The organism is Pseudomonas sp. Hz4 (assembly GCF_054898165.1).
Genome location: NZ_CM142719.1, coordinates 5,614,966 through 5,730,308 on the forward strand (window position 1 = coordinate 5,614,966; position 115,343 = coordinate 5,730,308).

The following is a 115,343-nucleotide window of genomic DNA, read 5'->3' on the forward strand; positions in this document are numbered from 1 at the left end:
TGGCGATCGAAGCCCAGGGACGCAACGACTGCATTCGACTTGAACTGGCTGAAGGCTTGACCATCAATGCGCAGATCACCCACGACAGCACTCTGCGGCTGGAACTGGAAACCGGCACCGAAGTGGTCGCCCTGATCAAGGCGGGTTGGCTCGACTTGCTGGGTATCGAGGACGACGCAACGCCGGGACACAATTGCCTGACGGGGATCATCGAAGAAATTCTCGACGCCGAGGACGGCCCCAGTGAAGTTCGAATCGGCCTGCCCAATGGCCAGACGCTGTGCGCACTGGCTGAACCACAGCACTTGAAAACCCTCGGCCTCGCCGCCGATAAACCGGTGCGGGTGCAATTTGCGCCGTCCAACATCTTGCTCGGTACACCGCTTTGAAACACAAGCGTCATTAACGCTCATTAAGGTGACTGCAAAAACCCGCAGGGAGCTTGATGTGAGCCTATTAGAAGACAACCAATCCACCGACCTCGAGAAAATGGTCGGCCTCAGCCGTCGAGGCTTCATCAGCGCCGGCGCCCTTTGTGGTGCAGCGATGTTCCTGGGTGGCAACCTGCTGAGCCGCAGCGTGCTGGCCGCCAGCGTCAGCGCCGGCTCCAGCAAACTGTTGGGTTTTGACAGTATTCCCGCCGCCACCAGCGACGCCATCAGTCTGCCGCCAGGCTACAAATCCTCGGTGTTGATCAGCTGGGGGCAGCCCCTGCAGAAGAACGGCGCGGCGTTCGACCCAAGTGGCAACGGCACGGCCGAGCATCAGGAAATCCAGTTCGGCGACAACAACGACGGCATGAGCCTGTTCGAATTCCCCGGTGACAACAACCGGGCGCTGATGGCGATCAACAACGAATACACCAACTATCGCTACCTCTACGCCCACGGCGGCATGCCGCAGTCGGCTGCAGACGTGCGCAAGGCGTTGGCCTGTGAAGGCGTGTCAGTGATCGAAGTGCAGCGCAAGAACGGCCAGTGGCATTTCGTCGAGGACTCGCGTTACAACCGGCGCATTCACGGCAACGCGCCGATCAGTCTGAGCGGCCCGGCCGCCGGCCACGAGCTGCTGAAAACCAGTGCCGACCCACATGGCAAGAACGTCCTTGGCACCTTCCAGAACTGCGCCAACGGCAAGACGCCGTGGGGCACGTATCTGACCTGCGAAGAAAACTTCACCGACTGCTTTGGCAGCAGCAATGCCGAGCAAAAGTTCGACGCCGCGCAGAAACGCTACGGCGCGGTGGCGGCCAGCAAAGAGATCAACTGGCACCCGCACGACGAGCGCTTCGATCTGGCGAAAAACCCCAACGAACTCAACCGTCACGGCTGGGTGGTGGAAATCGACCCGTTCGACCCGCAATCGACGCCAGTTAAACGCACCGCGCTGGGTCGTTTCAAACATGAAAACGCCGCCCTTGCCCAAACCAATGACGGTCACGCCGTGGTGTACATGGGCGACGATGAACGCGGCGAATTCATCTACAAATTCGTCAGCCGCGACAAAATCAACCACAAAAACCCCAAGGCCAACCGCGACCTGCTGGACCACGGCACCTTGTACGTGGCGCGCTTCGACGCGGGCGACGGTAATGCCGATCACCCAAAAGGCCAGGGTGAATGGATCGAACTGACCCACGGCAAAAACGGAATCGACGCCAGCAGCGGCTTTGCCGATCAGGCCGAAGTGCTGATTCACGCGCGCCTCGCGGCCACGGTGGTGAAAGCCACGCGCATGGATCGTCCGGAGTGGATCGTCGTCAGCCCCAAGGATGGCCAGGTCTATTGCACGCTGACCAACAACGCCAAGCGTGGCGAGGATGGCCAGCCGGTGGGCGGACCCAACCCGCGCGAGAAAAACGTCTATGGGCAGATTCTGCGCTGGCGCACCGACCGTGACGATCACGGCGCCAAAAGCTTTTCCTGGGACCTGTTTGTGGTCGCCGGCAACCCGGGCGTCCACGCCGGCACGCCAAAGGGCGGTTCGTCGAACATCACGCCACAGAACATGTTTAACAGCCCGGATGGGTTGGCTTTCGATGATGCCGGACGGTTGTGGATTCAAACCGATGGCGACTCGAGCAATGCCGGTGATTTCGCGGGCATGGGCAACAATCAGATGCTCTGCGCTGACCCAGTAACCGGGGAGATTCGGCGCTTCATGGTCGGGCCGGTGGGCTGTGAGGTGACGGGGATCAGCTTCTCGCCGGACCAGAAGACCTTGTTTGTCGGGATTCAGCATCCGGGGGAGAACGGTGGGTCGACGTTCCCTGAGCATCTGCCGAATGGCAAGCCGCGGTCTTCGGTGATGGCGATTTCCCGGGAAGATGGCGGGATCGTCGGCGCCTGATCAGCGTTCCCCTAATGATCGTTCCCACGCGCCGCAAAGGAATGCCTCACCGGACACTCCGCGTCCGCGTAGGGAACGATCCCCTAAAGACAGCCCGTCTGCGCTACCATGCTTGGCCGGACGCGGCAGCCTGCTGCGCGCAGGAGTCAGCATGGCCCACCCGTTTGCAACCCTCACCCCCGACCTCGTGCTCGATGCCGTCGAAAGCATCGGCTTTCTCAGCGACGCGCGCATTCTGGCGCTCAACAGCTATGAGAACCGTGTCTATCAGGTCGGCATCGAAGACTCCGAGCCGCTGATCGCCAAGTTCTACCGTCCGCAGCGCTGGACCAACGAAGCGATTCTCGAAGAGCACCAATTCACCTTCGAACTCGCCGAGTGCGACGTGCCGGTGGTCGCGCCGATGATTCACAACGGTGTCAGCCTGCATGAACACGCCGGTTTCCGATTCACCCTGTTCCCCCGCCGTGGTGGCCGTGCGCCAGAGCCTGGCAATCTCGATCAGCTGTATCGCCTGGGGCAACTGCTCGGTCGCCTGCACGCCGTCGGCGCTACAAAGCCGTTCGAACACCGCGAAGCGCTGGGCGTGAAGAACTTCGGCCATGACTCGCTGACGACATTGCTCGAAGGCAATTTCATACCGCGCAGTTTGCTGCCAGCCTACGAGTCGGTGGCCCGCGACCTGCTCAAGCGTGTGGAAGAGGTCTACAACGTTACGCCGCACAAGAACATCCGCATGCACGGCGACTGCCACCCCGGCAACATGATGTGCCGCGACGAGATGTTCCATATCGTCGACCTGGATGACTGTCGCATGGGACCGGCGGTGCAGGACATCTGGATGATGCTCGCCGGTGATCGTCAGGAATGTCTCGGTCAGTTGTCGGAATTGATGGACGGCTACAGTGAGTTCCACGACTTCGATCCGCGGGAACTGGCGTTGATCGAACCGCTGCGCGCCTTGCGCCTGATGCACTACAGCGCCTGGCTCGCCCGCCGCTGGGACGACCCGGCGTTCCCGCACAGTTTTCCGTGGTTCGGTACGGAACGGTATTGGGGTGATCAGGTGTTGGCGTTGCGCGAACAACTGGCTGCACTCAACGAAGAACCATTAAAACTTTTCTGACAACCGCATCTCCTACAAGGGATCAGCACATCGCGGCAAATCTCCTTACAATCCCCTCTTTGTTAGCTGCCTAAGCAAGGATTCTGCATGCAAGCCGCCAACCCGCGTCGCGGGTACATCCTGGGCCTGAGTGCCTACATCATCTGGGGACTTTTCCCGCTCTACTTCAAAGCCATCGCCAACGTGCCTGCCGTGGAGATCATCATCCACCGAGTGCTCTGGTCCGCGCTGTTCGGCGCCTTGCTGCTGATGGTGTGGAAACATCCGGGCTGGTGGCGCGAGTTGCGTGACAACCCGAAACGCCTGGCGATCCTGGCCCTGAGCGGCACGCTGATCGCGGCCAACTGGCTGACCTACGTCTGGTCGGTGAACAACGGGCGCATGCTCGAGGCCAGCCTCGGTTACTACATCAACCCGCTGGTGAACGTGCTGTTGGGCATGCTGATCCTTGGCGAACGGCTGCGGCGCATGCAATGGCTGGCGGTTGGCCTCGCGGCGGTTGGCGTTGCGCAACAGGTCTGGCAAGTCGGCAGTCTGCCGTGGGTGTCCTTGGTGTTGGCGCTGACCTTCGGTTTTTACGGACTGATCCGCAAGCAGGCACCGGTCAAAGCGTTACCTGGACTGGTGGTGGAAACCTGGATGCTGGTGCCGATTGCCGTCGCATGGTTGCTGTTCAACCCCACCGCCAGCAGCGCTCAAGCCGAATTCTGGACCACGTCCGAAGCCTGGTGGCTGGTGGCCGCCGGTCCGGTGACGTTGGTGCCGCTGGTGTGTTTTAACGCCGCTGCACGGCATTTGCCTTACACGACGCTGGGATTTCTCCAGTACTTGGCGCCGACGCTGGTATTGCTGCAAGCCGTTCTGCTGTTTGATGAACACTTGTCATCCAGCACCCTAGTGGCGTTCATCTTTATCTGGGCAGGCCTGGCGGTTTACAGCGTCGATGCGGTGATAAGTTTGCGTCGGCGCCGCTGATCAAAAAACGTACAAATCCCCACAGGCCACGTTCTATGTGGCCTGCATCAATCCTTCCCAAGGTTATCCACAGCCTGATCCCCGGCGTTTGTGCGCAACTTGTTGAAACTGCTGGTTTTTTGATCAGAATCTAAAGAGCCCCGGCCGACGTGGCCTGGCGGGCTGTCTCTACAGGTTATCCACAGGCAGGTGCACGTATAACTTGGATAACCTCTTCAGGGTTCGCTGCGCAGTACCAATTCGACCATCAAATCGTCCGCCAGGGTTTCCAGTCGCGATTGCAGCACGTCCAGAGACAGCGTCAGCGGCACGGCGAGAATGGCTTCAGCGTGAAACAAAGGCTCGCTGCTCATCGGCGCCGGACGTACTTCGGTCACCAGACGCTCCAGGTTCACCCCCTGCTCACTCAGCAGACGCGTGATGTCGCGTACGATCCCAGGGCGGTCATTGCCCACCAATTCCATGGCAATCGGTTTCCAGGTGCACGATTGCTCGATGCCGCTTTCGGCAATCAGCACGCGAATGCCATGAGCGGACAACGCCTGTAGGGCATCCACCAGTTCATCGTAGGCCTCGGCCGGCACGCCCACACGAAGAATCCCGGCGAACTGCCCGGCCATGCGTGACATGCGACTTTCCAGCCAGTTACCGCCGTGCTCGGCAATGCACTGGGCGATGCGCTCGACCTGCCCTGGCTTGTCTGGAGCGAATACAGTGAGTACGAGGTGGTCCATGGCGCAGCCCTCTTGTCATGACTTTTGTTATCGAAGACCAAGTATAGGCAAGGGTCGGGAATCGGCTCAGGGCCTCGGAAAACCAAAGCTCCATAGCAGTGAAACGAAGATTATGTGTACAAGTTTTTATATTTAACTGGAACAATCCAATAGTTTTTTGAGAACATCCCGATCCCCGACATGACTGCAATGCGTCATGGGGTCGCAGAACGACGTAATTAGTCTAATTTTCACAACCGCAATTCATCATGTAGTATGCCGCAGCGCGCACTACATAACGTTGGATCGATGTCTGCCACAGGCACAGTCGCAACCCTGAAAGCCCCGTCAGCAAGGCCTCCAAGCCGTTGATTGGACCGAACCCAGCCGCCCGAACGGGCATGTACTGGCAGACGGGTTTGTGGTTTAAATGGCCAGAGGCTTCATTGTCAAAATTGAAGAGCTGAAAAGCGAAATAGCTGAGCAGAGTGAGGCAAGCAATGACTGAACACGTTCAAGTCGGGGGCCTGCAGGTCGCCAAAGTCCTGTTCGACTTCGTGAACAACGAAGCCATTCCCGGTACCGGCCTCACCGCCGATAAGTTCTGGGCCGGTGCCGACAAGGTCATTCATGACCTGGCGCCGAAGAACAAAGCCCTACTCGCCAAACGCGATGATATCCAGGCCCGTATCGATGGCTGGCACCAATCCCGCAAAGCTCTTGGGGTAGCTCAGCCACACGACGCCGTGGCCTATAAAGCCTTCCTGCAAGACATCGGTTATCTGCTGCCAGAAGCGGCTGATTTCCAGGCAACGACGAAAAACGTCGATGACGAAATCGCCCGCATGGCCGGTCCACAGCTCGTGGTTCCGGTGATGAACGCCCGCTTCGCGCTCAATGCCTCAAACGCCCGCTGGGGTTCGCTGTATGACGCGCTCTACGGCACCGACGCCATCAGCGAGGCTGACGGCGCGGAAAAAGGCAAAGGCTACAACAAGGTTCGCGGTGATAAGGTCATCGCCTTCGCCCGCGCCTTTCTCGATGAAGCGGCGCCATTGGCTGCCGGCACTCACGTCGATTCCACCGGCTACAAGATCGTTGACGGCAAACTGGTGGTCGCCCTTAAAGGCGGCAGCAACACCGGCCTGCGCGACGATGCGCAGCTGATCGGTTTCCACGGCGATGCAGCCGCACCGACCGCGATCCTGCTGAAGAACAATGGCTTGCACTTCGAAATCCAGTTCGACGCCAGCACCCCGGTCGGACAGACCGACGCTGCCGGTGTCAAAGACATCCTGATGGAAGCCGCGCTGACCACCATCATGGACTGCGAAGACTCCGTCGCCGCCGTCGATGCCGATGACAAAGTGGTGATCTACCGCAACTGGCTCGGCCTGATGAAGGGCGATCTGTCGGAAGAAGTCTCCAAGGGCGGTCAGACCTTTACCCGCACCATGAACACCGACCGCACCTATACCGGCGTCGATGGCCAGGAACTGAGCCTGCACGGTCGTTCGCTGTTGTTCGTGCGTAACGTGGGTCACCTGATGACCATCGACGCGATCCTCGACAAAGAGGGTAACGAAGTGCCGGAAGGCATTCTCGACGGCCTGGTCACCAGCCTGGCAGCGATCCACAGCCTCAACGGCAATAACTCGCGCAAGAACAGCCGTACTGGCTCGGTCTATATCGTGAAGCCAAAGATGCACGGCCCGGAAGAAGCGGCCTTCACCAACGAGCTGTTTGGTCGCATCGAAGATGTCCTCGACCTGCCGCGCAACACCCTCAAAGTCGGGATCATGGACGAGGAGCGCCGTACCACGGTTAACCTCAAGGCCTGCATCAAGGCCGCCAGCGAGCGTGTAGTGTTCATCAACACCGGTTTCCTCGACCGTACCGGCGATGAAATCCACACCTCCATGGAAGCCGGCCCGATGGTGCGCAAGGCGGACATGAAGGCTGAGAAGTGGATCGGCGCCTACGAGAACTGGAACGTCGATATCGGTTTGAGTACCGGCCTGCAAGGTCGCGCCCAAATCGGTAAAGGCATGTGGGCCATGCCGGACCTGATGGCAGCGATGCTGGAACAGAAAATCGCTCACCCGATGGCCGGCGCCAACACCGCTTGGGTTCCATCGCCGACCGCTGCTGCGCTGCACGCGCTGCATTACCACAAGGTCGACGTGTTCGCCCGTCAGGCCGAACTGGCCAAACGTGCGCGCGCTTCGGTGGATGACATCCTGACCATCCCGTTGGCCGTCAATCCAGACTGGACTGCAGAGCAGATCAAGAACGAACTGGACAACAACGCCCAGGGCATTCTCGGTTACGTGGTGCGCTGGATCGACCAGGGTGTCGGCTGCTCGAAAGTGCCGGACATCAATGACATCGGTCTGATGGAAGACCGTGCGACGCTGCGGATTTCCAGCCAGCACATCGCCAACTGGCTGCGTCACGGCATCGTCACCGAAGATCAGGTCATGGAAAGCCTCAAGCGCATGGCGCCAGTGGTTGACCGTCAGAACGCCAATGACCCGCTGTATCGTCCGCTGGCACCGAACTTCGACAGCAACATCGCCTTTCAGGCGGCGGTCGAACTGGTGGTCGAAGGCACGAAGCAGCCGAACGGCTACACCGAGCCGGTCCTGCACCGTCGTCGTCGCGAGTTCAAGGCTGCCAATGGCCTGTAACTGAGCGCCGACACCGGACAAAAAAAGCCCTGATCGAGAGATCAGGGCTTTTTTGTTTGTGGATTAGATCGTTCCCACGCTCTGCGTGGGAACGATCATCAGAACCTACACATCCATTCCCAACTCATGCTTGACCAGCGCCAACAGCTTGCCGGTATCGATAGGCTTGAGCAGGAAGTCCACCACGCTCAAATGCATCGCAGCGATCGCATCTTTCACGTCGGCGTCACCGGAAACAATGATGATCGGCATTGCCGCCCGAACCGACTCACGCACCTGGCGGATCAGGTCCAGGCCGTCGACATTCCTCATCCGCAGATCCGTAATGACCAGGCCGATCGATGGCGTCGTCTCTAACATCTTGAGTGCAGTTTCACCACTGGCGGCGGTCATGCAGCGCACTCCATCCAGCGCAAGCATCTCCGACAGCAGCTCACGCGCATCTTTATCGTCGTCGACGATCAGCACCCGCTGCGGCGGCAGGTCAGGTTCCTGCATGACGGCACTCAGCGCCTCGCGCTCGGCGTCGCTCAAAATATCGTGGTCGGACATGGCCTACTCTGCGTTTTCAATTTAATTCCCTATTACTGTCGTCTGACATCACCCTGCAGACCTTCAGGGTGCACTTCGTCGGAAAGTTTTCCTATAGCCAATGCAGGAGGTTTTTCCCACAGTTGCGTCAGACATTTCCCAAATACCGACAGCTCCATTGCCTACCTAGACTTACGTCCAATGGGCACCCTGCACGCAGGGGCCGACCATGGCAGAGTCATCCGACAACAACAATTCAAAAAAGACTGCGGTAATAGTTATGAGTAAAGCGGACGCCTTCACACAGGCAGGGAAAACCGCGGTGTTGCAGAACATCCAGGGGACTTTGCAATTTCTTCAGCGCTTCCCGCCCTTCAATCAAATGGAACACGTCCACCTGGCGTACCTGGTCGAGCAATGTCAGCTGCGTTTTTATGCCCCCGGCGAGAGCATCATCAAGCCCGCCGACGGCCCGGTTGAACATTTCTACATCGTCAAACAAGGCCGGGTCGTGGGTGAACGTCCCCACACGGCCAAGGGCGGGACCGAAACCACTTTCGAAATTACCACCGGCGAGTGTTTCCCCCTGGCCGCGCTGCTGGGGGAGCGTGCAACCCGCACCGAACACCTCGCGGCCGAAGACACCTTTTGCCTACAGTTGAACAAGCTGGCGTTCATAAAATTGTTCGCACTTTCCAACGCGTTTCGCGACTTTTCCCTACGCGGCGTGAGCAGCCTGTTGGATCAGGTTAACCAGCAAGTCCAGCAAAAAGCCGTGGAAACCCTCGGCACCCAGTACTCACTCAATACCCGACTGGGCGAACTGGCCATGCGTCACCCGGTGACCTGCAGCCCGGCCACGCCGTTGCGTGAAGCCGTGACCCTGATGCACGAGCAGCAGGTCGGCAGCATCGTGGTCGTGGACGAGCAGAAAGCGCCGTTGGGGATTTTCACCCTGCGCGACCTGCGCCATGTGGTGGCCGACGGCACTAACGACTTCAACGAAGCCATCGAACGGCACATGACTCAGGCGCCGTTTTTCCTGTCGCCGGACCACAGCGCCTTCGATGCGGCGATTGCCATGACCGAGCGGCACATCGCCCACGTCTGCCTGGTGAAGGATCATCGCCTGTGCGGCGTAGTCTCGGAACGTGACCTGTTTTCCCTGCAGCGGGTCGATCTGGTGCATCTGGCGCGGACCCTCCGCAGCGCCCAGCGCGTAGAAAACCTGGTGGCGATGCGCGGTGAAATCGGCCAACTGGTGGAGCGCATGCTGGCCCACGGCGCCTCTTCAACCCAGATCACTCACATCATCACCCTGCTTAACGACCACACCGTGTGCCGGGTGATCGAACTGACCCTCGCCGAGAAAGGTGACCCCGGCATTCCGTTCAGCTGGCTGTGCTTCGGTAGCGAAGGTCGCCGCGAACAGACACTGCACACCGATCAGGACAACGGCATTCTGTTCGAAGCCCAGGACGCGGCCCATGCCGCCGAGATTCGCGGCAAATTGCTGCCCATTGCCCAGCAGATCAACCAGAGCCTGGCGCTCTGCGGCTTCACCCTGTGCAAGGGCAACATCATGGCCGGCAACCCCGAACTGTGTTTGTCTCGGGCCGAATGGGCGCGGCGTTTTGCGGCGTTTATCCGCGAGGCAACGCCTGAGAACCTGCTGGGTTCGAGCATTTACTTCGACTTGCGGGTGGTTTGGGGGGACGAGCAAGGCTGCGAGCAGCTGCGTCAGGGAATTCTCGATCAGGTGAATGACAACCGGCTGTTCCAACGGATGATGGCCGAGAACGCCCTGCGCAATCGCCCGCCCGTAGGACGTTTCCGTGAGTTCGTACTGGCTCGCAAGAATGGCGAGAAAGCCACCCTGGACTTGAAAGTCCAAGGGTTGACCCCTTTTGTCGACGGTGCCCGGCTGCTCGCGTTGGCCCATGGGATCGAGGCAAACAATACGTTGGAGCGCTTTCGCCAACTGGTGGAAAAGGGAGTCATCGAACGGCTGGACGGTGCGGCGTACGAAGAGGCCTATCACTTCATCCAGCAAGCCCGCATGCAGCAACATCAGCTACAGACCCGGGAGAACTTGCCCTACTCCAACCGGGTCGATCCGGACAGCCTCAATCATCTGGATCGACGGATCCTGCGTGAATCCCTGCGCCAGGCACAACGCCTGCAAAGCAGCCTGGCCCTGCGGTATCAGCTATGAGCCTGTTTTCATGGCTGCGCCCGGCAGGACCGAGTCTTCCCAGCGAACTTCAACAACGACTGCAACGCTTGCCCTTGGCGGCAGAGCTCGGCGAATGCAGCCTGCGCGAACAGCGCTGGGTGGTCCTCGACCTGGAAACCACCGGGTTGAACCTGAACAAGGATCGGGTGTTGTCCATCGGCGCGGTGGTGATCGAGGACGGCGCGATCGATTTCAGCCAGCAGTTCGAACGCACGTTGCAATGCGCCGACATGAAGTTGGCACCCAGCGTGTTGATCCATGGCCTGGGGCCGAGCGCGATTGCCGCTGGCAGCGATCCGGCTCAAGCCCTGGTCGAATTCATGGAGTTCGTCGGCGACAGCCCGGTGCTGGCGTTTCATGCGCCGTTCGATCAGCACATGCTCGGGCGCGCGCTGAAAGACCATCTGGGCTACAAGTTGCAGCATCCGTTTCTGGATGTAGCAGACATCGCGCCGCTGCTTTGCCCTCAGGCGCACATTCGCGATGCCGGGCTGGATGAGTGGATCGATTGGTTCAAACTGGAAGTGTTCGAGCGCCACAATGCCAGTGCCGATGCGTTGGCCACCGCTGAGCTGGCGTTGATTTTGTTCAGCAAGGCGCGGCAGCTGCAGATTCATAGCCCGTTGAATCTGCAGCAGCGGATCAATCAGTGGAAGCGGCGACAGCGAGCGCCTTCCTTTTAAGTCAAAGCATATCTTCTGTGGCGAGGGAGCTTGCTCCCGCTGGGGCGCGAAGCGGCCCCTGCATTTATCCGGACAGACCGCATTCGCCGATGCGACTGCTTCGCAGTCGAACGGGAGCAAGCTCCCTCACCACAGGTCGGTGTTCGCCTTTAAACTTTGTGGCCCAACTCACCCGACCAGCGCCAATTGCTTACCTCCCCCGCCTCTGCCACAATCGCGAACAATTCTCGTTAGTTAACGCTTCCCAATCGGTGATGCTGCGTGTCGTCAGTCCAAAGCCCTCAAAGTGAGCTCGTTGGTGCGTTGTATCGCGACCATCGCGGTTGGCTATTGGCTTGGCTGCGCCGCAACGTGGCCTGTCCGCAACGGGCCGAAGACCTGAGTCAGGACACTTTTGTGCGCTTGCTGGGGCGTGAAGAGCTGAAGGCGCCGCGCGAACCACGCGCGTTTCTGGTGGCGATTGCCAAGGGTCTGCTGTTCGACTATTTCCGCCGCGCTGCGCTGGAGCAAGCCTACCTCACGGAACTGATGCTGATTCCTGAAGGTGAACAACCGTCGGTGGAGGAACAGCAAATGATCCTCGAAGACCTCAAAGCCATCGACCGTCTGCTCGGCAAGCTCTCAAGCAAGGCCCGGGCGGCGTTTCTCTATAACCGTCTTGACGGCCTCGGCCACGCCGAAATCGCCGAGCGTCTGGGAGTGTCAGTGCCGCGAGTTCGTCAGTACCTGGCCCAGGGCATTCGTCAGTGCTACATCGCTTTGTACGGTGAGCCGGTATGAGTCCGGTCAGTTCCAAACCCGTCTCGGCGCAGGTGCTGGATGCCGCGATTGCCTGGCAATTGTCCCTGGACTCCGGCAACCCGGTGGAGCGCGAAGAGTTCGCCAAATGGCACGCCGCCCACGAAGAACATGCGCGGGCCTGGCGCCAACTGGGCATGCTCGACCAGCGTTTCAGCGTCGCCAGCGGCCCGGCACGCACCGCGTTACTGCAATCGCGGGAAAGTATCCGCCGTCGAGTGCGCAAACTCGGCAGCGGCGTGGCCAGCATCGTCGCGGTGATCGGGTTGGCGCTGTTTGCCGGTGATCGTTATCTGCCGATCGACTATTGGCTGGCCGACCAGCGCACCGCCACCGGTGAACAACGCACCCTGCGCCTGACCGACGGCACGCTGATCAACCTCAATACTCACAGTGCCGTGGACGTGCGTTTCGATGAAACGCAGCGGCTGATCATCCTCCAGGAAGGAGAAATTCTCGTCGAAACCGGCCACGGTGACGCCCGGCCGTTTATCGTCGAAACCCGCGAAGGCAGCCTGCGCGCACTGGGGACAAGGTTTCTGGTCAAGCGCGAAGAACAAGGTACGCGCCTGAGCGTGCTGCAATCGGCGGTGGCGGCTCATCCCGAGGCGAGTCCTGAAGAACAGATTCTGCGGGAAGGCCAGCAAGTCCTGATGCGCAGCAATGGCCTTGGGCCGATCGTCGCGCTCAACCTCGGCGCCGATGCCTGGACCCGCGGCATGCTGGTGGTGGACAACACGCGACTGGAAGACCTGGTCCATGAACTCGGTCGCTATCGCCGCGGGCATTTGGGTGTTGCACCCGAGATTGCCGACCTGCGAATCACCGGCAGCTTCCCCCTGCATGACACCGACAAGGCGCTGAGCGCGCTGTTGCCGACCCTGCCGGTGCAGATCGAACAGCACACACCGTGGTGGGTGACGGTGGCAGCGAAGACTGAGACTAAATGATCGTTCCCACGCTCTGCGTGGGAATGCAGCCCGTGACGCTCCGCGTCACATGCCGAAGCGGACGCAGAGCGTCCATTGAGGCATTCCCACGCAGAGCGTGGGAACGATCCCCGACCAAAGGCTGCTGTGTAACGATTCACTTACTGAATCGAAATTATTTTCAATCAGCCCTATCACTTTTGAATTCTCGTTCGGCACCTAGGCAATTGAGAAATATTTTCATTCAGGAGCCGCCGTATGTCCCGTTCGCTAGACACCTTGTTGCGCCCCAGTTTGCTGGCGATTGCCATTGCCCTTTGCGCCCCCCTGACCAGCAGTCAGCTGATCGCCGCTGAACAGGCGTCCAGCGTTCGCGCCTACAACCTGCCGGCCGCGTCATTGGCCAGCACCCTGAACCAGATCGCCAGCCAGGCGGGCCTGGCGCTGTCGCTGAATCCTTCACTGGCGGCGGGCAAGACCTCGGCACCGGTCAAAGGCCAGCTCGACGCAGCCGGCGCCCTGCGCGAAGCCTTGCGCGGCACCGGCCTGCAACTGGAACAGAGCAGCGCGGGCACCTACAGCCTGGTGGCCGTGCCCGAAGGCGTGATGGCCCTGCCGGAAACTGCCGTGATTGGCGTTGAAAACAGTGAAAGTGCCTGGGGCCCGGTGGAGGGTTATTTGGCGACCCGCACCGCTGCCGGTACCAAGACCGATACCGCGCTGGTCGAAGCGCCGCGCTCGATTTCGGTCGCCACCCGCGAGCAAATGGACGACCGCAGCGTGCATAGCCTCGATGACGCGGTGCGTTACATGCCCGGCATCACCGCCAGCAGCTACGGCAGCGACACCCGCGCCGACTGGTTGCGCGTGCGCGGTTTCGAGCCGACTCAATTCCTCGATGGCCTGCCGCTACCAAAAGGCGTGTACGCCAACCCGAAACAGGAAACCTGGAACCTGGACCGCCTCGCCCTGCTGCGCGGCCCGGCCTCGTCGGTTTACGGCCAGACCCCGCCAGGCGGCTTGCTCGACATGGTCAGCCGTCGTCCCAGCGCCGAGTCGACCAATGTAATACAGGTGCAATACGGCAGCGACAACCATCGCCAGATCAACTTCGCCAGCACCGGCAAGATCGACGACGAAGGCCAGTTCCTCTACGGTCTGAGCGGTGTGGTGCGCGACAGCGGCACGCAGATCGACCACGTCGACAACAAGCGCTACAACATTGCGCCGAGCCTGACCTGGAACATCGATGAAGACACCCGGTTCACCCTGCTCACCCAGTTCACCCGTGACGATACCGGCATTACCAGCCAGTTCTTGCCGGTGCAGGGCACCAAAATCCATTCGCCCCTCGGCAAGATCTCCCACCACAAGAATCTGGGCGACCCGGACTGGGAATTCTACGACCGCACCTACTACGCGCTGGGCTACGCCTTTGAACATCGCTTGAACGATGTCTGGCAGTTCAAGCAGAACCTGCGTTACACAAAAACGGACCTGTCCTTCCAGGTCCTCACCCCCGGCGCCTATCCGTTCACCCAGGTCGATGCCGAGGGCAATGTGGGTCGTTCGAGCACCAGTGTCGACGAGGACATCAGCCAGTTCGCCGTGGACAACAACTTCCAGGGCGACTTCGCGACCGGCGACATCCGTCACACTCTGTTGATCGGCCTCGATCACCAGCGCACCAACACCCACTACACGTCGATCTTTGGCGACGGTCTGACCACCAACGTCAACAACCCGATCTATGGCCAGCCCATCGTTCGTCCGCCACGCTCGGCGGCGTTCTACGACTACGACCAGAAGACCTACCAGACCGGCTTGTACGTGCAGGACCAGATGGCCCTCGACCAATGGCGTCTGACGTTGGGGGGTCGTGAAGACTGGGTTCACACCAGCACAAAGTTCTTCAACAAGGGTGACGCCACCAACACCGAACGGGACAAGAACTTCAGTGGCAACGCGGCGATCAGCTACGTGTTCGACTCGGGCTTCGTGCCCTACTTGTCCTACGCCGAGTCGTTCCAACCGACCAGCAACGCCACGGCATCGCCGACCGATTCATTCAAGCCGACTGAAGGCAAGCAATGGGAGCTGGGCATCAAGTACCAACCGCCTGGCAGCAGCACCCTGCTGACCGCTGCGGTCTACGACCTGACCCAGAAAAACGTCTCCGTCACCACGACCAACTCAGACAACGTTTCAATCACCAGCCAGACCGGTGAAGTGAAAGTCAAAGGTCTGGAGCTGGAAGCCGTTTCCGACGTGACCAAGAACCTCAAGGTCATCGCCGCTTACACCCTGGCCAAATCCGAAGTGCAGAAAGGCGACTTCAAAGGCAATCGCCTGCAACTGATGCCTAATCAGCAGGCTTCGCTGTGGGCCGATTACACCTGGCACAACGGCGTGCTGGACGGTTTCGGCATCGGCGCCGGCGCTCGCTACACCGGCAACACCTACGGCGACCAGGGCAACACCTCGCTCGGCAAGGCCGACGCCTACACCGTGTTCGACGCCGCTGTTCATTACGACCTGGGCCGTCTGGACAACAGCCTGAAAGGCGCCTCCCTGGCACTGAACGCCACCAACCTGTTCGACAAGGACTACATCTCCACCTGTGACAGCTTCTATTGCTACTACGGTGACCAACGCAGCGTCGTCGCCAGTGCAACTTACAAGTGGTAATCGCCTGACCTGACACGCCAATGACCAAGCCGTCCTTCGAGGACGGCTTTGGTCTTTCTGAAGGCCAAGAAATGAAAAGTAAAACAATCCGCCGCTGGTCCTGCGTCCACACCTGGAGCAGTCTGATCTGCACGGTCTTTCTGCTGATGCTGGCGCTGACCGGCTTGCCGTTGATCTTTCACCACGAAATCGACCATCTGCTGGGCGATTCCGCTGAATTGAAGGCAATGCCAGCGAACACTCCGCAGCTGAATTTGCAGCAGTTGGTGCAGGCGGCTGAGAAGTACCGGCCCGGCGAGGTCATGCAGTATTTCGGCTTTGACGAAGAAGAACCCAACGCTGCGATCACGATCATGGCGGCCACCGCCGGCACTGAACCGAACGCGTCTCACACCTTCATGCTCGACGCCCGCACCGGTGAAGCGCTGGAGATGCCGTCAGCCAACGGCGGTTTCATGATGATCATGTTGCGCCTGCACGTGGACATGTTCGCTGGCCTGCCGGGCAAGCTGCTGCTGGCATTCATGGGCATTCTGTTCGTGGTGGCGATTGTGTCCGGGACGGTGCTGTACCTGCCGTTCATGCGCCGTTTGAAATTCGCCACCGTGCGCCAGAACAAATCCACCCGCCTGCGCTGGCTCGATCTGCACAACTTGATCGGCGTGGTGACCTTGACCTGGGCCTTGGTGGTCGGCGTCACCGGCGTCATCAGCGCCTGCGCCGACCTGTTGATCGCGGCGTGGCGCAACGACAGTCTGAGCGCGATGATCGCGCCGTACCGCGACGCGCCGCCGCTGATACAACTGGCGCCAGCGACCCGTTTGCTCGACATCGCCAAGGACGTCGCGCCGGGCATGCAGCCCGATTTCATCGCCTTCCCCGGCACGCGGTTTTCCAGCGAACACCATTACGCCGTGTTCATGAAAGGCAGCACCCACCTGACTTCGCATTTACTGACGCCGGTGTTGATCGATGCCAGCACCCTGCAAGTCACGGCGGTGGCTGAGCGGCCGTGGTACATGGGCGCCATGGGCATGTCGCAGCCGCTGCACTTCGGTGATTACGGCGGTATGCCGATGAAAATCCTCTGGGCGACCCTGGATGGGCTGACCATTATCGTCCTCGGCAGCGGGGTGTACTTGTGGGTGGTGCGGCGCAAGGCTGCGAAACCTGTGATCGAGAACGCGGAGAGTCCAGCATGAGGCCACGGCAGTCGAATTTCTGGAAGGTCTTCTCCACCCCCACCGTTATCGGCCTGCTCAGCGCAGCGGGGCTGTTCGCCGCATTGCTGGGCGATGGCGTGTGGGACGCCTTGAGCTGGCTTGGCTTGGGCGTTCCCGCAATCCTCGCCCTGCGCGGCCTGCTGCAACGCCGCTAACAACACCGGACCTGTGGGAGCGAAGCTTGCTCGCGATGGGATCAACTCGGTCATTCAGTCAGACCGCGGTGATCCCATCGCGAGCAAGCTTCGCTCCTACAAGTTGCGCGATCCACGCGCTATGCTGCCCAGCACTGCCCCACACCGAGACGCTGCCATGTCCGCCCCCAGCATGACCCTGTTCCACAACCCTTTGTCGCCCTTCGTTCGCAAAGTCATGGTGCTGCTGCACGAAACCGGTCAACAGGACCGCGTGGCGCTGCAAACCAGCGTGCTCACGCCGGTCAGCCCGGACCTGACGCTCAACGAAGACAACCCGCTGGGTAAAATCCCGGCCCTGCGCCTGGCCGATGGCAACGTCATCCACGACAGCCGGGTGATCCTCGATTACCTCGATCACCAGCACGTCGGCAACCCGCTGATACCGCGCGACGGCTCGGCCCGCTGGCGGCGCCTGACCCTGGCCTCCCTGGCCGACGGGATCATGGACGCTGCGGTGCTGATTCGTTATGAAGTCGCTCTGCGTGCCCCGGATAAGCACTGGGACCAGTGGCTTGATGGCCAGCGTGAAAAGATTCGTCGCGGCCTGGCAGTGCTGGAAGCCGACGCGATTGCCGAGCTGACCAGCCATTTCGATGTGGCGGCAATCAGTGTGGCGTGTGCTTTGGGCTACCTGGATTTGCGCCATCCGGACCTGGAATGGCGCACGGCGAATCCGCAGCTGGCAGCTTGGTATTTTGAGGTGAGTCAGCGGGCCTCGATGCTGGCGACTATGCCGAAGGTTTAGATCTTCAAAATAAAAGACATCAAGACAGTTGCTCCCACATGATCGTTCCCACGCTCTGCGTGGGAATGCCTCAATGGGCGCTCTGCGTCCGCTCTTGGGACGCGGAGCGTCCCGGGCTGCATTCCCACGCAGAGCGTGGGAACGATCACAACGCTGCTGCTGGGCCAGCGGCATCTCGCCTTGCAGCAACTGCGCCGCGCCGCGAATCGCCGCCAGCGGGCTTTTCAGTTCGTGGGTCAATGTATGCACATAACGCTCGACGTAGGCTTTGCCTTCGAGTTGCGTACGCATCTGCTCAACCGCCGTCGCCAGTTGTTCCAGTTCGCCGCCACGATAGTGCGGAACCTCGACCCTGCGGCCCTCACTTACCGCTTCGGCGTACACCGTCAACCGCCGTAACGCAGCGCTCAACCACCAGGACAACAACGCGCCGAACAGCAGACCGAGGCTGATCAGGCCCGCACCCCAGGCAAGCAAGCGCCGTTCGGTACGATCAACGTAAGGTTGTAACGAGCTGTTGGGTTTGGCGACGAAAAATCCGGATCCCCAGCGGCATCAGCTACGCCCCGGGCCCGCGCCGCCACTTCCCGCGGGCTGAACGGCTTGACCACATAATCGTCGGCACCGATTTCGTCCAAGCCTGGCAGTAACGTGGGCGAACGGTGCCCCAAGGCTGATTCGCCGTCAATCAGCAGTCGGGTTTGTCCGCCGTAAAGCGCCGCGCCGGGTTCACCGCCGCGCCGAATTCACGCAAGGCTTTGGCGCCGATCAACAAAGGGTAGTTAAAGCTGCTGCGGTCGGTGAGATTGACCTCCACCGTGCGTTTAACGTTGCCCAGGCACAATTCCAGATCGACTACCGGACGTTTGGTCGGTGCGCTGTCGTCCTTCTCATCCTCGTCTTCTTCGGAGCGGGTCTTGATCTTGCTGATCCGCGCGACCTTGTGTTCATAGACTTTGTTGCTCGCGTCTTTGGTGCCGAGGCGGAAACGCACCCACTCGTCGCCATCGCGGGTGAAGGTTTCGATGTCTTTGGCCGACAGCGACGCCGTCAGGGCACCGGTGTCCATTTTGGCCTTGAGCACTTCGCCGCCGATTTCCGGCAGTGCAATGTATTCGTAGCGCCCGTACAGGGTCGGCTCAGCGGCCAGGACCGGAAGGGCCACGAGGGAAAGCAGTGCAAGGAGGGATTTCACGTATTGGGCTTCCTTGAGAAGTGGACAACGGGATTTTAGACCGTTGTTGAGTTGATCGTTCCCACAAGGTTAACGATCCCAAGGTGAAACATTCGTCGTCAACTACCGGTGCCTGCGCCCCAGATCCCGCCCAGGTTTTCCAGCAGCGAACCGCCAACGCCCTGTTGACCGAAAAATTGCAGAAGCACCGGGGCAAACTGGCCGATCATGCCGCTGTCCATGCCCAATGCGCTGAAGGCACTGTTCAGGTCGTTGATGTTATTCACGTTGCCCAAGGCGTTGTCCAGACCTGCCGCTGTACCGGACGAGCCAAGCAAGCCGCTGAGGACAGCCAACTCACCACCGCCGGACAGTTGGTCGATTCCCGGTACGCTTCTGGCCAACGCTGAGTAATCGGTCGAACTCAATTGATTCTTCGCCAGGCCGAGCATCGCCCCGGCACCGCCAACGGCTTGTTGTGGCGTCACGTTCAATTGGCTGAGCGCACTCAGCAGACCGGCCGTCTGCGAGGTCGGCGCGGCGGCGTTATCGCCCTGCATGCCGGAGATGGCATTGGCCGCATCGTTCAGGCTGAACTGAGCGAAGACCGGACTGGCCGCCAGACACATCAGCGAAGCCAGTGCAAAACCGCGTGAAATCTTCATTCAGACATCCTCATGTGCCATGAAAACCGCCCGGCAATGGGCGGCGAAAAACTGTGTGTTGGACTGGCATCCCAGGGGATTGTTCCCAGCCTTGGCGAGCCCCAGACGAACAGTCAAAAAAGAATTTTACCAGCGCTGCATCCAGTCGGGTCTCGCCTGCGTATATCAAGCACGGACAGACATTCCTGGCCGATTCCCTGCACGAGGATCATCACCATGAAACGCACTTCGATCAAAACGCCATTGATTGCCAGCCTATTGACCCTGGCCTTGGGCGGCGGGTTCGCCCTGAACACCGTGCAAGCGGCAGACACGAGCCATGCTGTCATCGTCGGCGGCCAGAGCATGCTGCCGAGCAAAGACATCATCGATAACGCGGTGAACTCCGCCGACCACACCACCCTGGTCGCCGCCGTGAAAGCCGCAGGCCTGGTGGATACCCTCAAGGGCAAAGGCCCGTTCACCGTGTTCGCCCCGGTCAATTCGGCCTTCGCTGCCCTGCCCGCCGGCACTGTCGACAACCTGCTCAAACCCGCCAACAAGGCGACCCTGACTAACGTCCTCACCTACCACGTCGTCGCCGGGAAACTCGACATGATGACCCTGGCCGAGAAGATCAAGGCCGGTGGCGGCAAGGCCGAACTGACCACTGTCGCGGGCGGCAAGCTGTGGGTGATGATGAACGGCCCGCACAACATCACGATCAAGGATGAAAAAGGTGACGTCGCCGACATCACGACCTATGACGTGTACCAGTCCAACGGCGTGATTCAGGTCATCGACAAAGTACTGATGCCTAAAAGCTGAGGTGTGCTGCCGACCCTGTCCATCGGGGTCGGCGGATTTCGAGGTGGCCACCCGTGAATGGAACAACCGCGCACCGTGAACTAACCTCTGCCTGCAACCGGCACCTCACGCAGCCCAACTCGATTGCCTGGAGAACTGCTATTCCCACCGTCGATGCCGATCAGCTCAGGCAGCTTTTAGCCCAGTGTTCACTGGGCGACCGCCGCGCTTTCGAGACGCTTTACCGCAGCGTCGGCCCTCGGCTGCATGGCGTAGCGCTGCGGTTCATGGGGCGACCGGACCTGGCTGAAGAAGTGCTGCAGGAAAGCTTCGTGCGCATCTGGAACAATGCTTCGCGCTATGAGGCGCATCTGTCGGCACCGCTGACCTGGATGATCAACATCACCCGTCATCAGGCCATCGATCAGTTGCGTAAACACCGCGACCGTCCGTTGACCGACCTTGAAGAACAGGCGCTGGAGGATGAAAGTCCTTCGGCCCACGAACAGCTCAGCAGTGCCCGTGAGGCCCGCGCCTTGAACCGGTGCCTGGAAAGCCTTGAAGGCATGCAGCGTCAATCGATCACCGTGGCTTACTTTCAGGGGTTGTCGTGTTCCGAGCTGGCCGAACATTTGGCCGCGCCACTGGGCTCGGTGAAATCCTGGATCCGACGCGGTATGGAGCGCCTGCGCAGGTGCCTTGAATCATGAACTATCAAACCCCGACCCTGCGCCGCGCCCTCGCCGCCGATTACGCCATTGGCTTGATGCCGTCTGCCGCTCGTCGGCGTTTTGAACAGTTGTTGCTGGAAGACGCAGCGCTTCGCGCGGAACTGGCGCAGTGGCAGGAAAGCCTCGCGAGCCTGACCGAAGCCCTGCCAGAGCTGCCGGTGCCGGATCGGGTGTGGCAGGGAATTACGGCGCGGATTGAGCCGCAAGTGTTGCATATGCCGCAGAAACGTCCGTTCTGGAGCTGGATGCGAGTGACGGCGGCGGTTTGCTCGCTGGTGATCGCCGTCACCTTGGGCATGCTCTACAACCGCGACAGTGCGCGTTACAGCGCCACGCTGCTGACTGCCGACGCGCAGCCTGCACTGAAGGTTGAAGCGCATGAGGATTATTTGAACGTCGAGCCGCTGACCCTGGCAGCGGTTGATCCGGGCCGCAGTCTGGAGTTGTGGGCGATTCCGACGGATGGCAAGCCGATTTCACTTGGGGTGATTCCGGCGGACGGTAAGGGCCGCGTAGAGCTGAGCGATGTGCAGAAAGAGCTGATTGGCAAACCGATTGCGTTGGCGGTGAGTCTTGAGCCGAAGGGGGGGTCGCCGACTGGGCAACCGACCGGGCCAGTTCTATATCAAGGAGCGTTGGCAGCCCTTTAATGACCGAACAAAAAAACGGCGACCCTAAGGTCGCCGTTTTGTTTTGCCTGAAGCCTTACGCAGCACTGAACAACTTGTGCGGATCAATCACAAACTTCTTCGGTACGCCCGCATCGAACTCGCCATAACCGCGTGGCGCGTCATCCAGGCTGATGACCTCAACACCGACGATGTCGGCAATGTGGATACGGTCCCACATGATCGCCTGCATCAGTTGGCGGTTGTACTTCATCACTGGCGTCTGGCCGGTGTGGAAGCTGTGGGATTTGGCCCAGCCCAGACCGAAGCGGATGCTCAGGCTGCCCATTTTTGCGGCTGCATCGACTGCACCTGGATCTTCGGTCACGTACAGGCCAGGAATGCCGATTTTGCCGGCCACGCGAACCACGCCCATCAGCGAGTTGAGTACGGTTGCCGGCGCTTCGTGTTTCACACCGTCATGGCCGTGACCGCGGGCTTCGAAGCCCACCGCATCGACGGCGCAATCCACTTCTGGCTCGCCCAACAGCGCAGCGATTTGTTCGTGCAGAGGGGTGTCTGTCGACAGGTCGGCGATTTCGAAACCCTGAGCCTTGGCGTGAGCCAGGCGGATCGGGTTGACGTCACCGATGATCACCACCGCAGCGCCCAGCAGGCGAGCGGAAGCGGCAGCCGCCAGACCGACCGGGCCGGCACCGGCGATGTACACGGTGCTGCCTGGACCAACGCCGGCCGTCACTGCGCCGTGGTAACCGGTCGGCAGGATGTCGGAGAGGCAGGTCAGGTCACGGATTTTTTCCATGGCCTTATCACGGTCAGGGAGTTTCAGCAGGTTGAAATCGGCATACGGCACCAAGGCGTATTCCGCCTGGCCACCGGTCCAGTCGCCCATGTCGACATAACCGTAGGCACCGCCGGGACGCGCCGGGTTAACGCTCAGGCACACACCGGTGTGCATTTCCTTGCAGGAACGGCAGCGCCCGCAAGCGACGTTGAACGGTACTGATACCAGGTCGCCAATCTGCAGGTTTTCAACGTCGCGGCCTTTCTCGATCACTTCACCCGTGATCTCGTGGCCCAGTACCAGGCCGGTCTGGGCGGTGGTACGACCGCGCACCATGTGCTGATCCGAACCACAGATGTTGGTAGAAACTACGCGCAGGATGACAGCGTGTTCGATCTTCCTGCCGCGCGGGTCCTGCATTTTGGGATAGTCGATTTTCTGTACTTCGACCTGGCCATTGCCGAGATACACGACACCACGATTACCAGACATGCTTTCACCTCGCTGTTGTTTTTATGTAGCGGTCGCGTCGCCATGGATCGGCGGCGCGTTGATTGCTCGGGTTATTGCCTGTGTGTCTTGTGTTGTTTGGTAGGGCCTCATCGCGAGCAAGCTCGCTCCCACAGTTGATCTTTGGTGTGACTGAGATGTGCCTAATTACACAAAACCCTGTGGGAGCGAGCTTGCTCGCGATGGCGATCTAAAGAACAACTGTACGATTGGCGTTGAGGAACACTCGTCTTTCAATGTGATAACCAACTGCCCGGGCCAGGGTCAGCCCTTCGATGTCCCGCCCCTTGGCGATCAGGTCTTCGGGGTAATGACTGTGATCCACGGCCTCTACGCCCTGGGCGATGATCGGGCCTTCGTCCAGGTCGTTGTTGATGTAATGCGCCGTGGCGCCGACCAATTTCACGCCCTTGTTGTAAGCCTGGTGATAAGGCTTGGCGCCCTTGAAACCGGGCAGCAGGGAGTGGTGAATGTTGATCGCCTTGCCGTCGAGTTTGCGGCACAACTCTGGCGAGAGGACTTGCATGTAACGGGCAAGGATCACCAGTTCGGCGCCGGACTCTTCAATCACCTGCCAGACCTGACGCTCCTGCGACGGTTTGTCGTTCGGGTCCAGCGGGAAGTGGTAGTACGGAATCTGGTGCCAATCCGCCAACGGTTTGAGGTCCGGGTGGTTGGACACCACGGCGGCCACATCCATGGACAACTGGCCGATGCGCTGGCGGTAGAGCAAATCGTTGAGGCAGTGATCGGCTTTGGAAACCATGATCACCACTTTTGGCCGGTAATTCGGCGCAGTCAGTTCGAAGACCATGCCGAAGGCTTGGCCCCGCGCTTCCAGGCCTGCGCGAAAGGCTTGTTCGTCGAAGCCGTCAGGCTGACGGAATTCCACACGAATGAAGAAACGGCCCGAGAGCCGGTCGTCGAAGGAATGGTGCTCGGTGACGTAGCAGCCCTGCTCGAACAAAAAGCGGGTCACCGCGTCCACGGTGCCGAGAACGCTTGGGCAGTCGGCGGTCAGAATCCATGTGTCTGGGGCGCGGCTCATAGTGCGGTGACTCCTGTTCGAAAATACCTGCACAACTTCAAGGCTGTGCAGGATCCTGTGGCGAGGGGATTTATCCCCGTTCGGCTGCGAAGCAGTCGTAAACCATTGCATGCCGTTAAGCCTGATACACCGTGGTTGCAACTTTTGGGGCTGCTTCGCAACCCAACGGGGATAAATCCCCTCGCCACAGATCAGGCTTGGACGCTAAGCCCGTATTCGGCCGCAGCATCCTGCAACCACAACCACCAATAATCCGAGAAGCTGCGACGAATCAGCAGTTCCCAGGTGTCTTCGGCGGTGTGGCGGATGACCAGTTGCGACTTGGCGAACACGGTGCCCACAGCCTTGCCCACCGGGAAGCTGTTGGGGTGCACGTCGTAGCTGGTGGACTTCATCAGCACCTGGCGCACGTTCGGGCCGCTCAGTTCGAGGATCTGCTGGCCGCCGCTGACGTTGGTGATCGCGATGTGCAGGTCACCCAGCGCTTCGCGCAGTTTTTGCTCGGCGGCGAATTCTTCACCGGTCGGCACGATCAGCAGCCATTCATCCGGCCCCATCCATTGCAGGCTGGTTTCGCCTTTGACGACGACGGTCAGCGCACCCGGCAATTCGATGCCGAGGGCCTTGTGCACGCCAGCGGCGAAGGCGGCATCGTGGCCATCGCCACGAATGGTCAGGTGGCCGAGAAGGTTTTTCTCACGCACGATCACGCCGGCGCTTTTGCGGCCCTTGCCCACCAGGCTGGCGAGGTCTGCATGATGCAGCGACGACTCGGCCTTGGCCCCGGTGGTTGGGCGTTGTTGGTAAACATTGGCTGTGGTCATAAAGCACCTTTCTTTTGTTGATCGTTCCCACGCTCTGCGTGGGAATGCCGCCATGGACGCTCTGCGTCCGCTCTTGGGACGCGGAGCGTCCCGGGATGCATTCCCACGCAGAGCGTGGGAACGATCAGTGTCAGATGTTCTGGCGATCGCCTTTCGGATCGAAGAACACCGAAGAAACGATTTCCGCCTCGATCACGCTGCCATCGGCCAGTGGTGCGAACACGCGCTCACCGATGCGCTTCAAACCGCCCTTCACCACACCCATGGCAAACGAATAGCCGAGGGAGTTGTGCAGGTAGCTGGACGTCACGTGGCCGACCATCGTCATCGGAATCGCTTGCTTGGTGTTGAACACCAGTTGCGCGCCTTCCGGCAGCCATTTGGTCGGATCGATCGGCTTCAGGCCGACCAACTGTTTGCGCTGATCACGCACGCAGTCTTCACGGTTCATGCCACGCTGGCCGATCCATGAGAAAGGTTTAGTGCGACCGACGCACCAACCCATGTTCAGGTCGTCCGGAGTCATCGAGCTGTCAGTGTCCTGCCCGACGATGATGAAGCCCTTCTCGGCCCGCAGAACGTGCATGGTTTCAGTGCCATATGGCGTCAGGTTGTACTGCTTGCCAGCATCAACAATTTTTTCCAGCACGCCCATCGCATAGTCGGCTTGCACGTTGACTTCGTACGACAGTTCACCGGTAAACGAAATCCGGAACACCCGCGCCGGCACACCGCCGACCAGGCCTTCTTTCCAGGTCATGAACGGGAACGCTTCGTTGGTCAGGTCGATGTCGGTAACTTGGCTGAGCAGCTTGCGGCTGTTCGGACCGGACAAGGTCATGGTTGCCCAGTGATCCGTCACGGAAGTGAAGTACACCTTCAGCTCTGGCCATTCGGTCTGGGAGTAGATTTCCAGCCATTGCAGCACGCGTGCAGCGCCGCCGGTGGTGGTGGTCATCACGAAGTGGTTGTCGGCGAGGCAGGCGGTTACGCCGTCGTCGAAGACCATGCCGTCTTCCTTGCACATCAGGCCGTAGCGGGCCTTGCCCACGTCGAGCTTGGTCCAGGCGTTGGTGTAGATGCGGTTGAGGAACTCGCGTGAGTCCGGGCCCTGGATGTCGATCTTGCCCAGGGTCGAAGCGTCCAGCAGGCCGACGCTGTCGCGCACGGCTTTGCATTCGCGTTTCACGGCGGCATGCAGGTCTTCACCGTTTTTCGGGAAGTACCAAGGACGTTTCCACTGACCGACGTCTTCGAACTCGGCGCCGTTCTTCACGTGCCAATGATGCAGCGCGGTGAAACGAACCGGCTCGAAGATGTGCCCACAGTGACGGCCGGCCACGGCGCCGAAGGTGACCGGCGTGTAGTTCGGACGGAACATGGTGGTGCCCATCTGCGGGATGGTCACGTTCAGCGAACGGGCGGCGATGGCCAGACCGTTGACGTTGCCGAGCTTGCCCTGGTCCGTGCCGAAGCCCAGTGCGGTGTAGCGTTTGACGTGCTCGACCGACTCGAAGCCTTCGCGGGTCGCCAATTCGATGCCGGCCGCAGTGACGTCGTTCTGCAGATCGACGAATTGCTTCGGTCCGCGTGTCGTGCCTTTTTCGTGCGGCACCTGGAACAGCGCCAAAGTAGGTTCTTCCAGACGGCTCAGGGCTTTCGGCAAGGTGCCTTCGACCCTACTGAAACCGGCTTCGCTGGCTGCGCGAGCGCCGCCTTCAAAGCCATCGGCCAGGGAATCACCGAGCCCGTAGACGCCATTGATGCCGCCGACGCACACGCGTTTCTGCGGTGCTTCGCCCGGTACGAAACCGAGGATGTCTTCACGCCAGATCGGCTTGCCGCCCAAGTGCGACGCCAGGTGAACCACCGGGCTGTAACCGCCGGAACTGGCAATCAGGTCGCAATCAAGCCACTCACCAGGACTGGTCACGGCGTGCGCTTTGACATCGATCGCGGCAACGCGAGCAGCGGTCACGTGCTTGCTGCCGCGGGTTTCGATTACGGCGCTACCGGTCAGGATGCGGATACCTTTGGCGCGCGCTTCTTCAACCAGCGCACCGCGCGGATTGCTGCGGGCATCGGCGATGGCCACGACTTGCAGGCTGGCGTCGAGCCAATCCAGAGCAACGCGGTAAGCGTGGTCGTTGTTGGTCGACAGCACGAGCTTTTTGCCCGGTGCCACGCCATAACGACGCACGTAAGTCGACACAGCGCCGGCGAGCATGTTGCCGGGCACGTCGTTGTTGCCGTAAACCAGTGGACGCTCGTGAGCGCCGGTCGCCAGCACCACACGCTTGGCGCGAACACGGTGGATGCGCTGACGCACCTGGCCAATCGGTGCGCGGTCGCCGAGGTGATCGGTGAGGCGCTCGTGAATGGTCAGGAAGTTATGGTCGTGGTAACCGTTGACCGTGGCGCGCGGTAACAGCAGCACGTCCGGGGTGTCTTTGAGTTCGGCGATGACGCTGGCGACCCACTCGGTAGCCGGTTTGCCGTCGAGGCTTTCGCGGGAATCGAGCAGGCTGCCGCCGAACTCTTCCTGCTCATCGGCGAGGATGACGCGGGCACCGCTGCGCGCTGCTGCCAGTGCGGCGGCCAGGCCAGCCGGGCCACCGCCTACGATCAGCACGTCACAGTGCTGGTTCATGTAGTCGTAGGTGTCCGGATCGTTCTCGGTCGGCGAACGGCCAAGACCAGCTGCCTTACGAATGTACTTCTCGTAAGTCATCCAGAACGATTGCGGGTACATGAAGGTTTTGTAGTAGAAGCCCGGCGGCATCAGCTTGCCGCCGACCTTGCCGAGAATCCCCATCACGTCGTTGTTCACGCTCGGCCAGCCGTTGGTGCTGGTGGCGACCAAACCTTGATACAGCGCTTGTTGTGTGGCGCGTACGTTCGGGATCTGCGTGGCTTCGGTCGCGCCGATTTGCAGCACGGCGTTCGGCTCTTCAGCACCGGCGGCATAGATGCCGCGCGGACGGGAGTACTTGAAGCTGCGGCCGATGATGTCGACACCGTTGGCCAGCAAGGCGGCGGCCAGCGAATCGCCTTCAAAGCCTTTGTAGGTCTGGCCGTTGAAGGTGAAGCTCAGCACTTTGTTGCGGTCGATCCGTCCGCCGTTGGACAGGCGATTGATCTGGCTCATACCTTCTCTCCCAGAGCCGTCGTGGCCGCTTTCGGGCTATCGGTCTTGTCGGTGAACTGCGGCTTGGCGCCGATCTTGTAGGTTTCGAGAATCTCGTAGGTCACGGTGTCACGGGTGGCGTTGAAGTACTGACGGCAACCGGCGACGTGATCCCACAATTCGTGGTGCAGACCGCGAGGGTTATCGCGGAAGAACATGTAGTCGCCCCACTCCTCGTCGGTGCAGGTCGTCGGGTCCAGTGGGCGCGGGATGTGCGCCTGGCCAGAGGCGTGGAATTCCTCTTCGGAGCGCAGCTCGCCGCAGTGAGGACAGAAGATATGCAACATAGGGATTTCTCCTGTTAGTGGGCAACCGCAGCAGCGCCGTGTTCGTCGATCAACGCACCGTTGTGGAAACGGTCGATGGAGAAAGGTGCAGCCAATGGGTGCATTTCACCCTTGGCCAGACTCGCGGCAAACACGTTGCCCGAGCCAGGTGTTGCCTTGAAGCCACCGGTGCCCCAACCGCAGTTGAAGAACATGTTCGGCACAGGTGTTTTCGAAATGATCGGGCACGCATCCGGCGTGGTGTCGACGATGCCGCCCCACTGACGGTTCATGCGTACGCGGGACAAGACCGGGAACATCTCGACGATGGCCTGGACGGTGTGCTCGATCACCGGGTACGAACCACGCTGGCCGTAGCCGTTGTAGCCGTCGATGCCGGCGCCGATCACCAGGTCGCCCTTGTCGGACTGGCTGATGTAACCGTGTACGGCGTTGGACATGATCACGCTGTCGATAATCGGTTTGATCGGCTCGGACACCAGCGCTTGCAGCGGGTGGGATTCGATCGGCAAACGGAAACCGGCAAGTTTGGCCATGTGCCCGGAGTTACCGGCGGTCACTACACCGACGCGTTTGGCGCCGATGAAGCCTTTGTTGGTTTCCACACCGATGCACACGCCGTTTTCCTTGCGGAAACCGATCACTTCAGTCTGTTGAATCAAGTCCACGCCCAAGGCGTCGGCGGCACGGGCAAAGCCCCACGCCACGGCATCGTGACGGGCCACGCCGCCGCGACGCTGGACGGTTGCGCCCATCACCGGGTAGCGGGTGTTCTTCGAGCAGTCGAGGTACGGAATCTCGTCGGCCACTTGTTTGGCATCGAGCAGTTCGCCGTCCACGCCGTTGAGGCGGTTGGCGCTGACCCGACGCTCGGAATCACGAATGTCCTGCAGGGTGTGGCACAGGTTGTAAACGCCGCGCTGGGAGAACATCACGTTGTAGTTCAGGTCCTGGGACAGGCCTTCCCACAGTTTCATCGCGTGTTCGTACAGGTGCGCCGACTCGTCCCACAGGTAGTTGGAGCGGACGATGGTGGTGTTGCGCGCGGTGTTACCGCCGCCCAGCCAGCCTTTCTCGACCACGGCCACGTTGGTGATGCCGTGTTCCTTGGCCAGGTAATAGGCGGTCGCCAGACCATGCCCGCCACCGCCGACGATGACCACGTCATAGACCTTTTTAGGGGTCGGCGTGCGCCACATTTTCTGCCAGTTTTCGTGATGGCTGAGGGAGTGTTTGAAGAGGCCGAAGCCCGAGTAGCGTTGCATAGTCATTTACTCCAAAACCGCGCTCAGCGATAAACCGGGAAGTCCGCGCACAGGGCCGAAACTTGCTGGGCGACATTGGCCTCGACATCGGCGTCGCCGAGGTTGTCGAGGATGTCGCAGATCCAGCCGGCCAGCGTGACGCACTGGGTCACCTTAAAGCCGCGCGTGGTCACCGCCGGGGTGCCGATGCGCAGGCCGGAGGTGACGAACGGCGACTGTGGATCGTTCGGAACAGCGTTCTTGTTCACAGTGATGTGGGCGCGGCCGAGTGCTGCATCTGCCTCTTTGCCGGTGAGGCCCTGACGGATCAGGCTGACCAGGAACAGGTGGTTATCGGTGCCGCCGGACACTACATCGTAGCCGCGTTTGATAAAGATGCTGGCCATGGCCTGGGCGTTGTCGATCACTTGTTGTTGGTAAGCCTTGAAACCTGGCTCCAACGCTTCCTTGAAGCACACCGCCTTACCGGCGATCACGTGCATCAGCGGGCCGCCCTGACCACCGGGGAACACGGCAGCGTTGAATTTCTTTTCCAGTTCTTCGTTGGCCTTGGCCAGGATCAGACCGCCACGAGGACCGCGCAGGGTTTTGTGGGTGGTGGTGGTGACCACGTCGGCGTACGGCAGCGGGTTCGGGTACAGGCCGGCAGCGACCAGCCCCGCAACGTGAGCCATATCAACAAAGAGATAAGCGCCGACTTTGTCAGCGATCTGACGGAAGCGCGGGAAGTCCAGGGTCTTGGAGTAAGCGGAGAACCCGGCGATGATCATTTTCGGCTTGTGCTCGACCGCCATGCGCTCGACTTCGTCGTAATCGATCAGGCCGGTGGCGGTGTCGATGCCGTACTGCACAGCGTTATAGAGCTTGCCGGAGAAGCTGACCTTGGCGCCGTGGGTCAGGTGACCGCCGTGGGCCAGGCTCATGCCCAGCACGGTGTCGCCCGCCTGCAGCAGCGCAAGGAATACGGCGGCGTTGGCCTGGCTGCCGGAGTGCGGCTGCACGTTGGCGTAGTCGGCACCGAACAGCTGCTTGGCGCGTTCGATAGCCAGCGCTTCAACCTTGTCGACGTGCTCGCAGCCGCCGTAGTAGCGCTTGCCCGGATAGCCTTCGGCGTATTTGTTGGTCAGGCCGCTGCCTTGCGCTTCCATGACGCGTTTGCTGGTGTAGTTCTCTGACGCGATCAGCTCGATGTGATCTTCCTGGCGTTGCTCCTCGGCATTCATCGCCGCCAGCAGTGCATCGTCGTAACCCTGGATCTGGTCTTGCTTGCTGAACATCGCGTCTCTCCCAGCGGCGGCAGTGCGCCATTCGTCTCGGTGAGGCACGTACCTTTCGGCAGTGCCCTTTGGATGCGATGGTATGACCGGCGCAGACAGGTCAAATGCCTATGGACGCCACGCAAAGGTGCGTTTACGACATGAGCGCAATTGGCTGGTCAGACACAGCCCTCAAACCCACAGGGACTATGTCAGGTCAGGAGTTGGCGCAGGACCAACAGTGCGAGGAAATGCGCGGGATAGAGCGCATACGCCCAACGCCGCATCGGTGGTGGCTTGAGATGTTTGGCATGTCGCAACAAGACCAGCCCCAGCAATGGCGCAATCAGACAAGTGGCAATGCCGAGGATGGCCGCACGGTCACCAAATCGGGCGGAGTCATACAGCACCTCCCATTGGTTGGCGGCCAGACAGACCAGTCCGGGCAGCAGACTGAAGTACCAGGGCCGCTTGATCACCAGCAACATCCCCAGCGGCAACAATACGCCGAAGAAGCCGAACATCAGTCGCTCCGGGAACAGCGCCGCCAGCGTCAGAGCGCCGACCGCGAGCAGTCGCGATTGCAGCGCTTCCTGCTGCCTACCACGCGCTACCAATAGCCCCAGAACCAACGTGGGCAGCACGTTCAAGGTGTTGGGATCAGGAATGTACATCCGGTAGGGAATTTCGCTGATGGCGCTAAACAGTAGCAACCATCCCAGATAACGCCACTGGCCGTCGGTCCCCACCGCGCGGGCCCGCGAAAGGTTTGCGGCCATCGCCAGACAGAACCACGGGAACGCCAACCGACCCGGCACATACAGAATATCGGCGGAATAACCGACATATCGCAGGTGATCGAGCACCATGCTCAACAGCGCCAGCCACTTGAGCAGATCCAGTGCCCCATCCCTTTGCGTCATGTGCATAATTGCCCGGCGTTTTTGTATTTTTCTGACAGCATCATCGCGTGTGCTCTCCTGACGATCTTGGGTAAAGTGCGCACCATCATTGACCACGGAACTCTTCACCATAAGAGCCCCCCGAACACGGAAGCCGGCCATGACCGATAAGAGCCAACAATTCGCCAGCGACAACTATTCCGGTATCTGCCCTGAAGCCTGGGCTGCCATGGAACTGGCCAACCACGGCCACCAGCGCGCCTATGGCGACGACGAGTGGACCGCACGCGCGTCCGACGATTTCCGCAAACTGTTCGAAACCGACTGCGAAGTATTCTTCGCCTTCAACGGCACCGCGGCCAACTCCTTGGCCCTGTCGTCGCTGTGCCAGAGTTACCACAGCGTGATCTGCTCGGAAACCGCTCACGTCGAAACCGACGAATGCGGCGCACCGGAATTCTTTTCCAACGGTTCCAAGCTGCTCGTCGCCCGCACTGAAAACGGCAAGCTGACCCCGGAATCGATCCGCGAAATCGCGCTCAAGCGCCAGGACATCCACTACCCGAAACCGCGCGTAGTCACCCTGACCCAAGCCACCGAAGTCGGCAGCGTCTACACCCCGCAAGAGATCCGCGCCATCAGCGCCACGTGCAAAGAGCTGGGCCTGAACCTGCACATGGACGGCGCGCGGTTTTCCAATGCTTGTGCATTCCTCGGCTGCTCACCGGCAGATCTGACGTGGAAGGCCGGCGTCGACGTGTTGTGCTTCGGCGGCACGAAAAACGGCATGGCAGTCGGGGAAGCGATTCTGTTCTTCAACCACAAACTGGCCGAAGACTTCGACTACCGCTGCAAACAGGCCGGGCAACTGGCCTCGAAGATGCGCTTCCTTTCGGCACCCTGGGTCGGGATTCTGGAAAACGACGCCTGGCTCAAATACGCCAAACACGCCAACCACTGCGCGCAGTTGCTGGCGGAACTGGTGAGCGATATTGCAGGCGTGGAACTGATGTTCCCAGTGCAGGCCAACGGCGTGTTCCTGCAACTGTCGGAACCAGCCATCGCTGCATTGACGGCCAAGGGCTGGCGCTTCTACACCTTCATCGGCAACGGCGGCGCACGCTTCATGTGCTCGTGGGACACCGAAGAAGAACGCGTACGGGAACTGGCGGCAGATATTCGCGAAGTCATGTCCCGCTAAACCCTGCCACAGATCGTTCCCACGCTCTGCGTGGGAATGCCTCTCGGGACGGTCTGCGTCACAACGGTGTTCGGCGCTACATAGGCGGTGAAGCAGGAACGCGGAGCGTCCCAAGAGGCATTCCCACGCAGAGCGTGGGAACGATCATTAGAGGCGCGTTGCAATTTCCCACTAACTCCGCGGCCCTCTCCTCTAGCCCTACCATTCAACCGCACCCACCCTGATCATTCCCTCGCAGCCAAGGAATGCACCCATGGGCCGAAGTCGTTACACCATCACTGAACCCGACAAACCTCACTTCCTCACCTGCACCCTCATGGAATGGTTGCCGCTGTTCATCCGCCCTTATATCGTCGATCACCTGCTCAATTGCTGGCGCTATCAGCAAAACCACCAGAGCCTGAAGCTGTATGGCTACGTCGTCCTGGAGAACCATCTGCACTTTGTTGCCGAGGCCCCAGACCTCCACAAGTGCCTCAGCCAATTCAAATCTTTCACTGCCCGGCAAATCATCGACGACCTGCAAAGCAAAGGAGCTAAACGCGCGTTGCAGCGCCTGCGTTTCAGCAAACGCGCGCACAAGCAAGATCGGGTGTATCAGCTGTGGCAGGAAGGTTCGCACGCGGAGATGGTGTACAGCGAAACTGTTATGCGCCAAAAGCTGGATTACATCCACTACAACCCGGTGAAACGCGGGTATGTGGATTTGCCGGAGCACTGGCGTTATTCAAGCGCGAGAAACTATGCAGGGATGGACGGCCTGATTGAGATTCAGCGCTGGTATTAAGGCTCCCGGCACTCTCCAACCTGATCGTTCCCACGCTCCGCGTGGGAATGCAGCCCGTGACGCTCTGCGTCACAACGGTGTTCGGCGCTACATAGGCGGTGAAGCAGGAACGCGGAGCGTCCCGAGATGCATTCCCACGCAGAGCGTGGGAACGATCATCCCCCCCGTTATGGGTGGGATCAGGATGGCTTAAAACTCGATCCGCACATCACCCTTCGGCACGCTGCAGCACGAAAGAATAAACCCCTCGGCCTCATCTTCCTCGGTGATCCCGCCGTTGTGATCCATTTCGACCTCGCCACCCAGCTTCATCACCTTGCACGTCCCGCAGATCCCCATCCCACAGGCCTTCGGAATCAACAGACCCAACTTGGCCGCTGCTGCATGCACGGTTTCACCCGGTGCAACACGAATGCTCTTGCCGGACGCGGTGAATTCCACCTGATGCAGGTCCGCCGCATCGATGTCCGGCGCGTCTGCTGCTATTTCGGCTTGCTCCACCGCATCGGCACGGGCTTCCGGTGGTGTAGCACCGAAGGATTCCTCGTGATAACGCGACATGTCGAAGCCGACTGTTTCCAGCATGCGCTTGACCGCGGTCATGTACGGCGTCGGGCCGCAGCAGAAAACTTCCCGCTCAAGGAAGTCCGGCGCCATCAATTCGAGCATCTTATGGTTCAGGTAACCGCGATAACCGGCCCACGGCTCGCCCAGACCATGCTTCTCGCAGATCAGGTGCAGGCTGAAGTTGTCGATCCGCGACGCCATGTGTTCCAGTTCGCGGTGGTAAATGATGTCTTTGGGCGAGCGGGCGCTGTGGATAAACACCATGTCGACGTTGCCGTTGGTGTCATAGAACCACCGCGCCATCGACATGACGGGCGTGATACCGACGCCACCGCTGAGGTACAGCACCTTCGGCGCAGTGAAGTCCATGGCGTTGAACAGCCCGACCGGCCCGTGCACGGCCAGCTCCTGGCCTTCATGCAGGGTGTCGTGCAGCCAGTTCGAAACCTTGCCGCCCGGTACGCGCTTGATCGTCACCGAAAAGCTGTACGGCACCGACGGCGAGCTGGAAATGGTGTAGGAGCGCATGATCGGCACGCCTTCGATTTCCAGCTCCAGGGTGACAAACTGCCCCGGTTTAAAGAAGAACAAAATCGGCTGGTCAGCCATAAAGCAGAAGGTGCGCACATCCCAGGTTTCCTGGATGACTTTGACGCAACGGACGATGTGTCGACCATTGGCCCAGGTCTGGGTGGTTACCGGATTCAGGAAGCTGTTGGACATGCTGTTCTCCACCGCCGATGCTCGGCCTTATGTTGGCGATTCTGCGTATAGCGCGAACCACCCATTTACCTATCTGCGACATTCACATACTTATCGCGACCAGCCCATAACTACCGGGGGTTGCACGTCGGGAACAGAGTGGGCCATGTCGCTCGTGGATAAGGTTCTGGCGTGCGCCGGCCCCACACTCGGCCCCACACAAAGACGTTTTCTTTACACCCTTGCGTAGCAAACCGTATCAGCCACTATTTCGCCGGCCACACTGAATGGCCTTGAGGATCAAATCGATGGACGTCACCGCAAAAATCAGCCTGGGCGATCCGCTGGAACCCGCACGCAAGGCCACCGCGCAAATGCTGCAAGAGCGCGAACGCACTTTCTCGCTGCCGCAGCCGTTTTACTCTGACGAGCGGCTGTTTGATATCGACATGCAGGAAATCTTCTCGAAAGAGTGGTTGATCGCCGGCATGACCTGCGAGATCCCGACCAAGGGTAACTACCTGACCCTGCAAATCGGCAAGAACCCGATCATCGTGATTCGTGGCGCCGAAGGCGTGGTGCATGCGTTCCACAACGTCTGCCGGCACCGCGGTTCGCGGCTGTGCACCAGCGAAAAAGGCAAGGTCGCCAAACTGGTTTGCCACTACCACCAGTGGACCTACGAACTGGACGGTCGCCTGCTGTTCGCCGGCACCGAGATGGGCGCCGACTTCGACATGAAGCAGTACGGCCTAAAACCGGTGAACGTGAAGACTGCCGGCGGTTACATCTTCATCAGCCTGTCGGAGAATCCGCCGGCCATTGATGACTTCCTGTCGACGCTGAACCATTACATGGAACCGTACGACATGGAGAACACCAAGGTGGCGATCCAGACCACCTTGTTCGAAAAAGCCAACTGGAAACTGGTGCTGGAAAACAACCGCGAGTGCTACCACTGCAACGCATCGCACCCGGAACTGCTGAAAACCTTGCTGGAATGGGACGACGTTACCGACCCGCGCGCTGACCAGGCCTTCAAGGACCACGTGGCCGCCTCCGCCGCTGCCTGGGAAGCCGAGAAGATTCCTTACGCCCACGCCAGTTTCGGCCTGCGTAACCGCATCGTGCGCATGCCGCTGCTCAAAGGCACCGTGTCGATGACCCTGGACGGCAAGCAGGGCTGCGCCAAACTGATGGGCCGGATCAAGAACCCGGACTTGGGCTCAATGCGCATCCTGCACCTGCCACACTCGTGGAATCACTGCATGGGCGATCACATCATCGTGTTCACCGTGTGGCCGATCAGCGCGCAGGAAACCATGGTCACCACCAAGTGGATCGTGCACAAGGATGCGGTCGAAGGCGTGGATTACGACGTGGAACACATGCGCAAGGTGTGGGATGCGACCAACGACCAGGACCGTCGCCTGGCTGAAGAGAACCAGCGCGGCATCAACTCCACCGCTTACCAGCCAGGGCCTTATTCCAAGACCTATGAGTTTGGCGTGGTGAACTTTGTGGATTGGTACAGCGAGCGTTTGCTGAACAACCTGGGGGCTGAACCTGCGCCTTACCTCAAAGGCGTGCCGGTTCAAGGCTGACCGATCCCGCTGAGACAAAAACCGCGAACATGTTTCGCGGTTTTTTATTGTTCAAATTTCGATCAATTGCTTCAGAGCAGCCACGGGTGGGGGGCTGTAGGGTTCGCGAACAAGTTATCCACACCTTCGCCCACAGCAAATGGGGACAACTCGGTTTAAAGCGAAAACTTTCTCCACAGAAACCGAATAAAATCCGTGACTTATCGAGAAGCAGGGTTTTGAACAGCGATTGGTCGTTTTTTGATCGAAATCCTGTAGGGCACGAATTACGTGGCTTGCAGAGGATGGCGAACACCTTATCCACAGAAGCGCCAACAGAGATTGGGGGCAACTTCGATGAATCTGTGGAAAACCGTTGGAGGCCGCGATAAATCGGGGTTTGCGCGAGGATTATCGATCTAAAACGCTGATTTGATCGTTTTTTGATCAGCCGCCTGATAAGCCCTGTTTATATGGCCTGTAGAGGACAGCGAACATCTTATCCACAGATGCGCTAACAGAGATTGGGGGCAAGTATTGGCTCGACTGCAAAGTTATCCTGTGGAAAAAGCGTGAAAAAACCGCAAGTTAGGCTGGTTATTTTTTGTACGAAGGGTTGCATGGCTTGATTTGTATGGGGTGTAGCGAACGGTGAACATGTTATCCACAGAAGCGCTCACAGGGATTGTGGGTAAACACATCACCCTGTGGGAGCGGGCTTGGGTTCGTGCCTTAAGGCCGATACATCAGATAGGCCTCACCCGTGACCCGAATCATCGGGTGTGGTGTGATCTGGCAGGTATCGACGATACGGAAGCCATGTCGCTCGTAAAACCGGCGGGCGCCGGTGTTCACGGCGTAGTCGATCAGGCTCAAGCCATTGAGCCCAAGCTGGTTGGCACGGTCGTAGGCGTAGGCGAGGAATTGTTTGCCCAGCCCCTGATTTCGCCAGCCTTCATGCAGCGCCAGGCTGGAAATATAGAGGGTGTCGGGAATTTCCATCGTGGCATACGGCGCCAGGACGGGATCGGTCACGGGGGCCGCCAGCGGATCGTGACGCATCACGTAGCTGTGCATCATGCCGATGACATTTCCCCCTGCCTCGGCAATGAGGCAGTTCTGCCAGGAAAAATCCACGTCTTCACGGGCGTACCGACTGGTGCCCACATCCAGCAAGTCCTGACCGGGTTGCGCCAGTTGACTCCAGATGTAATCCGCAGCGCCTTCTGATGAAATCTGAAATAAACGAGCAATCTCCCGCGCATCCGCGCGCAGGGCCGAACGAAATTCAACTGCCATTTAGCTGACTCCACAGGACCGTTAGCGAACGACGCCTTCCTCAATCAACAACTTGAGAATCGCCTCAGCCCCCGCCTCCGCACTTAACCCTTTAAGCACCTGCCCGCCCCCACCGCTGGCCTTGGCCGTCGCGGCCTTCATCCGGTCCGCGCCACTCTTGGCCTTGATCACCTTCAAGCGTTTAGGCCGTGGCTTGGCCGGTTGCAGGGTGGCGACCGCCAGCAGTTCATCGTCGATCACTTCGACTTCATCCGCCTGCAACACCCCGCGTCGGGCCGGGCCGTAAGCGCTCTGCCGAGGTTTCGGTGCAGCGTTATCCACAGTGGCGAGAAACGGTAGCCGCACTTTCAGACGACGGCGTTGACCACGAGGCAAGGCTTGCAGCACCAGCGCCGAACCGCCGTCGATGGATTCAACTTGAGCCAGCCCTATGACCAGCGGCCAGCCTAGATTTTCCGCCAGCAGGAACGGCAACATGCCCGAGCCTTCGCCGGTTTCCGCCTGGCTGCCGGTCAGCACGACCTGAGCCCCGGCGTCACGCAAATACGCGGTCAATGCCGGCAGTGCATCGGCGCCTGAAGGTTGTTCAAGCACATGCAACTGTTCCAGGCCCATGCCCAGGTACGCACGCAGCGCAGGCTCTGCGACGTCGCCGGCATGCAGCACTTGCAGGTTATCCCCAGCAAGCTGCAGACCCAGTTCCACTGCTCGCGCATCCTGCTCAGCGCGACGTGGCCGGCCGGAAGTCGGGTGGGCGCCGATGGACACCAGGCTGATGATTTTCGTGCTCATAACCCTTTCCTTTCCTTAAGCCGCATCGCGCTTGGCTTCATTGCGGTAAGCCTCTACCGCATCGATCAAGGCTTGAAGAATCTCGGCGCTCTCGCCGATCACCGACAGGTCGGCCCGTTTGATCATGTCGCAGCCAGGATCGAGATTGATCGCCACCACCTTGTCGCAGGCACCAATCCCTTGCAGGTGCTGAATCGCCCCGGAAATCCCCACCGCCACGTAAACCCGCGCGGTGACCCAGGTGCCGGACGCACCGACCTGACGGTCGCGCGCCATGAAGCCATCGTCCACTGCCACACGGGACGCGCCTTCGGTAGCGCCCAACGCTTCGGCCGTCCTGTGGAAAAGTCCCCAGTCCTTGACCCCGTTGCCGCCGGAGAAAATGAATTCGGCTTCGGCCATCGGAATCGCCGCCGGGTCCACTGCCACCGCGCCCAAATCCTCGATGCGCGAGAGACTGCGCGCCACCGCTGTGGATAACTCCACCGGCAAGGCTTCGTGACGGGTTTCGCTGACCGGTTCGGCGCATTCGACGGCGGCCAGAATCAAGCGAGCGACCGGGCGCGCAAGGTCTTGCAAACCGGCACCGGCGCGGCCGATGCATTCCTGATCCTTGACCTGCCAGACCCGCGTGGCCGGGCGTTCGCCCAGTGCTGCGGCAAAGCGTCGACCCAGTTCACCACCGCCACTGCGGCTGTCCGGCAGCAACCAGTGACGTGGGCTGAACTGGTTATCCACAGCCCGCAGGCCCTGGACCCGTTGTTCCGGTGCATAACCGCTGAACTCTTCGCCATCCAGCACCAGCAAGCGATCGACGCCAGCGGTGGCGAAGGCGTTTTCTTTGTGTTCGCCGAAGACCACGGCCAACACCGCGCCGTCCTTGCCGGCCAATTGATGAGCCAGACCGAGCAAGTCGCGGTCGTGGCTGCTCAAGCGGCCGCCGACCATGTCCGGCACCACGCTGATGTAAAACGCAGGTTGCGGCACTTGATGCAGTGGCAATTGCACTTCAACCGCGGCCGAGCGTTTGCTCGCCCCGCCCTGTTGAGCGCCGCTGCGGTCGATCCGTTTGATGCCGTTGGGACCGATAAAACCGATGCCATGGGGATTCTTGCGGATGACGCCATTAGGTCCCATCCAGCTGTGCTGCGCCGGTTGCATGGCCGCGTGCAGCGGGTGCAGCCGGTTGCGGGCGATCCATTCGGCGCGCGGGTCGCGGCGGATAATGTCGCTCATCAGTGGGCCTCCGCAGGTTCACGTTGGGCCGGTGTGGTCGGCCTAGGCGCAGCGTCTTCGAGCAACGCGTCTGCCACCAGTTCGGCGATGTCCTTGATCAGCGGCCGGGGTTCGACCACGCCTTCGAGCATCGCGGTGCATTGTGGGCAACCCACAGCCACCAGTTCGGCGCCGGTTTCGCGGATGTCTTCCATGCGCATGTCGGGGATCCGTTGCTTGCCCGGAATATCGGTAATCGGCGCACCGCCGCCACCGCCGCAGCAGCGCGAGCGGAAACCGGAGCGTTGCATTTCCTTGATCTCGATCCCGAGGGCGCGCAGTACTTCACGCGGTGCCTCGTATTCGCCGTTGTAGCGGCCGAGGTAGCACGGGTCGTGATAGGTCACGCTGCTGCCTTTGTGCTGGCCGAGGTTCAGGGCGCCAGCGCCGATGATTTCGGCCATGTAGGTGCTGTGGTGCTGCACGAGGTAGTTGCCGTCGAAGGCGCCGTACTCGTTTTTCAGCACGTGGAAGCTATGCGGGTCGCAGGTGACGATGCGGTTGAAGCTGTATTTGGCCAGGGTCTGGATGTTGCGTTTGGCCAACAACTGGAAAGTCGCTTCGTCGCCCAGACGTCGGGCCACGTCGCCACTATCACGCTCTTCAAGACCGAGCACCGCGAAGTCGACCTTGGCTGCTTTCAGCACTTTGACGAAGGCGCGCAAGGTGCGCTGGTTGCGCATGTCGAAGGCACCGTCGCCGACCCAGAACAGCACGTCGACCGATTTCTTTTCGCTGAGCAGGTTCAGGTTCAAGTCCGCCGCCCAGTTCATCCGCCCGCCCGGCGCGAAACCGCCAGGGTTGTCGGTGGCGATCAGGTTCTCGAGGACTTCGGCGCCCTTGTTTGGTGTGGCACCTTTTTCCAAGGTCAGGTGGCGGCGCATGTCGACGATGGCGTCGACGTGCTCGATCATCATCGGGCACTCCTCGACGCAGGCGCGACAGGTGGTGCAGGACCACAAGGTTTCAGCGTCCACCAGACCGTTGACGATCGGTTGATGCGGGTTGCCGGCGTGTTCGCCGATGGCTTTGCCCCCGCCGTCCAGAGATGGATAGGGGCTGCCGGCGAATTTGGCGTCGGTGCCACCGGCCAGGCCGACGACCATGTCTTGAATCAGTTTTTTCGGGTTCAGCGGCTGGCCGGCAGCGAACGCCGGGCACGCGGCCTCGCACTTACCGCACTGCACGCAGGCGTCGAAGCCGAGCAGTTGGTTCCAGGTGAAATCCTTGGGTTTTTCCACGCCCAGTGGCGCGGTCGGATCGTTCAGGTCCAGCGGTTTCAAACCGGTGGAACGACCACCACCAAAGCGTTCGGCGCGACGGTGCCAGGCCAAGTGCAGGGCACCGGCGAAGGCGTGCTTCATTGGCCCGCCCCAGGTCATGCCGAAGAACAGTTCGCTAACGCCCCACAGCACACCGACGCCGAGGATCGCCGCCAGCACCCAGCCACCGAAGTTTTCCGGAAGGATGCCCGCCACCGGCAGGGTCAACAGGAAGAAGCTCGCAGAAAACGCCAACAGGCTTTTTGGCAGGCGCATCCATGGCCCTTTGGACAGGCGAGCCGGTGGGTTGCGACGACGCAGAAACATGAAAATCGCACCGCCGAACATCACCGCCGAAGCAATCAGCAGGGCAACACCGAGAATGCGATTGTGCAGGCCGAAACCGTGAACCAGTATCGCCAGCACCATTGACGCCACCGCACCACCCGCAGTCGCGACGTGGGTGTTGGCGATGTATTTGTCCCGCGCGACGACATGGTGCAAGTCGACCATGTAGCGCTTGGGCATGGCGAACAGGCCGCCGATCAGGTCGACTTTCGAAGCCCGGCCTTGGCGCCACATAGCCACCCGCCGCAACGCGCCCAGGACAGCGAGGCCCAGAGCAGCGAACAACAGGATTGGAAGAAGGGTGTTCAACATGTGGAGCTCCCACGGGACTCATTGATCGTTCCCACGCTCTGCGTGGGAATGCCTCACCGGACGCTCTGCGTCCGCTTTTGAATGTGACGCGCAGCGTCACGGGCTGCATTCCCACGCAGAGCGTGGGAACGATCAGCTCACCGGCTTAGAAATCCTTGCACAACCGCAGCGCGTCGTAGATCGCCGCGTGGGTGTTGCGCTGCGCCACGCAGTCGCCGATGCGGAACAGCAAGTAGCCATCACCCGCCTGGCTCAAAGAAGGTTGCGGTTTGATCGCGAACAAAGCTTCGATGTCCATCTGGCCTTTGTTGCGCGAGCCTTCCTTCAGGGCGTAGTAGATTTCTTCGTCCGGACGCACGCCGTTTTCGACGACCACCTGATCCACTACCCGCTCCTCTTTGGCGCCGGTGTATTCGTTTTCCAGCACCGCCACCAGCTTGTCGCCTTCGCGGTAGACCTTCTCCAGCATCATGTCCCCGGTCATGATCACTTCTTTGGGGTACATGCTGCGGTAGTACGTCGGAAACGATGTACCGCCAATCGCCACGCCCGGTTTGATGTCGTCGGTGACGATCTCGACCTGGCTGCCCTTGTCGGCGAGGAAGTCGGCGGTCGACATCCCGGTGAATTCGCAAATGGTGTCGTAGACCAGCACGTTCTTGCCCGGTGCGACCTTGCCATCGAGGATGTCCCAGCTGCTGACCACCAGGCCTTCAGCCGCGCCCCAATGTTCGTTCTGCTCCAGGAATGGATGGCCGCCGACGGCGAGCACCACCACGTCCGGACGCAGGTCCAGAATGGTCGCCGCATCGGCCGCCACGCCCAGGCGCAGGTCGACTTTCAAACGCGCCAGCTCCAGCTGGAACCAGCGAGTGATACCGGCAATCTGGTCACGCTGTGGCGCTTTCGAGGCAGTGGTGATCTGCCCGCCGATGAATTCTTTCTTCTCGAACAGGGTCACGTCGTGGCCACGTTCGGCCGACACGCGAGCGGCTTCCATCCCGGCAGGACCGGCACCGACCACCACAACTTTGCGCTTCACACCGGCCGACTTCTCGATGATGTGCGGCACGCCCATGTATTCACGGGAGGTCGCGGCGTTCTGGATGCACAAGACGTCCAGGCCCTGGTACTGACGGTCGATGCAGTAGTTGGCGCCGACGCATTGTTTGATCTGGTCGACCTGACCCATCTTGATCTTGGCGATCAGGTGCGGGTCGGCGATGTGGGCGCGGGTCATGCCGACCATGTCGACGTAACCGCCTTCCAGAATACGGGTCGCCTGGTTCGGGTCCTTGATGTTCTGCGCGTGCAGAACAGGGGCCTTGACCACTTCTTTGATACCGGCAGCCAGGTGCAGGAACGGCTCCGGTGGATAACTCATGTTCGGAATTACGTTGGCCAGGGTGTTGTGGGTGTCGCAACCCGAACCCACCACGCCGATGAAGTCGATCATGCCGGTGTCGTCGTAGTACTTGGCGATCTGCTTCATGTCCTCGTGGGACAAGCCGTCCGGGTGGAACTCGTCACCGCACAGACGGATGCCGACGCAGAAATCCGGGCCGACTTCAGCCCGCACAGCCTTGATCACTTCCAGGCCGAAACGCATGCGGTTCTCGAAACTGCCGCCCCATTCGTCAGTACGCTTGTTGACCCGCGGGCTCCAGAACTGGTCGATCATGTGCTGGTGCACAGCCGACAGTTCGACGCCGTCCAGGCCACCGGCCTTGGCGCGGCCAGCCGCGGTGGCGTAGTTGCCGATCACCCGCCAGATTTCTTCCGGTTCGATGGTTTTGCAGGTCGCACGGTGCACCGGTTCACGAATGCCCGACGGCGACAGCAGGGTTGGCCAATGCTCGCCGTCCCAACGCGAGCGTCGCCCCATGTGGGTAATCTGGATCATGATCTTGGCGCCATGCTTGTGCATGGCATCGGCCAGGTTCTGGAAGTGCGGAATGATCCGGTCGTCGGCCAGGTTGACCGACTTCCACCAGCCCTGCGGGCTGTCGATGGCCACACTGGAGGAACCGCCGCAAATCGCCAGGCCGATCCCGCCCTTGGCTTTCTCTTCGTAATACTTGACGTACCGGTCGGTTGTCATGCCGCCGTCGGTGGCGTAGACCTCGGCGTGCGCGGTGCTGAGCACACGGTTACGGATGGTCAGTTTGCCGATCTGGATCGGCTGGAACATTGCTTCGAAAGCCATGGCGGGGTCCTCGACTTACAACGGCTTGACGGTGAACAAACCGTCGTCGTGGCCTTCTTCGGAGCCACCGTAGACTTGTTCGGCAACCGTGCGAATGTTGCTGCCGCGGGCTTGCAGAATCTGGTCCATGGCACCGGCAAACCAACCGGTGAACATGTAGTCGACCTTGCGTCCGACCTTGCCGTAGACGTAGACGAACGCCGAGTGTTCGAGCTTGACGCTGGCGGTGCCTTTGTCAAGGTCGATGTCCTGGATCTTGAACAGGCCCCAGCCGCGTTGCGACAGGCGCTTCATGTAGTGCTCGAACACCGCAACGCCTTCCAGGCCGTGGCATTCAGCTTCTTTTTCACACCAGTGCCAGGCGGATTTGTAGCCGGCCTTGTAGAGGATTTCGGCGTAGGCGTCGGCGCCCAGCACTTCCTCGATGCCCATGTGGTTGTTGACGAAGAAGTGACGCGGTACGTACAGCATCGGCAGGGCGTCGGAGGTCCAGACACCGGTTTCGCTGTCGACTTCGATTGGCAATTGCGGGGCGATCTTGGCCATGGAAACTTAACTCCAGAAAATTCGTGGTGTTGCCCCCGGCACGGACGGCCGGGGGAAAGGATTCAGAGATGCAGTGGCTTACTCGCCCCAGACGTCCTTCAGGACGTTGACCCAGTTCTCGCCCATGATCTTGCGGACCACGCGCTCGGAATGGCCGCGCTTGAGCAGGGTTTCGGTCAGGTTCGGGAACTCGCCGACGGTGCGGATGCCCAGCGGGTTGATGATCTTGCCGAAGCTGGTCAGACGGCGCGCGTAGCCCTTGTCATGGGTCAGGTATTCGAAGAAATCCTGGCCATGGCCCTGGGTGAAGTCGGTGCCGATGCCGATGGCGTCTTCGCCGACGATGTTCATGGTGTATTCGATGGCTTCGGCGTAATCGTCGATGGTCGAATCGATGCCTTTGGCCAGGAATGGCGCAAACATGGTCACACCGACGAAACCACCGTGATCGGCGATGAACTTCAGTTCTTCATCGGATTTGTTGCGCGGGTGAATTTTCAGACCCGACGGCAGGCAGTGGGAGTAGCAGACCGGTTTCTTGGATTCGAGGATGACTTCTTCGGACGTTTTCGAACCCACGTGGGACAGGTCGCACATGACGCCGACGCGGTTCATCTCGGCGACGATTTCGCGACCGAAACCCGACAGGCCTCCATCGCGCTCGTAGCAACCGGTGCCAACCAGGTTTTGGGTGTTGTAGCACATCTGCACGATACCGACGCCCAGCTGCTTGAACACCTCGACGTAGCCGATCTGGTCTTCGAAGGCGTGAGCATTCTGGAAGCCGAACAGGATGCCGGTCTTGCCCTGCTCCTTGGCCTTGCGAATATCGGCGGTGGTGCGCACTGGAATCACCAGGTCGCTGTTTTCGCGGATCAGCTTCTGGCTGGCGGCGATATTGTTGACGGTGGCCTGGAAGCCCTCCCACACCGACACGGTGCAGTTGGCCGCGGTCAGACCGCCCTTGCGCATGTCTTCGAACAGTTCACGGTTCCACTTGGCAATAATCAGCCCGTCGATAACGATGCTGTCGGCGTGCAATTCGGCTGGGCTCATCAGGCTGTCCCCTATTAGCGATTCATGCGCCGAATCGTGTGTCGGCGCTTTGGGGCCAGCATATGCCTGAGGGACGGGGTAGCCGGGTGCAAAAACGACAGGGGGTTTGCCGAAAGCGTCAATCTGCGACAAAGGGTCATCGTCGGGCGTCATGAGCCACCTGTTCAAGGGCCTTTGCATGGGCCAGAATTCGCGGCATTACTGGACGCTTTACTGATAAGGGGCGGCGACGCAATGAAATCGATCTTCCTGGCGTTAGCACTGATAGCGACCGGCGTACACGCGGCTGAAGAGTCCGACGACAACCCCTGCGATGCCGTCGAAAACGACGTCCAGACCCTGGAATGCTCGGCCTACAGCAGAACCACCGCCGAACAGCTGCTAAAAGACAACTACCAGAGCCTGACCGAGCGCATGCAAACGGCCTACGGCAAGAACCCGACGCAACTGACCGACATCACCGCCAAGCTCAAGGCCGCTCAGCAGCAGTGGTTGAAGACTCGGGATGCGGATTGCGCGGTTGACGCGTTTCCAACGACGGCCGGCAGCAAGGCGTTCACCCTTTCGCAAAATGATTGCGTGGCGCGGGTGAGTGATGAGCGGTCGGAGTTTTTGGAGTCGATTGGGCAGGAGTGACGGATCATAAATAGAAGACACAAGAGCCTTTTTCTTCTGGATCCTGGGGAATTGGCAACCGTAGAGCTACTCCTTTAGTTCTGTCCGTTAAACACAACTCAATTGCATAGCGATTAAATCATTTGACAGCAGCAACTTACTCCGATGCCATAATGCAAAAATCACATCAGCGTTAGATATTTAAACTTTTCAAAAAACACACATAAAAGGAGTTATGAAATGAATAATACCGGCGGAGGCTCAGCCACTAATAGCGGTGTCGACTTCCAACAAAGGGTTGCGGCCTTCTTTGTATTAAGTATGGGCCTGAGCCTTGACTGCTCAATAGCTCTAGGTCATCACAAGCAGCTAAAAATAAAAAAAATATCTTTTGAAACAAGCGATTCTATTGACGACATAAAATTAATTCACAAAAAATCAATAACATATATCCAAGCCAAGCGCCAACTATCATTATCTGAAGCGCCCACCTCTGACTTTTTCAAAACAATTGAACAATTCTACAAACAAAATCGAAGCTCTCAAAATCCAAAAGACAGCTACACATTAGTCACAACAGCAGACTCATCAAAAAAAATAACAAAAGAGCTCAAGAAAATCACGAAATCACTGCGCCTAAATGTTGACGCACTTACCGAAAACCCTCTATCCCAATCAGAACAAGAGACACTACAGAAAGTCTCCAACATCGTTAAATTAATTGCCTCAAACAACAAGCACCAAAAAGTTTCAGACGTAGAATTTATTGAACTTCTTAAGAAAATCCACATAATAACCCTTGATCTAGAGCAAGGCGGCACTTACGAAAGTGCTTTTCTAACATCAATCACATGCCAACTTTCGATTCACCCGGAGCTTCTATGGAATTATATAATTACAAAAAGCCTCGACTGGTCAAAGAACAGGCAATCCATTGACAACTCCGAAACAAAATCACTACTGGATAACTTTATAAAGCCACCCCAAACAGCCCCCCTTCAATCCGACACAAATTTTCACTTCGCCTTTGACGCCGAAAAATTCAAGATTTGCTCAGGACGTGAAGTTATACTCATAGAGTCACCAAACAAAAAAAACGAGGTAGTTCTTCTTGAGTTGAAAAGATTCAATGATGCAGGAGAATTTTTGCTTAGTTTCCAAGAAGACAAGGTCGAATTGCAGGACGGGAGCAAATACAAGCTCTATGGAAGAGCCGCAACTATCAGTGGCGCCGCCAGGCTCTTCCATGAAGATCCTCGATTCATGAAGAAGAATCTTATACTACCTGATGCGGAGTCTATTTCCGCAATTGACAATGAGCTAATCCCACTGGCTTATTCGGAGAAAATCAGATCTAGCATTACTAGTAACACAAACGTTTCAAAATGCATCCATTGTGGTGACGGGCTTTCTCACAACGGCATGTTCGTCGAAATCCAAGAAACAAGCCTTCCGTTTGACAATGGTATTATCCACAAAAAATGTAGACGCCCATCAGATAGGATATTAGGAACCGGCTCAAATCCAGGCATTGATTTATACCCAGAACTTAAGAATTTTGATTACAAAAAGTGGTTTACCTTATTACCAGAAAGTCAAGCTGTCTGGGGAAGTCTTGAAAATATAAGCACCAAAGCAACACACATTTTATGGACTCCAGACCAAGAGCATCTAGTTGGAACTCACTGCATCAAAGCGACGTTGGAAGATAGTTCGACACGATACATACAACACCGTGGACAAATACAACGATTTACATCAGAAAATGCTGATATCGAGTGTAGTCGTTTTATCGAGCAAGCTCGCGCTGCCCAAGAAAGCGGCAACCCTCTTTGTTTCTCAAGTGACGGGGATGTGTTTAGCAACAAAGACACAATCATGAGAAACCAACAAACACCCGCAAAACCAATTGAATGCCTAAATTTCGAAAAGGCGGTTTACACACGAGGATTGTCAGCACTTCATGACACCTGCAAAAATTATTACGCCCCCTTAACAACAATAATGGACGAAAGAAACAATCCGATCCTTTTTAAGGATATGGTTTTCTTAATCAGCAGACCAATCGACTTAAAACACTTTCTAGAAAACTGGAAAGCAATTGCTTCGACAGTGGAAAACTACAAACTTAATATAATTGAAGATGATAAGCAATTCGACCATTTTATGCACAAACTTAGAGCAAAAAAAATATCAGTATTAGTTGATCCGATATTTGACCGCCATGGAGAGTTATTGAGTGGCTCTACAATCAGCCACATGGACGATTTGATCAATAATAAAAACTAGCAAAAATACCCAGAAGCAGAGGCGGCTCATATCCAGAATCAATTCAGCCATCCTGAATATAGACTGATTCACAGTTTTTTTGCTCCTTCCCTACATTTTTCTGGCGAAATTCATCCATTCACAAGGCGACCTCATGAAAATCTGCGGCATCGAAATCAAAGGCAGCGAAGCGATCATCGCCGTGGCCTCCCTCGACGGTCAGGTCCTAAGCCACGTCGCTCTAGCCACCAAGAAAATCGCCCTCGACGATGACGACGAAGCGTCGAACGTCAAAGTCTTTGCCGCTCAGGTGGCGTCGTTTGTGCGCGAGAACTCCATCGACCGGATCGCGATCAAGAAGCGCAGCAAGAAAGGTGAGTTCGCCGGTGGGCCGACCACGTTCAAGATCGAGGGTGTTTTCCAGTTGCTGGAAAATTGCGAGGTGACGCTACTGTCGCCACAGACCATCAACGCGCAGAACAAGAAGTTCGACTTTGAACTGCCGGGCACGCTGAACAAGTATCAGCATGAGGCTTACAAAGCAGCGTGTTCAGCGCTGATGAAAAAGTGAGTGCCACAAATTCTGTAGGAGCGAGCGGTGCGGCGATCCGACTTGCCCGCGAAGAGGCCGGTACATTCAAAATTACTGTCGCCTGACACGCCGCCTTCGCGGGCAAGTCGGATCGCCGCACCGCTCGCTCCTACAGGGATTGGGTTTCGCCCCATGCCGGAGGTTCAGGCCTTTTGGCTTTGCCGGCGATCTTCCCGCGGGCACCGCGCAAACCGCGCCCGATAACTACGGGTGAAATACGACGGTGATTCAAACCCGCAGGCAATACTCACCTCCAGCACGCTCATGTCCGTCTGCCGCAGCAACTGCCGCGCTTTCTCCAGCCGTAAGCGCAGGTAGAAATTGCTCGGCGTGTCGTTCAGGTGCAGGCGAAACAGGCGTTCGAGCTGCCGTCGCGTTACCTTGATCGATTCGGCTAACGTCAATGTGCTCAACGGTGGTTCGCTGTGCTGCTCCATCTCGCCAATCACCTGCACCAATTTCTTATTGCTGATGCCGTAGCGGCTGGCGACTTCCATACGCTGGTGATCTTTGCGCGGGCGGATGCGCCCGAGCACGAACTGTTCGCTGACCTGGATCGCCAGTTCCGGGCCATGGGCCTGGCTGATGAGGTCGAGCATCAGGTCGATGGACGCGGTGCCGCCGGCGCAGGTGATGCGCCGGCGGTCGATCTCGAACAGCTCCTGGGTAACGCTGAGCTGTGGATAAGATTCCTTGAAGGCGTCGATGGCTTCCCAGTGCAGGGTCAGGCGATGGCCATCAAGCAGGCCGGCTTCGGCGAGGACGAAGCTCCCGGTGTCGATGGCGCCGAGGGTCACGCCTTCGTTGTCCAGGCGGCGCAGCCAGTGCTCCAGCGCCGGGGTGGCGAATTTCAGCGGCTCGAAGCCCGCGACGACCAATAAGGTCGCCCCTTTTTTCAGCGGTTCCAGCGCCGCATCGGCGTTGACCGACATGCCATTGCTGGCCAGCACCGCCCCGCCGTCAGCGCTCAGCACATGCCAGCGATACAGCTCGCCACGGAAGCGATTGGCGACCCGCAGCGGCTCGATCGCCGAGATAAAACCGATGGCCGAGAAACCCGGCATCAACATGAAGTAGAAATCCTGGGACATGGAGCGCACTCGATTGGCAGGTAGCGAGAGGGCGGGGAGCGTGTGGACGTTGATACGCCACTTGCCGACGGCATTCAAGAGCACAGGTCGCTGCAGTGCAAGAGCTGGTCGCCGCAGTGCGCTTTAGCGCGCCTTAAGCTGCGTAACTTGGGCATCACCGGCGCACGAAGATGCCGGAACCCACAATAACGACCTGCCGAGGAACCCGACATGAAACGACTGATCAGCAGCTGTGTTCTTGCACTCAGCGGTACCGCTTTCTTGAGCGCCAGCGTCATGGCGGCCGAACCTGCTTCATGCCAGAACGTGCGCATGGGCGTCGTGAACTGGACCGACGTGATCGCCACCAGCGCCATGACCCAAGTCCTGCTCGACGGCCTCGGCTACAACACCAAACAAACCAGCGCTTCCCAGCAAATCATCTTCGCCGGGATCCGCGACCAGCGCCTGGACCTGTTCCTGGGCTACTGGAACCCGCTGATGACCCAGACCATCACCCCGTTCGTCGATGGCAAGCAGGTGAAAGTGCTTGAAGCACCCAGCCTCAAAGACGCCCGCGCCACCCTCGCCGTACCGACGTATCTCGCCGACAAGGGCCTGAAAACCTTTGCCGACATCGCCAAGTTTGAAAAGGAACTGGGCGGCAAGATTTACGGTATCGAGCCAGGTTCAGGCGCCAACACCCAGATCAAGGCGATGATCGCCAAGAACCAGTTTGGCCTCGGCAAGTTCCAGTTGGTGGAGTCCAGCGAGGCCGGCATGCTGGCGGCGGTGGATCGCGCCGTACGGCGCAACGAGGCCGTGGTGTTCTTCGGCTGGGCGCCGCACCCGATGAACGTCAACGTGAAGATGACTTACCTCACCGGTAGCGAAGACGCACTGGGCCCGAACGAAGGCATGGCCACGGTCTGGACCGTCACCTCGCCGAACTACGCGCAGCAGTGTCCGAACATAGGTCGTTTGCTGAACAACCTGACGTACACCGCCGAAGACGAGAGCCGGATGATGCAGCCGCTGCTCGATCACAAGGACGCCTTCGAGTCGGCCAAGCAATGGCTGAACGATCACCCGCAAGATAAACAGCGCTGGCTCGAAGGCGTGACCACCTTCGATGGCAAACCAGCGGCTGAAAACCTGCAACTGACGACTAAATAAATCCGATTGAACCACCGACTCGCAGCCCGACCGGGCTGCGAACGGAATCATCACGCCTGCAAGGAACCCGCCTCATGAACCACGACGTCATCATCACCTGCGCACTCACCGGTGCTGGCGACACGACCGCCAGAAGCCCACACGTGCCGGTCACCCCGAAACAAATCGCCGCGGCCGCCGTGGAAGCCGCCAAGGCTGGCGCCACCGTGGTCCACTGCCACGTGCGCAACCCCGAAACCGGCAAATTCAGCCGTGACGTAGCGCTGTACCGCGAAGTGATGGAGCGCATCCGCGAAGCCGACGTCGACATCATCGTCAACCTCACCGCCGGCATGGGCGGCGACCTGGAAATCGGCGCTGGCGAGAACCCGATGGAGTTCGGCCCGAACACCGACCTGGTGGGCCCGCTGACCCGTCTGGCCCACGTTGAAGAACTGCTGCCGGAAATCTGCACCCTCGATTGCGGCACCCTGAACTTCGGCGACGGCGACACCATTTACGTGTCCACCCCGGCGCAACTTCGTTCCGGCGCGAAGCGAATTCAAGAGCTGGGCGTGAAGGCCGAGCTGGAAATTTTCGACACCGGTCACCTGTGGTTCGCCAAGCAGATGATCAAGGAAGGGTTGCTCGACGATCCGCTGTTCCAACTGTGCCTGGGGATCCCGTGGGGCGCGCCGGCCGACACCACCACCATGAAAGCCATGGTCGACAACTTGCCTGCCAATGCGGTGTGGGCCGGCTTCGGCATCGGTCGCATGCAAATGCCGATGGCCGCACAAGCAGTACTGCTCGGTGGCAACGTGCGGGTCGGTCTGGAAGACAACATCTGGTTGGACAAGGGCGTACTGGCGACCAACGGCCAACTGGTCGAACGCGCCTCGGAAATTCTCAGCCGCCTCGGCGCCCGCGTTCTGACGCCGGCTGAAGGCCGGGCAAAAATGGGCCTGACCAAGCGCGGTTAATCGACCTTTTCAACTTCAGGAATTGCCATGACTTTTATCACTGAAATCAAAACCTTCGCCGCCCTGGGCAGCGGAGTCATCGGCAGCGGTTGGGTGTCCCGCGCCCTCGCCCACGGCCTCGACGTGGTGGCCTGGGACCCGGCACCCGGCGCCGAAGCAGCCCTGCGCAAACGCGTCGCCAATGCCTGGGGAGCGCTGGAGAAACAAGGCCTGGCGTCGGGCGCATCGCAGGACCGGTTGCGCTTTGTCGCCACCATTGAAGAATGCGTTCGCGACGCAGATTTCATTCAGGAAAGCGCTCCGGAACGCCTGGATCTGAAACTGGAACTGCACAGCAAAATCAGCGCGGCGGCCAAGCCGAATGCACTGATCGGCTCCAGTACTTCGGGCCTGTTGCCGAGCGAGTTCTACGAGAGTTCGACACACCCGGAACGCTGCGTTGTCGGCCACCCTTTCAACCCGGTTTATCTGCTGCCGCTGGTGGAAGTGGTCGGTGGCAAAAACACCGCTCCCGAAGCCGTTCAAGCGGCAATGAAAGTGTATGAATCCTTGGGCATGCGTCCGCTGCATGTGCGCAAGGAAGTACCTGGTTTTATCGCCGACCGCTTGCTCGAAGCGCTCTGGCGTGAGGCGCTGCACCTGGTTAACGACGGTGTAGCGACCACCGGTGAGATCGACGATGCCATTCGTTTTGGTGCGGGCCTGCGCTGGTCGTTCATGGGCACGTTCTTGACGTACACCCTGGCGGGTGGCGATGCGGGTATGCGGCACTTCATGGCGCAATTCGGGCCAGCGTTGCAGTTGCCGTGGACGTATCTGCCGGCGCCGGAATTAACCGACAAGTTGATCGATGATGTGGTGGACGGCACCACTGATCAGTTGGGCACGCACAGCATTTCGGCGCTGGAGCGCTATCGTGATGATTGTTTACTGGCGGTGCTGGAGGCGGTGAAGACTACCAAGGAAAAGCATGGGATGGCGTTTAGCGAGTAATAAGCCAGCAGGACCGCCCCCATCGCGAGCAAGCTCGCTCCCACACTTGATCTGCGTCGTTCACAGAACCAATGTGGGAGCGAGCTTGCTCGCGATGGCGGCCATCCAGTCACCACACCATTCGGATCCCTCATCATGCCCACCCTCACCACCTACCAAACCAGAATCATCCCCGACTGGGTCGACTACAACGGCCACCTGCGCGATGCTTTCTACCTGCTGATTTTCAGCTACGCCACCGACGCGCTGATGGATCGCCTGGGAATGGACAGCAACAACCGCGAAGCCAGCGGCAACTCGCTGTTCACCCTCGAACTGCACCTCAACTACCTGCACGAAGTGAAGCTCGACGCCGACGTCGAAGTACACACCCAAATCATCGGCCACGACAGCAAACGTCTGCACCTCTATCACAGCCTGCATCTGGTGGGCGACGACAAGGCGCTGGCGGGCAACGAGCAAATGCTGCTGCACGTCGACCTCGACGGCCCGCGATCCGCACCCTTCAGCGAAGAAACCCTGAGCAAGCTGCAAACCATCGTCGCCGAGCAAGCCGACCTGCCCGCCCCCGCCTACATTGGCCGAGTGATCGCATTACCGCCGAAAAAATGACAAGGAGATCGCCATGAACACCGCCGCAGCTTTTGCCGACTTCCGTACCTACCCGTTGATCAGCGCATTGACCGCCGTACAAACCCTGGCGGACCGAGTTCAAGTGAAGTGGGCCGATGACCGTGTCAGCCCGTTTCATCATCAGTGGTTGCGGGACAACTGCCCGTGCCCGCTGTGCGTCTACACCGTGACCCGCGAGCAAGTGCTGGAAATCGTCGACGTCGCAGAGGACGTGACGCCGACAGGGGCAAACGTCGATGCTGAAGGTTGCCTCAGCGTCGAATGGCAGGACGGCCACATCAGCCGCTTCGATCCTGCCTGGTTACGGGCCCACGCTTACGATGATGAGTCCCGCGCCGAACGCCGGAGCGCCAAGCTCAAAAGCCAACTCTGGAACAGCCACCTGAAACTGCCAGTGTTCGAATACCAGGCGCTGATGAACGACGACGATGCCTTGCTGCAATGGCTGCTGGCCGTGCGCGATATCGGCCTGACCCAGGTCCGCGGCGTGCCCACCGAGCCAGGTTCGCTGAAGCTGATCGCTCAGCGGATATCCTTCATCCGCGAGAGCAATTTCGGCGTGCTGTTCAATGTGCAATCCAAGGCCGATGCCGACAGCAATGCGTACACCGCTTTCAACCTGCCGTTGCACAGCGATTTACCGACCCGGGAGTTACAACCGGGGCTGCAGTTTCTGCATTGCCTGGTCAATGAAGCCAACGGTGGCGAGAGTATTTTCGTCGACGGCTTTGCCATTGCCCAAGCGTTGCGCGAGGAGGATCCCGAGTCGTTCAAAGCCCTGTGTGAAATCCCCGTGGAGTTTCGCAACAAGGACCGCCATAGCGACTACCGCTGCCTGGCGCCGATCATCGCCCTGGATGCGTTGGGGCAGGTATCGGAGATCCGCATGGCGAACTTTCTGCGTGGGCCGTTTGATGTATCGATCGAGGACATGCCCAAGCTATACCGCGCTTATCGACGCTTTATTGCGATGACCCGCGAAACTCGATTCCGGGTGATGACGCGGCTCAACCCCGGTGAGATGTGGTGTTTTGACAACCGTCGCACCCTCCACGCCCGCAACGCCTTCGACCCCACCACCGGCGCCCGGCATTTCCAGGGTTGCTATGTCGACCGTGATGAATTGCTGTCGCGCATCCTCGTGTTACAGCGTTAAACCCCAGCCAAAAAAAGCCCCGATCAAGCCGTGACAGGATCGGGGCAGAGGTGGGTACTGTTGAGGAGCCGTTGCGCGAGGGTGACCAAACCTTCGTGAAGCCAGCTGACTCCAGTGTGCCCACTCCCATCCGCAACAAGTTAGCCGAAAACGACCTGTTCATAGGTAATGCGGCCATTGCGACAAATCGTCCTTGCCGCCACCTCACGCCCCTAAGAGAATCGAGCCACGACACCGTTCCCTGAAGAAGGATTGCGTCATGATGTACGCCGATTTGATAGACCAGGAAGACCTGTTGGGCCAGCTGAAGGCGTTGGGATTTGCAGTGCCCCCTGGCGCAACCGCTGAGCAGGCCTGCGAATGCGCGGTACGGGGTTTGAACAACGAACGGGCAATGGAACTGCGGACCATGGTCAAGCAGATGTACACCAGCAGCGCGACCATCCTGCCGGCCGTGCGCCAGGCCATCGACAAGCAATTGTTGCCGGCGTTGGCGGAGTATCAGCAGAGCCGAAGCGCCTGAATACTTCCTCACCCTGATCGAAGCGGACGCAGAGCGTCCATTGAGGCATTCCCACGCAGAGCGTGGGAACGATCAGAGCATTAGAGCCTTACGCTGGCGAACGTCGACTCGTTGCGTGCCTGACTCAACGCCGACAACGGCCCGGACAACGGCGACAGCACCAGCGCTTGTGGCAGCGGCATCATCGCCACTTGTTGCGTGGTGTTGGAACCTACGCGCTCGTCACGCGGTGGAATGCCGAAGTACTCGCGGTAGCACTTGGAGAAGTGCGGTGTGGAAACGAAACCACACACCGACGCCACTTCGATGATCGACATCGGCGTTTGCTTGAGCAGTTGCCGAGCACGGATCAAGCGCAGTTTCAGGTAGTAACGCGACGGTGAGCAGTGCAGGTATTTCTGGAACAGCCGCTCCAGCTGACGACGCGAAACAGCGACATACACCGCCAGCTCGTCGAGGTCGATCGGCTCTTCCAGGTTGGCCTCCATCAGCGCGACGATTTCCTGCAACTTCGGCTGGTTGGTGCCGAGCATGTGCTTGAGTGGCACACGCTGGTGATCCTGCTCGTTGCGGATGCGCTCGTAGACGAACATTTCCGAGATCGCGGCCGACAGTTCACGACCGTGATCGCGACTGATCAGGTGCAGCATCATGTCCAGCGGCGCGGTGCCGCCGGAACTGGTGAAACGGGTACGGTCGAGGGTGAACAGACGCGTACTCATGGCCACACGCGGGAAAGCTTCCTGCATCGAGGCCAGACATTCCCAGTGCACGCTGCAATCGAAACCATCCAGCAGGCCGGCGCACGCCAGGGCCCAGCTGCCGGTGCAGACCGCACCGAGACGGCGGGACTGACGCGCCTGGCTTTGCAGCCACGAAACGTGTTCACGGGTAACCGTGCGCTGGATGCCAATGCCGCCGCAGACAATGATGGTGTCCAGGGCGGGCGCTTTGTGCATGGAGCAGTCGGGTGTGATTTGCAGACCGTCACTGGCCCAGACCTGACCGCCGTCGACGGTGAGTGTGGTCCAGCGATACAGCTCGCGGCCGGACAATTGGTTGGCCATGCGCAGGGGTTCTACTGCGGAGGCCAGAGAAATAAGCGTGAAATTGTCCAGCAGCAAAAAGCCGATGGATTGAGGCGCACGGTTCTGGGGTTGAGCCCCGGAGTTGAACGTCGTCATCGCGGTATCTCCTCACACAAAGCGGGTGGTGGCCTCAGGCGGAGGCTCTTGTTATTGCCATCGTTCTCGCGTGGGAGACGGGCTTTGTAATGACAGAGCAATTGCCATGCCTAAAGTTGAATGGTCATTCAATAACTCCTGAAAACGACGTCGCGGCGCGTCTATATAAGCCGCGCCGCGAGTGGGGGTTATAAGTGCCATTATTCGCGGCATGCGCTCTGCCCCGTTGGGCGTGAGCAAATCGGTAGCACTTGTGGGAACAGGGGTGCGGCGGCCCGATAGAGAGTGTCACCGCAAGCACAGGTGACAGGCGGTAATGGCCAGCTTGGATCCCTGATCTGGGTGAGGTCGCTTATCTGTAAGCGACGCGCCAAAACGTGGCGCGTTTCGATTCGGGTGTTCACTTTGAGCGCAGTTTTGATTGGTGTGGTGTGGTGCTATGTGGTCTGGTGTGGCGAGGGGATTTATCCCCGTTGGGTCGCGAAGCGGCCCCGAAAATCTCTACGACTGCTGCGCAGCCGAACGGGGATAAATCCCCTCGCCACAAAATCCCCTCGCCACAGGTTTACTGAATCAACACTCAACCGCGCTAACCGCCAACCCACCGCGCGATGTCTCTTTATATTTGTCATGCATATCGGCGCCGGTATCACGCATCGTGCGGATCACCCGATCCAGCGAGATAAAGTGCTGACCATCGCCACGCAGCGCCATCTGCGCCGCGTTAATGGCTTTCACCGCGGCAATCGCGTTGCGCTCGATGCACGGCACTTGCACCAGCCCGCCCACCGGGTCGCAAGTCAGACCGAGGTTGTGTTCCAGACCGATTTCCGCCGCGTTGCACAGCTGCTCCGGTGTGGCGCCGAGGATCTCCGCCAACCCGGCCGCCGCCATGGCGCAGGCCGAACCGACTTCGCCCTGACAACCGACTTCGGCACCGGAAATCGAAGCGTTCTTCTTGCACAGAATCCCTACCGCCGCCGCACTGAGGAAATAGTCGACCACGTTGGCGTCGGTCACCACCTCACTGAACTTCATAAAGTAGTGCAACACCGCCGGAATGATCCCTGCCGCGCCATTGGTCGGCGCCGTGACCATGCGCCCGCCAGCGGCGTTTTCTTCGTTGACAGCCAGGGCGAACAGGTTGACCCACTCCATGGCACTCAGCGTTGAGCCGATTACGTTAGGTTTCCCCAGCTCTTGCAGGCTGCGATGCAACCTGGCCGCGCGACGGCGCACATTCAGGCCACCGGGCAGGATGCCTTCGTGCTTGAGGCCTTGTTCCACGCAATCCTGCATGGCGCGCCAGAGTTTCATCAGGCCGGCGCGTATTTCCTCTTCACTGCGCCAGACCTTCTCGTTGGCCATCATCAATTCGGCAACGCGCAAGTTGTGCTTCTGGCACAGGCTCAGCAGTTCGACGGCGCTGGAAAAGTCGTACGGCAGCACCGTGCGATCCAGATCCACCACGCCGCTTGAAGCCTGTGCCTCATCAACGACAAAACCGCCGCCGATGGAATAGTAGGTGTCGCGATGCAGTTCGCCGTGATCGCCTTCGACAACCAGGGTCATGGCGTTGGGATGGAATGGCAGGTTTTCGTCGATCAGGCGCATGTCCCGGGCCCAGATGAACGGGACCGACAAGCGACCGTCGAGCAACAGCGTGTGAGTTTCGCGCAGGGTTTCGATGCGGATGCCGATTTGCGATGGATCGATCGCATCCGGCCACTCGCCCATCAGGCCCATGATCACCGCGTTGTCGCTGCCGTGACCGATACCGGTGGCCGACAACGAACCATACAGCTGAACTTCGACGCGACGCACTTGTTCCAAAAGACCCTGCTCACGCAAACCTTGCACGAACAACGCCGCGGCCCGCATAGGCCCCACGGTGTGCGAACTGGAAGGGCCAATGCCGATTTTGAACAGGTCGAAAACACTGATAGCCATTACTGCCGAACTCCTGGATGTCCCAACTCCAGACGCAAAAGCGCCCAGTGACGGAGCTGCTACGCTGAAGCTGCAATCCGCCGAGATGGCCGCATCATCAGGCTTTTGCCATGTCGTTCGACGTCTCACACCGACGCACTCATGCCCACAAACGCCGCGGGCCTTTGACGCTGCGTTTTCGCCGTTTTTTTGCGGACCAGAGGGGCAAAGAGGGCTGAAAAAAGCTGTAAACGACGTCACCGACACTGGATGCGACCATCCCTGTACTGGTTACGACGCCCCCTGTAGGCGTCAGATTTTCACTGGTACATGATCGTATCGACTCGATTGCAAGGCGACGTGGTAGAGCTGTCTCCAAAACGCCATCCAACCGCAACCTATAAGTGCGGTGGTCCAGTCGGAACACTGCCAAAAAAAACACCAAGGAGTCCATCCATGAAAGGTTCCCCGTCGTTGTTGTTGGCCGCCATGCTGAGTCTGCCGTTTCTGGCTCAAGCCGCCGAACCGGCTCAATGCAGCACCGTAAACTTCTCCGATGTCGGCTGGACTGACATTACCGTCACCACCGCCACCACTAGCGTCGTCCTCGATGCCCTCGGCTACAAGACCAAAACCACGATGATTTCCGTACCGGTGACCTACAAGTCCCTGGCCGACGGCAAGAACATGGACGTATTCCTGGGTAACTGGATGCCGACCATGGAAAACGACATCAAGGCCTACCGCGATGCCGGCACCGTGGACACCCTGCGTGCCAACCTGGAAAACGCAAAATACACACTCGCCGTCCCGGAAGAGTTGTATAACAAAGGTCTTAAAGATTTCGCCGACATCGCCAAGTTCAAGAAAGAACTCGACGGCAAGATCTACGGCATTGAACCAGGCAACGACGGCAACCGCCTGATCCAGAGCATGATCGACAAGAACGCCTACGGCTTGAAAGACGCCGGCTTCAAGGTGGTCGAGTCCAGCGAGGCAGGCATGCTCTCGCAAGTCGATCGCGCCCAGCGCCGCAACACCGCCGTGGTGTTCCTGGGCTGGGAACCACACCCGATGAACACGCGCTTCAAGATGAAGTACCTGACCGGCGGCGACGAGTATTTCGGCCCGAACTTCGGCCAGGCGACCATCTACACCAACACCCGCAAAGGCTATGCACAGGAATGCAGCAACGTGGGCCAGTTGCTGAAAAACCTGGCGTTCACCCTCGACATGGAAAGCACCCTGATGGGCAACGTCCTGGACGACAAAATGAAGCCTGACGCGGCCGCCAAGGCCTGGCTGAAAAAGAATCCACAGGTCCTCGATACCTGGCTCGCTGGCGTGACCACCATTGACGGTAAACCAGGCCTGGAGGCCGTGAAAGCCAAGTTGGCGCAGTAATCGCTTACGCCGGGCGAGTTCGCTCGCCCGGGCTGTTTATTTCCTTGCATGCGGACGTTCACTACCATGCTGATTGATCAGAAAATACCTTTAGGCCAGTACATCGCGGGCTTCGTTGAATGGTTGACGCAACACGGCGCCAACACCTTCGACGCAATCGCCGTGTCACTGGAAACGATGATCCACGGCGTGACTTTCGCGCTGACCTGGTTCAACCCGCTGGCATTGATTGGCCTCATCGCGCTACTGGCACACTTCATTCAACGAAAGTGGGGACTGACCGTTTTTGTCATCGCCTCCTTCCTCCTGATCCTCAATCTGGGGTACTGGCAGGAAACCATGGAAACCCTTGCCCAGGTGTTGTTCGCCACCCTGGTCTGCGTGGTCATCGGCGTGCCGTTGGGCATCGTCGCCGCGCACAAACCGATGTTCTACACACTGATGCGTCCGGTGCTCGATCTGATGCAGACCGTGCCGACCTTCGTGTACCTCATTCCTACCCTGACCCTCTTCGGTCTGGGTGTGGTCCCGGGCCTGATTTCTACGGTGGTGTTCGCGATTGCCGCACCTATCCGCCTGACTTACCTGGGTATTCGCGATGTTCCGCAGGAACTGATGGACGCCGGCAAAGCCTTCGGCTGCTCGCGCCGTCAACTGCTTTCACGGATTGAACTGCCCCACGCCATGCCAAGCATCGCGGCCGGTATCACCCAGTGCATCATGCTGTCGCTGTCGATGGTGGTGATCGCGGCACTGGTGGGCGCCGACGGCCTGGGCAAACCCGTGGTCAACGCACTGAACACTGCTGATATCGCCCTGGGCTTTGAAGCGGGCCTGGCGATCGTACTGCTGGCGATCATGCTCGACCGTATCTGCAAACAACCCGAAGCCAAAGTAGGGGGTGACGCATGAGCATTATTCGCTTCGAAGACGTCGACGTAATCTTCTCCAAAGACCCGCGCGAGGCCTTGAAACTCCTCGATCAGGGCATGACCCGCGACCAGATCCTGAAAAAGACCGGGCAGATTGTCGGTGTCGAAAAGGCCAGCCTGGATGTCGAAAAGGGTGAAATCTGCGTACTGATGGGCCTGTCAGGCTCCGGCAAGTCCAGCTTGCTGCGCTGCATCAATGGCCTCAACACCGTCAGCCGCGGCAAATTGTTCGTCGAGCACGAAGGCAAGCAGATCGACATCGCTTCCTGCACCCCGGCGGAACTGAAAATGATGCGCACCCAGCGCATTGCGATGGTGTTCCAGAAGTTCGCCCTGATGCCTTGGCTGACTGTTCGCGAGAACATCAGCTTCGGTCTGGAAATGCAGGGACGACCTGAGAAGGAACGGAAAAAACTGGTCGATGAAAAACTTGAGCTGGTGGGCCTGACCCAGTGGCGCAACAAAAAACCCGATGAGCTCTCCGGTGGTATGCAGCAACGTGTGGGCCTTGCTCGCGCGCTCGCGATGGACGCCGACATTCTGCTGATGGACGAACCGTTCTCGGCCCTCGACCCGCTGATCCGCCAGGGCCTGCAAGACGAACTGCTGGAGCTGCAAAGCAAGCTGAACAAAACCATCGTGTTCGTGAGCCACGACCTCGATGAAGCACTGAAGCTGGGCAGCCGTATCGCGATCATGAAAGACGGTCGGATCGTCCAGTACAGCAAGCCGGAAGAGATCGTCCTCAACCCTGCGGACGACTACGTGCGGACCTTCGTCGCCCACACCAACCCGCTGAACGTGTTGTGCGGTCGCAGCCTGATGCGCACCCTGGACAACTGCAAACGCATCAACGGTTCGGTATGCCTCGATCCGGGCGGCGACTCCTGGCTGGACCTGGCCGAAGGCAACACCATCAAAGGCGCACGCCAGAACGGCGCGAGCCTGGACCTGCAGAACTGGATTCCAGGGCAGGCGGTTGAAGGCTTGGGTCGTCGACCAACGCTGGTGGATTCGAACATCGGCATGCGCGACGCGCTGCAGATTCGATATCAGACGGGTAATAAGCTGGTGTTGCACGACAACAACAAGGTGGTCGGGATTCTGGGTGACAGCGAGCTGTATCACGCACTGCTCGGCAAGAACCTGGGGTAAGGCAGCAGACACAAAAACGCCGCGAGAGGTGATCGTTCCCACGCTCTGCGTGGGAATGCATCCGGTGACGCTCCGCGTCACGATTCAAAAGCGGACGCAGAGCGTCCGGGGCGGCATTCCCACGCAGAGCGTGGGAACGATCAGGCACAAAAAAGGGGCTCAACTTGAGCCCCTTTGCGTTCCCGCGCAGAGCGCAGGAACGATCATCTCGTTACTCAGCTATAAACCCGGCCAAGGAGCTGCCGATGGCTTTCAAACTGATCGAGCACGTCACGGGTGATCTGATCTTGAGTGAAGCCCATCAAGTCGTAGTCCTGGCTGCCATTGTGCAAATACACCTCGGCGCGGTAGTAACGTGCGCGCGGTTCATCAGCACTCTCAGCCGAAACCGTGTCGCTCGCCGCTGCCAGATAGCCGTCCAGGCTCACTTCGTAGACAAAAGGGTTGCCCTCTTCCCTCTCGATCCGCAGGCCCATGCAACGCTTGGCCTTGCCCAGCAACGTTTGCACGTCCAGGCCTTGAGTACGCAGTTGCACCGCAGCCTCTTCCAGCGCCGGGCTGACTTGCTTGTCCATGAAACGCTGAACGATCGACTGATTCGGCTGCAAGTCCAGCTGAGTCAAACGCTCGCTGAAACCACGACGACCGCGTGCTGCAAGCTCCGCTTGCTCCTGTTCGATCTGCACGTCCTGGCGCATGGCCTTGTGCAAGCCGAACATAAAGAGCACCAGCACCACCGAGAACGGCAGACCGGCCAGCACCACCATGGTTTGCATGGCTTCGAAGTTACCGGCGAACAACAGGCCGATCGTCACCAGCGTGATCACCGCCGACCAGAAGATCCGCAGCCAGTGCGGCGCATCTTCGTCAACGTTGCCGCCCTTGCAGGAAAGGTTAGCCATCATCACCGCGCCGGAATCCGCCGGGGTCAGGAACAGCACGAAACCGACGAAGATCGACACGCCGATCACAACCTTCGACGCCGGGTAATGCTCCAGCAACTGGTAAATCGCCATGGACGGCTGTTCCAGCGCCGTCTTCCCAAGCTCTACCGCCCCGTGGCTCATCACCAGGTCCAGGGCCGAGTTACCGAAGATCGACAGCCATGCCAGGGTGAAACCCAGCGGGATCAGCAGCACACCGGCGACCAGTTCACGCACGGTGCGACCACGGGAAATACGCGCGATGAACATGCCCACGAATGGGGCCCAGGAAATCCACCAGGCCCAGTAGAACAGGGTCCACAGGCCCAACCAGCGGTCGGATTTCTCACTGTCGCCTTCGTACACATAGAGGTCGAAGGTCTTCAGCACCACGCTGTTCAGGTAGTCGCCGACGTTTTGCACAAAGCCGTTGAGCAGGTGCAGGGTCGGGCCGAACAGCAGCACGAAAATCAGCAGACCGCTGAACAGCACGATGTTCAGGTTGGACAGACGGCGAATACCGTTTTCCACGCCGGACACGGCAGCGATGGTCGCCACGGTGCTCATCACGATGATCACGATCAGCAGGTTGGTGTTGTTGTGCTCCATGCCGAACAGGTTTTCCAGGCCCGACGACACTTGCAACGAACCAATCCCCAGGTTCGTCACCAGCCCCAGCAGGGTCACGAACATGCCGAAGCCGTCCACCGCATGCCCGGCCGCGCCTTTGACCCAACGCTCGCCCACCAATGGATACAGCGCCGAACGCAACGCCAGCGGCTGGTTATGGCGGTAAGCAAAATACGCCACGGCCAAGCCGACCAACGCGTAGATCGCCCAGCCATGCAGGCCCCAGTGCAGGAACGTCAGCTGAACCGCCTGACGTGCCGCGAGGTTGCTGCCGGCCACGCCTTCCGGCGGATTGAAGTAGTGATCCAGCGGCTCGGAAGCACCGAAGTACAACAGCGAGATGCCGATACCCGACGAGAACAGCATCCCCGCCCAGGCGCCATAGCTGAAGTCCGGGGTGTCGTCCTTACTGCCCAGCTTGAGTTTGCCGTAGGACGAAAACGCCAGGCCGAGCACGAAGACCAGGTAAGCGGCGATCACCACCATGTAATACCAGCCGAAGCTGCGGGACAACCAGGCCTGGGCAATACCAAGCAATCTGCCGGCCTCTTGCGGGGCGATGATCAGAATGGCGGTCAACAGCAGGATCAACGCGGTAGAGGTGTAGAACACCCAACCGTTGACCGTCACCTTCTCGGGTGGGGTCTTTATTAGAGAGGCAGAACTCATGGCACAGATGCTCCGGGCAGTGCGGGAGAAGAACACAAGGCAACGCGGTACCCGACCAATCGGCTAGTTGGCAGCCGACCGGCGGGTGATATAAAGACACCCCGAAAAAAGCCCGAAACCCGGGAGCGCCAGTGCGCGCGGGTTTCGAGCGTTTTCGGATGTCGTTTTTCCGCCAACTACACGTAGGAAAAACCTGTAGGCAGCGACGAATTGTCGCAGATCTTATTCTTTGTTGATTGAACGTTCAATCAAAACAAAATAGACTGGCCCTCAATCCGATAGACGTTTCACGTCCGCCGGAAGGCCAAAGGAGATGTGCAAGATGCCCAAGGTCGGTATGCAACCCATCCGCCGCCAGCAGTTGATCGAAGCCACTTTGCAGGCGGTAGATCAGGTCGGAATGGGGGACGCCAGCATTGCGCTGATCGCCCGTTTGGCCGGTGTCTCGAACGGCATCATCAGTCACTATTTTCAGGACAAGAACGGCCTGATCGCTGCCACGGCGCAGTACCTGATGAGTGTCCTCAGCGAGAACGTCACCGCGCGCCGTCAGGCGCTGGCAGATGACAGCCCACGGGCGCATCTGCAGGTGATCATCGAAGGCAACTTCGACGCCAGCCAGGTCAATGGCCCGGCAATGAAAACCTGGCTGGCCTTCTGGGCCACCAGCATGCACCACCCGTCATTGCACAGGTTGCAGCGGATTAACGATCACCGCCTGTATTCCAACCTGTGCTGCCAGTTCCGCCGTGTGTTGCCGCTCGATCAAGCGCGCAGCGCCGCCCGCGGCCTGGCAGCCCTCATTGACGGCTTGTGGTTGCGCGGCGCGCTGTCGGGAGATGCTTTCGACACCGGGCAGGCGCACCAGATCGCTTACGAATACATGGATTTCCAATTGGCCAAGCAGGTGAGTTAGAGCACACATAAAACGCTCAACCCCTGAACTGCTGTTGATCGGTGTTGCCACAACCTTATGGCATCACTCCAGCGGCCTACGCCAACCACTTATGCTCTTGCGAGGACACTATGGCCCGTTTCGAACTGCAAAAACTCTACATCGATGGCGGTTACTCCTCTGCCCTCAGCGACGCCACCTTCGAAGCTATCAACCCGGCTAACGGTGAAGTCCTCGCAACCGTACAACGTGCCTCCAAGGAAGACGTTGAACGCGCGGTGGTCAGCGCCGAAAAGGGCCAGAAAATCTGGGCCGCGATGACCGCCATGGAGCGTTCGCGCATCCTGCGTCGTGCCGTGGACATCCTGCGCGAGCGCAACGATGAACTGGCCGCCCTGGAAACCCTGGACACCGGCAAGTCGTACTCCGAAACCCGTTACGTCGACATCGTTACCGGCGCTGACGTGCTGGAGTACTACGCAGGTCTGGTGCCGGCCATCGAAGGCGAGCAGATTCCGCTGCGCACCACGTCTTTCGTCTACACCCGTCGCGAGCCGCTGGGCGTCGTGGCCGGTATCGGCGCGTGGAACTACCCGATCCAGATCGCCCTGTGGAAATCCGCTCCTGCCTTGGCAGCCGGTAACGCGATGATCTTCAAGCCAAGCGAAGTCACGTCCCTGACGACCCTGAAACTGGCCGAGATCTATACCGAAGCTGGCGTTCCAGCTGGCGTGTTCAACGTGCTGACCGGCAGCGGCCGTGAAGTCGGCACCTGGTTGACCGAGCATCCACGCATCGAAAAAATCTCCTTCACCGGCGGCACCGACACCGGCAAGAAAGTCATGGCCAGCGCTTCCGCTTCGTCGCTGAAAGACGTGACCATGGAACTGGGCGGCAAATCCCCGCTGATCATTTTCGACGACGCCGACCTCGATCGCGCCGCCGACACCGCGATGATGGCCAACTTCTACAGCTCCGGGCAGGTCTGCACCAACGGCACTCGCGTGTTCGTACCGACTCACCTGAAAGCGGCTTTCGAAGCCAAGATCGCTGAGCGCGTTGCGCGCATCCGTATCGGTAACCCGGAAGACGAGAACACCAACTTCGGCCCGCTGGTCAGCTTCGCCCACATGGAAAGCGTGCTGGGTTACATCGCCAAGGGTAAGGAAGAAGGCGCTCGTGTCCTGTGCGGCGGTACTCGCCTGACCGACGGCGACTTCGCCAAGGGCGCATTCGTGGCACCGACCGTGTTCACCGACTGCACCGACGAGATGACCATCGTTCGCGAAGAAATCTTCGGCCCGGTCATGGCCATCCTGACCTACGACACCGAAGAAGAAGTGATCCGTCGCGCCAACGACACCGACTTCGGCCTGGCGGCTGGCATCGTCACCAAAGACCTGAACCGCGCTCACCGCGTGATTCATCAACTGGAAGCCGGTATCTGCTGGATCAACGCCTGGGGCGAGTCCGACGCCAAGATGCCGGTCGGCGGCTACAAGCAGTCGGGCGTGGGCCGTGAGAACGGCATCAGCTCGCTGAACAACTTCACACGCATCAAATCGGTACAGGTCGAGCTGGGCGATTACGCCTCGGTGTTCTAAGACCCTCGAAATCTGGAGTGAATGCAGATGTGGTGAGGGGATTCATCCCCGTTGGGCTGCGCAGCAGCCCTGAAACCGGCGACCACCGTGTCTCAGGCACATCGCATTCACCGGCTTGCGACTGCTTCGCAGCCGAACGGGGATGAATCCCCTCGCCACAGCCAACTTCAAAGAGGGTGCATTTAATGTCCCAAGAATTCGATTACATCATCATCGGTGCCGGCTCGGCCGGTAACACCCTGGCGACCCGTCTGACCGAAGACCAAGGCGTCACCGTTCTGCTGCTCGAAGCAGGCGGCCCGGACTACCGTTTGGACTTCCGCACGCAAATGCCGGCCGCCCTGGCGTTCCCGCTGCAAGGTCGTCGCTACAACTGGGGCTACGAAACCGATCCAGAGCCGCACATGGACGGTCGCCGGATGGAATGCGGCCGCGGCAAGGGCCTGGGTGGTTCTTCGCTGATCAACGGCATGTGCTACATCCGCGGCAACGCGATGGATTACGACAACTGGTCGAAACTGCCAGGTCTGGAAGACTGGGACTACCTGAACTGCCTGCCGTACTTCCGCAAGGCTGAAACCCGTGACATCGGCGCGAACGATTACCACGGTAGCGACGGCCCGGTCAGCGTGACCACGCCGAAAGCCGGCAACAACCCGCTGTTCCACGCGATGGTTGAAGCCGGCGTGCAAGCCGGTTACCCGCGTACCGAAGACCTCAACGGTTATCAGCAGGAAGGTTTCGGCCCGATGGACCGCACCGTGACGCCGAACGGTCGTCGCGCCAGCACCGCTCGCGGTTACCTGGACATCGCCAAGAAGCGCTCGACCCTGACCATCGTCACCCACGCCCTGACCGACAAGATTCTGTTCGAAGGCAAGCGTGCAGTCGGCGTGCGTTACTTGATCGGCGCCGCTGAAGAGCGCGTTGAAGCCCGCGCCCGCAAAGAAGTGCTGCTGTGCTCCGGCGCCATCGCGTCGCCGCAGATTCTGCAACGTTCCGGCGTCGGCCCTGCCGAACTGCTGAACACGCTCGACATCCCGGTGGTCCACGACCTGCCAGGCGTCGGCGAAAACCTGCAGGATCACCTCGAGTTGTACCTGCAATACGCGTGCACCCAACCGGTCTCGCTGTACCCGTCGCTGCTCTGGTACAACCAGCCGGCCATCGGTGCCGAGTGGCTGTTCAATGGCACCGGCATCGGCGCCAGCAACCAGTTCGAAGCCGGCGGTTTCATCCGTACTCGCGAAGAATTCGATTGGCCGAACATTCAGTACCACTTCCTGCCGGTCGCGATTAACTACAACGGCAGCAACGGCGTGAAAGAGCACGGTTTCCAGGCGCACATGGGTTCCATGCGCTCGCCGAGCCGTGGTCGCATTCAGGCCAAGTCCAAGGATCCGCGCCAGTACCCGAGCATCCTGTTCAACTACATGGCCACCGAGCAGGACTGGCAGGAATTCCGAGATGGCATCCGCCTGACCCGTGAAATCATGCAACAGCCTGCACTGGACGCTTTCCGTGGCCGCGAGATCAGCCCGGGCATCGACGTGCAAACCGATGAGCAGCTGGACACGTTCATCCGCGAACACGCCGAAACTGCGTTCCACCCGTCCTGCTCGTGCAAGATGGGCACCGACGAAATGGCCGTGGTTGATGCCGAAGGTCGTGTGCATGGCATGCAAGCCCTGCGCGTGGTCGACGCCTCGATCATGCCGATCATCACCACCGGCAACCTGAACGCGCCAACGATCATGATCGCCGAGAAAATCGCCGACAAGATCCGTGGTCGCCAGTCGTTGCCGCGTAGCAAGGCCGCCTACTTCGTGGCCGGCGATGCGCCGGTGCGTGGCAAGCCGCTGCGGGATGTGAGCCTGACCGCGCAGTAAGTCGTAACACCGCGGCGCTGCCTTCGCGAGCAAGCCTGCTCCCACAGTAGATTTCCAGTGAACACAGCAGTTGTGAACACCCAAGATCAACTGTGGGAGCGAGCTTGCTCGCGATAGGGCCCGCAGCAACCACACACCTCTCCCTGCCCCACCAAGTAAACCTTTCCTACAACGCTCCGTGCTTGATCCTACCCCCCGCCCAGGCCTAATCTAGCGCCACGCAAACGTTTCACCCCCTCGCAACATCGACACCGCCACTCCATACCAAGGAGGTTCCCGAATGTTCGATTTCCACCCCCAGCTCAAGCAGCGCTTCGCTGCCTTGCGCACGGGCGCTGAATTCTTTTCGCTGCGTTATGTGCGCGAGTCCGGTCAATACCTGTCGGTGCGCAAGAATGTCGCCGAACCTCCGAGCCTGAGCCGTGACGAAGGCGCGATGCTGACCGTTCGAGTCAACGGCGTCGAAGCCTACGCCGCGACCAACGACCTGTCCCAATCAGGCCTGCAAGCCGCCCTGGAACGTGCCGAGCAACAAGCCCGTCGACTCAAGCCCCATGCCTTGCTCGACCTGCGCGAGCAAGCCGTCTCCAGCGATCGCGCCGACTACTTTTCACCGAACCTGGACCAGCCCTTCCCGTCCCTGAGCGATTGCTACCAACTGCTCGGTGCCGAATCCGCCGCCGTGCCCAAGGACGAGCGACTGGTGAACTGGCAGGTGAGCATCGGCATCACCCACGTCGAGCAGATCTATCTCAACAGCGCCGGCGCCGAACTGCGTCAGGCCCAGCGTTTCGTTTACCCGAGCCTGGAAGTCACCGCCTACGACGGTAGCGACAGTCAGACCCGCACCCTCGGCCGCGAGAATTTTGGCCAACAGGGCAGTTTTGATGTGATCAGCCGCTGCGGCCTGGTCGGCGCCGGCCCGCTAGTCGCTGATCAAGCGCTGCAATTACTGCTGGCACCGAACACCCCGCAAGGCCCGCGCGACCTGATGTTGATGCCGGACCAAATGATGCTGCAGATCCACGAATCCATCGGCCACCCGCTGGAGCTGAACCGTATCCTCGGCGACGAGCGCAATTACGCCGGTACCAGCTTCGTCAAGGCAGAAGACTTCGGCCGCCTGCAATACGGCTCCAAACTGCTCAACGTGACCTTCGATCCGGACATCCCCGAGCAGCTTGCCAGCTACGGCCATGACGACGACGGCACTGCCGCGAGCAAACAGTTTCTGATCAAGGAAGGCTTGTTGCTGCGCCCACTGGGCGGCGCACTTTCGCAATTCCGTGCCGGCATGGACGGCGTCGCCAACAGCCGCGCCTGCGGCTGGAACCGCCCGCCAATCGACCGCATGGCCAACCTGAACATCGAACCCGGCGATCAACCGCTGGAACAACTTATCGGCAACATCGAGCACGGCATCATGATGTCGACCAACCGCTCGTGGTCCATCGACGATGCGCGCAACAAATTCCAGTTCGGCTGCGAATGGGCTCAGTTGATCGAAAACGGCGAACTCAAAGGCGTGGTGAAGAACCCCAACTACCGGGCGATTTCCGCACAGTTCTGGAAAAGCCTCAGCGCCGTCGGCGATGCGAATACCGTCAAGGTCCTGGGCACGCCGAACTGCGGCAAGGGCGAACCGAATCAGGTCATTCGCGTCGGGCATGCCTCGCCGGCCTGTGTGTTCAGCAACGTAGATGTATTTGGGGGAGACGCCTGATGAGTACTTCAAACAATCAGGCCGAGTCGTTCAAGGCTTTGGTCAACTGGCTGCGCGACGCGATTCGCGAGCCGGAGCAATTCACCCTCAGCTACGCGTCCGAGTCGTCGGCCTTCGTGCGCTTCAACCACGCCAAGGTCCGTCAGGCCGGTCAAGTGCAGCAGGCGAGTGTCGGTTTTAAACTGATCAACGATGGCCGGCATGCCGACCTCAACATCACCCTTTCCGGTGATGCAAAAGTCGATGTTCAGCGCCTCGCCGAAGGTCTGCAACAGTTGCGCGAAACATTGCCGGTGTTGCCGCAGGATCCGTACCTGCTGCTCAACCACAATGGCTGGCAGAGCAAGAGCGTGCAGGAACATCCACTGCCGGACACCGAGCAAGTGGTGGCCGAAATCACCCAGGCCGCCGAAGGGCTGGACCTGGTGGGCTTCTATGCTGCCGGCCCGATCAGCCGCGGTTTCGCCAGTTCTACGGGTGCGTTCGGTTGGCACCAAGCCAACAGCTTCAACTTCGACTTCAGCCTGTTCCATGACAACGGCCAGGCAGTGAAAGCCAGCTACGCCGGGCACGAGTGGAGCAGCGAAGGGTTTACCAGGCGCTTTGCGCTGGCGCGCGAGCAGTTGGCGTTTCTCGGCAGACCGCAACGCACCCTCACACCGGGTCAGTACCGTGCCTACCTGGCTCCGACAGCCCTGGGAGAAATCATGGACATACTGGGCTGGGGTGGTTTCTCGGCGCAGTCGATTGCCAGCAAAAACAGTCCGCTGCAGAAGCTTTACGCAGGCGACAGTTCGTTCAGCCCGCTGGTGTCCATCGATGAAAAGGTCAGCGGTTCGTTGAGCCCGGCCTTCTCCGGCGAAGGTTATCCGCGCAGCGATCTTGGGTTGATCGTCAACGGCAAGGCCGGCGCGCAGATGGTCAGTTCGCGCAGTGCGGCCGAGTACGGCCTGACCGCCAACGGTGCTAGCGGTGGTGAGATGCCGAGCGCAGTGAACATGGCAGCCGGTACGTTGCCTGACGCAGAGATTCTCAAGCAATTGGGCACTGGCTTGTACATCAGCAACCTGTGGTACCTGAACTACTCGGATCAGCCGGCGGCACGCCTGACCGGCATGACGCGGTTTGCGACCTTCTGGGTCGAGAACGGCGAGATTCAGGCGCCGGTGAGTACCATGCGGTTTGATGACAGTGCCTACAGTTTGCTGGGGTCGCAGTTGGAGGCTTTGACCGAAGAGCGCGAGTTGATGTTGTCGGCGAGCACCTACAGTCAGCGGGCCACGGCCTCGGCGTTGTTGCCAGGTGCGTTGATCAACCGGTTGACCTTGACCCTCTGACACCGATCGTTCCCACGCTCCGCGTGGGAATGCATCAATGGACGCTCCGCGTCCGCTTCGGCAGGGACGCGGAGCGTCCCGGGCTGCATTCCCACGCGGAGCGTGGGAACGATCATCGTCGTCGTTTAAATCAAATGAGGTCCCATGCCCAACCGCCCGCCTCTCGACGCTGTCACCGCCCGCTGGGTTCCGTGGGTTGTCGCGATCGCTTTCTTCATGCAATCCCTCGACGGCACCATTCTCAACACCGCTCTGCCCGCCATGGCCCGCGACCTGGCCGAAAACCCGCTGCGCATGCAGGGCGTGATCATTGCTTACATGCTCACCGTCGCGTTACTGATCCCTGCCTCAGGCTGGATCGCCGACCGTTTCGGCACCAAGAAAATCTTCTTCGGCGCGATTCTGCTGTTCAGCCTCGGCTCGTTGCTCTGCGCATTGTCGAGCACCCTGAGCATGCTGATTGGCGCGCGGGTGATCCAAGGCCTGGGCGGCGCGCTGATGTTGCCGGTTGGGAGATTGGTAGTGCTGCGAGCTTACCCGCGCTCGGAGTTGGTGCGGATCATGGGCTTCATCACCATTCCCGGATTGCTCGGCCCGTTGATCGGCCCGACCATGGGCGGCTGGATGGTGGAATACCTGACCTGGCACTGGATCTTCCTGATCAACCTGCCGGTGGGCGCCGTCGGGTGTTACGCGGTGTGGAAATTCATCCCCGATCTGCGTGGCAGCGAACGCACGCGTTTCGACAGCCTGGGCTTTTTGCTGTTTGGCGCAGCGATGGTGCTGATCACCATTGCCATGGAAGGTCTCGGCGAATTGCACCTGCCGCACTTGCGCGTGATGTTGCTGCTGTTCGGCGGCATGGCCTGTCTGGCGGCCTACTGGTTACGGGCCGGGCACATTGACAATCCACTGTTCGCGCCGTCGCTGTTCAAGACCCGGACGTTTGCAGTGGGCATCCTCGGCAACCTGTTCGCCCGGCTGGGCAGCGGCGCCCTGCCGTTTCTCGTGCCGTTGCTGCTGCAAGTGGCGCTGGGTTATTCGCCGTCCCAGGCCGGGATGAGCATGCTGCCGCTGGCGGCGGCGGCGATGGTCGCCAAGTCGGTGGCGCGGCCGCTGATCGAACGTTTGGGCTATCGAATGGTGCTCACCGGCAACACGTTGGCGCTGGGGCTGATGCTGGCAAGCATGGGGCTGGTGAGCGAGCAAACGCCGTACTGGTTGCTGTTGGTGATGCTGTCGGTCCTCGGCGCGATCAACTCCTTGCAGTTCACCGCGATGAACACCGTGACCCTGATCGACCTCGACGATGCTAGCGCCAGCAGCGGCAACAGCTTGCTGTCGGTGGTTGCGCAATTGTCCCTGAGCCTGGGTGTTGCCTGCGCCGGTGCGCTACTCGGTGGGTTCACGGCAGAAGCCGGAAACGATGGTGTGGACACAGTTCTGGGCGCGTTCCAATTGACCTTTGTGACAGTCGGAATCATGGCGATGCTGGCCGCGACGATCTTTTCGCAGCTTTCAAAGGAAGACGGACGGCGCGTCAAACGTCCGGAAGAGCACATAGAGCCTTAGGGCGAATGGCCGCGGTACTGATACACTGCGCGACATTTTGTTTTGCAGGCCAGTCCCGTGACCACCATCGCCACCGCTTTTAATACTTTGCCGCTGTCCGCCGCCATGCTGGCTAACCTCGACTCCCTCGGTTATGCCCAGATGACGCCGATCCAGGCGCAAAGCTTGCCGGTGATCCTCAAGGGGATGGACCTGATCGCCCAGGCCAAGACCGGCAGCGGCAAGACCGCCGCCTTCGGTATCGGCCTGTTGAACCCGATCAATCCGCGCTTCTTCGGGTGCCAGGCGCTGGTCATTTGCCCAACGCGTGAGCTGGCCGACCAGGTCGCCAAGGAAATCCGTCGTCTGGCCCGCGCCGAAGACAACATCAAGGTCCTGACCCTGTGCGGCGGCGTGTCGTTCGGCCCGCAGATCGGTTCGCTGGAGCACGGCGCACACATCATCGTCGGCACCCCGGGTCGTATTCAGCAGCACTTGCGCAAGGGTTCGCTGGTGCTCCATGGCCTGAACACGCTGATCCTCGACGAAGCCGACCGCATGCTCGACATGGGTTTCTACGATTCCATCGAAGAAATCATCGCCCAGACCCCGGAGCGCCGCCAGACCCTGCTGTTCTCCGCCACGTATCCGGTGGGCATCAAGCAATTGGCGTCGAAATTCATGCGCACCCCTCAGATCGTGAAGGCCGAGGCGTTCCACGACGATACGCAGATCGAGCAGCGCTTCTACGAGATTTCCCCGGAAGAGCGTATGGACGCGGTGGTCAAAGTCCTCGCGCATTTCCGTCCAGCTTCCTGCGTAGCGTTCTGCTTCACCAAGCAGCAGGTTCAGGAAACCGTTGATCACCTGACCTCCAAAGGCATTTCCGCCGTCGGTCTGCAGGGTGATCTGGAACAGCGTGACCGCGACCAGGTGCTGGCGATGTTTGCCAACCGCAGTACTTCGGTCCTGGTCGCCACCGACGTCGCCGCTCGCGGTCTGGACATCGATGCGCTGGACATGGTGATCAACGTCGAGCTGGCCCGTGATTCGGAAATCCACATTCACCGTGTTGGTCGTACTGGTCGTGCCGGTGAGAAAGGCATCGCGATCAGCCTAGTCGCGCCGTCCGAAGCGCATCGCGCCCAGGCCATCGAGCAACTGCAGAAGTCGCCGTTGAGCTGGGATCAACTGGACAACCTCACGTCCCAGGGCGGCGCACCGCTGCTGCCGGTGATGAGCACGTTGTGCATTGGTGCTGGCCGTAAAGACAAGGTGCGTCCGGGTGACATTCTCGGCGCTTTGACGGGCGATGCCGGTATCCCGGGTGCCCAGGTCGGCAAGATCGCGATCTTCGACTTCCAGGCGTATGTGGCTGTTGAACGCGGGATCGCCAAGCAAGCCTTGCAGCGCCTGAACGACGGAAAGATCAAAGGCCGTTCGCTGCGCGTTCGCATCCTCTGACCCTGATCGTTCCCACGCTCTGCGTGGGAATGCATCCCGTGACGCTCTGCGTCACATAACGGCGGACGCAGAGCGTCCATGGCGGCATTCCCACGCAGAGCGTGGGAACGATCATTGTGTGAGGACACCGTTTTGCGCTCTACCGAAGTCGTGATCATTGGCGCTGGCGCCGCAGGTTTGATGTGTGCGCTGACCGCCGCCGGGCGCGGGCGCAAGGTGATGTTGCTCGACCATGCGAACAAGGCCGGCAAGAAAATCCTGATGTCGGGCGGTGGCCGCTGCAATTTCACCAACATGTACACCGAACCGAACAATTTCCTCTCGCAGAACGAACACTTCTGCAAATCGGCCCTGGCCCGCTACACCCAGTGGGATTTCATTGGGATGGTCGCCAAACACGGCGTGCCCTACCACGAGAAAAAACTCGGCCAATTGTTCTGCGATAACAAATCCAGCGACATCCTCGAGATGCTGCTCAACGAGTGCGATCAGGTCGGCGTCAGCCTGCACCTGGACACCTCGATCCAGCACATCGAGAAAATGGAGAGCGGCTACCTGCTGCAAACCACTCTCGACCAGATCACCTGCGAATCGTTAGTGATCGCCACGGGCGGCTTGTCGATCCCGACGCTGGGTGCAACCGGTTTCGGTTATCAAGTGGCCAAGCAGTTCGGCCACGACTTGCTGCCGACCCGCGCAGGTTTGGTGCCGTTCACCATCACCGATCAGCTCAAGGAGCTTTGCACCGAGCTGTCCGGTACATCGGTGGATTGCCTGGTGAGCTGCAATGACCAGAGTTTCCGCGAGAACATCCTGTTCACTCACCGTGGCCTCAGTGGCCCGGCGATTTTGCAGATCTCGTCGTTCTGGGAGTCCGGCGATACGGTGGAGATAAACCTGCTGCCGGATTACGACGTACCGACCTGGTTGCAACAGCAGCAGGCCGAGCGTGCGAACAGCGAGCTGAAAACCTTGCTGGGGGAAATCTTCACCAAGAAGATGGCCAACCTGCTGGCGGACAACTGGTTCGTGTCCAAACCGATGAAGCAGTACACCCACGCGGAAATTGCCGACATCGCGGAAAAACTGGCGAGCTGGAAAGTCGTGCCGGCCGGCACCGAAGGCTACCGCACCGCCGAAGTGACCCTGGGCGGCGTCGATACGCGAGAAGTCTCGTCCAAGACCATGGAATCGCTGAAAAGCCCCGGCCTGTACTTCATTGGTGAAGTACTCGACGTCACCGGTCATCTGGGCGGCTTCAACTTCCAGTGGGCCTGGGCCTCGGGTTACGCGGCTGCGCAGTACGTCTGATCGACCGCGTTACCGTTCTTCGCGGGCAAGTCGGAAGGCGTCCGAACAGGCGACACAGAACAAGCAAGGAACAGATTTTGCTGTTAGATGTCATTACTGGCTCAATTTAGCGTCATTGCCTCGGAAGGCCTTCGCACTTCATGTCATCGACCCCGTTTAATCAGTCTCTGCGTCGCCTCTGGGCGCTGGATAAATTCAGTTACAGCGTGCGGGTGTTCATCGCCCTGACCGGCAGCATGGCGCTGTGTTGGTATAAGGATGAAATGGGGCTGCTGATCCCGCTGTTCCTCGGGATCATCGCCAGCGCCCTGGCCGAGACCGACGACAGTTGGCAGGGCCGCCTTAACGCACTGGCCGTGACGCTGGTGTGTTTCAGCGTCGCCGCCTTCTCCGTCGAACTGCTCTTCCCCTACCCCATCATTTTTATCATCGCCCTGGCGCTGGCCAGTTTCGGCCTGACCATGCTCGGTGCCCTCGGCGAACGCTATGGCGCGATTGCTTCGGCGACGTTGATTCTGTCGGTCTACACCATGATCGGCGTGGACCAGCGCGGCGGCGCCGTCACCGATTTCTGGCACGAGCCGGTGCTGCTGGTGGCTGGTGCGGCCTGGTACGGTTTGCTCTCGGTGCTGTGGCAAGCGCTGTTTTCCAATCAGCCAGTGCAGCAAAGCCTGGCGCGATTGTTCCGCGAACTGGGTTTTTACCTGAAGCTGAAATCGTCGCTGTTCGAGCCGATCCGCCAGATGGACGTGGAAGCGCGTCGACTGGAACTGGCGCAGCAAAACGGTCGTGTCGTGGCAGCACTGAACGCCGCCAAGGAGATCATCCTGCATCGGGTGGGGAACGGTCGACCGGGCTCGAAACTCAGCCGATACCTGAAGTTGTACTTCCTCGCCCAGGACATCCACGAGCGCGCCAGCTCCTCGCACTACCCTTACAACGCCCTGGCCGATGCCTTCTTTCACAGCGACGTGATGTTCCGCTGTCAGCGTCTGCTGCGCCAGCAAGGCAAGGCCTGCCGGGCGCTGGCCGAGTCGATCCAGATGCGCCAGCCGTTCATCTATGACGCCAGCTTCGCCGAAGCCCTGAGCGATCTGCACGCCTCCCTTGAACACCTGCGCATTCAGAGCAACCCGGCCTGGCGCGGGTTGTTGCGTTCGTTGCGGGCACTGGCGGCCAACCTCGGCACGCTCGACCGTTTGCTCAGCGACGCCAGCAACCCCGATGCCCTGGCCGACGCCACCGACAGCAGCCTGCTCGACCGTTCGCCACGCAGCCTCAAAGATGTCTGGATACGCTTGCGCACCCAGCTGACACCGACCTCGTTACTGTTCCGTCACGCCCTGCGTTTACCCCTGGCCTTGAGCATCGGCTACGCGATGGTGCATTTGATCCACCCGTCCCAGGGTTACTGGATCATCCTCACCACGCTGTTTGTCTGCCAGCCAAACTACGGCGCCACCCGCCGCAAACTCGGCCAGAGGATCATCGGCACCGCCATCGGCCTGACGGTGGCCTGGGCGCTGTTCGATCTGTTTCCGAATCCTTTGGTCCAGTCGTGCTTTGCGATCGCCGCCGGGGTGGTGTTCTTTATCAACCGCACCACCCGCTACACCTTGGCCACAGCCGCGATCACCTTGTTGGTGCTGTTCTGCTTCAACCAGGTCGGGGATGGTTACGGGCTGTTCCTGCCGCGGCTGTTCGATACCTTGCTCGGCAGCCTGATCGCCGGGCTGGCGGTATTCCTGTTCCTGCCGGACTGGCAGGGCCGACGCCTGAATAAAGTGCTGGCCAACACGCTGACCTGCAACAGCATTTACCTGCGTCAGATCATGCAGCAATACGCCGCCGGCAAAAGCGACGACCTGGCTTATCGCCTGGCCCGACGCAATGCCCATAACGCCGACGCCGCGCTGTCGACGACCCTCGCCAACATGCTGATGGAACCGGGGCATTTCCGTAAGGAAGCGGATGTCGGTTTTCGCTTCCTGGTGCTGTCGCACACCTTACTCAGCTATTTATCCGGACTGGGCGCACACCGGGACACCCAGCTACCGCCGGACGTGCGCGAGCATTTGATCGACGGTGCCGGCGTGAAACTGGCCGCCAGCCTCGATGAAATTGCCCAAGGCCTGGCGAGCAAACTGCCGATTGCCATTCAAAGCGATGAGGAAGAGGCACTGGCCAATACGCTTGAGCAGATGCCGGACGAAATCGATGAAGGGCAACGATTGGTGCAGACGCAGTTGGCATTGATCTACCGACAGCTTGGGCCATTGCGGACGTTGGCAACGCACCTCATCAAGGAAACGAGTGAGGATTGAGATCGGGCCCGCCACTTACATTCCGTGCAGCTTCATCAACCGCTGATAACTGCCATCCACTTTCATCGCCGCGATCTCGCGGTCGAATCCGGCGACGATCTGTTCGTGCCTGGGGTTCTTCAGGCTGACCAGGATGTGCAGGCTGTTCTCGCTCAGTGGCTTGGGCAAAAACTCCACAGCATCGCGCACCTTGGAAGATTCCCGGGCCAGGTAGTAACGCGCGACGTATTCGTCCTCCAGCGTCAATTTGACCCGGCCCGCGGCGACCATGCGCACAGCCATGGAGAAGTTGTGCACCGGGACTTTCTGCAGCGACACGTCGCCATCAAACTCCGGCGAATAGGCATAACCGCGCACCACCGCTATCGGGTAGGTATGCAGTTGTTGCAGGTTGTTGTATTCGATCGGTGTGTCTTTGCGCTTGAGAAACCGCACACGGTTGAGCAGGTATTCGCCGGAATACTGGCCAAGTTTCGTGCGATCGTCGGTGTACCAGGCGTTGACCAACACGTCGTATCGACCCTCGCCCACCCCCAGTAACGCCCGCGCCCAAGGCACTTGTTCGAAATCACTGGCATAACCGGCCCGGGCCAGCGCGGTGCTGACGATGTCCGTGGCCAACCCACCGTTGACCAGCGTGGCGTCGGTGAAGGGCGGCCAGGCATCAGCCACCAATCGCAGCTTTTGCGCTGCCGCGCCTTGGGTCAGCAACAGCAACCCAATCAAAGCAAAGGCTCGATGCAATCGCGGCATGCTAGAAAATCCTTAGCGGGCGGGACGCCCGACATGTTTTCAGCCAACTCCAAGGCCCCTGTACTGCCAACCAAGGTACTAACATTAGCTCATCGAAGCCACTGCACAGCGCTTCATCTCAGATTACACAAAGAAGACAAGACCGAGCGAATTGAATGATGGCATTTTGGCCTTTGTCACAAATTCCTCTGCCATAAAGACATCTTTCGTCTGGGCGCTTAGTATCGGAACGACGTTGTTCAGGGAATGTGAAGATGACAATCGATTGGGTCTGCAAACACCATAGCGATCTAGGCAAAGAGCAGCTGTACGCCATTCTGCAACTGCGTGCAGAAGTGTTTGTCGTTGAGCAGAAATGCGTTTATCAAGATGTAGACGGCCAGGATCTGGAAGGTGACACCTGCCATTTAATGGCCTGGGACGGGGATCGGCTGGTGGCGTACCTGCGGTTGCTCGACCCGGAGTTACAGGGCGGTGACGTGGTGATTGGGCGGGTGATCATTGCCCCTCAAGCGCGCGGCGTCGGGCTTGGGCATGAGCTGATGGAGCAGGCGTTGAAGCAGGCTGAGAAGCACTGGCCTGAAATGCCGATTTATCTCTCGGCCCAGGCGCATTTGCAGGGGTACTACGGGCGGTACGGGTTTGTGGTGGCGGGTGAGGAATTTCTGGAGGATGACATTCCGCATATCGGGATGCGCCGCCCGTAAGGTTCAGTACTGATCGTTCCCACGCTCTGCGTGGGAATGCAGCCCGGGACGCTCCGCGTCCCTGCCGAAGCGGACGCAGAGCGTCCATTGAGGCATTCCCACGCAGAGCGTGGGAACGATCAAACAATGATCGGGATCGGTAATTCAGGGATACTCAAGCACCGCTTTAATCTGCCGCAAATTACGCTCGATCCACCCCCGATCAATCGCTCCCCACTCGCGTATCCGGTAGCGCCCGGCATGATTGCGTGCGCCTTCTTCCTGCTCGAACTCGCATACAATATCCAGATCCGCCAACGCTAAGAGGGTGTCCTGGGCCGTGCGCCGGGGCATGCCGGTCACCTCGGTCAGCGCCGGAACGCTGCTGGCCAGCCCGCTATCAATCAGGTACGCCACGTACAACCGGCGATAGAAGCTGCTCTTGGTCTTGCTTACATCCATCTAAACACTCCCGGCTGCGATATTTTGATGTCTATTGCATATCCCGCCACGTCAGGTACACCCGCACATCGAACTCCACCTGGTGATACCCCGGCAACATGTGTTCGCACAGTTTGTAGAACGCCTTGTTGTGATCCGACTCTTTGAAGTGCGCCAGTTCATGCACCACGATCATTTTCAGAAACTCGGCAGGCGCCTCCTTGAACAACGAAGCAACACGAATTTCTTTCTTGGCCTTGAGCTTGCCGCCCTGCACCCGGGATATCGCGGTGTGCAGGCCGAGGGCGCGGTGGGTCAGGTCCAGGCGATTGTCGAACAACACCTTGTCGATGGCCGGGGCGTTACGCAAGTATTCCTGCTTGAGGTCCAGCGTGTAGGTGTACAACGCCTTGTCGCTCTGCACCCGGTGTTTTTCCGGGTAACGCTGGTTCAGGTAGTCGCCCAGCCGACCGTCGGCGATCAGTTGGCGCACCTGGTCCTGCAGCGCTGCGGGATAGGCCTGGAGGTATTTCAACGCGGTCATTAGGGCGGCAACACAAGTCACGAAAAGGTCGCCAGTGTAGCGAATTCAGGCGGCCAGCGTGTTCCAGTCGAACGGTTGCACAAACTCGCCGACGTCCTCGGCCATCATCGGCCGCGCGACCAGAGCCCCTTGTACGTACTCGCAACCATTGGCTTGCAGCCACTGATATTGCGCAACGGTTTCCACCCCTTCGGCGATCACCAGCATCCCGTACTGCTTGCACAGGTCGATCACATTGCGCACCAGCGCCGCATCGCGTGAGGACTCCGGTAGCCGGGCAATCAAATGCCGGTCGAGCTTGAGCGTATCCAGCTCCAGATCACGCAGATGAGCCAGCGAACACGGCCCGCAACCGAAGTCATCCAAGGCCACTCGCACGCCCAGGTTCCGCAGCAGGCGCAGCTGTTTGCGAGTTTTCTCCGGGTTTTGCATCAAGCCCTCTTCAGTGACCTCGACTTCCAGATGGTGCGCCTGCAAACCATGGCGCTCCAGTACCTGGCGCAACTCGCTGACCAGATTGGGCATGCCGAACTGCGTACTGCTCAAACTGACACTTAGCACCAGATCCTCAGCAAACAAGGTTTCCCAGGCCTTTCGCTGGCTCGCCACTTGTTGATAGATCCAGCTACCCAGGCGACTGATCAACCGTGCCTCTTCCAGCAACGGCAAAAACAGCCCCGGCGGTACATCGCCGACGCTCGGGTGTTGCCAGCGCAGCAGCGTTTCGAACCCGCGAATCTGCCCACTGACAATGGCCACCTGAGGTTGATACACCAAATTGAAATCACGGTTCTCGATCGCCGCGCGCACACTTTCTTCGAGCATCAGCCGCGAGCGCGCGCGGCCGTTCATCTCGTGATCGTAGAAACGATATTGCTGACGGCCGGCGCGCTTGGCTTCGTACATGGCGATGTCCGATGCGCGCAGCAGGCCGTCGAGATTGGCACCGCAATCCGGGTATGTCGCAATGCCGATGCTGGCGCCCAACGCGATATCCAGGCCATCAATCTGCTGACAGATCGACACCCGCTCAATAAGTTTCTCGGCAATCTTTGCCGCTTGCTCGGGGAATTCCAGATCCAGCAAAGCAGTGAACTCATCACCGCCCATGCGCGCCAGAATGTCGAAAGGCCGCAGACTGGCCTTCAACTGCTCGGACACCCAACGCAGCACCCGGTCGCCAGCATCGTGACCGAGGGAATCATTGACCCGCTTGAAGCCGTCGAGGTCCAGATACAGCAGCACCCAGGCGCTGTCGGAACGTTCGCCACGCAGCAGCAGGTTTTCCACAGTCTGGTAAAAGCCGCGACGATTGAGCAGCCCGGTCAATGGGTCCGTGACCGCCTGGAACTCCAGTTGCTGATGCAAATGGCGCACCACCGACATGTCCAGCACCGTCACCACCATCGCATATTGTTCGCTGGGCAATGGCGCGCAGGACAGCGCCACAGGCACCTGCTGGCCGGGCGCCGTACGCAGCAATGCATCATGCAGGCGCAAGGTTTCGCCGCGCTTGTAACCAGCGAACAGCTCGGAGTCGGCCCAGATCGGGATGTGCGGATTTTGCAGAAAATCCAGGAACTCTTTGCCCTGCAGGTCTTGCAGCGTGGCATTGAGTAGCCGCGACATCGCCGGATTGGCAAAGCGGATCAGACCGTCCTCACCGACCACCAGGATGCCTTCGGCGGCGTTGTCCAGCACCGAGGCATTGAACGCGCGTGCTACCTCCAGATCGTGGCTAAGGCGCTGTAGTGCACGGCGATTGCGCTGATGCTCAAGCAGCGCCTGGACTTTGGGCTTGAGAATTTGTGGGTCGAACGGTTTAAACAGGTAATCCACCGCCCCGCTGGCGTAGCCCTTGATCACGGCGTCCTGGGACTGTTCGTTGGCGGTGAGGAAAATGATTGGCGTAAGACGGGTTCGCTGACTGCCGCGCATCAGGCGCGCCACTTCAAAACCGTCCATGCCCGGCATCTGCACATCCAGCAGTACCAAATCGACATCGTGTTCGAGTAACAGGCTGAGCGCCTCAAATCCCGAGGCGGCGGTCATGACCTGCCAGTCCTGGCGCTGCAACAACGCGCGCATGCTGATCAGGTTCTCAGGGTAATCATCGACGATTAAAAGGATTGAGTTGCCTTCAGCTGGCGGGGGTTGCGCGCATTCCATGCTGCTTCTCTTATGCGGGACGTCAGGCCGGTTTCTCGTGAAAACCGGACAAATACTAAGCCTTCACTCTAGACCGGATCCGCGAAAGCAGAAGGTGTCAGTGCGCCATCATTTAACCAAGGCGTTCATTTACCGACTAACGGTCGGCGCTACAGGCCCCTAAAACCGGGAAAGATGGCCTTTTAACAGGATTTTGACGTCATCCATTTGTCAGTCAGGCATTAACAAATTGAACTTCTGCGATTATAAAGATCGCCCCCGAGGCGCGCGCCAGAGCTTCTGGTACGTCCGTGCTGTAAAAATCTGTGGAAGCATTATCTATGATCGATCTCGCAACCTGGAACCTTAGCGTTCCTGTCGGCAGCCCGCCGTACACCGTTGAAACAACCAAACTGGTGGACGGTTTCAAGGATAAATACTTCCACTCCGACACCGGCACGTTGTATTTCTGGGCCCCGGTCACCGGCACTAAAACCGAAAACACACAGTATCCCCGCACCGAACTTCGCGAAACCTACAGCAGCGGCACCCTGCGCAACTGGCTCTACCCGGACGCCGACAATACCCTGTATGCCACCCTGGCGGTGAAACAGGTTCCGAGCTCGGGCAAGATCGTCATCGGCCAGATCCACGCCTATCAAAGCCAGAAACCCATGGTGAAGGTCGAGTATCAGTACAAGACCAGCACTCAAACGGGCAACATCGTCGCCAAGGTGCGTATGCACCCAACTGACGATGAAATTCGGGTGATCACCATTGCGACGGGCGTGAAACTTGATCAGCAGTTCTCCTACCTCATCCACCTCAGCCCCAAGGGGGCATTGGGCATTAGCGCTGCAGGCTACCAATGGGACACCAACATCAGCGCGACGTGGAGCGTCAAACCGCTCTACTTCAAGGCCGGGGTCTATGTGCAGGACAACACCGGATACACCAGCGAAGGCGGGAAAGTGACGTTCAGCAAGCTGGATATTGATCACGATAAGTAGCGAGAGCACGCCCGATCGTTCCCACGCTCTGCGTGGTAACGCATCCCGGGACGCTCCGCGTCCCATCCAGAGCCGAACACGGAGCGTCCGCTAAGGCATTCCCACGCAGGCGCGTGGGAACGATCTGAATCGCATCGCTTCTGAAAAAGGTGTAGGAACGAAACCTTCGTGGCGCAGGAGCTTGCTCCCGCTGAGCGGCGAAGCAGCCCCAAACCCTGCCACGCTATTTCCTCAGACACACCGCAGTGCCCGGTTTTACGACGGCTGCGCCGTCGAACGGGAGCAAGCTCCCTCGCCACAATGACCGCGCACGTCCTACACCCCGGTTGCAGCCACCAAAGTCGCCGCTTATAGTTCGCCCCGTCGCCGGCAACAGTCGGCGATAGGGTTTCGCAGCCCTACCGAGTTAGAACCACAACCGTCAAAATACGGCACGGGCAGCGTTTGCCCGTACTCGTTTTTTATGGCGGCTGTGCGTGGGAGACCTTCGGGTCTGCCGGGTCTTAACTCCTCGGTCTGCGAACCCGCGCACAGCTGTCACCCAATTTGTTTCGCAGCAAACGGTGGCAAAATCTTTTCTTGAGTTAAGGATTTTCCATGTCAAATCAGCTACCGCCACGCCGCTTCACCCCCATGTCCCAATTCGCCACCGACTACCCCGTCCTGCTCATCGACAGCGACGCCCCGCTACGCGAACTCCACAACTGCGTCAGCGAACGCCTCAACGCCGTTCTCAAATACCTGCACCTAATGGCATGCACCAGCCTCCCCGACTACGCCGAGAACGACATCAACACCGTCACCAACATCGCCCGGATCATGGTTCAGGATGTGAGCGATGTGTTTCGGGTGATTGAACAGCGTGGGTTTGATGAGCCGGTACGAAAATAGCTGACTAGTTGGCGTTTTACGCAAAAGGGGACGATTAAATAGATCTGTCCCGAATGGCACTTACTTAGCTGCTAACCACTTGAGCTGAAAGCAAAAAATGAAGAGGGGCTGGTCTTGGTCTACGGTGATAGTTGCGAACACACCCCGACGAACCAAGGACACAGCCCCAAATGAATCGTAGACGTGAAATTCTCCAGCATCAACAGCAACGTTTTCATCGACACGCTTCGGACTGTGATGCCTATGCGTTTTTCAATCTCCTCACGTCTCCCGAGCTCTTACAGCGCGTCGAGTCTGCACTGCCGGAATATCGGGAGCGTCTGTTTCCGCCGACTGAAACGCTGTCCATGTTTCTGGCTCAAGCAATGAGTGCCGACCGTTCCTGCCAGAACGCCGTCAACGACTTGTCGATTAAACGGTCATGTGGCGGCATGAAGCCCAGTAGCACTCGCACGGGCGCCTACTGCAAAGCCAGAAAACGCCTACCTGTGGAAATGGTTTCTACGCTGGTCAGGCACACCGGTGCTTCGATAAGTGATAACGCACCCTCGTCGTGGCGCTGGATGGGACGGCCTGTACGGTTGGTGGACGGCACGACGGTCAGCATGCCCGACACTGCGGCCAATCAGGGTGCCTATCCGCAGTCACGCGGCCAGAAAGTCGGTCTTGGTTTTCCCCTGTGTCGCGTGGTTGGCATCGTTTGCCTTTCCAGCGGCGCCGTCTTGGATGCCGCCCTTGGGCGCTTCCGAGGCAAAGGCGGCGATGAGCAAACGCTGCTCAGATCAATGCTCGACACGCTGAAAACAGGCGACATTTTATTGGGCGACGCTTACTACGCTACCTACTTCTTGCTGTGTGAGTTGCAACGAAGAGGTGTCGATGGCGTGTTCGAACAATACGGTGCTCGACGGCGCAGCACGGACTTTCGCCTAGGGCAAAGTCTGGGTTCGGAAGATCACCTGATCGAATTGAAAAAGCCTGCAAGAAGACCGCCGTGGATGAGTCAAACGCATTACGAACAGGCGCCTGAAAGACTGACAGTGCGAGAGCTGAAGGCGGGTGGAAAGACTTTGGTCACCACGTTGCATTGCCCGAAGCAGACACCCAAAACAGCTCTCAAATCGCTGTACAAGGGTCGATGGCATGTCGAGTTGGATCTGCGCAATCTCAAAGCTACGCTAGGACTTGGAAAGTTAAGCTGCAAAACCCCAGGCATGGCAGTCAAGGAGTTATGGGTCTATCTGTTGGCACACAATCTGATCCGAATGCTCATGGCGCAATCGGCTCTGTTAGCGGATTGCTTGCCTCGCGAACTGAGCTTCAAACACAGCCTTCAGCTATGGCTGGCTTTGCGACAATATGGCAGCCCCGAAGACGAGGATGGCCTGTCGAGTTTATTGATGTTGATTGCTCAGAGGCGCGTCGGGAATCGGCCTGGTCGTATCGAACCGCGAGCCATAAAACGAAGACCTCAAGCCTACCCCTTACTGACCAAACCGCGTCGGTCAGCAAGGGCAGATGTCAGGAAAAATGGGCACGCAAAACATGTTAAGTAAGTGCCATTCAGATCTGTCCCCTTTTAGTTCCTGGTTGATGATCGCCTGCCACTCTCGTGGAACCGACGAGGAACCGTGCATCACCAGGTGGGTGTTCGGATGCGTTTGTGGATTCTTGACGGTCTATGATCCCCGTGTCGTCGCTAGTCGTGGACTTAAATACGACGTAGATAAAATGTTGCGCATACGCTACATTCAGCCATGAATGTTACGGTAGCGGAACATGGATTATTTTTTGTTGATCAGCCGTCTCGGCAACCAATTACGGGAAAAACGTATAAATCGCGGTCTGACGCAAGCACAGCTTGCCGACCTCGCGGGACTGACTCGATACAAAGTCATCGCAGTCGAGAAAGGTACTCTGTCTGTCGGCATGATCGCCTATGCGCGTGTGCTTGGCGCTCTGGACTGTGAGCTTGCTGTCGTTCCAGCTGCTATGCCGACCCTTGAAGAGCTTGGGGATTTATTCGAATGAAGATGACCTCTCTCAAAGTCAGCACGCCTGAGGGGCGTAGCGGCAGGCTTTTCAGCGATGCCGAAGACTTCACTTTCCGTTATCACGAAAATGCATCGCCAGAAATGGCTATCAGCTTGTCGATGCCCGTAAGGCATGACGAGTTTCGTCGGCGCGAACTGCACCCTGTTTTTCAGATGAACCTGCCGGAAGGCTATGTATTGGAGCAACTACGAAATCGATTAGCCAAGACCGTGAATGTCGATCCGATGCTTTTGCTGGCGCTTTCCGGCAGCACTTCGCCCATCGGCAGGGTGCAAGTGCGGTCTGAAACGGTTGACGCCTTGCTGGAGGAGCAACAATTTCCGGGGGAGAAACTCGAAGAGATTCTGACATGGGACGGTACGGAAGATATCTTCGCCGACATTCTTGATCGCTACATCCTGCGTGCCGGCATTTCCGGCGTTCAACCCAAAGTGTTGGTTCCGGAACGCCAGGAAGCCGGATTGCCACGGGTGACCTCGAAAACCTCGGACCTGATTATCAAAAGTGGCCGAGACGAATTTCCCGGTCTGGCAATCAACGAGTTCCTTTGCATGTCCATTGCGAAGGAGGCCGGTATTCCCGTTCCGCCGTTTTACCTTTCCGATAATGCCAAGCTGTTTGTCATGCGTCGCTTTGATCGCGACGACCAGCTCAACCCAATTGGATTTGAAGACATGGCGGTGTTGATGGGGCTATCGGCTGACCAGAAGTACAGCAAAAGCTATGCGGCAATCGCCAAGGCTATCCGTGTGTTCTGCCCGACTAAACATTTACGCACCTCCCTTGATCAACTCTTTGATAGCGTTGCCCTGAGCTGTATTGTCGGGAATGGCGACGCTCATTTGAAAAACTTCGGATTGCTCTATTCCGAGCCTACGCAACGCGATGCACGCCTGGCGCCGGCCTACGACATCGTCAACACCACGGCCTATATTCCGGAAGATGTTTTGGCTTTGGATCTGGCGGGCAACAAGTCAATGTTTGCCTCGCGGCAAGGACTGCTGGAGTTTGCGCACACCTGTGAGATCGAGCGACCCCAGGAGCGCATTCAGCAATTGCTTGCCTCGGTTGAAGCAGTACTTGAACGCTATCCTGAGTATCGGGAACAGGCACCTCATGTGGTCAGTGCCATTGAGCAAGCGGCAGCGCCATTTTCTCTGACTTTTGGGTAGTTATTGCGCGCAAAAATCCCTGCCCAGAAAAAACCCGCCTCTCGGCGGGTTTTTCACAACACGGGTCAAATTCTAAGGCTCAGTTCACCTTAGCGTTCAACTCACCCTTCAAATACCGCTGATACATCGCTTCCAACGAGATCGGCTTGATCTTCGAAGCATTACCGGCAGTGCCGAAAGCTTCGTAGCGAGCGATACACACATCACGCATCGCAGTAACAGTAGCGCCAAAGAACTTACGCGGATCAAACTCGCTCGGGTTGGTCGCCATCAGGCGACGCATCGCACCGGTGGACGCCAAACGCAGGTCAGTATCAATGTTGACCTTGCGCACGCCGTGCTTGATGCCTTCGACGATTTCTTCAACCGGTACGCCGTAGGTTTCTTTGATGTCGCCACCGTACTGGTTGATGATCGCCAGCCAGTCTTGCGGAACCGAAGACGAACCGTGCATCACCAGGTGAGTGTTCGGGATGCGTTTGTGGATCTCTTTGATGCGGTCGATGGCCAGCACGTCGCCGGTAGGTGGCTTGGTGAACTTGTAGGCGCCGTGGCTGGTGCCGATGGCGATGGCCAGTGCGTCGACCTGGGTGCGCTTGACGAAGTCAGCGGCTTCTTCCGGGTCGGTCAGCATTTGGCTGTGATCCAGAACGCCTTCAGCGCCGATGCCGTCTTCTTCACCGGCCATGCCGGTTTCCAGCGAACCCAGGCAGCCCAGCTCGCCTTCTACCGATACGCCGCAGGCGTGAGCCAGGGCGACGGTTTGTTGGGTAACGCGGATGTTGTAGTCGTAGTCGGTCGGGGTTTTGCCGTCTTCGCCCAGGGAACCGTCCATCATCACCGAGCTGAAGCCCAGTTGAATGGAACGCTGGCAGACGTCAGGGCTGGTGCCGTGGTCCTGGTGCATGCACACCGGGATGTGCGGGAATTCTTCGATCGCCGCCAGGATCAGGTGACGCAGGAACGGTGCGCCGGCGTATTTGCGAGCACCGGCCGAAGCCTGGACGATCACCGGGGAGTCAGTCTTGTCAGCGGCTTCCATGATGGCGCGCATCTGCTCAAGGTTGTTGACGTTGAAGGCTGGAACGCCGTAGCCGAACTCGGCTGCGTGGTCCAGCATCTGGCGCATGCTGATAAGTGCCATTGTGTGTGTATCTCCCGGTTTAGGGTCGTTAATCGTGCCAGCCTGCCGTAGCGGCGGCGGCTATTCAAGTTATTGCAGATCGGGGGTTAGCCCTGCCTGCCAATTCGGTCGATCTCCTGTAGGAGCGAAGCTTGCTCGCGAAAGCGGTTTAACTGACAACACATGTGTTGAATGTGATGACCTCTTCGCGAGCAAGCTTCGCTCCTACAGGTTTGGCGCAAGCCTTCAATTACTCGGCTTTGCAACCGCGGCCGATCAAATCATTGGTGGCGACCCAGTACACCAGGCCTTCCTCACCTTTTATGTGAAACGCCAGCATGTCGTTGCTGTACAGCGAACCTTCGGCGCCCGGCTCATGCTTCAAGCGGTAGACCTGATCGGCACCGCCCAAGCGAACGTCGACTTCCTTGCGGCTTTCGTCGGTGTAGCGCCAGAGCACGTTGGCCTGACTGTCGCAAGTCCAGGTGGTCCAGCTGTCCGTCGATTCGGCAGGCTTGAACAGGTTCAAATTGGCGCAACCTGCCAGCAGAGCCAGCGCCGTAACGGCGATAAAACCTTTCATCCATGTTCCTCGACTGACGACGCACGCCGCCAGCCCTGAGTAAAGTGTCAGACCCGTCAAGGGCAACCATGTTCCTTGGCCGGGGTCTGCGTCTCGTATTTGTCCAGGCCATCAGGCCCGGAGCGCTTGTTGATCACCGGGTTGGTTTCGGCCTGCCAGTCGGCCTGGTAGCAGCCTTTGTCCTGTTCAGGCGTCTCGGGTACCTTCGGGGCTTTGGGGTTACTCCCGCAAGCTGCCAGCGAACCCGCGACAATCAATAGCGCTAATGTCTTGACCATCTGAACACTCCTTTGCCTGGTCAAATGGGCGACCTCAGGCCTTGGCCCGGCTTTCCAGGACTTCAACGGCCGGCAGAACCTTGCCTTCGACGAATTCGAGGAACGCGCCGCCGCCGGTAGAAATGTAGGAGATCTGATCGGCAACGCCATATTTATCGATCGCTGCCAGGGTGTCGCCGCCGCCAGCGATGGAGAACGCCGAGCTTTGTGCGATGGCCTGGGCCAGGACTTTGGTGCCGTTACCGAACTGGTCGAATTCAAACACGCCGACCGGGCCGTTCCACAGGATGGTCTTGGACGACTTCAGCAGCTCGGCGAAATTCGCCGCGGTCTGTGGGCCGATGTCCAGAATCATGTCGTCTGCGGCCACATCAGCGATCAGCTTGACGGTAGCGGTCGCGCTTTCAGCAAATTCCTTGGCAACGACGACGTCGACCGGCAGCGGTACGCTGACCTTGGCGGCGATGGCGCGCGCGGTGTCCAGCAGATCCGGCTCGTACAGGGACTTGCCGACCGGGTGACCGGCAGCGGCCAGGAAGGTGTTGGCAATGCCGCCGCCGACGATCAGCTGGTTGCAGATCTGGCTCAGGCTGTTGAGTACATCGAGTTTGGTCGAAACCTTGGAGCCGGCAACGATGGCCGCCATGGGTTGAGCCGGGGCGCCAAGGGCTTTGCCCAGTGCGTCCAGCTCGGCGGCCAGCAACGGACCAGCGGCCGCGACTTTGGCGAACTTGGCCACGCCATGGGTCGAACCCTCAGCCCGGTGAGCGGTGCCGAAGGCGTCCATCACGAACACGTCGCACAGGGCGGCGTATTGCTTGGCCAGTTCGTCAGCGTTCTTTTTCTCGCCCTTGTTGAAGCGCACGTTTTCGAACAGCACGATGTCGCCGGCCTTCACGTCAACGCCGTCCAGGTAATCGGCCACCAGCGGCACTTCACGACCCAGCGCCTTGCTCAGGTAGTCAGCGACCGGCTTGAGGCTGTTCTCGGCCGAGAACTCGCCTTCGGTCGGACGGCCAAGGTGCGAGCAGACCATCACGGCCGCGCCTTTTTCCAGGGCCAGCTTGATGGTCGGCAGCGAGGCCAGGATTCGCGCATCGCTGGTGACAACACCGTCCTTGACTGGGACGTTGAGGTCTTCGCGGATCAGTACGCGCTTACCTTGCAGATCGAGGTCGGTCATCTTCAACACGGTCATGGGTCGCATTTCCTGGTTTACGGCTTTTGATAAGCAGAGAGTGGAGAAGCTGTTTGCAGATAGTGCTCTGCAACGTCCAGCATTCGGTTGGCAAAACCCCATTCGTTGTCGAACCAGGCCAGGATATTCACCAGCCGTGGGCCGGAAACTCGGGTCTGACTGGCATCGACGATGGCCGAATGCGGGTCATGATTGAAATCACAACTGGCGTGAGGCAACTCGGTGTAGGCCAGAAGGCCCTTGAGTGGGCCAGTGGTGGCGGCCTCGCGCAAAATCCGGTTGACCTCGGTGGCGTCGGTATCGCTCACGGTCTGCATCGTAATGTCGAGGCAAGACACGTTAACCGTCGGCACCCGCACGGCTTTGGCCTGAATTCTCCCGGCAAGTTCCGGTAACAGCCGTTCGATGCCACGCGCCAGACCAGTGGACACCGGAATCACCGACTGAAACGCCGAACGGGTGCGGCGCAAATCTTCGTGGTGATAGGCGTCGATCACCGGCTGATCGTTCATCGCCGAGTGAATGGTGGTGATCGACACGTATTCCAGACCAATGGCCTGATCCAGCAGGCGCAACAGCGGCACGCCGCAGTTGGTGGTGCAGGACGCGTTGGACACCAGCAGCTCGTCGCCGGTCAGGCAATCCTGGTTCACGCCGTAGACGATGGTGGCGTCGACATCCGCCTCGCTGGCCATCGGCTGAGAAAACAGCACGCGCGGTGCACCGGCATCCAAAAAGCGCTGGCCGTCGACCCGAGTGTGGTAAGCGCCGGAGCACTCCAGCACCAGATCGACGCCCAACGACGCCCAATCGATGCCTTCGGGGGTGGCACTGCGCAGGACCTTCACGCAGTCGCCATTAATATGCAGACAATCGCCGTCGACCTTCACTTCACCGGGAAAACGCCCGTGAGTGGAGTCGAAGCGTGTCAGGTATTCGATGCTGGCCATGTCAGCCAAATCGTTGATCGCAACAATTTCAAACCCGGCCGCCGCCCCTCGCTCGAACAACGCACGCAAGACGCAACGACCAATCCGGCCGTAGCCGTTGAGTGCAACTTTGTAAGGACGCGGTTGAGGCATGGGGTTCTCGATGACGCTTGGGAATGTGGTCGCCAGGTCTGCCGCCTTCGCGGGCAAGCCTCGCTCCTACAGGTCTTCGGCTGACTTGGGAATTGGGGTTATCCCAATCCCGCAAAACAACGCAACCCCTTGTAGGAGCGAGGCTTGCCCGCGAAGACGTCAGCCCCGATAACGCAACGTCTGGATCAGTCTTCCAGCAGCTCTTCAGCCTGACCCAGGATGTTTTCCAGGGTGAAGCCGAACTCTTCGAACAAGGCTGGCGCAGGCGCCGACTCGCCGTAGGTGGTCATGCCGATGACGCGGCCTTCCAGGCCCACGTACTTGTACCAGTAGTCCGCATGGGCGGCTTCGATGGCGATACGAGCGCTGACCTGCAACGGCAGAACCGCTTGCTTGTAGCCGGCGTCCTGAGCATCGAACACGCTGGTGCAAGGCATCGAAACAACGCGCACCTTGCGACCTTGTTCGGTCAGCTTGTCGTAGGCCTGAACCGCCAGACCCACTTCGGAACCGGTGGAGATCAGGATCAACTCAGGCTCGCCTGCGCAATCCTTCAACACGTAACCGCCACGGGCGATGTCGGCGATCTGGTCGGCATCACGCTCCTGATGCTGCAGATTCTGACGCGAGAAGATCAGCGCCGAAGGGCCGTCCTTGCGTTCCAGCGCCAGTTTCCAGCACACAGCCGATTCAACGGCATCGGCTGGGCGCCAGGTGTCGAGGTTCGGCGTGCTGCGCAAGCTGGTCAGTTGCTCGATCGGCTGGTGAGTCGGCCCGTCTTCGCCCAGACCGATGGAGTCGTGGGTGTAGACAAACACAACACGCTTCTTCATCAGCGAGGCCATGCGCACTGCGTTGCGGGCGTATTCCATGAACATCAGGAAAGTCGCGCCGTAAGGCACCAGACCGCCGTGCAGAGACACGCCGTTCATGATCGCGCTCATGCCGAATTCGCGAACGCCGTAGTACATATAGTTGCCGCTGGCGTCTTCAGCCGAAACACCTTTGCAACCTTTCCACAGGGTCAGGTTGGAACCGGCCAGGTCAGCGGAGCCGCCCAGCAGTTCAGGCAACAGCGGGCCGTAGGCATTCAGTGCATTCTGGCTGGCTTTACGGCTGGCGATGGTTTCGCCCTTGGCGGCGACTTCAGCAATATAAGCAGAGGCTTTTTCGGCGAAGTCTTCCGGCAGGTCGCCGCTCAAACGACGAATCAGCTCGTTGGCCAACTCAGGGAACGCTGCAGAGTAGGCCGCGAAACGCTGATCCCATTCGGCTTCGGCCGCGCGACCGGTTTCCTTGGCGTCCCACTCGGCGTAGATGTTGGCCGGAATTTCGAACGGGCCGTAGTTCCAGTTCAGTGCCTTTCGGGTCAAGGCGATTTCCGCGTCACCCAGTGGGGCGCCATGGCAGTCTTCTTTGCCTTGCTTGTTCGGCGAACCGAAACCGATGGTGGTCTTGCAGCAGATCAGCGTCGGCAGCTCGCTTTTGCGCGCGGTGTCGATCGCGATCTTGATTTCTTCAGGGTCGTGACCGTCAACGTTGCGGATGACCTGCCAGTTGTAGGCTTCGAAACGCTTAGGCGTGTCATCGGTGAACCAGCCTTCGACTTCGCCGTCGATGGAGATGCCATTGTCATCGTAGAACGCGATCAGTTTACCCAGGCCCAACGTACCGGCCAGGGAGCCGACTTCGTGGGAAATGCCCTCCATCATGCAGCCATCACCCAGGAACACGTAGGTGTGGTGGTCGACGACGTTGTGGCCCGGACGGTTGAATTGCGCCGCCAGGACTTTTTCTGCCAGAGCAAAACCAACGGCGTTGGCCAGGCCTTGGCCCAGTGGACCGGTGGTAGTTTCAACGCCCGGGGTGTAGCCGAGTTCCGGGTGGCCCGGGGTGCGGCTGTGCAGCTGGCGGAAGTTCTTCAGGTCATCGATCGACAGATCGTAGCCGGTCAGGTGCAGCAGCGAGTAGATCAACATCGAGCCGTGACCGTTGGACAGCACGAAGCGGTCACGGTCGGCGAACGATGGATTGCTCGGGTTGTGCTTCAGGTAGTCACGCCAAAGTACTTCGGCGATATCCGCCATACCCATAGGGGCACCGGGATGGCCGCTGTTGGCTTTTTGCACGGCATCCATGCTGAGGGCACGAATGGCGTTGGCACGCTCACGACGGCTGGGCATCGCTGTTCTCCTGCGGGTTCTGAATCGAGAGTGAATAAAACGAAACGGAAAAAAGGCGAGCATTTTCCCTCACCGGGCCGCCTCGGGGCAATGACAGATAGTCATCTGAAGGCGTTTTTCCGGTGGATAAAGTCGCATTCGCCTGATGAAACCTTTCCGCTGACGATTTGTAGAGTGACCCTTTCCCCGAGAAGTGCCATCTATCGAGCAATATCAAAACTTTTTGATATTGCTCTTGCGGTGATTTCTGACCGTCACTAGACTGCTGGCCTTATGAATTTACGTGCACCCTCCATTCGACCTGACGATTGCGATGAGCTGGCGGCCCTGTGCAAGGCCGGCGGCGATCCTCTGCGTCTGAATGTATTGCGCGCGCTGGCCAACGATTCGTTCGGCGTGCTGGAACTGGCGCAGATCTTCGGCATCGGTCAGTCCGGCATGAGTCACCACCTCAAGGTGTTGTCCCAGGCCGATCTGGTGGCGACTCGCCGTGAAGGCAACGCGATTTTCTACCGCCGTGCCCTGCCCCACACCGACCTGCTGGGCGGCAAGCTGCACGCTGCGCTACTGGAAGAAGTGGATAACCTGACCCTGCCTGCCGAGGTGCAGTCGCGAATCGGTCAGGTCCATGGGCAACGAGCAGCGGCCAGCCAAGACTTTTTCTCACGGGTCGCGGAGAAGTTTCGCGCCCAGCAAGACTTGATCGCCGGCCTGCCGCAATACCGCGAAAGCGTGCTGGCGCTGCTCGACAAGCTGAGCTTCAGCGAAGGCGCCACGGCCATCGAAGTCGGCCCCGGAGACGGTGCATTTCTTCCGGAACTGGCGCGCCGCTTCACCCAGGTCACGGCGCTGGACAACAGCCCGGCGATGCTCGAACTGGCGCGTCAGGTCTGCGAACGTGAAACGCTGGCTAACGTCAGCCTGCAATTGGCCGATGCATTGAACGGTGTGAGCCTTCAAGCCGATTGCGTTGTACTGAACATGGTGCTGCACCATTTCGCCGCGCCGGCCGAAGCGCTCAAGCGCATGGCCGACTTGCTGCAACCAGGCGGTAGCCTGCTCGTGACAGAGTTATGTAGCCACAACCAGAGTTGGGCCAGGGAGGCCTGCGGTGATCTCTGGTTGGGGTTTGAACAGGACGATTTGGCCCGTTGGGCCACCGCTGCGGGACTCGTTCCCGGGGAAAGCCTCTATGTAGGCTTACGTAATGGTTTCCAGATCCAGGTTCGCCACTTTCAGCGACCGACTGGCGACACTCACCATCGGTAAATTCAGGAAAAAATCGAGATGAGCGAATACTCCCTCTTCACCTCCGAGTCCGTGTCTGAAGGGCATCCGGACAAAATCGCCGACCAGATTTCCGATGCGGTGCTGGACGCCATCATCGCTGAAGACAAGTTCGCCCGTGTAGCGGTCGAGACGCTGGTTAAAACCGGCGTGGCAATCATCGCGGGTGAAGTCACCACGTCGGCCTGGGTCGATCTGGAAGAGATCGTGCGTAGCGTCATTCTGGACATCGGCTACAACAGCTCCGATGTCGGCTTTGACGGCGCCACTTGCGGCGTGATGAACATCATCGGCAAGCAGTCTCCTGACATCAACCAAGGCGTCGACCGCGCCAAGCCTGAAGATCAAGGCGCCGGCGATCAGGGCCTGATGTTCGGCTACGCCAGCAACGAAACCGACGTGCTGATGCCAGCACCGATCACGTTCTCGCACCATCTGGTTCAGCGTCAGGCCGAAGCCCGTAAATCCGGCCTGCTGCCTTGGCTGCGCCCGGACGCCAAGTCGCAAGTGACTTGCCGTTACGAAGGCGGCAAGGTTGTCGGTATCGACGCCGTTGTACTGTCGACCCAGCACAACCCTGACGTGTCCTACAAAGACCTGCGCGAAGGCGTGATGGAACTGATCGTCAAGCACGTACTGCCTGCCGAACTGCTGAGCAAAGACACTCAGTTCCACATCAACCCGACCGGCCAGTTCATCATCGGCGGCCCGGTAGGCGATTGCGGCCTGACCGGTCGCAAGATCATCGTCGACAGCTACGGCGGCATGGCCCGTCACGGCGGCGGCGCGTTCTCCGGTAAAGATCCATCGAAGGTTGACCGCTCGGCCGCCTACGCGGGTCGTTACGTGGCCAAAAACATCGTGGCAGCCGGCCTGGCCGAGCGTTGCGAGATTCAGGTGTCCTACGCGATCGGTGTTGCTCAGCCGACTTCGATCTCGTTGAACACCTTCGGCACCGGCAAAATCAGCGACGACAAAATCGTCAAACTGGTTCGCGAAGTGTTCGACCTGCGTCCATACGCAATCACCACCATGCTCGACCTGCTGCACCCGATGTACCAGGAAACCGCTGCATACGGCCACTTCGGTCGTACCCCGGCCACCAAGACTGTGGGCGAAGACACGTTCACCACCTTCACTTGGGAAAAGACCGACCGCGCCGATTCCTTGCGCGCCGCTGCCGGCTTGTAAGACCTCCCCGGCGGTACCAAAAGCCTCGCACGGTTCGCCGTGCGGGGCTTTTTATTGTCCGCTGTCCGGATGCCGACACACGCTGAAAAACAGCCGGTCTGCTCATCCTGAAAATCCGTCCTAGCCTTCAAGCATTCCACTTGAGCAAGGACGCTCACGATGCTGCTCAACCTGCGCGTGTTTTTCGGTTTTCTACTGATAGCTTTCTGCCTGACCACCCACGCTGCCGAGTGCCCCAACTGGCTAGCCGCACGCGCCCTGGACGAAGTCACCTCTCTGCAAAAACAGATCGACCTCTGGGACGACAGCTATCACCGGGAAGGCCGCTCATTGGTCGCCGATGAACTCTACGATCAGTCCCGTGTGCGACTGACCGAATGGCGCACCTGTTTTGCCTTGGGCCAATCCGCGGAACCGTTACGCACCGCGGGCGGCACGATTGCTCACCCCATCGCCCACACCGGTCTGGAAAAACTCCACGAGGGGCGCGCCGTCGAAGCCTGGCTAAAAGGTCGGAGCGATGTCTGGATTCAGCCAAAAATAGACGGTGTGGCGGTGACGCTGATCTACCGCAAAGGCCTGCTGACTCAGGCAATCAGTCGCGGTGACGGGATAAATGGCCAGGACTGGACGACTTCGGCGCGCCAGATCGCCGCCATCCCTCAACGATTGCCACAACCGCAGGACCTGCTGTTGCAAGGTGAACTCTATTGGCGCCTGACCGACCACGTACAAGCCCAAGCCGGCAGCCTCCATGCACGCGCTACAGTGGCCGGTTTGATGGCCCGTAAAAAATTGAGCACTGAGCACGCCGCCGGGATCGGCCTGTTTGTCTGGGACTGGCCGCAAGGCCCGGCCAGTTTGCCCGCCCGCGTCGCGGCCCTGGATGAGTTGGGTTTCCCGAGCGCCGAACCTTACAGTCACTCGATCAAGGTATTCGCCGACGCCGAACGCTGGCGAGATCACTGGTATCGCTCGCCTCTGCCCTTCGCCAGTGATGGGATTGTCCTGCGCCAGGGTCAGCGTCCACTCGCCGAGCGCTGGCAGGCCAAACCGCCTTATTGGAGCGTCGCCTGGAAATACCCTTTTGCTCAGGCGCTGGCCGAGGTGCGCAAGGTCCACTTCAACATTGGACGGACCGGACGGATCACGCCGGTCCTGGAACTGATACCGGTAATGCTTGATGACCGGCAGATCAAACGAGTCAGCGTGAGCTCACTGCAACGCTGGGAAATGCTGGATGTCCGGCCTGGAGACCAGGTCGCCATCAGCCTGGCAGGCCTGACCATTCCAAGGCTCGACGGTGTCATGCTGCGCAGTACCGAACGTGCTGAATTGAGCGTACCGCTGGCTGAGGACTTTCATCATTTGAGTTGCTGGCAAACGACACCGGGGTGCGAAAGCCAATTCCTCGCCCGACTGACCTGGCTCAGCGGCAAGCAGGGACTGGCGTTGCCACATGTTGGCCCTGGCACTTGGGCGAAACTTTTCGAAACAGGCCGCCTGAACGGCCTGCTGGATTGGTTGACCCTCGATGCTCAAGAGCTTGCTAACATCAACGGTTTCGGCGAACGCAGCAGTGCTCGTCTTTTGAACAGCTTCAACAGTGCCCGGCAACGCCCATTCGCTCGCTGGCTCAAGGCCTTGGGTTTGCCACCGACCGGTCAGGCACGCCTCGCCAACTCATGGCAGGAACTGGCGCAACGAAGCACCGAACAATGGCAGGCAGAACCTGGCATCGGCCCGGGACGCGCAGCGCAGTTGAGTGCCTTTTTCCGCGACCCGCAGGTCCTGGCCTTGAGTGAAACATTACGTGTTGCCGGGATTGACGGTTTTTAACAACGGGTGATGCCACCAACCCGGAACCCAATGACGCCGCTGGGCTCAAACACCCCATCGCCACATCGACCCAATTGTCTTTTCACATGGAGCCTTTATGAAACTTCTTTCACCGTTCGCCCTGTTGACCCTTTGCAGCGTGATGGCCACTCCACTGATGGCCGCCGAAGAAGCTCCAGGGCTGACCGGCTGCGCCGCGAAGAAGCAGGGCATCATCAACCAGATTGAACTGGCCAAATCCCACGGTAATGCTGATCAGCAGGCTGGCCTTGAAACGGCCCTGAGCGAAGTCACCGCTCATTGCACCGACGCTTCGCTGAAGAAAGAACGGGAGAACAAAGCGCTCGACGCCAAGCACGAAGTCAGCACGCGTCAGGCTGATCTCGACAAGGCAATGAAGAAAGGCGACGCCGAGAAGATCAACAAGCGCAAAGACAAACTCGCCGAGTCCCGCAAGGAATTGCAGAACGCACTCGATGAGTTGGATAAGTAAGGATCAGTTCAGGACTGATCGTTCCCACGCTCTGCGTGGGAATGCCTCTAGGGACGCTCCGCGTCCAGTGGCGCGGAGCGTCACGGGCTGCATAGCCACGCAGAGCGAGGGAACGATCAACAAGTGAGAATCAATGATCCCGAAACTCTTTATGGCACGCACTACAGGCATCCTCGACTTTCTGCACTGCCGGGCCCAGGTTACTGGCCTTGTAAGGCTGAACCTTGCTGGCAATCACCAATTCACCGGTGGCGGCCTCAAGATTGCGGACCATTTCCTGGAAGCGTGCCTGCTGCTGCCACACATTGTCCTTGGCGCTGGTGTGATCTTCTTCGCGCACCTGCGGAAAATGTTTCCAGGGTTCATGGGACAACGCGTCGAGTTTCACGGCGCCATCAGCGAATTTCGGACCGTCAAATGGAATGCGACCACGCAACATGCCGCCCAGGTCTTCGCTGGTCTTGAGCATTTGCTTGAAGATTGCCTTGCGCTGGCCGAGCGGCGAGTTGGGGTCGACACCACCGCAGGCGGACAGCGTCAGGCAGGCCAGCAATACAACAGAAAGTCTTTTGAGAGTCATGGTGGCTTCAGGTCACGGGAAACGGCGACCAGTATCCTCGCGTCATCGGCAAAGACCAATAGCCCTATTATCAATACGGGTTGTTTGAGCGCATGGAGCACTCAGGCAACCAGCAAAGGAATTACTCCATGAACAGCCGTTTCAAGGCATGGCGTCACAACCTCGCCTGGACCCTTCCGATGGTGGCCGTGCTTGCGGGCTGCACCGGTGGCGACAACAACAAACCAAAAACCCACGCCCTGGCCACCTACTCCAGCGCCACGTGGGAAGCCCTTCCGACAGTGTCCGACAACGACCTGGTGGCCGGCTTCGGCTCGTGGCGCAGCGCTTGCACCCGACTCAAAGCCGACCCGGTCTGGGGCTCGACGTGTGCGGCTGCCGCCAACGTGCCGCAAACCGCCAACGATATTCGTGGCTTCCTCAAGCAGAACCTCGACGTCTACGGCCTGCGCGCCGCCAATGACAATCCCAACGGTTTGATCACCGGTTATTACGAGCCGGTCTACCCCGGCAGCCTGACCCAGACCGAAGCGGCGAACATCCCGGTGTATGGCGTACCCGAGGACATGATCATCGTCTCCCTGGACAGCATTTACCCGGAACTCAAAGGCAAACGCTTGCGTGGACGACTCGAAGGTCGCGTGCTCAAGCCTTACGACGATGCGGCAACGATTGAAACCAAAGGGGTCAAGGCACCGGTTGTTGCCTGGCTGACCGACCCGATGAATCTTCAATTTCTGCAAATTCAGGGCTCGGGCCGCATTCGACTCGACGACGGCCTTCAATTACGCATTGCGTATGCCGACCAGAACGGTCACCCCTATCGACCCATCGGCCGCTGGTTGGTCGATCAGGGAGAGCTGAAAAAAGAAGAGGTGACCATGGGCGCCATCAGCAATTGGGCAAAGGCCAATCCGATGCGCATTCCGGAACTGTTGGGCAGCAACCCCAGCTACGTGTTCTTCACCCGTAACCCGGACAGCAACGAAGGGCCTCGCGGCTCGCTGAACGTACCGCTGACCGCAGGTTATAGCGCGGCGGTTGATCGCAAAGTGATTCCTCTGGGCAGTCTGTTGTGGTTATCGACGACTAAACCGGACGGTACCGCACTGGTACGCCCGGTAGCCGCTCAAGACACCGGCGGCGCAATTGCCGGCGAAGTCCGTGCGGACCTGTTCTGGGGCACGGGCGATGCGGCCGGGCAACTGGCCGGCGACATGAAACAGCAGGGGCAGATCTGGATGCTCTGGCCTAAAGGCGCAGCCCTGCCTCAAGTGCCTCAGGTGACCGACAAGCTTTAAAGTCAAAAGATCGCTGGCTTCGCCAGCGATCTTTTGAGCTTGCTCTTAAACGGAAACCACAAAAAAACTGACGATCAACCCCATCCCCACCAACCACACCAGCGACCGCAAAATCGCCCAGTCCGCCAAGTAGCAAATGATGTACAGCAGCCTGCTGGTGATGAACAACACCGACAGCACATTGATCGTCACCAGTTCGGCATTACCGGCCAGGTGCGCAACGATCACCGCCGCCGCGAACGCGGGAGTCACTTCAAAACTGTTCAGATGCGCCGCATACGCGCGTCGACCCAAACCATTCAGTGACTCGAGAAAGTCACGGGGGTCATGGTTGTCTTTCGGCCTGAACCCGCCACTGACCCTGGCGATGCCCGTGCAGAGATAGGGCAGGAAAATCGCGATCAAAATGCACCACAGAGCAACCGTCATAACGCAATCCCTTCTTCAAGTTTCAAGAGTCGAGCTCCAGTCAAAACTTCATCACCAGCATGCCGATCAGCACCAGCCCACAGGCTAAGAGCCGAGGTCTGCCAAAAGGTTCTTTCAGGTAACGCATGCCGAACAGCACCACCAGAATCACGCTGATCTCGCGCAATGCCGCCGCTTCGGCAATCGAGCCCAGCTGCATGGCCCACAGCACCAGAGCGTAGCTGAACAACACGCAAAACCCGACTGCCAACCCCAATCGCCACTGCTCACGCCAGAACAACATGAAAGCCGGTCGCTTACGCACCAGAGCCAGTAACGGGAACGGCCAGGCGCTGAGCAACGTGACCCACACCAGGTAATCCAGCGGATGCGACCAGCGTCGCAACGCCTGGCCGTCGATGAAGGTGTAGCAGCCGATGCACAGACCGATCAACGCCACCACCGGCAGCATCGACCACGGCAAACGCGCACCGCCACCGCCCTGCCAGAGCAGGCAAAGCATGCCGAACGGAATCAGCAGAATCCCGAAGATCTGCTGGCTCGTCAGCACTTCGCCGGCAAAAATCAGCGTCAGTGCCAGCACCACCAGCGGCGACAAGCCACGCATCAGCGGGTAGACCAACCCGAGGTCGCCGACGCGGTACGCCTGGATCAGCAGATAGCGATAGAGCAACTCGAACGCCGCCGACGCCAGAATCCACGGCCAGATTTCCAGAGGCGGCACGTTCACGAACGGCAGCATCACCGCGACAAACAACATCGCCACGCTGTCCATGCAGGCCACCACCAACAATCGTTCCGCACTGAATTTGATCAGGGTATTCCACGCCGCGTGCAACAGCGCCGCGACTAACACCAGTGCTGTGGCAAGCACGGCACACTCCTTTATATATTTTTGTTCCCTGCGGGAAGCGCCCAGATAATTGATTCGCCATATGTCAGCAGCTGTTTATACTGCAAGCGACCACGCCGCACTCAGTTGCGCACAGACTAATTCCAATAATTTCTGCCACCGCCCGCTCTCGTCGAGAACGGGCGTCGGCCTGCGTATGCCTGATCAGAGCGTCAGGACTATCGCCAGAGACCTTGCGCATGCCACTCGCCTTGCTTGCCCTCGCTGTTGCCGCATTCGGCATCGGCACCACTGAATTCGTCATCATGGGTTTGCTGCCCGATGTCGCCCGCGACCTCGCCGTGAGCATTCCCCACGCTGGCTTGCTAATCACCGGCTACGCACTGGGCGTGGTGTTCGGTGCGCCGATCCTCGCGGTCGGCACCGCCAACATGCCGCGCAAAGCCACGTTGCTGGGCATGACGCTGATGTTCATCCTCGGCAACATCCTCTGCGCTCTGGCACCGAACTACGCCACGCTGATGGCCGCGCGGGTCATTACGGCCCTGTGCCACGGTGCGTTCTTCGGCATCGGGTCGGTGGTCGCCGCCAGTTTGGTGGCACCCAACAAACGCGCCCAGGCGATTGCGCTGATGTTCACCGGCCTGACCCTGGCCAACGTGCTGGGCGTGCCATTGGGCACCGCGCTCGGACAATACGCTGGCTGGCGGTCGACGTTCTGGGCGGTGTCGGTGATCGGCGTGATTGCCGCGATCGCGCAGTGGGTCTGGTTGCCGAAGGACATCGCCATGGACAAGGCCAACCTGGCCAGCGAATTCAAAGTGCTGGGCAAAGTGAATGTGTTGCTGGCGTTGGGCATGAGCGTGCTGGCGTCAACTAGCCTGTTCAGCGTCTTCACCTACATTGCCCCCATCCTGCAAGACATCACCGGCGTCAGCCCGCATGGCGTAACCATCATGTTGTTGTTATTGGGTGTGGGGTTGACCGCGGGCAGCATGCTCGGTGGTCGACTGGCGGACAGTCGTTTGCTGCCTTCACTGGTCGGCATGGCGCTGGCCGTGCTGGTCGTGCTGGCCGCGTTCACACAGACCAGCCACTCGGTCATTCCAGCCGCGATCACGCTGGTGTTGTGGGGCATCTTCGCCTTTGCCCTGTGCCCGATTTTGCAACTGCTGATCATCGATCAGGCCCATGAAGCGCCGAATCTGGGTTCAACGTTGAACCAGAGCGCGTTCAACCTCGGCAACGCCGCCGGTGCGTGGGTAGGTGGGTTGGTTGTCGCCAGCGGCGCGGATCTGGCGGACTTGCCGTGGACCGGCGCGCTGATCAGTGGGCTGACGGTGGCGACGGCGGTTTTCTACATCTATCTGCAACGTCGTGGGGCGGGAGTGGTCAATGTGTCTGGCTGATGAGTCCGGTCCTTTCTCTAACAAAGATTTCAAACTTATTACTTTTTGCTCTCCTGCGGATCGGGCTCCGGGCCTTGATCCGCAGTCTGCTTCGGCGGCCCGCTCTCGCTGCGAATCTGCGCATGGCTGATCAGCGCGAAGATGAAGCTGCCGCCGATGATGTTCCCCGCCAGCGTCGGCCCGGCGAACACCAGCCAGAAATCCTTCCACGGCAACTCGCCGGCGAACACCAGATACGAGACCTCGGCGGAGCCAACCACGATGTGGGTGAAATCCCCCAGCGCCATGAGGTACGTGATGAGGATGATGATCCACATCTTGGCACTCTCCATGGACGGAATCATCCAGACCATGGTGGCGATCATCCAGCCCGACACAATGCCTTTGGCGAACATCTGGCTGGCACTGTTCTCCATGATCTTGCGCCCGATATCGAGGAAGGCCAGGTCGGTCTTGCTGTCGAAAATCGGCAGATGCAGCATCACATATGCCACCAGCAACGTGCCGCAGAGGTTGCCCACCAGCACCACCGACCACAGGCGCAGCAACCGTCCGAAATTGTTCAGCGTGGGCTTGGTCATGACCGGCAGCACAGCCGTCAACGTGTTTTCCGTGAACAATTGCTGACGGGCGAGAATGACCGCAAGAAACCCCGCGCAGTAACCAAAACTGGCGATCACCTTGAAGCCTTCGCCGTCCGGCAGACGGGAATTGAGCAGTCCCATGGCCATCAGCGACAGGCCCATGGTCAGGCCGGCCGCGAGCGCCGACCACCATAGCGCGGCAACGCTGCGTTCAAGCTCCTGATCGCCCTGAGTGCGGATAATTTCATGCAGAACAGCAGCGCGCGGGGGCTGGCTCTTGTCGACGTCGTGCTTCTCTTGCGCCGAGAGGTTCGGGGTTTTGCCGTCTTTTTGCGTGTCCATATAGCTCCGGAACCTGTGGCGTGTCATGTAGGTACGACACGCGCGGTTCGGAGCTGTTCACTGACCCTCAGCAGATCGTTCCCCCACTCTGCGTGGGAATGCCTCAATGGACGCTCTGCGTCCGATCTTGGGACGCGGAGCTTCCCGGGCTGCATTCCCACGCAGAGCGTGGGAACGATCAGTGCGCGTTATTCGTGAATGCCATCATCCTTGAACTGGTCTTGGACGTACTTGATCTCGGTCCGGCCGTGCGGTGCAGGCAAGCCGTCTTCACCCAGATTGACGAAGACAATCTTCTCCACCGTCAGGATGCTTTTGCGGGTGATCTTGTTACGCACTTCACACTTGAGGGTGATTGAAGTGCGACCGAACTCGGTGGCGGTGATGCCCAGTTCGATGATGTCGCCCTGGCGCGAGGCGCTGACGAAGTTGATCTCTGAAATGTACTTGGTCACCACACGCTGATTGCCCAACTGGACGATGGCGTAGATCGCCGCTTCTTCGTCGAGCCAGCGCAACAGGCTGCCGCCGAACAGCGTACCGTTGGGGTTGAGGTCTTCGGGTTTTACCCATTTGCGGGTGTGGAAATTCATATTCACTCCTGACCGTCTTGCCAATTGATGCTGGCCATCATGGCAGAGCCCAACCTCGAGCTCTATCAAGCATCGACTATGGCCTCGATAACCGTTCAGACATTGACCAACAGAAACGCTTTGGAAGTATCGCTCACACGGCTATAATCGCCACCGTTTCAAAACGGTCATCTTCGGTTGATACCGTTTTCCCGCCACCTGTCCGAGGGGCGCTGCAGCAGGTTCGACCTGTCAGGCTCGGATGGGGCGTTGCTTGACCGTTATCGGTCAGACACTAAACGCACAACGGCGCCCATTCGCATACATTACGAATGGAGGCTCATCATGAGCGCTGTTATCACGCCTGCAGATTTTACCGATTACAAAGTGGCCGACATGTCCCTGGCTGCCTGGGGCCGTCGCGAAACCATCATCGCCGAATCCGAAATGCCGGCCCTGATGGGTCTGCGCCGCAAGTACGCCGGTGAGCTGCCGCTCGAAGGCGCCAAGATCCTCGGCTGCATCCACATGACCATTCAGACTGCCGTGCTGATCGAAACCCTGGTTGCCCTGGGTGCCGAAGTACGCTGGTCGTCCTGCAACATTTTCTCGACTCAAGACCAGGCCGCTGCTGCTATCGCCGCTGCCGGCATCGCGGTTTACGCCTGGAAAGGCGAAACCGAACAAGAGTACGAGTGGTGCCTGGAGCAAACCATCCTCAAGGATGGCGCGCCTTGGGATGCCAACATGATCCTCGACGACGGCGGCGACCTGACCGAGCTGCTGCACAAGAAATACCCGGCGATCCTGGACCGCGTCCACGGCGTCACCGAAGAAACCACCACGGGCGTTCACCGCCTGCTGGACATGCTGGCCAAGGGCGAGCTGAAAATCCCGGCCATCAACGTCAACGACTCGGTGACCAAGAGCAAGAACGACAACAAATACGGCTGCCGTCACAGCCTGAACGACGCGATCAAGCGCGGTACCGACCACCTGCTGTCCGGCAAGCAAGCACTGGTCATCGGTTACGGTGACGTGGGCAAGGGTTCGGCCCAGTCCCTGCGTCAGGAAGGCATGATCGTTAAAGTCTCCGAAGTCGATCCGATCTGCGCCATGCAAGCCTGCATGGACGGTTACGAGCTGGTTTCGCCGTTCATCGACGGTATCAACAACGGTACTGAAGCAAGCATCGACAAAGCGCTGCTGGGCAAGATCGACCTGATTGTGACCACCACCGGCAACGTCAACGTTTGCGACGCAAACATGCTCAAAGCCCTGAAGAAGCGTGCTGTTGTCTGCAACATCGGCCACTTCGACAACGAAATCGACACCGCTTTCATGCGCAAAAGCTGGGCATGGGAAGAAGTGAAGCCACAGGTTCACAAGATTCACCGTACCGGCCCTGGCGCATTTGACGCTCAGAACGACGACTACCTGATCCTGCTGGCCGAAGGCCGTCTGGTTAACCTGGGTAACGCCACCGGCCACCCAAGCCGCATCATGGACGGTTCGTTCGCCAACCAGGTTCTGGCACAGATCTTCCTGTTCGGCCAGAAGTACGCCGACCTGTCGCCAGCCCAGAAAGCCGAGCGTCTGACCGTTGAAGTACTGCCGAAGAAACTCGACGAAGAAGTGGCCCTGGAAATGGTCCGCGGTTTCGGCGGCGTAGTGACTCAACTGACCAAGACTCAGGCCGACTACATCGGCGTGACCGTCGAAGGTCCGTTCAAGCCACACGCTTACCGCTACTGATTGGACCCGGCGGGCTTTGCGCCCGCCGATCCTGACCAGGCGGACCGACCATCACCGGTTCGCCTTTTGCGATTGCAAAGGGTATTCCCATGTCCCAAGACCGTCGCTACAGCTTTGAGTTCTTCCCTACGAAGACCGACGCTGGGCATGAAAAACTGCTCGCCACTGCCCGTCAGCTGGCCACGTACAACCCCGATTTCTTCTCCTGCACTTATGGCGCTGGCGGTTCGACGCGTGATCGCACGCTCAACACCGTGTTGCAGCTCGAAAGCGAAGTCAAAGTCGCTGCCGCACCACATTTGTCCTGCGTTGGCGACAGCAAGGACGATTTGCGCGGCCTGCTGACCCAATACAAGGCAGCCGGCATCAAGCGAATCGTTGCCCTGCGCGGTGACCTGCCTTCGGGCATGGGCATGGCCAGTGGCGAAATGCGCCACGCCAATGACCTGGTTGAATTCATTCGTGAAGAAACCGGCGATCATTTCCACATCGAAGTCGCCGCTTACCCGGAAATGCATCCGCAAGCGCGCAATTTCGAAGACGATCTGCTCAACTTCGTGCGCAAGGCCAACGCTGGCGCCGACAGTGCGATCACCCAGTACTTCTTCAACGCCGACAGCTACTTCTACTTCGTCGAGCGTGTACGGGCGATGGGCGTGAACATCCCGATCGTTCCGGGGATCATGCCGATCACCAACTACAGCAAGCTGGCGCGTTTCTCCGATGCCTGCGGTGCGGAAATCCCGCGCTGGATCCGCAAGCAGCTGGAAGCCTACGGCGATGACACCCAGAGCATTCAAGGCTTTGGTGAGCAAGTCATCACCCAGATGTGCGAACGCTTGCTGCAGGGTGGCGCTCCAGGGCTGCACTTCTACACGCTGAACCAGGCCGAACCGAGCCTGGCGGTGTGGAACAATTTGAAGTTGCCGCGCTAAAAGTCGTTAAAGCAAGACCAAATGATCGCAGCCTTCGGCAGTGCCTACAGGGAAATACGGACCTTTGTACGAGCTGCCGAAGGCTGCGATTTTTTGTTTTTAACGCACTTTTATTGTGCAGCAACACCTGGAGTTAGAGCTTGTAGATCCCGTTTCTGGCTCTTTGGCGTTTCTCGTCGTAATCTCAAGCCATGCCTTTGATCACGCAGATACTGACCCTGTTTCTTTTGACTTGCCTGAGTCTTGCCGCTCGGGGCGAGAAGCTGCGCATTGTCACCGAACCCTGGGCGCCGTACGTGTATGAGGAAAACGGCAAATCCCTGGGGCTGGACTACGAAACCACAGCGATTGTCTTCAAGCGCCTGGGGATCGAAGTCGAGTGGCAGTTCCTGCCGTGGAAGCGCTGCCTGTCGATGCTCGAAACAGGCCAGGCGGATGGCGCGCTTGATATTTTTCACAGCGCGGAACGCGACGCTACGCTGCTCTACCCGAGCGAACCGCTCTCTGAAGTCGAATTCGTGATGTTTTACGCCAATGAGCGCCCGCATCCGTTTCAGACTCTGGACGATCTGAAAGGCCTGACCATCGGCACCTCCCCGGGTTATCTGTACAGCCGGGACTTTCGCGAATCGACTCTGTTCACCCATGAACCGGCGCCGACCCATGAAGCCAACTTCGGCAAACTGGTGCGCGGGCGGATCGATCTGCTGATCACCGACCGCCGGGTGGGTCAGCACTTGCTCGACGAATTGGGCATCCGCGACAAGATTACCGAAAACCCGACCGTCATCAGCCACCAGAGCCAGTTCCTGGCGGTGCGCCGCAACGCGGGCATGGACTTGTTGGTGCAGCGTTTCGGCGCCGAGCTCAAACGCTTCAAGCGCGAGCCTGCGTACACAGAATTGAGCGCCCGTTATGGTGCCAGTCCGCCAGCCGAGATAAAAACCACCCGAGCCACCGCCGCCAGCGGAAAAACCGTTGAGCAGCAGGAAAGCGGCGCGCAGTGATTGCTCTGTTATACTCCGGCCTTTCCGCCAGGCTCACGCCCGGACGCTCGGACTTGTTCAAGGCATCTCGACACCGCTACAGCGCAGCTTTTCAGCCCGCGCGAGCACTCCAGACGAGCTTTCAAGGCCCAGCAGGACCGGACGGGATTGCGTTCCTCTTAAACGCCATTCGCGCCAGGCAAGACTCCCATTGGGCCAAGCCCTAACTAAAACAGGATTACTCATGTCCTTTGCTTCCCTCGGTCTCTCCGAGGCTTTAGTCCGCGCCATCGAGGCAGCGGGCTATACCGAGCCTACTCCGGTGCAACAGCGGGCCATTCCCGCCGTGTTGCAAGGTCGCGACTTGATGGTCGCGGCTCAGACAGGTACTGGTAAAACCGGCGGCTTCGCCCTTCCGATTCTGGAGCGGTTGTTCCCCAACGGTCACCCGGACAAATCCCAGCGTCACGGCCCGCGCCAACCGCGCGTACTGGTCCTGACCCCTACTCGCGAACTCGCGGCTCAAGTACACGAGAGCTTCAAGGTTTATGCCCGTGACCTGAAGTTCGTCAGCGCTTGCATTTTCGGCGGCGTCGGCATGAACCCGCAGGTTCAGGCCATGTCCCGTGGTGTTGACGTGCTGGTGGCCTGCCCTGGCCGTCTGCTTGACCTCGCCGGCCAAGGCAGCGTCGATTTGTCCCACGTGGAAATCCTCGTGTTGGACGAAGCCGACCGCATGCTCGACATGGGCTTCGTCCATGACGTGAAAAAGGTCCTCGCCCGTCTGCCGAGCAAACGCCAGAACCTGCTGTTCTCGGCGACTTTCTCCAAAGACATCACCGACCTCGCCGGCAAGCTGCTGCACAACCCGGAACGCATCGAAGTCACGCCGCCGAACACCACGGTCGAGCGTATCGAACAGCGCGTATTCCGCCTGGCCGCCAGCCACAAGCGTTCGTTGCTGGCGCACTTGATCACCGCTGGCGCCTGGGAACAGGTTCTGGTGTTCACCCGCACCAAGCACGGCGCCAACCGTCTGGCCGAGTACCTGGACAAACACGGCCTGAGCGCCGTCGCGATCCACGGCAACAAGAGCCAGAACGCCCGCACCAAAGCCCTGGCCGACTTCAAGGCTGGCGAAGTGCGCATCCTGGTCGCCACCGACATCGCCGCTCGCGGCCTGGACATCGATCAGTTGCCACACGTGGTCAACTTCGAACTGCCAAACGTCGACGAAGATTACGTTCACCGTATCGGCCGTACTGGCCGCGCCGGTCGTTCGGGTGAGGCGATCTCGCTGGTGGCTCCGGACGAAGAAAAGCTGCTGAAAAGCATCGAACGCATGACCAAGCAGAAGATTGCCGACGGCAACCTGATGGGCTTCGATTCCAGCGCTGTAGAGGCCGAGAAACCAGAAGTTCGCGAGCGTCCGGATGTGCGCAACCCGCGCACCCCACGTGGCCCGCGCGGCGACGGTCCGAACGGCAGCGGCGGCGGTGGCGGTCGTAAAGACAAAGGCAAGGACAAGGGCGGCAAGGAAAAACCTGCTGCCACTGGCCGTGGTGATCGCCCGGCGCGTGAACACAAGCCACGCGAAGGCACCCCGGCTCGCGAGCAACAGCGCCCGGCTCCTCGCGCCGCTGCTGACCGTGCTCCGGACGAGTTTCTGGACGACGACGTTGATAACTTCGGTAACCGCGCCGACTACGTGCCACAGCCCAAACCCGCTCAAGGCCGTGGCCGCCGTCCGAGTGCTCCGGCACAAGGCTCGGCCGCAGGCGCCGGCGCAGGTGCTCCGCGCACCGGCGGCAAGCCTCAGGGTCGCCAAAGCGGCCCGCGCAGCAGCGATGGCGCCACCACTGGCACGCCGCCGGCCAAGCGCAGCGGTCCACGCAACGGCGCTCCACGTGACGGCCAGGCCCGTCGCGAAGAGTCCCGCAACCGCCGCCCGGCCAGCACCGACGATCAGCCGCGTGCGGAGCCGGCCGTGCAAAACCCGCGCGGTCCGGCACCGAAGATCATTCACAAGGAGTCGAAAACCGATCGTTTTCCGACACCTGAGCAACTGGATCAACTGCCAGGTCGCCCTCGCGGTGAAAAACCAGCCTTGCTGACCCGCAATCGCTGATTTAACGCAGTAACAAAAAATGCCCCTGATCGCGAGATCAGGGGCATTTTGTTTTAGCGGCGAAAATTACTTCGCTTTGACACCTTCAAACGAAACATACAACTCTACTGCGTCTGACTGAGGGCCCAGGTCTTTCTGCTTGCCGAAATCAGAGCGCTTGATGCTGGTGGTGCCTTCGAAGCCGGCACGGTAGCCGCCCCATGGATCCTTGCCTTCACCCAGGAAAGTGGCTTTGACCACGATTGGCTTGGTCACGCCCAACAGCGTCAGGTCGCCGGTTACGTCGGCAGTGTCTTTGCCAGCGGCGTTTTTGCCGGTGGATTTGACGCTGGTGGAGACGAACTTGGCGTCCGCGAATTTGCCCACGTTCAGGAAGTCACCGCTGGCGATGTGCTTGTCACGTTCAGCGTGGTTGGTGAACACGCTGGCGGTTTTGACATTGAACTCGAGCTTGCTGTCCTCTGGCTTGGCAGCGTCGAAGCTGAACTTGCCGTCGATGTCCTTGAAGGTACCGGTGATGAAGCTGTAGCCCAGGTGGCTGATCTTGAAGTCAACGAAGGCATGTTGGCCTTCTTTGTCGACGACGTAGTCAGCCGCCATCACGTTGGCGGACAGCAGGGCCGAACCGATGGCCAGAGCAGCGAGGGTCTTTTTCAACATGCTTTCTATTCCTATGGAGTCGAGGTTGAACTTCATGCTTTGCGGCCCAGCATTCGCGCCAGGGTCGCATCACGATCGATAAAGTGGTGTTTCAGTGCTGCCAACGCATGGAGGCCGGAAAAAACTACCAGCACCCACGCCAGATACAGATGAATCACACCAGCGGTGTCTGCCTGGTCCGGTAGTCCGGAAACCAATGCAGGGACTTCAAACAGGCCAAACACCGGAATCCCGACACCTTCTGCGGTGGAAATCAGGTAACCGGCAATCATCACAGCGGACAGAGTGAGGTACAGGAACGAATGGCCGAACTTGGCGCCAAGGTGCGTCATGCGGCTATAGCTTTGCAGTGCCGGTGGCGGTGGGCTGATAAAGCGCCACAAAACCCGTAGAACCATGACGGCTAACAGCACCAGACCAATACTTTTGTGCAAGTCCGGCGCGTCTTTGCGCCAGACGCTGTAATAGTCGAGACCGACCATCCACAAGCCCAACGCAAACAGACCGAAGACCGCCAGTGCCACACCCCAGTGCATGAAAATGCTGACCCAACCGTAGCGCGAAGAAGAGTTACGTAGCTGCATTGCCAAATCCTGTGAGAACTGCGACCAAGACTATCGAGTTATCTATCGAATTAAAGCGGAAAATTTCGCTTTGAAATATCGAGAAATACGATCAAGAGTCTGAAATGGATGAGTTAAGGAAAGATTAAAGAGCCCTGTGTAAAAAAAGAAGTCCAACTAAAGAACACCGCCGCCAAGATGTATTCAATTCTTAATATTGGTTTTCTTCGGGCATAAAAAAACGCGACATTTCTGCCGCGTTTCTTCAATCCCAAGCTTACTGCGCTTTGGTATCTGTTGCCGGAGTCGCAGCGGGCTTGGCTGCAGGCTTCTTAGCCGGTTCAGCTTTCTTCGCCGGCGCTTTTGCCAGAGCCTTTTTGGCCTCGGTTTTGGCTGCAGGCTTTTTCACCGGGGCTTTTTTGGCCGGCTCGGCTTTCACCAGTACCGCTGGCTTAGGCACTTCGACCGGCGCTGGGGTCGGGGTTGGCGTCGGCGTTGGAGTCGGTGCAGGAGCAACCGGAGCCACTGGCGCTGGCGCCTTGACCGGTTCCGGTTTGTCGTCAGAACCACCAAACAGGTTGGTGAAGAAGTTACCTTTCTTTGCCGCCGCTGCGCCGGCTACCGCAGCGGTCGCCGCCGGTACAACCTTCACAGGTTCAAACGACTTGCCGGCCGCCAGGTCTTCTACCTGACTGGCTGCACGCTGACCGGTGCGAAGTGCGCCTTCCAGCGTGCCTGGGTACAACGTGTCAGTGTGTTCGCCGGCAAAGGCTACACGCTGAATCGGACGTTCCCACAGGCGCCAGTACTTGCTGATCTGGCCAGGGCCGAACGCCAGGTATGCGCCGCCCATGGATGGGTCGGTGCTGTAGCGGCGGATTTCATAACCGGTGAACGAACCGCGTGCCTGTGGATAAAAGGTGTGCAGACGGATCAGCACCTGATCGACCATCTGCTTGTCGCCGAAGGCCTGCATCACGCGCGCATTGTCGCCGGACAGGTTGATCACCACGTTGGCGCCGCCCTTCAGAGCCGGCTCAACCCACAACATGCCCAGACCAGTGTTGCTGTAAATCTCACCGGTCATGCGTGCCTTGCTTTCCCATACCGGAGACTTGAACTTCAGCATGATCTGGTCACGCCAACCGTAGTTGGTGCCCTTGATCGCGCCCATGTGCTGGGTATCCAGTGACGGGGTCATCTGGATCTTGTTCAGTGCGCGCAATGGCACGGCCACGACGACGTAGTCCGCCTGATAGCCAACGCTGCCGACTTTGACGGTGACGCCGTCCTTGTCTTGGGTGATAGCCGAGACAGGGGAGCTGGTCTTGATGGTTTTCAGCTGTTTGACGAAGGCCTGAGCCAACACCGGGCTACCGCCGAGCAGACGCGAAGCGCGCAGGTCACGGTCGGCAACGCCACGATAAACGCGACTCTGCTGTGCGAAGTACAGCAGCGACAGGCGCGATGGTTCGTCATAACGGGTACGAATCTGCTGATTCACCAGCTGACGTGCCGTGGCCGGCAAATTCAGACGGTCGAGCCAGTTGGCCACGTTGATCTGGTCCAGCGCGAACAGCGTGCTGTTGGCCGCCGGGTTCTGCGGGTCTTCGATCGAGCGCGCCAGATCGTCCAGGGTCTTTTCGTAGCGCTTGAGCGCGTCGCTGGTGGCCGGTTGCTTGGTTGCCAGATCAGCGGCAGTGAAATACTCACCGTCAATCAGATAGCCCGGGGTCCGCACGAACTCAGGGGCTGGCGTGGTGCTTAACTTGAAGGTCGAGACGTACTTGTTCAGAACCGGTTGGGTCTTATCGTTGCCGATCCACTCACTGGTGGCCATGCCGGAGCGACCGCCCATACTCGGTTTGGCTTCGAGCAGGGTCACCTGCCAGCCTTTGTTTTGCAGTTCGTAAGCAGCGGTGAGGCCAGACAGCCCTCCCCCGATCACGATCGCCGTTTTATCCTTGGCCAGCGCAGACACGCTGAACAGCCCTAACATCACCAGCGCACAGGCGCGCAGCCAACCAGCAGACATTCAGCGAACTCCGGAAATACACGTAGGGAAAAGCGGTTTTGCGAGCCAGACGACTCAAAGAACCGCGAAGAATACGTCAGCCATCAAAAGGCCGCCAGCGACGTCGACCGTCCTATACAAAGTAGCTCAATCCACGCAATGGGTTGTCCCCACGCCACGCATTGCATAGGCTTGCGCGATTGTTTGCCCGCGCACCAAGCGTGCCGCCTCGAGGAGACTGAAAATGGGCCTGAATAATCAGTGGATGCAACGCGATCTCGCGGTGTTGTGGCATCCCTGCACCCAGATGAAAGACCACGAACAGCTGCCGCTGATCCCGATCAAGCGCGGTGAAGGCGTGTGGCTGGAAGACTTCGAAGGCAAACGCTACCTCGACGCCGTCAGTTCTTGGTGGGTCAATGTATTCGGCCACGCCAACCCGCGGATCAACCAGCGCATCAAGGACCAGGTCGATCAACTGGAACACGTGATCCTC

99 protein-coding genes, 2 pseudogenes and 1 riboswitch (2 of these 102 only partly in view) are annotated in these 115,343 nt (G+C 59.3%); of the genes and pseudogenes, 57 read left to right on the plus strand and 44 right to left on the minus strand.

Annotation, left to right across the window (positions count from 1 at the left end; genetic code table 11):
* The 4 genes from ACYZTR_RS25950 to rarD form a co-directional block, all read left to right on the plus strand.
* Positions 1-389: the 3' portion of a TOBE domain-containing protein gene (locus ACYZTR_RS25950; protein ID WP_461974927.1), read on the plus strand. 376 nt of this gene lie to the left of the window's left edge; 389 of the gene's 765 nt are visible here — the last part of the coding sequence; its start codon lies beyond the left edge, outside the window; the stop codon is at positions 387-389.
* 58 nt (positions 390-447) lie between these two features.
* Positions 448-2,349, plus strand: coding sequence for a PhoX family protein (locus ACYZTR_RS25955; protein WP_461974929.1), 1,902 nt, complete (start codon positions 448-450; stop codon positions 2,347-2,349).
* 151 nt (positions 2,350-2,500) lie between these two features.
* On the plus strand, positions 2,501-3,475 hold the full coding sequence (locus ACYZTR_RS25960; RefSeq protein ID WP_461974931.1) for a serine/threonine protein kinase: 975 nt from the start codon (positions 2,501-2,503) through the stop codon (positions 3,473-3,475).
* Positions 3,476-3,562: 87 nt separating this feature from the next.
* Positions 3,563-4,450 (plus strand): EamA family transporter RarD, encoded by an 888-nt coding sequence (gene rarD, locus ACYZTR_RS25965; RefSeq protein WP_283189275.1) that lies wholly within the window; start codon positions 3,563-3,565, stop codon positions 4,448-4,450.
* Positions 4,451-4,665: 215 nt separating this feature from the next.
* Here rarD and ACYZTR_RS25970 read toward each other — a convergent pair whose 3' ends face one another.
* Complete coding sequence (locus ACYZTR_RS25970; protein ID WP_007947710.1) at positions 4,666-5,184, minus strand: glycine cleavage system transcriptional repressor; 519 nt, start codon at positions 5,182-5,184, stop codon at positions 4,666-4,668.
* 479 nt (positions 5,185-5,663) lie between these two features.
* On the opposite strand from ACYZTR_RS25970, the gene ACYZTR_RS25975 reads away from it, so the two are divergent.
* On the plus strand, positions 5,664-7,853 hold the full coding sequence (locus ACYZTR_RS25975) for a malate synthase G (RefSeq protein WP_461974933.1): 2,190 nt from the start codon (positions 5,664-5,666) through the stop codon (positions 7,851-7,853).
* A 105-nt stretch (positions 7,854-7,958) separates the two neighbouring features.
* On the opposite strand, the gene ACYZTR_RS25980 is transcribed toward ACYZTR_RS25975, so the two are convergent.
* Entirely contained in the window at positions 7,959-8,405 is a 447-nt protein-coding gene (locus ACYZTR_RS25980) for a response regulator (protein ID WP_461974935.1), read from the minus strand.
* Between the two features lie 259 nt (positions 8,406-8,664).
* On the opposite strand from ACYZTR_RS25980, the gene ACYZTR_RS25985 reads away from it, so the two are divergent.
* The 8 genes from ACYZTR_RS25985 to ACYZTR_RS26020 all read left to right on the plus strand — a co-directional run bounded on the left by ACYZTR_RS25985 (position 8,665) and on the right by ACYZTR_RS26020 (position 17,883).
* Positions 8,665-10,599: a putative nucleotidyltransferase substrate binding domain-containing protein gene (locus ACYZTR_RS25985; protein WP_461974937.1), complete on the plus strand. Its 1,935-nt coding sequence runs from the start codon at positions 8,665-8,667 to the stop codon at positions 10,597-10,599.
* Positions 10,596-11,303, plus strand: coding sequence for a 3'-5' exonuclease (locus tag ACYZTR_RS25990; protein WP_461974939.1), 708 nt, complete (start codon positions 10,596-10,598; stop codon positions 11,301-11,303). The genes ACYZTR_RS25985 and ACYZTR_RS25990 overlap by 4 nt, the downstream gene beginning before the upstream one ends.
* Before the next feature lie 261 nt (positions 11,304-11,564).
* Positions 11,565-12,083, plus strand: a complete 519-nt coding sequence (locus ACYZTR_RS25995; protein ID WP_461974941.1) for an RNA polymerase sigma factor — start codon at positions 11,565-11,567, stop codon at positions 12,081-12,083.
* Positions 12,080-13,051 carry a FecR domain-containing protein gene (locus ACYZTR_RS26000; protein WP_461974943.1) on the plus strand — a complete coding sequence of 324 codons (972 nt, stop codon included), beginning with the start codon at positions 12,080-12,082 and terminating at the stop codon, positions 13,049-13,051. Before ACYZTR_RS25995 ends, ACYZTR_RS26000 begins: the two co-directional genes overlap by 4 nt.
* Before the next feature lie 237 nt (positions 13,052-13,288).
* Positions 13,289-15,718, plus strand: a complete 2,430-nt coding sequence (locus tag ACYZTR_RS26005; RefSeq protein WP_461974945.1) for a TonB-dependent siderophore receptor — start codon at positions 13,289-13,291, stop codon at positions 15,716-15,718.
* A 71-nt stretch (positions 15,719-15,789) separates the two neighbouring features.
* Positions 15,790-16,920, plus strand: a complete 1,131-nt coding sequence (locus tag ACYZTR_RS26010) for a PepSY-associated TM helix domain-containing protein (protein ID WP_461974947.1) — start codon at positions 15,790-15,792, stop codon at positions 16,918-16,920.
* Positions 16,917-17,096, plus strand: a complete 180-nt coding sequence (locus tag ACYZTR_RS26015; RefSeq protein WP_461974949.1) for a hypothetical protein — start codon at positions 16,917-16,919, stop codon at positions 17,094-17,096. Before ACYZTR_RS26010 ends, ACYZTR_RS26015 begins: the two co-directional genes overlap by 4 nt.
* Positions 17,097-17,253: 157 nt before the next feature.
* Positions 17,254-17,883, plus strand: a complete 630-nt coding sequence (locus ACYZTR_RS26020; protein ID WP_461974951.1) for a glutathione S-transferase — start codon at positions 17,254-17,256, stop codon at positions 17,881-17,883.
* 150 nt (positions 17,884-18,033) lie between these two features.
* Here ACYZTR_RS26020 and ACYZTR_RS26025 read toward each other — a convergent pair.
* The 4 genes and pseudogenes from ACYZTR_RS26025 to ACYZTR_RS26040 all read right to left on the minus strand — a co-directional run.
* Positions 18,034-18,414, minus strand: a pseudogene (locus tag ACYZTR_RS26025) (HAMP domain-containing protein); the annotation flags it as partial.
* A 29-nt stretch (positions 18,415-18,443) separates the two neighbouring features.
* Positions 18,444-18,515 (minus strand): annotated as a pseudogene (locus tag ACYZTR_RS26030) (two-component system response regulator CreB); the annotation flags it as partial.
* Positions 18,516-18,571: 56 nt separating this feature from the next.
* Complete coding sequence (rloA2, locus tag ACYZTR_RS26035) at positions 18,572-19,078, minus strand: retropepsin-like aspartic peptidase RloA2 (protein WP_282380515.1); 507 nt, start codon at positions 19,076-19,078, stop codon at positions 18,572-18,574.
* Between the two features lie 98 nt (positions 19,079-19,176).
* A complete protein-coding gene (locus ACYZTR_RS26040; protein WP_461974953.1) occupies positions 19,177-19,722 on the minus strand; it encodes a DUF2780 domain-containing protein in 546 nt (181 codons plus the stop codon).
* A 216-nt stretch (positions 19,723-19,938) separates the two neighbouring features.
* On the opposite strand from ACYZTR_RS26040, the gene ACYZTR_RS26045 reads away from it, so the two are divergent.
* The 3 genes from ACYZTR_RS26045 to ACYZTR_RS26055 are packed head-to-tail and all read left to right on the plus strand — an operon-like array spanning position 19,939 to position 21,889.
* Complete coding sequence (locus ACYZTR_RS26045; protein ID WP_461974954.1) at positions 19,939-20,529, plus strand: fasciclin domain-containing protein; 591 nt, start codon at positions 19,939-19,941, stop codon at positions 20,527-20,529.
* A gap of 53 nt (positions 20,530-20,582) precedes the next feature.
* Complete coding sequence (locus ACYZTR_RS26050; protein WP_461974956.1) at positions 20,583-21,218, plus strand: sigma-70 family RNA polymerase sigma factor; 636 nt, start codon at positions 20,583-20,585, stop codon at positions 21,216-21,218.
* Positions 21,215-21,889, plus strand: a complete 675-nt coding sequence (locus ACYZTR_RS26055; protein WP_461974958.1) for an anti-sigma factor — start codon at positions 21,215-21,217, stop codon at positions 21,887-21,889. Before ACYZTR_RS26050 ends, ACYZTR_RS26055 begins: the two co-directional genes overlap by 4 nt.
* A 55-nt stretch (positions 21,890-21,944) precedes the next feature.
* On the opposite strand, the gene fdhA is transcribed toward ACYZTR_RS26055, so the two are convergent.
* The 8 genes from fdhA to ACYZTR_RS26095 all read right to left on the minus strand — a co-directional run bounded on the left by fdhA (position 21,945) and on the right by ACYZTR_RS26095 (position 31,958).
* Complete coding sequence (gene fdhA / locus ACYZTR_RS26060) at positions 21,945-23,144, minus strand: formaldehyde dehydrogenase, glutathione-independent (protein ID WP_461966767.1); 1,200 nt, start codon at positions 23,142-23,144, stop codon at positions 21,945-21,947.
* Between the two features lie 208 nt (positions 23,145-23,352).
* Positions 23,353-24,210: a formyltetrahydrofolate deformylase gene (purU, locus tag ACYZTR_RS26065; RefSeq protein WP_461974960.1), complete on the minus strand. Its 858-nt coding sequence runs from the start codon at positions 24,208-24,210 to the stop codon at positions 23,353-23,355.
* 191 nt (positions 24,211-24,401) lie between these two features.
* Complete coding sequence (locus ACYZTR_RS26070; protein ID WP_461974962.1) at positions 24,402-25,034, minus strand: sarcosine oxidase subunit gamma; 633 nt, start codon at positions 25,032-25,034, stop codon at positions 24,402-24,404.
* A 130-nt stretch (positions 25,035-25,164) separates the two neighbouring features.
* On the minus strand, positions 25,165-28,182 hold the full coding sequence (locus tag ACYZTR_RS26075; RefSeq protein ID WP_461974964.1) for a sarcosine oxidase subunit alpha: 3,018 nt from the start codon (positions 28,180-28,182) through the stop codon (positions 25,165-25,167).
* Positions 28,179-28,508, minus strand: a complete 330-nt coding sequence (locus tag ACYZTR_RS26080) for a sarcosine oxidase subunit delta (RefSeq protein ID WP_131060659.1) — start codon at positions 28,506-28,508, stop codon at positions 28,179-28,181. The genes ACYZTR_RS26075 and ACYZTR_RS26080 overlap by 4 nt, the downstream gene beginning before the upstream one ends.
* A 14-nt stretch (positions 28,509-28,522) precedes the next feature.
* Positions 28,523-29,773: a sarcosine oxidase subunit beta gene (locus tag ACYZTR_RS26085; protein ID WP_038981138.1), complete on the minus strand. Its 1,251-nt coding sequence runs from the start codon at positions 29,771-29,773 to the stop codon at positions 28,523-28,525.
* 23 nt (positions 29,774-29,796) lie between these two features.
* Entirely contained in the window at positions 29,797-31,050 is a 1,254-nt protein-coding gene (glyA, locus tag ACYZTR_RS26090) for a serine hydroxymethyltransferase (RefSeq protein ID WP_461966772.1), read from the minus strand.
* A 191-nt stretch (positions 31,051-31,241) separates the two neighbouring features.
* On the minus strand, positions 31,242-31,958 hold the full coding sequence (locus ACYZTR_RS26095) for a TraX family protein (protein WP_461974966.1): 717 nt from the start codon (positions 31,956-31,958) through the stop codon (positions 31,242-31,244).
* Positions 31,959-32,091: 133 nt separating this feature from the next.
* Here ACYZTR_RS26095 and ACYZTR_RS26100 point away from each other — a divergent pair, with 133 nt between their 5' ends.
* Together ACYZTR_RS26100 and ACYZTR_RS26105 are read left to right on the plus strand one after the other, a co-directional pair.
* The gene (locus ACYZTR_RS26100) at positions 32,092-33,132 is read left to right on the plus strand and encodes a threonine aldolase family protein (RefSeq protein WP_461974968.1); all 1,041 of its coding nucleotides are present in this window, start codon (positions 32,092-32,094) and stop codon (positions 33,130-33,132) included.
* A 253-nt stretch (positions 33,133-33,385) separates the two neighbouring features.
* Positions 33,386-33,919: an REP-associated tyrosine transposase gene (locus ACYZTR_RS26105; protein WP_461974970.1), complete on the plus strand. Its 534-nt coding sequence runs from the start codon at positions 33,386-33,388 to the stop codon at positions 33,917-33,919.
* Between the two features lie 189 nt (positions 33,920-34,108).
* Here the strand turns inward: ACYZTR_RS26105 and gbcB are convergent, their stop codons facing one another.
* Positions 34,109-35,209 (minus strand): glycine-betaine demethylase subunit GbcB, encoded by a 1,101-nt coding sequence (gbcB, locus tag ACYZTR_RS26110; protein WP_461974972.1) that lies wholly within the window; start codon positions 35,207-35,209, stop codon positions 34,109-34,111.
* Between the two features lie 287 nt (positions 35,210-35,496).
* On the opposite strand from gbcB, the gene gbcA reads away from it, so the two are divergent.
* Entirely contained in the window at positions 35,497-36,792 is a 1,296-nt protein-coding gene (gene gbcA / locus ACYZTR_RS26115; protein WP_461974974.1) for a glycine-betaine demethylase subunit GbcA, read from the plus strand.
* A 711-nt stretch (positions 36,793-37,503) separates the two neighbouring features.
* On the opposite strand, the gene ACYZTR_RS26120 is transcribed toward gbcA, so the two are convergent.
* From ACYZTR_RS26120 to ACYZTR_RS26150, 7 genes are all read right to left on the minus strand, one after another.
* Positions 37,504-38,070 (minus strand): GNAT family N-acetyltransferase, encoded by a 567-nt coding sequence (locus tag ACYZTR_RS26120; RefSeq protein WP_461974976.1) that lies wholly within the window; start codon positions 38,068-38,070, stop codon positions 37,504-37,506.
* Positions 38,071-38,091: 21 nt separating this feature from the next.
* Positions 38,092-38,862 (minus strand): electron transfer flavoprotein subunit beta, encoded by a 771-nt coding sequence (gene etfB / locus ACYZTR_RS26125; protein ID WP_461974978.1) that lies wholly within the window; start codon positions 38,860-38,862, stop codon positions 38,092-38,094.
* A gap of 15 nt (positions 38,863-38,877) precedes the next feature.
* On the minus strand, positions 38,878-40,098 hold the full coding sequence (gene etfA / locus ACYZTR_RS26130; RefSeq protein ID WP_461974980.1) for an electron transfer flavoprotein subunit alpha: 1,221 nt from the start codon (positions 40,096-40,098) through the stop codon (positions 38,878-38,880).
* The gene (gene dgcB / locus ACYZTR_RS26135) at positions 40,098-42,059 is read right to left on the minus strand and encodes a dimethylglycine demethylation protein DgcB (RefSeq protein ID WP_461974982.1); all 1,962 of its coding nucleotides are present in this window, start codon (positions 42,057-42,059) and stop codon (positions 40,098-40,100) included. The genes etfA and dgcB overlap by 1 nt, the downstream gene beginning before the upstream one ends.
* 145 nt (positions 42,060-42,204) lie before the next feature.
* Entirely contained in the window at positions 42,205-44,265 is a 2,061-nt protein-coding gene (gene dgcA / locus ACYZTR_RS26140) for a dimethylglycine demethylation protein DgcA (protein ID WP_461974984.1), read from the minus strand.
* Positions 44,266-44,280: 15 nt separating this feature from the next.
* Entirely contained in the window at positions 44,281-44,811 is a 531-nt protein-coding gene (locus ACYZTR_RS26145; RefSeq protein ID WP_003194877.1) for a DUF5943 domain-containing protein, read from the minus strand.
* Positions 44,812-44,889: 78 nt separating this feature from the next.
* Positions 44,890-45,867 carry a dipeptidase gene (locus tag ACYZTR_RS26150; RefSeq protein WP_008033250.1) on the minus strand — a complete coding sequence of 326 codons (978 nt, stop codon included), beginning with the start codon at positions 45,865-45,867 and terminating at the stop codon, positions 44,890-44,892.
* Between the two features lie 234 nt (positions 45,868-46,101).
* Here ACYZTR_RS26150 and ACYZTR_RS26155 point away from each other — a divergent pair, with 234 nt between their 5' ends.
* The 3 genes from ACYZTR_RS26155 to ACYZTR_RS26165 all read left to right on the plus strand — a co-directional run bounded on the left by ACYZTR_RS26155 (position 46,102) and on the right by ACYZTR_RS26165 (position 49,321).
* The gene (locus ACYZTR_RS26155) at positions 46,102-46,503 is read left to right on the plus strand and encodes a lysozyme inhibitor LprI family protein (RefSeq protein ID WP_461974987.1); all 402 of its coding nucleotides are present in this window, start codon (positions 46,102-46,104) and stop codon (positions 46,501-46,503) included.
* Positions 46,504-46,722: 219 nt separating this feature from the next.
* On the plus strand, positions 46,723-48,771 hold the full coding sequence (locus tag ACYZTR_RS26160) for a hypothetical protein (protein WP_461974989.1): 2,049 nt from the start codon (positions 46,723-46,725) through the stop codon (positions 48,769-48,771).
* Between the two features lie 133 nt (positions 48,772-48,904).
* Positions 48,905-49,321 carry a DUF3010 family protein gene (locus ACYZTR_RS26165; RefSeq protein WP_461974991.1) on the plus strand — a complete coding sequence of 139 codons (417 nt, stop codon included), beginning with the start codon at positions 48,905-48,907 and terminating at the stop codon, positions 49,319-49,321.
* Positions 49,322-49,485: 164 nt separating this feature from the next.
* Here ACYZTR_RS26165 and ACYZTR_RS26170 read toward each other — a convergent pair whose 3' ends face one another.
* Positions 49,486-50,433, minus strand: coding sequence for a GlxA family transcriptional regulator (locus tag ACYZTR_RS26170; protein ID WP_461974993.1), 948 nt, complete (start codon positions 50,431-50,433; stop codon positions 49,486-49,488).
* A gap of 210 nt (positions 50,434-50,643) precedes the next feature.
* On the opposite strand from ACYZTR_RS26170, the gene choX reads away from it, so the two are divergent.
* From choX to ACYZTR_RS26200, 6 genes are all read left to right on the plus strand, one after another.
* Positions 50,644-51,588 (plus strand): choline ABC transporter substrate-binding protein, encoded by a 945-nt coding sequence (gene choX / locus ACYZTR_RS26175; protein ID WP_461974995.1) that lies wholly within the window; start codon positions 50,644-50,646, stop codon positions 51,586-51,588.
* A gap of 74 nt (positions 51,589-51,662) precedes the next feature.
* The gene (locus ACYZTR_RS26180; protein WP_461974997.1) at positions 51,663-52,550 is read left to right on the plus strand and encodes a beta-keto acid cleavage family enzyme; all 888 of its coding nucleotides are present in this window, start codon (positions 51,663-51,665) and stop codon (positions 52,548-52,550) included.
* A 27-nt stretch (positions 52,551-52,577) separates the two neighbouring features.
* Positions 52,578-53,543 carry an L-carnitine dehydrogenase gene (locus ACYZTR_RS26185; protein ID WP_461974999.1) on the plus strand — a complete coding sequence of 322 codons (966 nt, stop codon included), beginning with the start codon at positions 52,578-52,580 and terminating at the stop codon, positions 53,541-53,543.
* Between the two features lie 135 nt (positions 53,544-53,678).
* Positions 53,679-54,155 carry a thioesterase family protein gene (locus ACYZTR_RS26190; protein WP_461975001.1) on the plus strand — a complete coding sequence of 159 codons (477 nt, stop codon included), beginning with the start codon at positions 53,679-53,681 and terminating at the stop codon, positions 54,153-54,155.
* Between the two features lie 13 nt (positions 54,156-54,168).
* Positions 54,169-55,332 carry a gamma-butyrobetaine dioxygenase gene (locus ACYZTR_RS26195; protein ID WP_461975003.1) on the plus strand — a complete coding sequence of 388 codons (1,164 nt, stop codon included), beginning with the start codon at positions 54,169-54,171 and terminating at the stop codon, positions 55,330-55,332.
* Between the two features lie 259 nt (positions 55,333-55,591).
* Positions 55,592-55,855 carry a hypothetical protein gene (locus ACYZTR_RS26200; RefSeq protein WP_401354025.1) on the plus strand — a complete coding sequence of 88 codons (264 nt, stop codon included), beginning with the start codon at positions 55,592-55,594 and terminating at the stop codon, positions 55,853-55,855.
* A gap of 80 nt (positions 55,856-55,935) precedes the next feature.
* Here ACYZTR_RS26200 and gbdR read toward each other — a convergent pair whose 3' ends face one another.
* Together gbdR and ACYZTR_RS26210 are read right to left on the minus strand one after the other, a co-directional pair.
* Positions 55,936-57,039 carry a choline metabolism transcriptional regulator GbdR gene (gbdR, locus tag ACYZTR_RS26205; RefSeq protein ID WP_461975005.1) on the minus strand — a complete coding sequence of 368 codons (1,104 nt, stop codon included), beginning with the start codon at positions 57,037-57,039 and terminating at the stop codon, positions 55,936-55,938.
* Positions 57,040-57,612: 573 nt separating this feature from the next.
* Positions 57,613-58,989, minus strand: coding sequence for an L-serine ammonia-lyase (locus ACYZTR_RS26210; RefSeq protein ID WP_461975007.1), 1,377 nt, complete (start codon positions 58,987-58,989; stop codon positions 57,613-57,615).
* A 435-nt stretch (positions 58,990-59,424) separates the two neighbouring features.
* Here ACYZTR_RS26210 and ACYZTR_RS26215 point away from each other — a divergent pair, with 435 nt between their 5' ends.
* The 3 genes from ACYZTR_RS26215 (at position 59,425) to choV (ending at position 62,459) form a co-directional block, all read left to right on the plus strand.
* The gene (locus ACYZTR_RS26215; protein ID WP_461975009.1) at positions 59,425-60,372 is read left to right on the plus strand and encodes a choline ABC transporter substrate-binding protein; all 948 of its coding nucleotides are present in this window, start codon (positions 59,425-59,427) and stop codon (positions 60,370-60,372) included.
* A gap of 66 nt (positions 60,373-60,438) precedes the next feature.
* The gene (gene choW / locus ACYZTR_RS26220) at positions 60,439-61,284 is read left to right on the plus strand and encodes a choline ABC transporter permease subunit (RefSeq protein ID WP_449645635.1); all 846 of its coding nucleotides are present in this window, start codon (positions 60,439-60,441) and stop codon (positions 61,282-61,284) included.
* Positions 61,281-62,459 carry a choline ABC transporter ATP-binding protein gene (gene choV / locus ACYZTR_RS26225; protein WP_309677858.1) on the plus strand — a complete coding sequence of 393 codons (1,179 nt, stop codon included), beginning with the start codon at positions 61,281-61,283 and terminating at the stop codon, positions 62,457-62,459. The genes choW and choV overlap by 4 nt, the downstream gene beginning before the upstream one ends.
* Before the next feature lie 215 nt (positions 62,460-62,674).
* Here the strand turns inward: choV and ACYZTR_RS26230 are convergent, their stop codons facing one another.
* On the minus strand, positions 62,675-64,624 hold the full coding sequence (locus ACYZTR_RS26230) for a BCCT family transporter (RefSeq protein WP_461979894.1): 1,950 nt from the start codon (positions 64,622-64,624) through the stop codon (positions 62,675-62,677).
* Positions 64,625-65,003: 379 nt separating this feature from the next.
* Here ACYZTR_RS26230 and betI point away from each other — a divergent pair, with 379 nt between their 5' ends.
* The 9 genes from betI to yccS all read left to right on the plus strand — a co-directional run bounded on the left by betI (position 65,004) and on the right by yccS (position 78,779).
* The gene (betI, locus tag ACYZTR_RS26235; RefSeq protein ID WP_282380595.1) at positions 65,004-65,597 is read left to right on the plus strand and encodes a transcriptional regulator BetI; all 594 of its coding nucleotides are present in this window, start codon (positions 65,004-65,006) and stop codon (positions 65,595-65,597) included.
* Positions 65,598-65,707: 110 nt separating this feature from the next.
* Positions 65,708-67,180: a betaine-aldehyde dehydrogenase gene (gene betB / locus ACYZTR_RS26240; RefSeq protein WP_461975012.1), complete on the plus strand. Its 1,473-nt coding sequence runs from the start codon at positions 65,708-65,710 to the stop codon at positions 67,178-67,180.
* Positions 67,181-67,365: 185 nt separating this feature from the next.
* Positions 67,366-69,069: a choline dehydrogenase gene (gene betA, locus ACYZTR_RS26245; RefSeq protein WP_461975014.1), complete on the plus strand. Its 1,704-nt coding sequence runs from the start codon at positions 67,366-67,368 to the stop codon at positions 69,067-69,069.
* Between the two features lie 280 nt (positions 69,070-69,349).
* Positions 69,350-70,792, plus strand: coding sequence for a TldD/PmbA family protein (locus ACYZTR_RS26250; protein WP_461975016.1), 1,443 nt, complete (start codon positions 69,350-69,352; stop codon positions 70,790-70,792).
* Entirely contained in the window at positions 70,792-72,129 is a 1,338-nt protein-coding gene (locus tag ACYZTR_RS26255) for a TldD/PmbA family protein (RefSeq protein WP_461975018.1), read from the plus strand. Before ACYZTR_RS26250 ends, ACYZTR_RS26255 begins: the two co-directional genes overlap by 1 nt.
* A 144-nt stretch (positions 72,130-72,273) precedes the next feature.
* Positions 72,274-73,701, plus strand: coding sequence for a multidrug transporter subunit MdtD (mdtD, locus tag ACYZTR_RS26260; protein WP_461975020.1), 1,428 nt, complete (start codon positions 72,274-72,276; stop codon positions 73,699-73,701).
* A 105-nt stretch (positions 73,702-73,806) separates the two neighbouring features.
* Positions 73,807-75,144: an ATP-dependent RNA helicase DbpA gene (dbpA, locus tag ACYZTR_RS26265; protein ID WP_461979896.1), complete on the plus strand. Its 1,338-nt coding sequence runs from the start codon at positions 73,807-73,809 to the stop codon at positions 75,142-75,144.
* Positions 75,145-75,276: 132 nt separating this feature from the next.
* Complete coding sequence (locus ACYZTR_RS26270; protein WP_461975021.1) at positions 75,277-76,455, plus strand: BaiN/RdsA family NAD(P)/FAD-dependent oxidoreductase; 1,179 nt, start codon at positions 75,277-75,279, stop codon at positions 76,453-76,455.
* Between the two features lie 140 nt (positions 76,456-76,595).
* Positions 76,596-78,779 (plus strand): YccS family putative transporter, encoded by a 2,184-nt coding sequence (gene yccS, locus ACYZTR_RS26275; protein ID WP_461975023.1) that lies wholly within the window; start codon positions 76,596-76,598, stop codon positions 78,777-78,779.
* A gap of 15 nt (positions 78,780-78,794) precedes the next feature.
* Here yccS and ACYZTR_RS26280 read toward each other — a convergent pair whose 3' ends face one another.
* On the minus strand, positions 78,795-79,532 hold the full coding sequence (locus ACYZTR_RS26280; protein WP_461975025.1) for a substrate-binding periplasmic protein: 738 nt from the start codon (positions 79,530-79,532) through the stop codon (positions 78,795-78,797).
* A 254-nt stretch (positions 79,533-79,786) separates the two neighbouring features.
* On the opposite strand from ACYZTR_RS26280, the gene ACYZTR_RS26285 reads away from it, so the two are divergent.
* A complete protein-coding gene (locus ACYZTR_RS26285) occupies positions 79,787-80,239 on the plus strand; it encodes a GNAT family N-acetyltransferase (RefSeq protein ID WP_461975027.1) in 453 nt (150 codons plus the stop codon).
* Between the two features lie 144 nt (positions 80,240-80,383).
* On the opposite strand, the gene ACYZTR_RS26290 is transcribed toward ACYZTR_RS26285, so the two are convergent.
* Genes ACYZTR_RS26290 through ACYZTR_RS26300 form a run of 3 tightly spaced genes read right to left on the minus strand, consistent with a single transcriptional unit; the run spans position 80,384 to position 83,372 of the window.
* Positions 80,384-80,680 (minus strand): winged helix-turn-helix domain-containing protein, encoded by a 297-nt coding sequence (locus ACYZTR_RS26290; RefSeq protein ID WP_461966817.1) that lies wholly within the window; start codon positions 80,678-80,680, stop codon positions 80,384-80,386.
* Positions 80,681-80,711: 31 nt separating this feature from the next.
* A complete protein-coding gene (locus ACYZTR_RS26295) occupies positions 80,712-81,203 on the minus strand; it encodes a M48 metallopeptidase family protein (protein ID WP_461975029.1) in 492 nt (163 codons plus the stop codon).
* A 45-nt stretch (positions 81,204-81,248) separates the two neighbouring features.
* A complete protein-coding gene (locus tag ACYZTR_RS26300; protein WP_461975031.1) occupies positions 81,249-83,372 on the minus strand; it encodes a putative bifunctional diguanylate cyclase/phosphodiesterase in 2,124 nt (707 codons plus the stop codon).
* Between the two features lie 320 nt (positions 83,373-83,692).
* Here ACYZTR_RS26300 and ACYZTR_RS26305 point away from each other — a divergent pair, with 320 nt between their 5' ends.
* From ACYZTR_RS26305 to ACYZTR_RS26325, 5 genes are all read left to right on the plus strand, one after another.
* Positions 83,693-84,361: a polysaccharide lyase family 7 protein gene (locus ACYZTR_RS26305; RefSeq protein WP_461975033.1), complete on the plus strand. Its 669-nt coding sequence runs from the start codon at positions 83,693-83,695 to the stop codon at positions 84,359-84,361.
* Between the two features lie 597 nt (positions 84,362-84,958).
* A complete protein-coding gene (locus ACYZTR_RS26310) occupies positions 84,959-85,252 on the plus strand; it encodes a fructose-bisphosphate aldolase (protein WP_461975035.1) in 294 nt (97 codons plus the stop codon).
* A gap of 170 nt (positions 85,253-85,422) precedes the next feature.
* On the plus strand, positions 85,423-86,808 hold the full coding sequence (locus ACYZTR_RS26315; protein WP_461975037.1) for an IS4 family transposase: 1,386 nt from the start codon (positions 85,423-85,425) through the stop codon (positions 86,806-86,808).
* Positions 86,809-87,031: 223 nt separating this feature from the next.
* Positions 87,032-87,283 (plus strand): helix-turn-helix domain-containing protein, encoded by a 252-nt coding sequence (locus ACYZTR_RS26320; RefSeq protein WP_449645621.1) that lies wholly within the window; start codon positions 87,032-87,034, stop codon positions 87,281-87,283.
* Positions 87,280-88,479 (plus strand): type II toxin-antitoxin system HipA family toxin, encoded by a 1,200-nt coding sequence (locus tag ACYZTR_RS26325; protein ID WP_461975039.1) that lies wholly within the window; start codon positions 87,280-87,282, stop codon positions 88,477-88,479. Before ACYZTR_RS26320 ends, ACYZTR_RS26325 begins: the two co-directional genes overlap by 4 nt.
* 79 nt (positions 88,480-88,558) lie before the next feature.
* On the opposite strand, the gene fba is transcribed toward ACYZTR_RS26325, so the two are convergent.
* The 6 genes from fba to tkt form a co-directional block, all read right to left on the minus strand.
* A complete protein-coding gene (gene fba, locus ACYZTR_RS26330) occupies positions 88,559-89,623 on the minus strand; it encodes a class II fructose-bisphosphate aldolase (protein ID WP_046045276.1) in 1,065 nt (354 codons plus the stop codon).
* Between the two features lie 229 nt (positions 89,624-89,852).
* A complete protein-coding gene (locus tag ACYZTR_RS26335) occupies positions 89,853-90,185 on the minus strand; it encodes an MliC family protein (protein ID WP_461975041.1) in 333 nt (110 codons plus the stop codon).
* Between the two features lie 56 nt (positions 90,186-90,241).
* Positions 90,242-90,463 carry a hypothetical protein gene (locus ACYZTR_RS26340; protein WP_283181993.1) on the minus strand — a complete coding sequence of 74 codons (222 nt, stop codon included), beginning with the start codon at positions 90,461-90,463 and terminating at the stop codon, positions 90,242-90,244.
* A gap of 34 nt (positions 90,464-90,497) precedes the next feature.
* On the minus strand, positions 90,498-91,661 hold the full coding sequence (locus ACYZTR_RS26345; RefSeq protein ID WP_449645616.1) for a phosphoglycerate kinase: 1,164 nt from the start codon (positions 91,659-91,661) through the stop codon (positions 90,498-90,500).
* A gap of 17 nt (positions 91,662-91,678) precedes the next feature.
* A complete protein-coding gene (epd, locus tag ACYZTR_RS26350) occupies positions 91,679-92,743 on the minus strand; it encodes an erythrose-4-phosphate dehydrogenase (protein ID WP_461975043.1) in 1,065 nt (354 codons plus the stop codon).
* 185 nt (positions 92,744-92,928) lie between these two features.
* Positions 92,929-94,926 (minus strand): transketolase, encoded by a 1,998-nt coding sequence (tkt, locus tag ACYZTR_RS26355; RefSeq protein ID WP_461975045.1) that lies wholly within the window; start codon positions 94,924-94,926, stop codon positions 92,929-92,931.
* A 273-nt stretch (positions 94,927-95,199) separates the two neighbouring features.
* Here tkt and ACYZTR_RS26360 point away from each other — a divergent pair, with 273 nt between their 5' ends.
* The 4 genes from ACYZTR_RS26360 to ACYZTR_RS26375 all read left to right on the plus strand — a co-directional run bounded on the left by ACYZTR_RS26360 (position 95,200) and on the right by ACYZTR_RS26375 (position 99,736).
* Positions 95,200-96,195, plus strand: coding sequence for an ArsR/SmtB family transcription factor (locus tag ACYZTR_RS26360; protein ID WP_461975047.1), 996 nt, complete (start codon positions 95,200-95,202; stop codon positions 96,193-96,195).
* Between the two features lie 18 nt (positions 96,196-96,213).
* Complete coding sequence (metK, locus tag ACYZTR_RS26365; RefSeq protein WP_461975049.1) at positions 96,214-97,404, plus strand: methionine adenosyltransferase; 1,191 nt, start codon at positions 96,214-96,216, stop codon at positions 97,402-97,404.
* Between the two features lie 159 nt (positions 97,405-97,563).
* The gene (gene ligB / locus ACYZTR_RS26370; RefSeq protein ID WP_461975051.1) at positions 97,564-99,243 is read left to right on the plus strand and encodes an NAD-dependent DNA ligase LigB; all 1,680 of its coding nucleotides are present in this window, start codon (positions 97,564-97,566) and stop codon (positions 99,241-99,243) included.
* Positions 99,244-99,340: 97 nt separating this feature from the next.
* Positions 99,341-99,736, plus strand: coding sequence for a DUF1090 domain-containing protein (locus tag ACYZTR_RS26375; RefSeq protein WP_461975053.1), 396 nt, complete (start codon positions 99,341-99,343; stop codon positions 99,734-99,736).
* Positions 99,737-99,866: 130 nt separating this feature from the next.
* On the opposite strand, the gene ACYZTR_RS26380 is transcribed toward ACYZTR_RS26375, so the two are convergent.
* The gene (locus ACYZTR_RS26380; RefSeq protein WP_461975055.1) at positions 99,867-100,316 is read right to left on the minus strand and encodes a c-type cytochrome; all 450 of its coding nucleotides are present in this window, start codon (positions 100,314-100,316) and stop codon (positions 99,867-99,869) included.
* A 128-nt stretch (positions 100,317-100,444) separates the two neighbouring features.
* Here ACYZTR_RS26380 and mltA point away from each other — a divergent pair, with 128 nt between their 5' ends.
* A complete protein-coding gene (gene mltA, locus ACYZTR_RS26385) occupies positions 100,445-101,617 on the plus strand; it encodes a murein transglycosylase A (RefSeq protein WP_461975057.1) in 1,173 nt (390 codons plus the stop codon).
* Between the two features lie 45 nt (positions 101,618-101,662).
* Here the strand turns inward: mltA and ACYZTR_RS26390 are convergent, their stop codons facing one another.
* The gene (locus tag ACYZTR_RS26390; RefSeq protein ID WP_461975059.1) at positions 101,663-102,046 is read right to left on the minus strand and encodes an MAPEG family protein; all 384 of its coding nucleotides are present in this window, start codon (positions 102,044-102,046) and stop codon (positions 101,663-101,665) included.
* 40 nt (positions 102,047-102,086) lie between these two features.
* Positions 102,087-102,920, minus strand: a complete 834-nt coding sequence (locus tag ACYZTR_RS26395) for an EamA family transporter (RefSeq protein WP_461975061.1) — start codon at positions 102,918-102,920, stop codon at positions 102,087-102,089.
* Between the two features lie 218 nt (positions 102,921-103,138).
* Here ACYZTR_RS26395 and ACYZTR_RS26400 point away from each other — a divergent pair, with 218 nt between their 5' ends.
* A complete protein-coding gene (locus ACYZTR_RS26400) occupies positions 103,139-104,308 on the plus strand; it encodes an MFS transporter (protein WP_461975063.1) in 1,170 nt (389 codons plus the stop codon).
* Positions 104,309-104,346: 38 nt separating this feature from the next.
* On the opposite strand, the gene ACYZTR_RS26405 is transcribed toward ACYZTR_RS26400, so the two are convergent.
* Both ACYZTR_RS26405 and ACYZTR_RS26410 read right to left on the minus strand, forming a co-directional pair.
* Positions 104,347-105,234, minus strand: a complete 888-nt coding sequence (locus ACYZTR_RS26405) for a formate/nitrite transporter family protein (RefSeq protein WP_461975065.1) — start codon at positions 105,232-105,234, stop codon at positions 104,347-104,349.
* 188 nt (positions 105,235-105,422) lie between these two features.
* Complete coding sequence (locus ACYZTR_RS26410; protein WP_461975067.1) at positions 105,423-105,827, minus strand: acyl-CoA thioesterase; 405 nt, start codon at positions 105,825-105,827, stop codon at positions 105,423-105,425.
* 198 nt (positions 105,828-106,025) lie between these two features.
* Positions 106,026-106,128: riboswitch (S-adenosyl-L-homocysteine riboswitch) on the plus strand.
* Between the two features lie 23 nt (positions 106,129-106,151).
* On the opposite strand from ACYZTR_RS26410, the gene ACYZTR_RS26415 reads away from it, so the two are divergent.
* The 4 genes from ACYZTR_RS26415 (at position 106,152) to ACYZTR_RS26430 (ending at position 111,610) form a co-directional block, all read left to right on the plus strand.
* Positions 106,152-107,561 (plus strand): adenosylhomocysteinase, encoded by a 1,410-nt coding sequence (locus ACYZTR_RS26415; protein WP_461975069.1) that lies wholly within the window; start codon positions 106,152-106,154, stop codon positions 107,559-107,561.
* Between the two features lie 89 nt (positions 107,562-107,650).
* The gene (metF, locus tag ACYZTR_RS26420; RefSeq protein ID WP_461975071.1) at positions 107,651-108,496 is read left to right on the plus strand and encodes a methylenetetrahydrofolate reductase [NAD(P)H]; all 846 of its coding nucleotides are present in this window, start codon (positions 107,651-107,653) and stop codon (positions 108,494-108,496) included.
* Positions 108,497-108,687: 191 nt separating this feature from the next.
* On the plus strand, positions 108,688-109,503 hold the full coding sequence (locus ACYZTR_RS26425; RefSeq protein WP_461975073.1) for a substrate-binding periplasmic protein: 816 nt from the start codon (positions 108,688-108,690) through the stop codon (positions 109,501-109,503).
* A gap of 223 nt (positions 109,504-109,726) precedes the next feature.
* The gene (locus tag ACYZTR_RS26430) at positions 109,727-111,610 is read left to right on the plus strand and encodes a DEAD/DEAH box helicase (protein WP_461975075.1); all 1,884 of its coding nucleotides are present in this window, start codon (positions 109,727-109,729) and stop codon (positions 111,608-111,610) included.
* Positions 111,611-111,676: 66 nt separating this feature from the next.
* Here ACYZTR_RS26430 and ACYZTR_RS26435 read toward each other — a convergent pair whose 3' ends face one another.
* The 3 genes from ACYZTR_RS26435 to ACYZTR_RS26445 all read right to left on the minus strand — a co-directional run bounded on the left by ACYZTR_RS26435 (position 111,677) and on the right by ACYZTR_RS26445 (position 114,868).
* Positions 111,677-112,270, minus strand: coding sequence for a YceI family protein (locus tag ACYZTR_RS26435; RefSeq protein ID WP_449645600.1), 594 nt, complete (start codon positions 112,268-112,270; stop codon positions 111,677-111,679).
* Positions 112,271-112,302: 32 nt separating this feature from the next.
* On the minus strand, positions 112,303-112,854 hold the full coding sequence (locus ACYZTR_RS26440) for a cytochrome b (protein WP_461975077.1): 552 nt from the start codon (positions 112,852-112,854) through the stop codon (positions 112,303-112,305).
* A 256-nt stretch (positions 112,855-113,110) separates the two neighbouring features.
* Positions 113,111-114,868, minus strand: a complete 1,758-nt coding sequence (locus ACYZTR_RS26445) for a flavin monoamine oxidase family protein (RefSeq protein ID WP_461975079.1) — start codon at positions 114,866-114,868, stop codon at positions 113,111-113,113.
* 223 nt (positions 114,869-115,091) lie between these two features.
* On the opposite strand from ACYZTR_RS26445, the gene ACYZTR_RS26450 reads away from it, so the two are divergent.
* A protein-coding gene (locus ACYZTR_RS26450) for an adenosylmethionine--8-amino-7-oxononanoate transaminase (protein ID WP_461975081.1) crosses the window boundary here: on the plus strand, positions 115,092-115,343 show its 5' end (the start). The gene runs 1,155 nt beyond the window's last position; 252 of the gene's 1,407 nt are visible here — the first part of the coding sequence; its start codon is at positions 115,092-115,094; its stop codon lies beyond the right edge, outside the window.

Excerpts from the sequence above, each read along its gene's own strand:
- ACYZTR_RS26345 (WP_449645616.1), bottom strand. The coding sequence starts at position 91,661 with ATGACCGTGTTGAAGATGACCGACCTCGATCTGCAAGGTAAGCGCGTA.
- ACYZTR_RS26390 (WP_461975059.1), bottom strand. The coding sequence starts at position 102,046 with ATGACGGTTGCTCTGTGGTGCATTTTGATCGCGATTTTCCTGCCCTAT.
- ACYZTR_RS25960 (WP_461974931.1), top strand. The coding sequence starts at position 2,501 with ATGGCCCACCCGTTTGCAACCCTCACCCCCGACCTCGTGCTCGATGCC.
- ACYZTR_RS26315 (WP_461975037.1), top strand. The coding sequence starts at position 85,423 with ATGAATCGTAGACGTGAAATTCTCCAGCATCAACAGCAACGTTTTCAT.
- metK (WP_461975049.1), top strand. The coding sequence starts at position 96,214 with ATGAGCGAATACTCCCTCTTCACCTCCGAGTCCGTGTCTGAAGGGCAT.
- ACYZTR_RS26440 (WP_461975077.1), bottom strand. The coding sequence starts at position 112,854 with ATGCAGCTACGTAACTCTTCTTCGCGCTACGGTTGGGTCAGCATTTTC.
- ACYZTR_RS26215 (WP_461975009.1), top strand. The coding sequence starts at position 59,425 with ATGAAAGGTTCCCCGTCGTTGTTGTTGGCCGCCATGCTGAGTCTGCCG.
- gbdR (WP_461975005.1), bottom strand. The coding sequence starts at position 57,039 with ATGACGACGTTCAACTCCGGGGCTCAACCCCAGAACCGTGCGCCTCAA.
- mdtD (WP_461975020.1), top strand. The coding sequence starts at position 72,274 with ATGCCCAACCGCCCGCCTCTCGACGCTGTCACCGCCCGCTGGGTTCCG.
- ACYZTR_RS26160 (WP_461974989.1), top strand. The coding sequence starts at position 46,723 with ATGAATAATACCGGCGGAGGCTCAGCCACTAATAGCGGTGTCGACTTC.
- ACYZTR_RS26210 (WP_461975007.1), bottom strand. The coding sequence starts at position 58,989 with ATGGCTATCAGTGTTTTCGACCTGTTCAAAATCGGCATTGGCCCTTCC.
- choW (WP_449645635.1), top strand. The coding sequence starts at position 60,439 with ATGCTGATTGATCAGAAAATACCTTTAGGCCAGTACATCGCGGGCTTC.
- ACYZTR_RS26360 (WP_461975047.1), top strand. The coding sequence starts at position 95,200 with ATGAATTTACGTGCACCCTCCATTCGACCTGACGATTGCGATGAGCTG.
- mltA (WP_461975057.1), top strand. The coding sequence starts at position 100,445 with ATGAACAGCCGTTTCAAGGCATGGCGTCACAACCTCGCCTGGACCCTT.
- ACYZTR_RS26200 (WP_401354025.1), top strand. The coding sequence starts at position 55,592 with ATGATGTACGCCGATTTGATAGACCAGGAAGACCTGTTGGGCCAGCTG.
- ACYZTR_RS26400 (WP_461975063.1), top strand. The coding sequence starts at position 103,139 with ATGCCACTCGCCTTGCTTGCCCTCGCTGTTGCCGCATTCGGCATCGGC.
- metF (WP_461975071.1), top strand. The coding sequence starts at position 107,651 with ATGTCCCAAGACCGTCGCTACAGCTTTGAGTTCTTCCCTACGAAGACC.
- ACYZTR_RS26045 (WP_461974954.1), top strand. The coding sequence starts at position 19,939 with ATGAAACGCACTTCGATCAAAACGCCATTGATTGCCAGCCTATTGACC.
- etfA (WP_461974980.1), bottom strand. The coding sequence starts at position 40,098 with ATGAGCGACATTATCCGCCGCGACCCGCGCGCCGAATGGATCGCCCGC.
- choV (WP_309677858.1), top strand. The coding sequence starts at position 61,281 with ATGAGCATTATTCGCTTCGAAGACGTCGACGTAATCTTCTCCAAAGAC.
- ACYZTR_RS26185 (WP_461974999.1), top strand. The coding sequence starts at position 52,578 with ATGACTTTTATCACTGAAATCAAAACCTTCGCCGCCCTGGGCAGCGGA.
- ACYZTR_RS26190 (WP_461975001.1), top strand. The coding sequence starts at position 53,679 with ATGCCCACCCTCACCACCTACCAAACCAGAATCATCCCCGACTGGGTC.
- ACYZTR_RS26335 (WP_461975041.1), bottom strand. The coding sequence starts at position 90,185 with ATGAAAGGTTTTATCGCCGTTACGGCGCTGGCTCTGCTGGCAGGTTGC.
- ACYZTR_RS26010 (WP_461974947.1), top strand. The coding sequence starts at position 15,790 with ATGAAAAGTAAAACAATCCGCCGCTGGTCCTGCGTCCACACCTGGAGC.
- ACYZTR_RS25970 (WP_007947710.1), bottom strand. The coding sequence starts at position 5,184 with ATGGACCACCTCGTACTCACTGTATTCGCTCCAGACAAGCCAGGGCAG.
- ACYZTR_RS26300 (WP_461975031.1), bottom strand. The coding sequence starts at position 83,372 with ATGGAATGCGCGCAACCCCCGCCAGCTGAAGGCAACTCAATCCTTTTA.
- ACYZTR_RS26195 (WP_461975003.1), top strand. The coding sequence starts at position 54,169 with ATGAACACCGCCGCAGCTTTTGCCGACTTCCGTACCTACCCGTTGATC.
- etfB (WP_461974978.1), bottom strand. The coding sequence starts at position 38,862 with ATGAGCACGAAAATCATCAGCCTGGTGTCCATCGGCGCCCACCCGACT.
- ACYZTR_RS26250 (WP_461975016.1), top strand. The coding sequence starts at position 69,350 with ATGTTCGATTTCCACCCCCAGCTCAAGCAGCGCTTCGCTGCCTTGCGC.
- ACYZTR_RS26020 (WP_461974951.1), top strand. The coding sequence starts at position 17,254 with ATGTCCGCCCCCAGCATGACCCTGTTCCACAACCCTTTGTCGCCCTTC.
- ACYZTR_RS26000 (WP_461974943.1), top strand. The coding sequence starts at position 12,080 with ATGAGTCCGGTCAGTTCCAAACCCGTCTCGGCGCAGGTGCTGGATGCC.
- ACYZTR_RS26120 (WP_461974976.1), bottom strand. The coding sequence starts at position 38,070 with ATGGCAGTTGAATTTCGTTCGGCCCTGCGCGCGGATGCGCGGGAGATT.
- ACYZTR_RS26425 (WP_461975073.1), top strand. The coding sequence starts at position 108,688 with ATGCCTTTGATCACGCAGATACTGACCCTGTTTCTTTTGACTTGCCTG.
- ACYZTR_RS26430 (WP_461975075.1), top strand. The coding sequence starts at position 109,727 with ATGTCCTTTGCTTCCCTCGGTCTCTCCGAGGCTTTAGTCCGCGCCATC.
- ACYZTR_RS26295 (WP_461975029.1), bottom strand. The coding sequence starts at position 81,203 with ATGACCGCGTTGAAATACCTCCAGGCCTATCCCGCAGCGCTGCAGGAC.
- fdhA (WP_461966767.1), bottom strand. The coding sequence starts at position 23,144 with ATGTCTGGTAATCGTGGTGTCGTGTATCTCGGCAATGGCCAGGTCGAA.
- ACYZTR_RS26380 (WP_461975055.1), bottom strand. The coding sequence starts at position 100,316 with ATGACTCTCAAAAGACTTTCTGTTGTATTGCTGGCCTGCCTGACGCTG.
- ACYZTR_RS26165 (WP_461974991.1), top strand. The coding sequence starts at position 48,905 with ATGAAAATCTGCGGCATCGAAATCAAAGGCAGCGAAGCGATCATCGCC.
- ACYZTR_RS25975 (WP_461974933.1), top strand. The coding sequence starts at position 5,664 with ATGACTGAACACGTTCAAGTCGGGGGCCTGCAGGTCGCCAAAGTCCTG.
- ACYZTR_RS25985 (WP_461974937.1), top strand. The coding sequence starts at position 8,665 with ATGAGTAAAGCGGACGCCTTCACACAGGCAGGGAAAACCGCGGTGTTG.
- ACYZTR_RS26410 (WP_461975067.1), bottom strand. The coding sequence starts at position 105,827 with ATGAATTTCCACACCCGCAAATGGGTAAAACCCGAAGACCTCAACCCC.
- yccS (WP_461975023.1), top strand. The coding sequence starts at position 76,596 with ATGTCATCGACCCCGTTTAATCAGTCTCTGCGTCGCCTCTGGGCGCTG.
- gbcA (WP_461974974.1), top strand. The coding sequence starts at position 35,497 with ATGGACGTCACCGCAAAAATCAGCCTGGGCGATCCGCTGGAACCCGCA.
- glyA (WP_461966772.1), bottom strand. The coding sequence starts at position 31,050 with ATGTTCAGCAAGCAAGACCAGATCCAGGGTTACGACGATGCACTGCTG.
- betB (WP_461975012.1), top strand. The coding sequence starts at position 65,708 with ATGGCCCGTTTCGAACTGCAAAAACTCTACATCGATGGCGGTTACTCC.
- ACYZTR_RS26095 (WP_461974966.1), bottom strand. The coding sequence starts at position 31,958 with ATGCACATGACGCAAAGGGATGGGGCACTGGATCTGCTCAAGTGGCTG.
- ACYZTR_RS26005 (WP_461974945.1), top strand. The coding sequence starts at position 13,289 with ATGTCCCGTTCGCTAGACACCTTGTTGCGCCCCAGTTTGCTGGCGATT.
- purU (WP_461974960.1), bottom strand. The coding sequence starts at position 24,210 with ATGAGCCGCGCCCCAGACACATGGATTCTGACCGCCGACTGCCCAAGC.
- ACYZTR_RS26100 (WP_461974968.1), top strand. The coding sequence starts at position 32,092 with ATGACCGATAAGAGCCAACAATTCGCCAGCGACAACTATTCCGGTATC.
- ACYZTR_RS26085 (WP_038981138.1), bottom strand. The coding sequence starts at position 29,773 with ATGCAACGCTACTCGGGCTTCGGCCTCTTCAAACACTCCCTCAGCCAT.
- ACYZTR_RS26290 (WP_461966817.1), bottom strand. The coding sequence starts at position 80,680 with ATGGATGTAAGCAAGACCAAGAGCAGCTTCTATCGCCGGTTGTACGTG.
- ACYZTR_RS26405 (WP_461975065.1), bottom strand. The coding sequence starts at position 105,234 with ATGGACACGCAAAAAGACGGCAAAACCCCGAACCTCTCGGCGCAAGAG.
- ACYZTR_RS25990 (WP_461974939.1), top strand. The coding sequence starts at position 10,596 with ATGAGCCTGTTTTCATGGCTGCGCCCGGCAGGACCGAGTCTTCCCAGC.
- ACYZTR_RS26105 (WP_461974970.1), top strand. The coding sequence starts at position 33,386 with ATGGGCCGAAGTCGTTACACCATCACTGAACCCGACAAACCTCACTTC.
- gbcB (WP_461974972.1), bottom strand. The coding sequence starts at position 35,209 with ATGTCCAACAGCTTCCTGAATCCGGTAACCACCCAGACCTGGGCCAAT.
- ACYZTR_RS26070 (WP_461974962.1), bottom strand. The coding sequence starts at position 25,034 with ATGACCACAGCCAATGTTTACCAACAACGCCCAACCACCGGGGCCAAG.
- ACYZTR_RS26155 (WP_461974987.1), top strand. The coding sequence starts at position 46,102 with ATGAAATCGATCTTCCTGGCGTTAGCACTGATAGCGACCGGCGTACAC.
- ACYZTR_RS26285 (WP_461975027.1), top strand. The coding sequence starts at position 79,787 with ATGACAATCGATTGGGTCTGCAAACACCATAGCGATCTAGGCAAAGAG.
- dbpA (WP_461979896.1), top strand. The coding sequence starts at position 73,807 with ATGCTGGCTAACCTCGACTCCCTCGGTTATGCCCAGATGACGCCGATC.
- fba (WP_046045276.1), bottom strand. The coding sequence starts at position 89,623 with ATGGCACTTATCAGCATGCGCCAGATGCTGGACCACGCAGCCGAGTTC.
- rarD (WP_283189275.1), top strand. The coding sequence starts at position 3,563 with ATGCAAGCCGCCAACCCGCGTCGCGGGTACATCCTGGGCCTGAGTGCC.
- ACYZTR_RS26170 (WP_461974993.1), bottom strand. The coding sequence starts at position 50,433 with ATGTCCCAGGATTTCTACTTCATGTTGATGCCGGGTTTCTCGGCCATC.
- dgcB (WP_461974982.1), bottom strand. The coding sequence starts at position 42,059 with ATGTTGAACACCCTTCTTCCAATCCTGTTGTTCGCTGCTCTGGGCCTC.
- ACYZTR_RS26145 (WP_003194877.1), bottom strand. The coding sequence starts at position 44,811 with ATGGCCAAGATCGCCCCGCAATTGCCAATCGAAGTCGACAGCGAAACC.
- ACYZTR_RS26435 (WP_449645600.1), bottom strand. The coding sequence starts at position 112,270 with ATGTTGAAAAAGACCCTCGCTGCTCTGGCCATCGGTTCGGCCCTGCTG.
- ACYZTR_RS26310 (WP_461975035.1), top strand. The coding sequence starts at position 84,959 with ATGTCAAATCAGCTACCGCCACGCCGCTTCACCCCCATGTCCCAATTC.
- ACYZTR_RS26305 (WP_461975033.1), top strand. The coding sequence starts at position 83,693 with ATGATCGATCTCGCAACCTGGAACCTTAGCGTTCCTGTCGGCAGCCCG.
- ACYZTR_RS26180 (WP_461974997.1), top strand. The coding sequence starts at position 51,663 with ATGAACCACGACGTCATCATCACCTGCGCACTCACCGGTGCTGGCGAC.
- ACYZTR_RS26320 (WP_449645621.1), top strand. The coding sequence starts at position 87,032 with ATGGATTATTTTTTGTTGATCAGCCGTCTCGGCAACCAATTACGGGAA.
- epd (WP_461975043.1), bottom strand. The coding sequence starts at position 92,743 with ATGCCTCAACCGCGTCCTTACAAAGTTGCACTCAACGGCTACGGCCGG.
- ACYZTR_RS26375 (WP_461975053.1), top strand. The coding sequence starts at position 99,341 with ATGAAACTTCTTTCACCGTTCGCCCTGTTGACCCTTTGCAGCGTGATG.
- dgcA (WP_461974984.1), bottom strand. The coding sequence starts at position 44,265 with ATGGCTTTCGAAGCAATGTTCCAGCCGATCCAGATCGGCAAACTGACC.
- ACYZTR_RS25980 (WP_461974935.1), bottom strand. The coding sequence starts at position 8,405 with ATGTCCGACCACGATATTTTGAGCGACGCCGAGCGCGAGGCGCTGAGT.
- ACYZTR_RS26015 (WP_461974949.1), top strand. The coding sequence starts at position 16,917 with ATGAGGCCACGGCAGTCGAATTTCTGGAAGGTCTTCTCCACCCCCACC.
- ACYZTR_RS26280 (WP_461975025.1), bottom strand. The coding sequence starts at position 79,532 with ATGCCGCGATTGCATCGAGCCTTTGCTTTGATTGGGTTGCTGTTGCTG.
- tkt (WP_461975045.1), bottom strand. The coding sequence starts at position 94,926 with ATGCCCAGCCGTCGTGAGCGTGCCAACGCCATTCGTGCCCTCAGCATG.
- ACYZTR_RS26040 (WP_461974953.1), bottom strand. The coding sequence starts at position 19,722 with ATGAAGATTTCACGCGGTTTTGCACTGGCTTCGCTGATGTGTCTGGCG.
- choX (WP_461974995.1), top strand. The coding sequence starts at position 50,644 with ATGAAACGACTGATCAGCAGCTGTGTTCTTGCACTCAGCGGTACCGCT.
- ACYZTR_RS26055 (WP_461974958.1), top strand. The coding sequence starts at position 21,215 with ATGAACTATCAAACCCCGACCCTGCGCCGCGCCCTCGCCGCCGATTAC.
- ligB (WP_461975051.1), top strand. The coding sequence starts at position 97,564 with ATGCTGCTCAACCTGCGCGTGTTTTTCGGTTTTCTACTGATAGCTTTC.
- betA (WP_461975014.1), top strand. The coding sequence starts at position 67,366 with ATGTCCCAAGAATTCGATTACATCATCATCGGTGCCGGCTCGGCCGGT.
- ACYZTR_RS26415 (WP_461975069.1), top strand. The coding sequence starts at position 106,152 with ATGAGCGCTGTTATCACGCCTGCAGATTTTACCGATTACAAAGTGGCC.
- ACYZTR_RS26075 (WP_461974964.1), bottom strand. The coding sequence starts at position 28,182 with ATGAGCCAGATCAATCGCCTGTCCAACGGCGGACGGATCGACCGCAAC.
- betI (WP_282380595.1), top strand. The coding sequence starts at position 65,004 with ATGCCCAAGGTCGGTATGCAACCCATCCGCCGCCAGCAGTTGATCGAA.
- ACYZTR_RS26340 (WP_283181993.1), bottom strand. The coding sequence starts at position 90,463 with ATGGTCAAGACATTAGCGCTATTGATTGTCGCGGGTTCGCTGGCAGCT.
- ACYZTR_RS26150 (WP_008033250.1), bottom strand. The coding sequence starts at position 45,867 with ATGAGCCCAGCCGAATTGCACGCCGACAGCATCGTTATCGACGGGCTG.
- ACYZTR_RS26255 (WP_461975018.1), top strand. The coding sequence starts at position 70,792 with ATGAGTACTTCAAACAATCAGGCCGAGTCGTTCAAGGCTTTGGTCAAC.
- ACYZTR_RS26080 (WP_131060659.1), bottom strand. The coding sequence starts at position 28,508 with ATGTTGCATATCTTCTGTCCTCACTGCGGCGAGCTGCGCTCCGAAGAG.
- ACYZTR_RS26325 (WP_461975039.1), top strand. The coding sequence starts at position 87,280 with ATGAAGATGACCTCTCTCAAAGTCAGCACGCCTGAGGGGCGTAGCGGC.
- ACYZTR_RS26445 (WP_461975079.1), bottom strand. The coding sequence starts at position 114,868 with ATGTCTGCTGGTTGGCTGCGCGCCTGTGCGCTGGTGATGTTAGGGCTG.